Raw genomic sequence first — 115,343 nt, 5'->3', positions numbered from 1 at the left:
ACCTGGAAGCGTTGCTTTGGGGACTTCTACCGACGATCGGGTCGCTGGCGTTTCCGATCCAATTACTGGTCCGGCGCCCGCTATTGGCGCACTTCCTGATCCGCGACTTCGCTTCGCGGTTGGGCCGTCGATTGCCGATTTATGGCGGCAAAGATTCGCGGACGGAAATGATGCTGATCGGCTGGTGCGACCGCATCCTGATGGCGACGGGGTTGGTCTCGCGGACCGATTCATCGCCCGAAGACTCATTGCCCGAAGAGGAAACGGGGAGCAACGCGCCGAACGTCGCATCGCCCTCTGGGCAGGCCGCCGTGGCGGCGGTCACGAAACAAGCGGCTTGACGGCCTGCAAAGCGGTCGGCGTTTACATGGTCGAACGTCGCTACCTTCGCCAGAAAGTGGATCCCGGCCGCGTCGCACGCTCTGGCGAGCGCCGCAACGTCAGAGATCCTCGCCCCCTCATCCCCAGCCCTTCTCCCACGCAAAGCCGGGGGAGAAGGGAGCCATGGTGTAGTTGTGCAGACGTCCACACATTCGGGGACGGGGGCTAGGAATTGACGGTTCTGCTAGGCCTCGAGGATCAGAACGGCTGCTGGGCTTGGCGACCGGCCATGGCGGCGGCGCCGATCGACCGGATCAGGCCTTCGCCGATGGTCAGCTTCATCGCCGAGCCGTTGGGAATCGATTTGGTGGTGACGTTGACTTCGCCCTTGTCTTCCGAATTGGTCAGGGCGTTGATCATCGCCGCCACGTTGTCGTTGGCTTCGACCGACTGCGCCAGTTCCATGAACGGCAACAGTTTCATCTTGAACTGCCCCAACGGGCGATCGCCACCGTTATCGCTGCTTCCCGACGTGATGAATTCCTTCAACAGTTCTTCGCTGCCACGTCCTGCCGCGACGTAGACCGCTTTGGGGGCGGTTCCGATGTGGACCTGGATCTTGTCGCCGAACAGTTTGCGGACTTCGTCTTCGCTGGCCGGCACATCGGCTTCGATCAGGTGCATGGTGACACCGCTGAAGTTTCCGATGTCGAATTTGAACTTGGGGGCATCGGGGCTGTCGGGGACTTTCGTCGCCAGGTCCTTTGCCAACTCCGCGACTTTGTTGCCGTCGGCGACGAAGGTGCCGATCACGGCTTTGAACTCATCGCGGCCGGCCATCACCAAGGCGCCCATGTCCGCTTTGCCTTCGGACAGCGATTCGGTGACGATGTCGCTAAGACGGTTGATGTACTGGTCGATTTCGTTGACCTGATCCTCCGTCAGGTTACCCTCGTTTTCCAAGGCACCTTTGATCATCGACAAGGACGTTTGGATGCCATCTTTGGCTTGCGTGATGGCCTCGGGGCTGATCGACGTGGCGCTGTGAAGGTAGGCGGCCGCGTCGTCGCGGATGACCGATGCGAACCGGGAGGGGATCGATTGTTGACCGCCGTAAACCGCGGCCAGTTGAGTTCCACCGACGGCGGTGAACGAGAGATCCAATGCGACTTGCTTGTTGGCTTTGTCGATGTTCAACCCGATATTCAGTTCGTCGGCTTCTTGGACAAGGCGTTCCAGTTGTGCGATCGAGTTCTCGGCCACCTCCCGGCCCGATGCGGCGTCAGGTTGTTGGGCCATCGTCTGCTCAAATCCCTGACGCAATTGATCGATCAGGATGTTGCGGATTTCGACGGGAACCTGTTGAACTTGCAAACGGATCGCGACGTTGTAGTTGTTGCCCATGCCTTGAAACAGATCGCCGGCGTCTTCCGGGGCCAACGCGAGTGCGGCTTGATTCTGTGCCGCGACGGCGTTGTTCGCGTTCTGTTTGATATACAACATGTTTTGGTTGACGGTCAGCACCAACGTGCCGTCATCCAATTCGTCGACCGGCCCGGTCTGGGCTTCCAAACGCTTCAGGATGGGGCGAATGTCCTTAGTCGGCAACACGACGATCGGTTGTGGTGCTCCGCCGACCAACGGAACCAGCATCCCGATCGGTTGGTCCATGTCCATGCCTTGGGTGAACGTGGCGGCCAGCATCGGGAACATCGCCAGTTGCGGCTGGCTGGTGATTTCGGCCAGGTAGCTGACGTCATCCATCAACTTCTTGACCGAACCGAGCGTGACGACGACGACCGGTTGCGTGCCGTCGGTGAGCGTGGCACGCGATGATCCGGCCGCCGGCGCGAGCCGCTCTTGAGCCATCGCGGGGGCGGCCAAGAGCGTGGTTGCCAGAACCGCCGCGGCCGCAACGGCGCTCGCGGCATGCCGGGGACGGAGACAATGTGTCATGAAACCCATAATCGTTTGTTGTCCTTGTGACAGATGGGGGTGTTAGATTCGAGCGTAGTGTCTACCAATTCGGCGGGGACCTGACAACTTTGGGACGCCACAACCGATCGAAGTCTTCCAAATCCAACGCCGTGCCGCCCCCCGTGTGAAGGGTCCCCCGTACAATGATCTACCCGTCGAGCGCGGGCCAGGTTTCAACGGTGGCGGAAAAAAAGAAAGGCGGCCATCCCAGTAGGATGACCGCCTTTGAATTGCAAGCAAAAGCGATTGACGTGAGATCGTCGGTTCAGTTGCCGAAACCGCCGCCGCCGCCCAGGCCGCCGCCACCGAGACCACCGCCGGCGCCACCGCCCAAGCCGCCGCCGGCACCACCGCCGCCTGCGCCACCGGACGTCCCGTCGACAAAGTTAAAGGTGCTGACGTCACCGATCTGCGAGAAGAACGGTGCCGGCGAAATCCGGACGTAGCGTCGGTCGGCAGAAATGATCGCCAGGGTCGACAGCGACGCCCCCTCGGGCAACTGCGTGATTTGCGGCTGGAACCCGACGGCGCCGTTGCGGCCGAAGAAGGGATTGGCCCCGATGCCACCGGTCAAGATCTGGGTGTCGCGGTACAGATCCCGCAGGACTTGTGCCGAATCGCTTCCCGGGTTGGCAAATTGACCGAGCAACTGGCCGTTGAGATCACGCTGCACGTCGCGCAGGTGTGCCAGTTGGGCTTCGCCGAGTTTTTCCTGACGTTTTCCCTCTTTGACTTCGAAGACGAACAAGGCGTCTTTTTCGGTCAATGGAACCTCTTTTCGAATGAACCGCTGGGACGGTCGTTTGGCATCGGTGACGATTTCAACGGTGACTTGTCCGGTCGAAACTTCGCCCCACACCTTGCGGACCAGCAGACGGTATTGGCCGCTGAATCCTCGCGGGCAGATGTAGGTTTCCGAAACGGTTCCGGTGTTGTCTTCGCCTTGGCCGGGATAGGAGTCACCGAGCAAGGTGCCGCCGCTGGCGCTGGAGCGGTTTTCCAACGAGCAAACGGTTCCGCCGGGTTCTTCCACGGCCAGATCGATGTCGGCATCGCCGGTCCACGAGACCCGCACGATGACATCGTGTGCGGCGGCCTGGTCCAACGCTTTGGCGAACCGGGCCGCTTCGTCTTCCAGTCCTTTCTCTTTCAGTTCGGTGTAGGCGCTTCGTGCCAGCAGGGTCGCTTTGTCGACGACCGGCGCGAACTCGGCCGGCCACGCCTGCGATAGCACTCCGTTGGCGGCCCAAGCGATCGCGGCCGGGTCATTGAGTTGTTCGGCCAATCGCAGTCCCATCACGTAGGTCTCGCGACGGTTCGGATCCAATTCCGCGACCCGTTTGCACAACCGCAGCGAGGCGGCGTCACTGCCCAAATCCTCCAGGCGCGCGGCAACGTTCAGGATGTCGGCCGGGGTCTCGGCGAAATCGACCGCGGACAACAGCGCCCGTTCGACTTCCGCCTTCGGCGCGCCGGTGGCGGTCAAGGCGATCGCATACGCTTGATACATCCACGGTTGAACATGCCCGGCCCGGATCGCTTCGCTGATCATGTCGCGCGAATGACTGAACCACTCGACGGCCGCTTGTCGATCGCCCTGTTCGTCCGCCGCAGCGGCTTTGACCGAGTATTGCCGCGCGGTCGCACGGATCTGTTGGTCCAGGATGGTGATTTCGCGCACGTCGCCCAGAGTCAGCCCGGCGAAGAACTGCTCCCATGCTTCGCTGCGCGTTTGGCCTGCCTTGGGGGTGACTTTCAGCGGGCGGATCAATTGCTCGTCGGCCGCCGAAAGCGTTGCCGCGGCGGTGTCGGCCGGAGTGGCGTTGGCGTCGTCGGCTACCGGGGCGGATTCCGATTTTGAATCCAAGCTGACGTTATCGGGCACGACGAACATGCCGCCGCCCATACCGCCGCCCATGCCGCCCATGCCGCCGCCCATACCGCCCATGCCGCCGCCCATGCCGCCGCCCATGCCGCCACCCATGCCGCCGCCCATGCCGCCACCCATGCCGCCGCCCATGCCGCCGCCGCCGAGCGAAACGATCGGCACGACGAGGTCACCGACGGGATAGACTTTGGTCACCAGGTTGTCTTCGGCTGCTTCGACGGTGGTGATCTGCATCACTTCGTCTTTGATCAGGTAGGTCAGTTCCAGATCGCGCAACATCAGTCGCAGGAACGATCGCAAGGTGACATTCTTCAGGTCGATGTTGACCCCGGCGTCGGCGTCCAGGCCGATTTCTTCGAGCGCCCGGTTGTCGATCACGATCGGAATTTCGTGCGTGTCGCTGATCGTTTGAATGGCCTCGCTGAGCGGGGTTTCGATGAACGTTTGCGTGGTCTCGTCCGACAGCGATGCTTCGATCTTACGTTCGGTTTCGTTGTCACCGACCAGTTCGATCGAACCGTAACGCTCCAGACGACGACGGCTGAGCGCTTGCCAGACGTCCGCATCGGGGTACAAGATCGGCGGTTCATCGACGAACGGAATGTTGCTCTTGAGCACCAACGAGAACGCATCGACAAAGTTTCGTTCGCGCATCTCCTTGTAGCGTCGGTCGCGGTCATAGGTCTGCAGCGCCAACGGTTGGTCGGTGAAGTGTCGGCCGGCCACCGAATCCTCGGTGATCGAGTCACCGGAGATCTCGGCGAATTTCAACGACACCGTGCCGTCGGCTTCGGTGTAGCGTCCTTCGTCGATCAACGCGTTCATCTGCTGGGAAAGCGTTTTCAAGGTCGCCTCGCGGCGGAAGGTTTCCTCCAACAATCGGGCGGTCGCACGCGACGCTTCGTCTTGTGCGACGATGTTGGCTTGCTGGGCCGCGAACCGTGCTTCGGCGCTGCTGGCCGCTTGGATCGCCGACTGCAACTGGCTTTCCAGATCCTGACGCAACTTGGGTTCGATGTCCGGCAGCGTTTGCACGCGGGCGAGCACGGATTTCAGTTGGCCGGAGACACCGGTCGGATCCGACCGCAGGGCGCGTTCGGCGGCACGCAAGGCCGCTTTGACCTCGGCACGCAACCGTCCGTTGGCGGCGCTGCGTTCGGCTTCGATGCGATCGAGCAAATCGCCGCCGCGTTCCAAAATCTCGTCATCGCCGACGATGCTGCGGCTGGGCGGAACCATCGGCAGACGTCCGCCGCTGGGAGCGGCCGGCGCCGGGGTGGCCGCCGCCGGGGCTGCTTCGGCCGCTGGCGCCGGTGCTGCCGGTGCCGGGGCAGCTGCCGCCGGTGCGGGGTCGCCGAACAAGTCGTCCGCGGCGGGAGCCGCCGGGGCTGCCGGTTCGTCCGTCCCGAACAGATCGTCCGCGGCGGGCGCCGGATCGGCCGGTTGGGCGTCGTCGCCGAACAGGTCGTCAAACGGCGATTCGTTTTGGATGATCAGCGTGGTGCCGCTGACTTTCACCAATGCCTTGGCGTCTTCGTTGTTCGGGTCGGCTTCCAGAGCCATTTCCGCGACGGCTTTGGCGCCTTTCTTGTTGCCTTGCTTCAGGGCCAGCTTCCCAGCCCGCACCAGTTCGTCGGACTTGGCCGCCAGGATACGAGCGGTTTCACGAAGCATGACGCTGCTGGCGGTGGGCAGGGTCAGCCCCGCGTTTTTCTTGGCACCGTCGACCAGCCCCGGCAGGAAGGCGAAGTCGGGGTTGCCGTGTTCGATCGTTGCATCGGTGGTGACGCGGATGTCGGCCGTCGGCGTCGTCCCGCGCAGGTCCAGCTGCATGGAATCGATGTTGCCGGCGATTTGACCGAGCAGGATGGAATCGCGATCGACACGCAGCGGCGGAAGACGTTTGCCATGAGCGATCGTCACCGCCTGGGGCAAGTTTGCATCGTCGATCCAGATCGGTGAACGCACCGCCGATTCGGTCACGCGGGCGGCCATCGCCGTCGCGGTGTTGCCGTCGGCTTCGCTGACGATCCCCAACACGCCGCCGGTGTGATTGGCCAGAATGGCCATCAGTTCGACGTTCTTGGATGGGCCGATCGCGACGCTGTGAACCGAGATGTGGTCGGCTCGCAATGCGTCGATCAACGCCGCGAACCGCGTTTGACTGCCCGTCGCGTCGATCGATGCCCCGTCACCGATGTAAACGATCGAACGCGTGTGGCTGCGGGGGGCGGCCAACAGCGTGCCGCGGACCGCATCGATGACCGAAACCATGTTCGTGTTGCCAAGGGGCAGACGTCGCTTCAATCCCTCCAGGGCCGAACTGACACTCGGATCAGCTGCGGGAGTCAGTGCATCGGACAGGGCGACGGCGTCCACGTCGGCGGCAAACACCCGCACGCGATCTTGCGGCCGAAGCGATGCAACGGTCTTGGTGGCCGCTGCCAATGATTCGCGACGGAACTCACCCGACTGGCTGGCCGAGGTGTCGACGACGACGACGACATCGGCCGCCGGCTGCTCGACCGCCTGCAGCAATGCGTCATCGGCCGACGGCAGGATCGAAGCGGCGAAGTACGCCGGACCGTCAGCACTGGATTGGTCGCCGGGGAAACTGACGACGCGGACCTGGGCACCACTGTCGTTGGCCGTGACGCTGTCGGCTGCGTGAGCCAACACCGCTGCCATCGGGATCGTGAATGCCACAAGGCCGACCATGGGACGCAACCAACGCCCCGGCGTGATCAAAGTTTGAAGTTGACGTGCGACGTCTCGCATCTGAATTTTCTCCGCGGTGCTTGAAAACGGCGATCTGCCTGTCTTCATCGGAACGACCGTTCTGTGTGCTAGGTGCCAAACCACTCGAAAAAACGCGCAACTGGCGGGTTTCGGGTGATCTAGGGAAAAGGGATGAGTTGATCGAGAGAAATCTCTATGGGCAGAGTCTATTCCCGCTCAATTCAACTCGCTACGAAAAAAACCGCCTTTCGCCCACTCCATCTGATCCTCATTCCGGTTGTAGGTGTTGCATTTTGCAACACCTGTAGCAAAATCGATCAGCCGGAATGGACGAAAGACAAGCCAAACCCCGGCAAGAGATGGGGTGGATGCGATTGTTGTGCCAATTGCGAAAAAAAGGTCGTGCACGTTGCTGTTTAGTCTTCAGGCGATTCCCCGTCGCTGCTTGGGACGTCGTACCGGAAGCAGCGAGCGTGGGCGGCTAAAGCCCAATACCGCTAAGTTAAGCGTTGTTTCCTGCGGGGAGGGCCCGTAGGCTCGCGCCAAACGGCTGATCATCGTCCGACATCAGCCGGTTCGCGCCAACGTCCAGGCTTCTCCCTCGGCCTTAACTTAGCGGTATTGGGCTAAAGCCTGAACACTCGCGCACTCGCATTGCACTACTGCGCTCCGCTGTCGTCGAAGGTGAATTTCGACACCCCCCGCGACTTGCTCGGCAACTGGCCTCGCACCAGGACTTCGGTCACCCGCTGGGTCTCGGGTTCGAACCGCCGGTTGCTGCGTTTGTCGGTAAAAATCGACTGCGGCAGTGTCAGACTGCCCCCCGGCTGCAGGGGACTGGCTTGGGTGATTTCATAGTGCCCATTGAGAATGATCGTCAAATGCCGGATCGGCTGATCGAGTTCGCTGGTGACGGTGACCACGTCGGTCAGCACGGCGACCTTGCCCCCCGTCGTCGGCAGAGGGGCTCGGTCGAGCGAAACACGGACCGGCAGCGGCGGACCGCCGATGCTTTCGGGGAACAACGCGTAAACGCTCAGTCCGACCGCGATCATCATCCCGAACGCGGCCAACAACGCCCGCGACGAGAGTCGGCGTGTAGGCGCGACGCGCGGGATGTCGTCCGGTGGGATGTCGCCGGCTGGATTGGGGTCTGGGGGGGCCGATGCGGAAGAAGTCATTGGAACGGGCCGCGTCGAGCGAGAGGTCCGGCGAAGGGGGCGAGGGAATGAAAAAAGCCGGCTGACAAATCTGGCGATCTGTCAGCCGGCAGTTGCTTCGACCCGTCGGCGGCAAAATGGAGCCGCTGGGAGAAACGCGTAAGTCTAAGCGTGCTACTGCACAAGCCGTTGAGTGACTTAGGCGAACCCTAAAAATGATCCCTCTGCCGAATTAAGAGGATCGAAGCGGGCGGGGTCTTTTTCAGACCACGCCGCGTAAGTGTAGGGCGCCGGCTTCTAACAGCAAGCGCACTGGTTCCTCGACACCCTCCTGATCGGCGTCTGCCCACCGACGACGTGACTCCTTTTTTCCCGGTTCGGCCCGAATTTTCTGGCTCGATGGATCACCCCTGCGGATGCCAATGGAAGTTTGTTTTTTTCTGGCGTTGGACGGCGATTGCCCCGATTCGAGTTCGCGGGACAGTTTTTTCATTTACATTTCGCCGCCCGTTTCGCTTGGTGACTTAGACCCTGATTCCGACCCAACCGTCTGAGTGACCGATCCATGAACGAGCTTCGTTGGAAGTCCGCCCACCCTCCGTGTGCCGCTGGCTCTAATATCAGTGACCCTAATACCAGTGCCTCCAACACCGGCGATGCTTTATCGCGTCGGCGGAGTGTTTTTGCACGGTCGTTTCGTTGCCGAATCATGGCCTTGGTACTGCTGTGCATCGCCGTCACCACGCTCCCGTTGTCGGCGGTCCATGCGGGATCTCCCTTGGATGGTGATTTGTTCAGCGAAATCTCGATGTCCGAAACCGTGGTCGGCACAGCGCAGCAAGTTGCTTTGCCGGCCAAGGCGTCCGATGTCATTTTGGGGCCGGCGGCATTGTCGACCGTGCTCGATGAAGCCGGTGTCGCGAGCGAGATCGAGTCGCAATCACTTCGAGTCGACTTGGCAGACATGCTGCCGACCGAACCGGATGCGGTCAAACGCAATGACCTGCGATTCAGCGTCGACGCGGAAGCCGGACGCATCGACGTGGTGATGCCGATCGAGGGTTTGTCGATCGGAGCACTCGATGACGGCGCAGCGGTTGATGGAGAAAAGTTGATGGCATTATTGGTTGCGTTGCAGAACCATTCGCATGTTCAACTAGTCGCGTTGGGAAAAACGTTGGCGTACCAATCGTCACTGAGCAATCACGACGTCACGCCCGAGCGACTGCGTGTTGCCGCCAAGCGATTGTCGACTGCCGCAACGGACACGGCGTCCATGGTTCCTGCGGTGATGATGAAACCGTCTGTCTCTCCGACACAACGGGACGTCACCCCGGCGTCGCAAAGCTCGTCAACGTTGGTCGGCACTTGGTCGGCGAAAACCTCGGTCAGCGATGCGTGGGCCGTTCGATTCGCCGATGACGCGAGCTTTGTGATGGTTCACACCAAGAACGGAAAGAACCTGGTGTCACGTGGGAAATACAAAGCAACCGCGAATCGGTTGGAGTTGAGTGAATCGGCCGGTGTGACACTCGCCGGCGCGCTGCAACGCAGTTCCGCGGACGCGTTTCGATGGCAACTGCAAAACAGCAACGGCGACGTGGTGGCCACACTCGCGTTCGAAAAGCAATGAGCACGCGTTGGTGTTTAGCCTTCAGGCGATTCCTTTCGCTGCGAAGCAGCGAGCAGCGACCGCCCGGAAGGGCCGTCGTACCGAAGCAGCGAGCGGGAGCGGCTAGAGCCTGAACACCAGCGCCGCTACTCTTCATCGAATTCCGGGAAACGGATGAAGGTGTCGGGAGGTTGAAACAGTTCGTCCCATGACGCCTGATCGTCGGCGCCTGTTTCGGTCACGCTCGTCTCGGGCCGGACGAAGGCATTTTCTTCTTCGTCGATGCTGAAGTCGGCCAAGGACCGCGCGACGTCCACGGCGATCTTCACTTCGTCCATCAAGTCGTGCACACCGGCCGCGGCGGAGATGGTCCCGATACAGGGTTCGTGTTGGTGGCCGACGTTCCAAGCCAATTCAAACTGCGTCGCCAATTCGACAAACACTTCCACGGCGGCGGTCGCGATTCGAACGGGTTCGGCAATTGAGCTCGCGGAGTTCAGGTCCACTTCGATTTCGATGGTCAATTCCCCCGAGTCATTGATGTCGATCTTGGGGCTGAGATCGGCGATCTGCTGCCGCCGGCACTCGATGGGAATCGCCGCCAAGACCGCATCGATTCGGTCGCGGTCATCCAACGGGTTGCTGGTGTAGACAAAACAAAGTTGCATGCGGAGCGAAGGTGATTGACGATGGGCCTGGCGGATCGGATTGTTGCTAGACTACAGCGTCTGGCCCAGAATCCATACGCCCCTCGGGAATCCTATCGGTGAAACCTCTTCACGTGTCCGCAATCGTCGCGGGATTACTGTGTCTTAGCCTCGGTTGCCCGTCCAAACCGGCGACGGACTCGACGCCGGACCGGGCGGGCGATCCCGAACCTGCGGTTCAGGTCGGCTCCCTCAATCAATCGGCCGGCGAAACGGATCAGGTCGCGGCGGACATCGAAGCGGTGGCGAAAACGCGTCGCGACGGAAACAACGCGGTGATCGAAGTCGACTTTCGCGATGCGGAGGTCGGCGATGTGATCGGCAAGCTGGCGGCCCTGCCCAAGTTGCGAAGTCTGTTGTTTGCCGGATCCGACGTCAGCGACGATGACTTGGCCGAAGTCGGGAAGATCCAGACGCTGGAAAACCTGGACCTGCGTGGCTGTGCGATCGGAGATGACGGAATCGCGCATCTGGGCGGCTTGACGCGGCTTAAGGCGATCAGGCTTTCCGGGAAAGACGGTGCGACGACAGTGACCGATGCCGCCATGCCGACGCTCGGTGGAATCAAGACGCTGAAAGTGATCGCGTTGGACTTTTTGCCGATCAGCGACGATGGGTTCGCGGCGCTGGGCGGACTATCGGAACTGGTGGAGTTGTATTTGGCCGGGACCCAGGTCACCGATCAAGCGGCTGGCACGCTCGCCGGATTGTCGGCGCTGAAGAAACTGCGAATCGCGTCCACTCCATTCGGCAACGACGGCCTGGCCAACCTTGCCGGGCTTTCTGACGTGACCGAATTGGATCTCAGCGAGTGTCAGGGGATCAACAACGACGCCTTGGCAACCCTCGGCGGATTCAAGCAGCTTGCCAAACTGAATCTGTACAGCACGTCGGTCGGCGATGGAGCCTGGGGACAATTGTCCGGGGCGAAGCAACTGAAGTGGCTGAATGTCGACAAGACGAACATCGGCGATGCATCGTTAGAGGAGCTGGGCCGATTGACCGGATTGACGTTCCTGCATCTGGGCAGCACCAAGATCACCGACGATGGATTACCAGCGTTGGCCGGAATGTCAAACCTGGAAAAACTGATCGTGACGCGAACCGCGGTCACCCAAGACGGTGTCGATCAATTGCAGCCCAAGCTGCCCGAGTGCGAGATTCAGCTGGAGTATGTCCCGGGGAAATAACCGTCGGCGACTGGGTGCACGACGTCCATTCTAGGTTGTCACGCTGATGCCCCACGGGCGACGGCCCGCTTGATGCTTTGCAATGACAGGGGAATCGCCTCAAGGCTAAACACCAACGATTGCTGAATCCTGTTTCGCGTGCGGCGTCTGTCGACCGATCGGTTGGCAAGGCAGTCGTGATCGATCATGTTGGGCAGTTCGAATGACCAGAGGGCGGGGCGATCGCTCGTCGGCGTTTTGCCGGCGGGAGGAAAGTCCGGGCTCCGCAGGACAGGATGGTCGATAACGTCGACCGGCCGCGAGGCCAGGGAAAGTGCAACAGAGAGCAGACCGCCGAACGGTTCACCGGGGCTCGTCCCCGCTGGACGCGTGGTAAGGGTGAAACGGTGCGGTAAGAGCGCACCAGCGATCGGGGTGACCCGATCGGCTCGGTAAACCCCATCCGGAGCTAGACCAAACAGGGTGCAGAAGCGGTCCGCTTCGCCATCGACACTCGGGTAGGTCGCAATGGAGGCGACGAGCAATCGTCGTGCACAGATAAATGATCGCTGCCATCGGCGCGCCGCTGCCGGAATCCGTTCCGGCCGCCCGCTCCGATCGGTACAGAACCCGGCTTACAAGCCCTCTGGTCGTTCGCATTTTCTTTGACATAGCTACGCTCGATGCGAGCGTGGAACATCACAGAGGTCCACCTTCTGGCGAAGGTAGCTACGTTTGAACGGCAAAATCTCGGCTTGCGGCGTCCGCGGCAGATCGCTTAGATCGGTTCAGAGAACTCTCTGAGAATGAAATGGAATTCCGCAACTATCTGACCTGTCTCTGGCCGGGGCTCAGCGAGCTTTGGTGGCGTGGTCGGTTGTCAGCGCTGCCGTTGGCGATCGGGTTCGGTATCGGCATGAATTCGCTGTTGGTTCTCAAATACCTGTATCCGACCTGGCTGGACCCGTTGCTGGTGCGAAGCGCCTGGTGGGTCGGCGTCTGTGTCTGGGTCTGCTGGACGGTCAAGAGCGTTCGAGAATTGCCAGCATTACTCGATCCACGAGCGGTCACCGAAACACCCGACCGATTTGTCGACGCCCAGGCGGCCTACCTGCGCGGCGATTGGGAGGCGACCGAACCGTTATTGTTGGGGATCCTGGCGATCGAACCACGTGACCCCCCGGCGTTGTTGATGTTGTCGAGTGTCTATCGTCATACGGGGCGGGTCGGCAGTGCCCGCGTGTTGCTGGACGAAATGCGCCGGCTGGAGATCGCCGACCGCTGGCAGATCGAAATCGACGCCGAGGCGACTCGGATCGCTCGTCAAAGCGAATCCAGCGATTCAGAAGACGAGGACGCGGTCAACGACGGTCAGGAAACCGAATCGGCCTCGGAGTTGCAGGAGGATGGAGATGCTGCCGATTTGACAGCGGCCTAAACGAGGCACGCGGGCGAACAATCCAGCAGATCGCCAAGCGGAATGGATCGTTTTGTTCTACTTCGTCGTGAAACTGACAACGTGACGACGTTTTTAGACAACAGATTCGCAAAAATTTGAGCCGCATTTTTGCTTCAAATCGGGCTTCCGTCCGCTTGTTTCGCCGGGACTCCTATCCCCCAAAATTTACAAAACCGATAGAATCGAATTCAGCCGGTTGATTACCGGTGATCCCTACCGCCGCTGTGTCCTCAAGCGGTCGTTGTGACTCGATTTCGCTTCCAATGGCGTACGGTTTGCTGATAAGGGACTGACGAGGAATCGAGACGAACGAATCGCCAAGTTGACAGTTCGGCTGTCGACCTGAGTTTTGAACAATGCAAGGCTGACGTGGTTTGATGCCGGGAACTCGGTTCCCTGGTCAATGCCGCGTCTGATTTGAATGGACCAACCCGAGTGTGTGCCCCCCGCGGGTGCCCGCTTGGCAAAACCCGCCGGGTAACGAGACAAACTTATGTACGAACGATTTACCGACCGCGCTCGCAAAGTGATGCAACTGGCCAACCAGGAAGCACAGCGCTTTAACCACGAATACATCGGCACCGAGCACATTTTGCTCGGGCTGGTGAAAGAAGGCAGTGGTGTGGCCGCGAATGTTTTGAAGAACCTGGACGTCGATCTTCGCAAGATTCGGTTGGAGGTCGAGAAACTGGTCCAAAGCGGTCCCGAGATGGTGACCGTCGGCAAGCTGCCGCAAACGCCGCGGGCCAAGAAGGTGATCGAGTACTCGATGGAGGAGGCTCGGAATCTGAACCACAGCTACGTCGGCACCGAGCACATTCTGCTGGGGCTGCTGCGAGAGCAAGAAGGCGTCGCCGCCCAGGTGTTGATGAACCTGGGGCTGAAACTGGAAGACGTCCGCGAAGAAGTGCTCAATCTGCTCGGCCACGGCCTCGAAGGCGCCGAAGTCGGCGAGCGTGGCGGACGCGGATCCGAAGAAGGCAGTTCCAGCGGATCGTCCGGCAAGAGCGGCAAGAGCAAGACGCCGGCCCTGGACAGCTTCGGTCGCGATCTGACGGAACTCGCCCGCAAGGGTGAACTGGATCCGGTCATCGGACGCGAACGCGAAATCGAACGCGCCATCCAAATCCTCTGCCGCCGCACCAAGAACAATCCGGTGCTGCTGGGCGAAGCCGGTGTCGGCAAGACGGCGATCGTCGAAGGGTTCGCCCAAAAAGTGATCGAGGGCGAAGTCCCCGAGATCCTGGCCGAAAAACGCATCGTCGTCCTGGACCTTGCGATGATGGTCGCCGGGACGAAGTACCGCGGTCAATTCGAAGAACGCATCAAAGCGGTCATGACCGAAGTCCGTCGTGTGAAGAACACGATCCTGTTCATCGACGAACTCCACACCCTGGTCGGTGCCGGTGGTGCCGAAGGTGCGATCGACGCCGCCAACGTTCTCAAACCGGCCCTGGCCCGTGGCGAGATCCAGTGCATCGGTGCTACGACGCTGGACGAGTACCGCAAGTACATCGAAAAAGACAACGCCCTGGCGCGACGTTTCCAAGAGATCATCGTCGAACCGACCGGCAAAGAGGAAACGATCGAGATCCTGAAAGGGCTTCGCGAACGCTACGAAGAACACCACCGCGTTCAGATCACCGACGACGCCGTGGTCTCGGCCGTCGAAATGAGCGAACGCTACATCACCGCACGCTGCCTGCCCGACAAGGCGATCGATGTGATCGACGAAGCCGGTGCCCGGGTGCGTCTGCGTACGATGACCCGTCCGCCGGATCTGAAAGAAATCGATGAAGAAGTCGAGCAGCTGAACAAGGAAAAAGAAGACGCGGTCGCCAACCAAGACTTCGAAAAAGCCGCCAACTTGCGCGATCAGGCCGAGAAGCTTCGCAAGAAGAAAGACCAGATCACCCAAGACTGGCGGGAGAAGAGTCAACAGACCGACGGCGTGGTCGACGAAGAAGTGATCGCGGAGGTCGTCAGCAAGATGACCGGCATCCCGCTGACCCGGCTGTCGACCGAAGACAGCTTGCGGTTGATGCGGATGGAGGAAGAACTGCACAAACGCGTCGTCAGCCAGGACCTGGCGGTTTCGGCCGTTGCCAAGGCGGTCCGACGCAGCCGCAGCGGTTTGAAGGATCCGCGACGCCCCACCGGTTCGTTCATCTTCGCCGGACCGACCGGTGTCGGTAAAACGTTGTTGGCCAAAGCGCTTGCCGAATACATGTTCGGCGACAGCGACGCGCTCGTGCACATCGACATGAGCGAGTACATGGAGAAACACAACGTCAGCCGACTGATCGGGGCGCCTCCCGGGTTCGTCGGTTATGAAGAAGGCGGCCAGTTGACGGAAAAAATCCGCCGCCGACCGTACGCCGTGGTGCTGTTCGATGAAATCGAAAAGGCTCACCCCGACGTGTTCAACATGATGCTGCAGGTGATGGAAGAAGGGCGTTTGACCGATTCGTTCGGCCGCAACGTGGACTTCCGCAACACGATCCTGATCATGACGACCAACGCCGGTGCCGAAGCGATCAAGAACGAATCCGCGTTCGGGTTCCAAAAATCCGACACCGACGCCAGCTACGAGTCGATGAAGACTCGCGTGATGGAACAAATCGAACGCGTCTTCCGCCCCGAGTTCCTGAACCGGTTGGACGACACGATCATCTTCCGTCACCTGACCCGTGAAGATTTGAAGCTGGTCATCGATTTCGAACTGTCCAAGGTCCGCGAGCGATTGCTCGACCGCGGCTTGGCCCTGGAACTGCAGGACGAAGCGAAGGAGTTCCTGATCCGTCGCGGAACCGACCTGGATTACGGTGCACGTCCGCTGCGTCGCGCGATCGAGCAACGCATCGAAGATCCGCTCAGCGAAGAATTGCTGCGTGGTGCGTTCGAAGGCAAGGACACGATCGTGGTCAAAGGGATCCTGGAAAACTCCGACGGCAACTCGATCGCTCCGAGCGACATGACGATCACCGAAGACGGGAAGATGATCGACCCCGATGGCAAGAAGGTGAAAGTCGTCCGACTGGAATTCCACGGCGAAACCCGCGGGCACACCGAAGAGAAGGAGCAACCGGTCAGCGCCGCGGTCGGCGAAAGCGAAGAAAGCAAGGATGAGTCGAACGACTGACCCGCCACGCTGATGGCCTGAATCAGAATCGCGAAGCCCCGTCGGTTGATCAACCGGCGGGGCTTTTTGTTTTTCGTCGCGGCCTGCTGTTTTTTTCGAATCCAGAGTGCCTTTGCCAGCCCGACGCGTAAGCGAGGGGCAACGTGGCGTCCCTCGCTTACGCGTCGGGCTGGCATTATTGCGCACATTCCGGCGTGTAAGAGAAGCCAACAGCCCCCTGGCGCGTTCCGCTACGCCGCCTCGCGCCCCAGGCGCGGTTCGGCCGTCGGCAGGTTGATCACGCCGGCGATCTGGTCGACCGATGCGACACAATCCAGGTCGATCGCGCGACGCACCGCGGACATGCTGTTGCGATACCGCAGCATCCCGATCATCTCGCCCAGAGAACTCCCGCCCAGCAACGCTTGGCGAAGCATCGTGACCATTCCTGGAACTGGTTCACTTGGCAGGATTCGATGGCGGATCGCTGCCAAGCACTGACCGCGTGCCACGTCCGACTCGTCGACCGGCACCAATGCACTGTCCGCCTGGATGTAGCAATCCGCTGCCGACGCCGTCGTCCATCCCGCTCGCTTCAACAGGCATCCCATTGCGTAACTGACTGCGATCGGATCGCTCATCGCCGGGGCGACCGCGTCGAGCAGATCGCCGAGCAGATGACGCCGAATGAAAAATGTGTTGATGAAGAATCCGGAGACGCCTTCGGGCGGCGCATCGGCAGGCCAGCTTTGACAGAACCGTCCGTCGGAATCGGACCAGTGGGCACCGTCGACGCTTCGGCCGGTGTCATCGACCAGTGCGGGAGTGACGGCACCAACGTGCGGGGTGTCGAAGTGTTCGAGCGCACGGTCGGTCCACTCCGCACAAGCTTTCATTCCCGTGCCCAGCACATGGACGATCGGGGCACTGGTGGCGTCGAACGCATCGCGTACCAGATCGGTCAGGTTCGAAGACCGCGCGGTGACGAAGTGGACTTCATCACTCAGCTCAAAGGGGTCGGTGTAGGTCCCGTTGTGTACGGCAACGATCTGGCAGTCATCCGTCTGGTTTTCCAAGACACTCAGCAACGTTTCCTCGAACAGTTTCTCGTCACGCTGCAGCGGAATCACAATCGAGACACGGGGCGGCCGCGGAAATTTCGGCACTGGAAGGCTCCAGTAAAACGTGGATAAACAGGGGGCTGCATAGGAAATCGGAGTTCTGAACCGGCAATATTCAGTCGTTCAGACCCGCTGGAGACCGGTTTCAGCGGCAAGAAGCTGCCCACAGGCGGTTCCAGGTGAATAACCGGAAAGGTTTGACAGCCGGGTGGCGGTGGCTGGAACGCGGAGGGCGCGAGAGAGATGGAGGGGCGAGAAAGAGGTTGGTCAAAAAATGGGTTTGTCAAAAAATGAAAGCGTGTGGACCTGGTGTGGTCGCCAACACGTCCGGCGGCTCCATTTTTTGACCAGTAAATTTTTTGACCAGTAAACGATGCCCCCCGAAATCTTCTGGCCTGGGCACCTCTTCTGCCGCAGACAGCGCTGCTTGACCGTTCAATCGCCGTGCTTTTCGCGCAACCGCCCGGACAATCGCAGCATCAGCTGGATCCTTTCGAACTCGGCCAGCCATTCGGCGGTCACGGCGGTCAGCAGATCGACGTTGACCGCGCCGATGCCGGTCGGGCAACTGGGCCCGAGCTGGGTGGCGGCCATGTGCCGGTACGTCGCCAGCGTCCGGTCTCCGTAGCGTCCGCAGACATAATTGTCTTCGCTGAGAAACAGCACCGAGGGGACGCGATGCCCGCCGCAGGTCGAGATGGCCGCGGCGAATTCGCTGTGGTCGTCGCGATCAAAAAAACGCACGCGAATGTTCGCGTTGGCGTCGGCGAAATGGTCGAACACCGGGCACTGGTTGATGCAATCACCGCACCAGACCCCGGCGGAGACCAGGACTTTCATTTCACGGGTGAATCCACCCAGCAGTTCACGCTGGGCCGGATCAATCCGGACTTCACGATGCACCGCAGCCCAGCGGTCCTGCTGGGCCGGATTGCCGTACTTGGTCAAAAACGCGTTGTAGTCGAGCCCTTGTTCGAACAGGGCAGTATAGTCGAGCGACATCGATCAGCGGTTCTCGATCGGCACGACGGTTCGTTGGTTTTGCCCGGTGTAGATCTGTCGGGGGCGATAAATTCGTTTGCCCGGGGTGGCGTGCAGTTCTTTCCAGTGGGCGATCCAGCCGGGGAGCCGACCGAGCGAGAACAGGACGGTAAACATCTGGACGGGAATGCCCATCGCCCGGTAGATCACGCCGGAATAGAAATCGACGTTCGGGTACAGCTTGCGTTCGACGAAGTACTCGTCCTCCAACGCGACGTCCTGCAATTCCTGGGCAACGTGGAACAAGGGGTCGTCGATGTTCAGCTTGGCCAGCAGTTTGTCACAGCAGGCGCGAATGATTTGGGCGCGGGGGTCAAAGTTCTTGTAGACCCGGTGTCCGAATCCCATCAGGCGGAAGCTGCTGTTCTTGTCCTTAGCCATGTCGACGTACTTTTTGACGTTCCCGCCGTCGGCCGCGATTTGTTCCAGCATGTTCACGCAGGCTTCGTTCGCCCCCCCGTGCAGCGGTCCCCAGAGGGCGCCGATGCCGGCGGAGATCGACGCGAACAGGTTCGAGTTGCTGCTGCCGACCATTCGCACCGTCGACGTGCTGCAGTTCTGTTCGTGATCGGCGTGGACGATCAGCAGCAGGTTGAGCGCTTCGGCAAAGTCCGGGTCGACCAAGTGATCGTGGGCCGGCGTTGCGAACATCATGTGCAGGAAGTTTTCGCAGTAATCCAAATCGTTGTTCGGATACATGAACGGCTGGCCGATCGACTTTTTGTACGCATAGGCGGCGATCGTCGGCAATTTCGCCAGCAGCCGATAAATCGAAATCTCGACCTGGTCGGGATCATCGACTTGCATCGAATCTTGATAGAAGGTCGACAACGCCCCGACGACGCTGCTGAGGATCGCCATCGGGTGGGCGTCACGCGGGAATCCGTTGTAGAACGACCGCATGTCCTCGTGGATCATGGTGTGGTGGCGGATCCCGCTGCGGAAATTGGCCGCTTCTTCGGGGCTGGGCAATTCGCCGTGGATCAGCAGGTAAGCGACTTCGACGAAATCGCAGTGGGCGGCCAGGTCTTCGATCGGATAGCCGCGGTACCGCAGGACGCCCTTTTCGCCGTCCAAAAAGGTGACCGCGCTTCGCGTGCTGCCGGTGTTCACGAACCCTTCATCCAGCGTCACCAGCCCGGTCGAACCGCGAAGTGCAGAGATGTCGATCCCCCGCTCCCCTTCGCTGCCTTCGACGACCGGGAGCTCAATTTCTTGGTCACCATAAATCAGGCGAACCTTACCGGCGTCTTGGGTTTCCAAATTAACGCTTGAACTCATCACGTGATCCGGGAAATCTCGATGGGGCGAGGGCAGTATGGGGGGCGTGCCAATGCGATTGGCGGTGGAGGACTGGATCCCCAAATTAACGGGGCGTCCGCCGGAATGGGCGACCCGATGACCGCCAGCGGCGTAGCCGATTTACCGTGTCGGGAAAACCGGGCAAATCGCTCCGCGACGGCTGGGTGTGTCCACCGCAGGAGTGTACCCCGGTGTGACGAGATCGACAATTAGACTGTCAGTGGATCGGCAGAAGACTTGTTTTGATCGGCTCGCAGCCTTTGCAGTAAGGGTGGCGATTCCGCTGACGATCGATATCGCGGTGGATCGGCCCCTCGGCGGTCACGTCGGGCAGCCGGGCTTCCCACGGACGGCACTCGCGATTGAGCGGACCGTTGAAAAGGCTGTTTTCCGTTCGCTGCCATTCGATCTGATTTCGCATCGGATCATCGATGCTGCACTGCCCGTCGATATTGGGGTCCACGATGTGGGGGATCAGGGCGACGATGATCTCGGTCCGCGCCCGCGAGGTTTCACGGCGTTGGAACAGTTTTCCGACGTGTTTGACATCGCCCAACCAGGGCAGTTTCTTGATCACCACCCGATCCTCCTCTTGAATCAGACCGCCGACGATCATCCCTTGGTGGTTGTCCAGCATCACCGACGTTTCCACTTCACGTGTCGTTTCCTCAGGCAACAGCGTGTCCGGGTTGATCTCGCCACTGCTGACCTTCGGTTTGACCTGAAGCAAGACGCGATTGTCGCGGCTGATCGTCGGCGTGACGTTCAGCACGACGCCGGTATCCAAATAACGAACGTCTTGAATGGTCGAGGTCTGAGTCACCGTGGCGACGGCGAAACCCAGTTGTTGGCCGACTTGGATCTTTGCGTTTTGCCCGTTGACCACCATCACCCGTGGCGTGGCAAGCGTCTTTGCATCGGTCGTCGTTTCCAACAACGTCAGCAGGGCTTTTAAGTCGGTGCCGCTGATCTCGGCAAAGTAGAACGGATTGGTCGATGTGGCGATGTTGTCGGTCAGCCGAAAACCGCCGACACGAAAGTCGCCGCCGAAGATCGCTTCAAAATTGACGCCGTGTTCCATGTTGTCTTTCAGTTCGATCTCCAGCACACGCGCTTCGATCATCACCTGCAGCGGGGCCTGATCGGCCTGCATGAGGTACTGTTCGACCTGCGCGAGCACGCTGGGGGTGTCCACGACGACGATCGATTCGCGACCCCTGCGGTGATCCAATTCGTCGGCCTTCGAGCTGTACGCGCTGCCGATCGGTGACAACAACCCCGTGATCGTCGGCTCCACGTCTTCGGATCGGGCAAAGTCCAACGGAAAGACGCGCAGCTGCCGGGACTCGCGAGGAAGATTGTCTTTGGGGTAGATCAAGATCACATTGTCTTCACGCTCGATCGCCAATCCGGTCATCCGGGCGACACTGGAAAGCGTCTGCTCGGGCGTCAGTCCGGTGACATTCGCCGTCACCGTGCCTTCGACATCCGGGGCGACCAAGATGTTCATCCCGTAGCCCTTGGCCAGCATTTCCAAGACCGTTCGGACATCCACATCATCGACGCTCAAGGTCACGTCGCTGGCACTTGGCGGCGTGGGCAACGTTTCGCGGCCACCGAGCGCAAACGGCCATTGCATGGCGACGGATGCATCGGGGGCACCTGCCGACGCAGCGGGAACCCCGGACGCCGCGGGTGGCACCGCCGTGGTTGATGGTTTATCAGCAACGTGTTGATGCGGCTCCGCCGCGGTCGGCGCTGCGGGCTTTACAGCGGGCTCTGCCGCGGCCGCCTCTACCGCGGCCGGCGCCGGCAGCGAGGGCTTGTTTGCCGGTTTGATGGTCGACGTCGTTGCGGTCACCGGTGACGCCACCAGCGGCGGCTGCCGCAGCATGTCGGAAAACTTGGCTTCGCCGCCACCACCGGGCATCGCCGGGATCAGCGGCTGTCCGACGGTCACCGGAAAGATCGGTGTTGCCATCGCCGGTTGGATCGTTGTGGCCGGAGAAACGTTGTCGGCGCGCAGTTTCATTGCCCGAGGGCGCGTTTGATCCGTTGTCGCGTCTTCGATTGCTTCCGGCGACACCGCCTCACGTGACGGCTCGCCGGATGACTCCAAACGGTGTCGCGTGGGACGCAATAGCGTGACGACTTGTCCGCCGCCGCCCGATTCCGTATCCCCATCATCCTGGTACGCCGCGATCTGGATTTCGCGGTCGGCGGCGGTGTCTTCGGACGCCTGCGGATCGATCGTTACCGGTGATGCGATCGGTTGCTTCTGGGCGAGTGACGGGGGCTGGGGCGACGGGGGCTGGGGCGACGGGGGCTGGGCCACCGAGCGTCGCAGGGCGATTCGGGCCCGCTCGGTTTCGATCATCGCGTTGTACAGTGAATCCAGACGGGATGCTTTGTCGATTCGCCCCAGGGCATGCATGTTCCCCAGCGCGATCGCGGCGTCCAATTGCGAGCGGGCGATTTGCGCGGCGAATGAGCCTTCAGCGGGCCGGCGGGGAGACTCGGCCGCAGCATGACCGCACATGCAAACCGCCAACAACGCGACGATCCATCGGGGCGTCACGGCGCGCGGGCTGGCGGATCTGCCCGCGCGAATTCCCGGCGGTCCGGACCGCCGGCCGTCATCGCTCTCTGGCGACGGGGACGAATCGGCGAATCGTGCGGGTTGTGGGTTCAGTTTCAGCATCGGGTGGCTCGTTGACCGGGACCGTCAGGCTTGGCGCGACCGCCGGCGCTGGTCCGAAGCGGCCTCTTGTACCGTTCGGATCGGTCGAACCGCCTGTTGGGGTTAATCGGCACAGTCCGCAAGACGCGAAAGTGCGGGTGGCCCGGGCATGCGTCCCGCAGGACCAAAACGAACGACAGGACCCGACAAGCGGACGCAATCGATAAACTCGCCGCAGCATGACGCCGCAGCAGCCCGGCGGGGTCAGTGGCCCAGAGTCTCCAGCATCGTTTGCAACGTCGCATGCAGCGGCCGGATCAGCCCCGATTCGGCTCGCTGGACCAGCAGGCGGACGCGCCGCGTGGGGGCTTCATCGACGGCTTGGTGGAGCGGGTTCAGGCGATCACCGTGCCAGCCCACTTGGGTGCCATCGACCGTCAAAATGCGGTCTCCCGCGATCAGCCCCACCCGCTCGGCGGCACTGCCGGGAACGACGGAGGTGACCACGCAACCGGCCGTCGTCGGTTTGCAACGCACCCCTAAGATCCAACGTCGCGCGGCGGAACTGAGTGGTTCGTGCGACGCGGATTCCCGCCGGGAGATGCTCGCCGAGTTCGCGCCGGGGGTGCGGGAATTTGCCGCATCCTGATCGGATGTGGCGCTATCGCCGTCTCCGGTTCCGTGATCTCCCGTCTTTCCTTCGCCAGCCAGTCTCACCTGGCAGGCCTGGGGGCGATTGGGCAATGGTTCTTCAGCCCCCTGGCCGAAAACGGTTGCCGAAAGCATGCCCACCACCAAGGCGACGGCGATCACAACGTAGCCCAGGACAGGATTCTCAAGTTGATCTTCGTTCACGGCAGTCGCTCCCACGGGAATCTCGGTCGAATCTTTGTTGCATGACTTTGGACGCAAAAATCGCGTTCCCCGAGACCAAGCGGGACGGCCGACGAGATGTTACCGGCCATCTGGGGTCACCAAAAAGAAACTCAACCGGTACCATTCCGCAGATTCGCGGCGGAGGCCATCGGGCTGAAAAACCGTCACAAACCACCCCAACTCTCAAAACCAGAGACTCGCACGGTCCATGTCCGGGCACGAAACTCCAAAGGGCGGCGTCGCCCGCTTTCTGATCGACAACTCACTCCTGCTGGTCATCGGGGCCGTCGCGGCCCTCGTGTGGGCCAACCTGGCCGACCGCAGCGGCAGCACCAGCTATCACGATTTCATCCACTACGATGTCCGAAACCTGTGGGGAGGCGGAGAGCATCACGAAAGTGCCCCGGTTCCGGTCGCCGACGACACCACGTCACCGGCCGCCATCGCTACGGATAACAACGCGGAGCACAGTGACGCGGAGCACAGTGACGCCGAACACAGTGACGCGGAGCACGGCGAGGGTGATCATGGTGAGGGCGGCCACGGCGACGGCGGCCACCATTGGTACTCGCTCAGCTTTATTATCAACGACGTCTTGATGGCATTGTTTTTCGCCATCGCCGCCAAAGAGGTTTGGGAATCGCTGCTACCCGGCGGGGCACTTTCGAATCCCCGCAAGGCCGCGACACCCTTGCTGGCGACGTTCGGAGGCATCGTCGGCCCGGCTCTGTTCTATTTGGCCGGTGCTTATGCGACGGGGACCCAAGCGGAACTCGGGCAGGGTTGGGCGGTCCCGTGTGCGACCGACATCGCCTTCAGCTATCTGGTCGCCCGGCTGATCTTCGGCCCCGGCCACCCGGCGATCGCGTTCCTGCTGCTGTTGGCGATCGCGGACGATGCGGCCGGGTTGATGATCCTGGCGATCTTTTACCCCTCGGCGCCGATCGAACCGATTTGGTTGTTGCTGACCGCCGGGGCGATGGCGCTGGCGTGGTTACTGCGCAAATTTAGGATTCATTCCCACTGGTTCTACATGCTCGGTCCCGGCGTCCTGTCATGGTTTTCGTTTTACATGGCCCACATCCACCCGGCTTTGGGATTGGTGCCGATCATCCCCATGCTTCCCAGCGCGGTGTCGGACCTGGGGCTTTTCGCGCGAGACGAACTGCATCGCAGCGACACGTTGAATGAGTTCGAGCACTTTTGGAAAACTCCGGTGGAGTGCATCTTGGGTTTGTTCGGACTTGCCAACGCCGGCGTCGTGCTCAGCAGCGTCGGGACGGGGACTTGGCTGGTGCTGGCCGGGCTGCTGCTCGGCAAACCGGTGGGGATCACCGCGATGACTTTGCTGGCCGAGAAAGGATTCCGGTTGCAAAAACCGGCCGGGATGGATTATCGCCACGTCGTCACGTTGGGGATGGTCGCGGGAATCGGATTTACCGTCGCGCTGTTCGTCTCGGTCGCCGCGTTTAAAATCCCCGGTCCGACGCAAGACTCGGTCAAGATGGGCGCGTTGCTCAGCTTCGGCGCCGCGCCGCTGGCCATCATCATCGCCAAATTGCTTTCGGTGCGTCCCGGCGATGACGAAGCGGAAGAGGAAAACGCGTCGGCGCAAAGTGACACGGCCGCCTAGGCCGGACTTGGAACCCCACCGGACTTTTCACCCTACTTGTTCAGCGGACCACAGCAGATGTCATCCAATCAACGAGATCCCGAGAGTTTGCCGCCCGAGGCGATCGGCGAATGCGAACTCGAGCGTCCCCAGCCGGCCGACGAACCGATCACCACGGTGCCGGCGGTCGAGAGCTCGGATCTGTTTGACGAGATGCGTGCGACGATCGCGAGGCTGGAAAAAGACCGGACGTCCCGCGGCGATTTGAAAATCCTGTCTCGGACGCTGCTGGAACTGCGCTATGCGTTCAAGGTGTTTCGCCCTTATCGCCGTCGTCGCAAGGTCACGATCTTCGGCTCGGCGCGGACCAAGCCGGATCATCCCGACTATCAATCGGCCGCCGAGCTGGGACGGCGGATGGCCGAGCACGGCTGGATGGTGATCACCGGTGCCGGCGGCGGGATCATGGAAGCCGGTCACGTCGGTGCGGGCAAAGAAGCGTCGATGGGGTTGAACATCATGCTGCCGTTTGAGCAGGGTGCCAACCACGTGATCGAAGGCGACCCGAAGCTCGTGACGATGAAGTACTTCTTCACGCGGAAGCTGATGTTCGTCAAAGAATGCAGCTCCGTGGTCTGTTGCGCCGGTGGGTTCGGCACGCTGGACGAAGCGCTCGAGACGTTGACGCTGATGCAAACCGGAAAGCAAACGATGCTTCCGCTGGTGTTGCTGGACAACCCGCAAGGAAGCTACTGGAGTGATCTGGGCAAGTTCATCGACAAACAATTGCTCGGCGGCGGCATGATCAGCCCCGACGACGTTTCGCTATACCGGATCACCAACGACGTCGACGTGGCGATCGAAGAGATCCTCGGGTTTTATCGCCGCTATCACAGCATGCGCTACGTCCGCGACCGACTGGTGTTCCGGCTCAAAGAGAACTTGTCGGATGAAAAGATGGAGACGATCCAAAGCGAGTACAGCGACATCCTGGTCGACGGCCGTTTCAAACAGTGCAAGGCGCTGGCCGAGGAAGCGGGCGAACCGGATCTGGCCGGATTGCCGCGTCTGGTGTTCCACTTCGACCGCCGCAGCCTGGGAAAATTGCGAAAGCTGATCAACGAAATCAACGCCGACTGACCTGAGGGCCGAATCAACCGTCCCGCAACCACGGCGGCGCAGCGGTCTCGTTCAACCCCGTTGGGGTCGCCGGGCTTCGTACGTCGGGTCTTGGGGAACGCTGTCGCGACTCCAAGCTTTACTGTGTCACGCCGCTGGCGTTAGCCTTGCGTCCGTAATTTCTCCACGACTCCGAGAAACGCGACAGCGAAGAAAACGACCCACGGATGGTAAGGGGGAAGGGGGCTGGAGCGAGTGGCACGGGCTTAAGCCAATACGCTGAGCCGTAGGCGCTAGCCTCGGGCCACGCCGTGTTAAAGGCATATCAAGGCCCGCGGCTAGCGCCGTCGGCTCACCAAGCCCGTGCCATTCGGGGCACGAGCGGTTTGGTAGAATGGGGCGATGCTGTTTGCCGATTTCTTGGCTGGGACTGCCAGCGACTTGGCCGTCCAGGTTATCATGACGGTTCATTCCCCGCCCCTGATCGCCGTCGTTGCCCCCACGCACGACCGTGACTCCTCCTCTTGAATATTGCAGAGTGATTTCCAGATGACCAGACTTTCCCGCCGCCAGTTTGTCGGTTCGACCGCGTCCGCTGCCGCCGCATTTGCGGTGACGTCTTCGCTTCCCGGCCGCACGTTGCGAGCCGCCGATGCAAACAGCGAGATCAACCTGGGGTTCATCAGCTGCGGCGGACGGGCCGGCGGGCTGATGGGACAATTTGACAAGGTCGAAGGGGTCAACATCGCCGGGCTGTGCGACGTCGACGAAAACCGGCTCGGTGCGGCCAAGCAACGCTTCCCCAAGGCCCAAGCCTGGACGGATCTCCGCGAGCTGATCGATTCGCCGGAGATCGACGCCGTCGTGATCGCGACCTGCAACCACTGGCACTGCCTGGCCGCGATCTGGGCGATGGAAGCCGGCAAGGACGTGTATGTCGAAAAACCGCTCTCGCACAGCCAATGGGAAGGACGCCAAACGGTGGCCGCGGCGCGAAAGTACAACAAAGTCTGCCAGATCGGAACGCAGCAGCGCAGCGACCCGATGCAGGCCGAGATCAAGAAATTCCTGCACGAGGAAAAGGCGCTCGGGGAAATCAAATCCGCCCGCGTCAATCGCTACGGCGTCCGCCCGTCGATCGGCAAACGCGACACCCCGCTGGAAATCGAAAAGAACGTCGCCTATGACTTGTGGCTCGGTCCGGCCGCCGACGAACCGATCTATCGCGAAAAACTGCACTACGACTGGCACTGGGATTGGAACACCGGCAGCGGCGAAATGGGCAACTGGGGCGTGCACGTGCTGGACGATTGCCGCAACAACATCTTCCAGGACAGCGTCGCCTTGCCCCAGCGTGTCTTGGGCGGGGGCGGCCGCGTGGTGTTGAACGATGCCGGCGAAACACCGAACGTGCACTTCGCGTACTTTGATACCGGATCGATTCCCGTCGTGATCGGATTGAGCAACTTGCCGGCCCAGCCGGGCGGAAAGAAGAGCCCCACGCATCCCGGCCCGGCCAGTGGTTACATGGCCTACTGTGAAGGCGGGCGGTTCGAAGGGCAACGCGGTGGTGCCGCCGCGTACGACAACGACGGCAAAAAGATCAAGGAGTTCAAGGGCAATCGGGGCGATGTCGTCCACCAACAGAACTTCATCGATGCCGTCCGCGCCCAAGACTCCGGCCTGCTGAACGCCGACGTCGCCGTCGGCAACGACAGCACCGGCTGGTGCAACCTGGCCAACGTCGCCTTCCAAGCGGGCAGCGACTTCAGCCGTGATGCCGCGGGCGAAGTCAAGCTGGACGAGTGGGACGCGTTGCTCGCCGAGATGGACCAGCACTTGGCCGCTCACGACTTGAAGCTCGACGGCCCCGGCATCAAGCTCAGCCCGATGCTGTCCCTGGATTCCGAAACCGAGCAGTTTGTCGGCAGCGGCGCGGAGGTCGCCAATGGACTCCTGCGGCGCCAGTACCGCAAAGGCTATGAAGTGCCGGAGATTATCTGACGCAGTCTCTGGTCATGTCCTTTGCCCCGACGGATCGCCGCAGCTTCCTTCACGCATTGGCGTTGGCCTGTGCGCTGTTGCCGCTGGGGGTAGGCCGCGCGCGTCTGCCGGCGGTCGAACCAGCGGCGGATTCGGGCGCGGGTGGCCGCCAGGCCGCAGCGGCCGACGAACCGATCGGCAGTATTGCGGACCTGGCGCGACATTACGGGCGGACCGACGTGGAGTCGTTGCCGGTCGACTTTCGCGCCCGAGTCAACTATTGGGATGCGCGTGATCGAGCGGTGTTTGTCCAAGACAAACACGGCGCGATCTATCTATCGATCGCATTCGAAGACTTCGAACGACACCCTCGGCTTGCCCCGGGGACCGACGTGCGTGTGATCGGCAAACTGATCCTGGACCGCTACTTCGTCCAGGCAGAAACGATCGAAATCACGGATGTCGCCAAACCCGTCATGCCGAAGACGACCCGGATCGAGGACTTGTCCTTGGGGGATCGTTGGGCCCAACGAGTGACGACGTCGGGGACGTTGCAGGAGGTTGCGCGTTTTAGTGACCTTTGGGTCGCGTTGTGCTCCTCGGGCGACACCACGTTCGTCATCCACCGATTTGAGGCGGACGAGACGATTGATTGGCAAGAATGGATCGGGCGCTCGGTAGAGATCGAGGGGACGTTGATTTGTGAAGTCGACTTCAACGGACAGCCGTTTCGGTACGTCGTCCGGATGAATGAATTTGATCCGCCACTGAGGGCTGCACCACGATCAGACGACGTCGCCAACGAAACCGATGAAGTGATGATCCGGAACGCCGAGTTCCGGACGATCGAGCAGCTTCGCGCGGCGAACACGCTGGCGGGAAGTCTGTATCGGACCGACGGACAAATCACATCCGTCATCGAACACGAAGGCTACTTGATCGAATCCGATGGACCGGGAATCTTCGTCCACACCGAACTGGCGGACGAGACCTCATTGGGGCATGTGGTCGAATTGACCGTGCGTCGTGAGCCGCCCCATCAGTTTCATGCCGTCACGCTTCAATCCAAAGCGTTTCGGAGTGTCCCGACGTCGCCGATGGACAGGGCCGAATCGGTTCAGGTCGCATTGTGTCCTTATCGCGCGACGATGGAAGCGGATTTGATTTCGACGCGCAGCCAGGGCAAGCGGCGAATCATCATGCTGCGTGACGGCGACACGTCGTTCGCGGCGATCCTGGAGGCTGACAATGATTCATGGAAAGACGCATCGCTGGAAAACGCTCGACGCGTCGCGGTGACGGGAATGGTCCTGGCGGCGCCACCGGAGCTGGCGGAGCCGGAACAGGGATTCCACCCCGTCTTCGTGGTCGAATTGGCGAACGTCAATGACTTGCGGGTCGTTTCTCGATGGTGGCAACTCTCACCGTCGCTGGCGTTCTTTGTGTTGACGATGATCGCCGTCATTTGTTTGGCCGGGATGCTTTGTTTTGCCACGATGTGGTTGAGGCTGCAGCGGACCGTGCGGACCAACCGTCGGCTGGAATCGGATTTGCTCGAGAGCCGGAAAATGGATGCGCTCGGTCGGCTCGCCGGTGGCGTCGCGCATGACTTTAACAACTTGTTGGCCGCGATCGCGTCCAATTTGGAACTGATCGATCGGGGCGATTCCCTGACCGGCGAGCATCAGCACCTCCAATGCTTGGCCTCGGCCCGCCGCTGCACCGCACAAGCGACCAAGCTCGTTCGTTCGCTGCTCGGTTTCTCTCGCCAGACCAAACTGGACTTACAAGTCGGCGATCTGAATGAAGTGGTCAACGACGCCGTTTTGTTGGCCAAAACCTCGTTGTCGCCTGATGTTGTCGTCACGTTGCGGCTCAGCCCGGACCTGCCGCTGTGTCGGATTGACCACGCTCAGTTGGAACAGGTTCTGCTGAACCTGCTGTTCAACGCCCACGACGCCTTGGGGCGACAGGCGGGAACGATCGTGTTGCAGACCGATTCGATCGTCGACGATGACGGAAATCCGATGGCACGCATCCGAGTGCGTGACAACGGACACGGAATGAATCATGAAACCAGCGTTCGCGTCTTTGAACCATTCTTCACCACCAAAAAGGTTGGTGAGGGAACCGGATTAGGGTTGGCGCTTTCCTACGGCGTGGTCAATCAACACGGTGGAACCATCCAATGTCACAGCCAGCTCGGTGTCGGAAGTGTGTTCACCCTGCTGTTGCCCGGCGTGTCGATCGGTCCTGATGAATCGATCCCCGGCCACGCGGCAATCGACATCGCAACCATGCGACGAACGACCATCAGCCCGTCGAATTCCGTTGAAAGCCAGACGGATTCCGCGACAGGCAAATGGCGGCGCGTCGATCGCGGCGGGGACGCGATCGAGACTCCCGCCAATGGTGCTCCGCTAAACGTCTTGCTGGTCGACGATGATGACGAAGTGCGGCGCGTCACCAAACTGAGCCTGGAAGCGATCGGCCATCAGGTGACGGACGTCGCGGGCGGTCACGAAGCGATGGCACGGGTCGAACAAGGCGAGTCGTTCGACGCGGTCATCTTGGACCTGATGATGCCGGGCATTTCCGGAGCGGAAACCTTTGACCGGCTGAAGTCGCATCAGCCGGATCTGCCGATCATCGTTTGCAGCGGGCTGCTGATCGAAATCGAAAACCTGAAGCAGGTTTCCGGCAGAAAACCCGATGCGTGCTTGTCCAAGCCGTTTCAATTGGCCGACCTCCAAGACCGGCTTCGCAAGGTCTGTCCGCCGCAGCGTGTCAATTCGCAGCGTGTCAATTCGCAGCGGCAACACACGGCGTAGCGAGCCCGTAGCGTAGCAGCGCGGACACCGTGCAAACGGTAGTGGACGACGCGAGGAGTCCTTGCAGCGCGCAACCCGAATGGACTCGTCGCCTCGTCCACTACCCGATACCTGGGCTGCGGCGGAATCCTAGCGGCGGCTGAGTTCTTCCTGCACCCGCCGGGGCGTGGCGATGCGGCGGGGCCGCGTCGTCTGCCAGGCGGCGAAGCAAGAAAGTAGGGACAGGCAAACGGCGGCCCCGACGATCCGTTCGGTCACGCCCGCGGGCAGCCCCCGATCGACCGCCGTCCCCATCGTGAACACCCAGTTGGTCACCTGCCAGATCGGATCGTAGGTCAGCGGTTGATAATCGTTGTAATGCAGTTGCATCGAATACGGGACCAACGCCGCCATCACCGCGACCACGATCAACGCCGCCACCCCGACTTCGACGCGTGGGTTGTTTCGCAATCGAACGACGAACATCACCATGCGCACGGCGACAAGAAAGCAGATCAGGTACGACGACAACAGGATTGCCGGCAGCCCCACCATGCGTTGAAACTGTCGCCGCATCGTCCCACCGACATCGGCCGCACGCATCACCCAATCCAACGAGGCGTATTGCATCGATGCCAGGATCGCGATCCCCGTGATGGCGAACACCAAGCCGGTCGTCGGGCCGGGCGTCAACCAGGTCAAAAACAGTCGCGCCAGGAAACTGCTGGGCAACTCGCGCCGAATCCGCGGCGTGATCGTCGAACGCTCGCCGACCATCAACGCGCCACAAAACGTCCACAAGCCGGCGATCACCACCAGGCCGCCGATGTAGACCGGGATCGCCTGGCCGCCGAGCACCAGCAGCCCGGAAACCATCGTCGCGACACAGATCGTCGTCAGCACCAACAGCGATAGACGCAGCGACGTCGATCGGTTTTCGGTTTCCGGGGTCAGTTGAGCCGCGGTGGCGGTCAGCAACAGATGCCCCAGGGCGGCGGCCAGGGCGAGCGTCGCCAGGACGGTGAATAACAATTCCGGTGCGGAGAGCGGATTGCCATAAAGAACCATCCCGACGACCATCGAGCTGATGCCGTATTCGGCCAGCACGAGTAAAAAGATCAACACCAGCATCGTCGCCACACGCCCGGAACGCCCCCGCGCCAGCGGAGCAAAAAACAATCCGATCACCGTCAACAGCAACCCGGTCACGGCCAGCGATGCGACAATCAATAGCGTCGTCGGCAAGTCCACGCCGCGCAAGGTATACGCATAGGCAAGGCAGGGAAACAGCGTGACGAAGTACAGCACCATTTGCAGCGAAGCGCTGGCCAATTTGCCCATCACGATCTGCCACGGCGACAACGTCGTGATCGACAACAACTCCAACGTCCCGTCATCGATTTCACTTTCCAACGACCGATAGGCCGCCAGCGGGACGACCATCATCATCGGCAACGCCAGCACCGCGTAATAGCCGATCATCATCCGCGGCGCCGACGGCGTCGTGTAAATCTGTGGCATCAACGACAAACTGCCGGCGATCGTCCACGCCAACGCGGCAAACAAGATCATCGAAAACGTGACGACGAACTGTCGACTCTTGAGCGATTGCCGCGTCTCCTTGACCAAAATCGGATTGATCGCATCGCCCACCCGCTCGCACCAGCGGTCCAGCCAGGCGAGCCAGCCCGAGTCGGCGCTCGTCTGGTCGGTCTCGATCGTGGGGGAGACGGTTGTCATGGAGTTGGGAGTTATTGAACGAGCCCTTCGGTCACTTGCAAGAACAGATCTTCCAGACTCTTCTTGTGGGCGTTGACTTCGGCGACATGAAACCCGTGGGTGACAAAGTGGGTGACGATCGCGGCTTGGTCGGCCATGTTGCCGCTGAAACCGAAACGGACGAATTGGCCGTCCAGGATCGGGTTGTCGATCGGAATGTTTTCGTCCAGACCGGACAGACAGGTGATGATTTCGTCATGGCGATTGAGGATCCGCACGGTCAGTTCGGATCGGTTTTGTGTTTCGGCCTGGATCTGATCGACGCTGCCGGTCGCCAGCAACCGGCCTTGCTCGATGATCCCCACCGCGTCGCACATTTCGGCCAGTTCGGTCAGGATGTGGCTGCTGATCAGAATCGTTTTGCCGCGGTCGGCCAGTTCGCGGATCATGCGGCGCAGTTCGATCCGCGCCCGCGGGTCCAGCCCGGCGGCGGGTTCGTCCAGAATCATCACGGCGGGATCATGGACCAGGGCCCGGCCCAAGCACAGCCGCTGTTTCATCCCTTTGCTTAAACCGCGAATCGGCTTGGCGGCCATCCCGCTGGTGCCGGTGAAATCCAGCACCCACTGCAGACGACGCGTCCGCTGGCGTCCCACCAGCCCGTACGCGCGGGCGAAGAAGTCCAGGTATTCACGGCAATTAACGTCGCGGTAGGTGCCGAAGGAGTCGGGCATGAACCCCAAGCGTTTGCGCACCAGTTCGGGATCGTTGACCACGGAAAAGCCGTCGACAAAGGCGTCGCCGTAGCTGGGCAGGTCCAACGTCGCCAGGATCCGCATCGACGTGGTTTTTCCGGCACCGTTGGGGCCGATGTATCCGAATACCTGGCCGCGTCCGACGCTGAACGTGACGTCGTTGACCGCCCGCGTGTCGCCAAAGAAACGGTGCAGCCGTCGCAGTTCGATGCATTCCGACGTGTCGCTGTGAACACCGACCGCCGGTTCGCGTCGGCTTTCCGGTGCAGCGCCGCGGGCCGCGGGTTGATCCGGCGACGTTTCCCCGGCGGCGACCGAGGAAGCGGGCTGCACGTCTGATTCCGGGGCGTCTGATTCCCGCACGTCCGAGTCCTGTTCGGTGAAGCTCATTGCAGCGTCCCCATCACGTAGCGGACACTGGCGACCTGTTCGGCGTCACCGATCGGGACCGAGTCGCGGCTGGGTGAACTGAGACCGACGAACGTGCCCGGCGGCAATTCCCCACGCACGAACAAGGTGTCATTGAGCCAGTGTTCGAACACCCCGTCGGTCACCACGACACCGCCGCGACTGAGTTCTCGATTTAGAAACAGCGGCAAGTCGCGGATCCGCCGGCTCCGCGTCGATCGTCCCGACTCGGACACGGCTCCGACCGGACGGTATCGGATGTAAAGGTTACCCAGCAGTTTGGAAGCGTCTTGGGTCTGCGGGATCCACTTGGCCGCTGCGGTCGAACCGGCGTCGATCTTGTCGGTCGACCAATAGCGGCCGTCGGGAGTGCAAACGACCAGATCGCGAAGCTCAAATGGAAGTGAGCTGGAAAGCTCGATCGCGGTGGCATTGGGAACCGAGCCGCCCGAATCGAATGGCGTGGCCCCGCTGAAGGAAATCGCTCCCACGCCGCGGCGGACCCGATGGGTGACAAACTGGGTCTGGGTCCGCGAAGGCAAGAACGCCGGGTCCAGCCATTGTTCACTCTGGTCGATGTCAACCTGCAATCGCACTTCGTTCAGGTCGCTGCTGAGGTCCTGCCACATCTGCTGGCCGCCGCTGGGATAGGCCATCACTTCCTCATCGGCGGAAAATCGCAATCCTGTGCGGGGGCTGATGCCGGCAAACAAGGTCGACCGAGTTCGCTCGACCGCATCACCGCTTGCACCATCGATCCAGGTCAGTTGTCGCACCCGAATCGTGGTTCCGAAACCGTCGGACACGATGCTGTAGGTGAACATCGCGGCGGTCGTCACCAGCGCCAGGGCGGGTGCGATCAGGAACATCAAGTGCGACCGGTGCCCGCGCGTCGTCCAGCGATACGCCACCGGGCCGACCAGCAGGACGAACAGCGTCAGAATCCCCATGAAGGTGTAGACCGGCGGTTCGGCGACACCCGGTATCAACCAACGCCGACTGCGGAAATCACCCATCATCGGATCCACGCCGCGGGTGAGCATCGCCGAGCGTCGAAAGCCGATCAATTGTTCAAGCAGGTCAAAGCCCAGCAACGGGTCGAAGGTTTCCATTGGCAGCCCCACCACTTGGCCACCACCGACGTCCCGTCGATAGGCTTGGGACCACTGCGAAGTAAACGTTTTGATGCGTGCTTCACGGTCCTCGATCCAGCGCGTCCGGGCCGTGCGTTGCGCCAGCGACGTCCGCTGGACCGGAGGCGGTCCAAAGCCGGCGCTCGGGATGCTTCCAGCGCCGGTCTGCGGGTCTGGTTGGCTGGGGTCCCATTGGCTCGGGTCCCATTGGCTCGGGTCCCATTGGCTCGGGTCCGATTGGCTGGCAGGCACTCGTTCCACCCAACTGGAGAGGATGGACCGGTCGTCCTCCAGTTCAGCGGTCTTGGCTGAAGCGACACCGGCCACCAACGCGCGAAACAATTGGTCCTCTTGGGGCTGCGACAGCAGCTTCAACCGCAGCGTTTGCGCCAGCCGGATCGCGTCGGGGGCTTCCAGCACGACCAGGGTTCCGCCCATCAAAACCCAATCGCGGATCGCCCGGATCGCTTCCCGCTGTCGATTCGGGGTGGTCGCCGTTGGATCCGACGCAAAAGCCTCCAGCTTGTCGCCTTGGATAATGATGCAATCCAGGTCGCGCAATCGACGCCAGTCGGTCGGCAGGCGACTGAGCGACGTCGTTTGCACGGTCGGCGGAATGGTCGCATTTCTCGCGCGGGCGGGCGGGATGACCCGAATCACATCGGCCGGCACTTCGACCGGCACCGGCTTCGTTTCGACGAACATGAAGTTGCAGGTCAATTCGTTGGCCAACACGGTCGCGGGCGATTGAATCGCGTAGCCGGGGAACCGGCTGCCGACTTCGACGCTGTACTGCGACAGCGGGGCACCGTCCTCGAAAATCTCAATACGATAGGAATTGCCGATCGTCCACTTGGGACTCGAACGCGACAACTCGACTTGGGTCTGGCCCTGCGGAAACGTCAACGGGAACGTCGTCGCGATCGCCCGCTCGGCCGGCAGATGGCGATCGATCGGGGTCAGACGGAGCGACAGGTTTCGCTCGGCCGTCATCGGGCCCCCTGTCGACGTCAGCGTGACGTCGACGGCGACGTAGCCGACGCCCATCAAATCAGTCACTTCGATCGCGGCCTTGAACCCGCTGCCCCCGCCCGCGGAACCGGGCGCGGGGTCGCTGGGCAATTCGACTCGGTGTGTCGACAGGATTTCGGGGACACTGAATTGGGCGGCGGCCTCGGCGATCATCCCCCCGGTGATCAGCAGGGCCAAGACGACCGCGGAGACCGGGCTGTCGGTCCGCACGCCACCGCAGCCGAACATCATCGCGGCCTTTCTTCGGGATCGGGAAAACGCAACGATCAATTCGACGGCTCCCGCGGTGCAAAAATCTGCGGCGGCAGCTGGTCGTCGGCAAAGGGGCTGGCGCCATCGCTGTCGGGAGCGACACCGATCGGGAAAAACAGCAAGAACCATCCGATCACTTGAAAATTGATCAGCCAAATCGTTTCCTGCAAGAGCGACAATCCACCCAGCGGGATCTCCAGCCAGCGGCTCACGCCCAAGGCGATACCGATGGCCACCGCCGCGGCCCCGGCCGGCCGGGGCAAAAACGCGATCGCCCAGGACAGCAGGAACAGCAGCGCGGAGCAGACGAACATGCAGAGGGTAAAAAAAAGCCCGACGGCCGCCGCCGTCGCGTACGCGCCACCCTGGTCGGCGGCGTACACCACCGCGATCACGACCGCCGAAATCGCGGTCAGCACCAACAGCGACTGAAAGGAAATCCGCGGCAGTAAGCGGCTGCGAAGCACCGGCTCGGTCGCCGACTCGCGTCCACGGGGTAATTGCTGGTCCATCGCATACGGCTAGAGACAAGGACGAGGGCGGCTCAGAGGCCCCTTAAAGCCACATTCTAGCAACTTGTCAGCCCCTGTAGATGGTGGGTGGTGGCGGAATGACGCAAGCTCCATCGGCCCCTCCCAGCGCTGGCCCCCCAGAGGCATCCGGTGAAGACGAAACCCTCCCCGCTCCGAGCGTACACTCGTCCGCGACCCTGCCAGGAAGGTCGCCTTTTGCGAACCGGGACGGGTTCGGAGAACACGGCGACTGTCTTTCCGCCCCGCAAAACCTTTGCCCTCGACGAACCGCCCCCCGGATCGCTAAACTCTCCCGCTTCGATTCCTTTCCCGGCCCGATCTTCCCCCAATTGTTTCCAGCGATTCACCGTGATTCTGATTCTCAAGGGCGGAGCGACTGACGAGCAAGTCGACCACGTCATCGAGCGTGTCGAAGCGATGGGGTTGAAGGCCCACCTTTCGCGCGGGACGTATCGGACGATCATCGGCATCATCGGTGACGAATCCAAGATCGTCGTCGAATCGGTTCGCTCCATCCCGGGTGTCGCCCAAGTCGTCCCGGTGCTTCCGCCCTACAAATTGGCCTCCCGCGAAGCCCATCCCGAATCCAGTGTGATCGATGTCAGCGGTGTCAAGATCGGCGGCGGGTCCATCGGCATGATCGCCGGGCCGTGCAGTGTCGAAGAAGAAGACCGCATGCACCGGATCGCCGAACAGGTCGCCGCGGCCGGTGCGAACCTGTTTCGCGGCGGCGCCTACAAGCCGCGCACCAGCCCTTATGCGTTTCAGGGGCTTGGCGAAGAAGGGCTGAAGCGGCTTCGGGACGTCGGCCAGGCCCATGGGATGCCGGTCGTAACCGAGGTGACCGACCCGCGGCTGGTCGGACTGGTCGCCGAGTACGCCGACATGCTGCAAGTCGGTGCCCGGAACATGCAGAATTTCGCGTTACTGAACGAAGTCGGCGCCTCACAGCGTCCGGTTTTACTCAAACGCGGCATGTCGGCGACCATCACCGACCTGCTGATGTGTGCCGAGTACATCCTGTCCCAAGGCAATCCCAACGTGGTGCTGTGCGAACGCGGCATCAAGAGTTTCGACCCCGCGACGCGTAACTTGTTCGACGTCGCCGCCGTCCCGCTGGTGCAACAACTGAGCCATTTGCCGATCATCGTTGACCCGTCGCATGCCACGGGCAAACCCGAATTGATTCCCGCCTGTGCGATGGCCGGTCTGGCCGCCGGAGCCGACGGGATTCACATTGAAGTGCACGATTGCCCGGAAGTCGCCAAGAGTGACGGCCCCCAGGCGTTGCTGCCCGAACAATATGCCGAATTGACGAGCCAGTTGAAATCGCTCGCCAAGTTACTCGGAAAAACCATTTCACCTCTGCCGGAGAAGACAGCGTGAGCCGCCGAACCATTATCGCCGGAAACTGGAAGATGAACACACGTGCCGCAGACGGCGCGGCGTTGGCCCAAGGCATCGCCGATGCCGTCGGCGAAAACCCGTCGGTCGAGGTCGTGGTTTGCCCACCGTCGGTCTACCTCAGCCGAGTCGCCGATGTGCTGGCCGGATCCGCGGTCGGACTGGGGGCACAAAACCTGTACCCGGCCGAAGACGGTGCCTACACCGGCGAAGTCAACGCCGCCATGCTGTGCGACAGCGGGTGCCGGTACGTGATCCTGGGACACAGTGAACGCCGCGCCATCCTGGGCGAAACCGATGCCCAAATCAGCGAAAAACTGGCCGCCGCCCTGGCGGGGAACCTGGTCCCGATCGTCTGCGTCGGCGAAACGCTCGACGACCGCGAGGGCGGCAAGACCGAAACCGTCGTCGAAGAACAACTCCGCGGCTCGCTGGAAGGCCTGGACGAAGCACGGGCTTCCGGCGTCGTCATCGCTTATGAACCCGTTTGGGCCATCGGCACCGGAAAAACCGCCACGCCCGAGCAGGCCGAAGAGGTTCATGCGTTCATCCGCAAATTGCTCGGTGAATTGTTCACCGACGAAGTCGCCCAACAGATGCGAATCCAGTACGGCGGCAGCGTGAAACCCGGAAACGCCAAGGAATTGCTCGGACAACCGAATATTGATGGCGCCCTGGTCGGCGGTGCCAGTTTAAAAGTAGATGACTTCGTCGCAATCATCAACGCCGGCTGATCCCACCGGCCTCCCTACGATCCAACGACAGACAACGGATATTCAATGACCACGTTTACCAATCAGACCTTGATCCTGGGCTCCCTCGGCAGCGCCGTGCTGGGATGGCTGATGTTCATGCTTTCGGTGTTCCTGATCCTGCTGATCCTGGTCCAACGCGGTAAGGGCGGCGGACTGACCGGCGCCCTGGGCGGCCCCGGCGGCCAAAGCGCCTTCGGCAGCAAAGCGGGCGACACGTTCACGCTGATCACCGCCGTTTCGGCCATCATCTGGGGCCTGGTCTGCGCCATCGCGATGTACTCGCTGGGCGTTCCCCCACTGACCGCCGACGACGCTGATTACGCCGTCGACGACACCCCTGCGTTGCAGTCGCCGGCCGATGAATCCGGCGACACCAGCGGCGCCGGGGGCCTGAGCGGACTGAGCGGTTTGCTGTCGGATGAACCGGCGGAATCGGACCCGCCGGCGGAATCGGACCCGCCGGCTGACGATTCCGATGCGGAAGCCGACACGCCGTCGATGGAGTTGACCCCAGCTGAAACCGCCCCGGCTGAGGAAGCCCCGGCTGAGGACGCGTCAGCCGAATCGACCGAGTCGAATCCCGAATAGGGCGACTGCATGCCTTCAGACCAATCGACCATCGCACCGGCCGGCGCCGCCGACGGCGCGGCCGGGCAGGCTCGCAGCATGACCGGACAAATTCGCAGCATGACCGGGCAGGGGCGAGCCGCAGGGCCGACCGACATCGGCACCCTGACGGTGGAACTGCGGACGGTCAACAACCGTGGATTCAAGTGCTCGATCCGGACGCCGGATGCGCTTTCGGGCAGCGAATCGCTGATCGAGTCGGTCGTCCGCAAGTACCTGCACCGGGGATCGGTCAACCTGTCGATCAACGTCGAACGCCAGCAGGGCCAGACACCGGTTCAGATCAATGGCACCGTGTTGGCCGGGTACATTCGTCAGTGCCAAACGGCGATCGACCAAGCCGGCGCGGCATCCACATCGCAGGTCTCGCTGGACGTCGGTTCGCTGATGACGTTGCCCGGCGTGCTGACCGGGTCGCTGCCCGAGGGGGACGAGGCGGAGAAGATCTTCCAGCAGACCCGACGGGTCGTGATCGATGCACTGGAGAACCTGGTGGCGATGCGGCAGCAAGAAGGCGCCCACATGGCCGAAACCTTGCTCGGTGAATGCGCGACGATAGCCGCCCATGTGCGTTCGATCGAATCACTCGCCCCACAGGCCGCCGAAAGCTATCGCGTCCGCCTGGAAGGTAAAGTCAAACGGGTGCTGGCCGAATACGATGCCGAAGTCAATGCGGTCGACCTGCTTCGCGAAGTCCAGGTGTATGCCGACAAGGCGGACGTCAGCGAGGAAGTCACCCGGCTGGACAGCCACCTGAAACTGTTCCAATCGGTGCTGCGGGGCGAGACCCCCGACGGGGAAAAGAACGCGACGAAAGACGAACCGGTCGGCCGAAAGCTGGATTTCATCATCCAGGAGATGTTCCGAGAGACCAACACGATCGGCTCCAAATCCGCTCATGCCGATGTCTCGGCGATCGTCGTGGAAATCAAATGTGCGATCGAGCGGATGCGTGAATTGGTGCAAAACCTGGAGTAGGCCCCGAGGGCGGTGTTTGAACAATGGCTGAATCGACTTCTGCGCAACTGATCATCATCTCCGGTCCCAGCGGGGCGGGGAAATCAACGGTGACGCGGCGGCTGTTGTCCGACTGTGAGTTGCCGCTGCGGCTGAGCGTCTCGGCGACCACCCGAGCCCCGCGCCCTGGCGAAAAGGACGGAAGAGAATATCATTTCCTCTCCCAGCAGCATTTCCAGGAACTTCGCGACCAAGACGCCTTTCTGGAATGCAAAGAAGTGTTCGGCAGGGGGCACTGGTACGGCACCTTGCGCAGTGAAGTCGCCGAGGGGCTGGCCGCGGGGAATTGGATCATCCTTGAAATCGACGTCCAGGGTGCGATCGAAGTGATGGAGCACTTGGAAGCGGATCCCATTTCGCTGTTCATCCATCCCGGCGGAATGGACGAATTGGAACGCCGGCTACGCGACCGGGGGACGGAAACCGAAGCCGCGATCCAGAGCCGTTTGGAGACGGCCGCGGGTGAAATGCGGTTCGTGCACCGCTACCAGTACGAAATCATCAACGGCTCGGTCGATGCGGCCGTCGCCCAAGTCTGCCAAATCCTAAGAGACCATCAGGAGAAACACACATGCTCGAAGAACTGAAAGACGAAGAAACCGTCAACAAGGTCGGCGGTCGATTCAAATTGAGCACCTTGATTCAAAAGCGACTCGTCCAGTTGAACCAAGGCAGCCGTGCCCTGGTCAACGTCGACACCCACGACAAGATGTCGATCGTGCTGCAAGAAATCATGCAGGACAAGATCGTGCTGAACATGGACAACGAAGTCGAGCAGGTCCAAGAGATGGACTTGGACGCGACCATCGCCGCGGCCGAATCGCCCGACCTGGACGCCGCAGACCTGTAAGGCCTGCTTGCCGGCGGACGCGGTTGACGGCCTGTTGATTGAATCGCGCCCTCGTTCCCAGGCTCCGCTTGGGAACGCAATGTCCCCGTGGCTCCGCCACACGTCGTCTCAACCCCCGCCAGGCTGAGCCCGATCCACCTACTTCATGAGCCGACGGCGCTAGCCGCGGGCCTTGGATTTCCGTTCGAGACTTGTAAGGCCCGAGGCTATCGCCTGCGGCTCAGTTTGTGATCGAAAGTAGGTGGCATTGAGGCGGAGCCTCCGAGTCCGGTGTGTTCCCGGGCAGAGCACAGGAACAAGGTAGCGATGCTGCCCCGCCCCCCTCGTCTTCACCCTCGATTGTCATGTCCGACCCGGCTCCTTCCCCACGAATCTTGCTGGCCGTCGGCGGCGGGATCGCCGCCTACAAGGCCGCGATGCTTTGCAGCCGGCTGGCCCAGCGGGGCTATCAGGTGCAGACGGTGATGACGCGTTCGGCGACCGAGTTTTTGGGGCCGGCGACCTTGGCGGCCTTGTCCGGACGCGGCGTCGGTTTGGACGGATTTGACAACAAGCACCCGCTCGGTTCGCACATCGAACTCGCTCGCGATGTGGACCTGATGATCGTCGCCCCGGCGACCGCCAACCTGATCGCCAAGTTCGCCCACGGCGTCGCCGATGACTTGGTCAGCACGCTGTACCTGCAGAACACCGCGCCGGTCCTGGTCGCTCCGGCGATGAGTGATCCGATGTGGAACAAGCCCGCGGTCGGTCGCAACGTCGACCAGCTGGCCGCCGACGGATGCCATCTGATCGGACCGGACAGCGGATGGTTATCCTGCCGTGTCAAAGGCATGGGACGGATGAGTGACCCGGAGGCGATTCTCGATCGGGCGACGGAAATCTTGGCCCGGTAGGATCGACGGTGGAAGCGATTGCGGTGACAATGCCCGGCGGGTCCAGGCAAATCGTTCCATTCTAATCGTGTCTTATGGCTTTATTCGTTTTTGGTCATCGCAACCCCGACACCGATGCGATTTGTTCGGCGATCGCGTATGCCGATTTTCTGAGACGCACGACGCGGCCCGATGCGATCGCGGCCAGTTGTGGCCCGCCCAACCAACGGACCGAGTACGCACTCAAGATCGCCCAGCTCTCGGCACCGCGGATCGTGATGGATGTCCATCCGTTGGTCGAAGACGTTTGCCAGACCGACGTCACGTTGGCTCACCACGACGAAGTGTTTTACGACGTCTATCGCCGGATGGACGAACGTGGGTTGCGAAGTATTCCGATGGTCGATCGCGACGGCAGACTGACCGGGATCATCTCGCTGTTGGACATGCTGGAACTGGTGCTCGACAGCGGCGTGGATTCGCTGAAATCGCGCCAGGTGCGGACGAACCTGAACAAGATCGCGTCGGTGCTCGGCGGGTCCTTTCAACACGTGGTCAATCCGGACGTCGACGAGGACTTGATCGTCAGCGTGGGGGCGATGAGCGCCGGCGGATTCACCGACCACATCAAGCAATTTCCGGCGGAAAAGTTGCTCGTCGTCAGCGGCGACCGCCCGACCATCCAACTGCCCGCGTTGGAGCTTGGCGTCCGTGCGTTGGTCGTCACCGGCGGCTACCAACTATCCGACGGGTTGATGCAACTGGCCAAGGCCCGCGGGATCACCGTCTTGGGCAGCCCGTTTGACACCGCGACGACGACGATGCGAATCAAGGCGGCGCAGCTGATCGGTGATATCGTCCAGCAGGATTTCGTCTCGCTGCCTGCAAAGATGCCCGTTGCCGAAGCCCGCGACAAAATCTTTCGGTCTCCGCAAACCATTTTCCCCGTCATCGAAGACGGCAAACTCGTCGGCGTGCTCAGCAAAAGTGACCTGGTCAATCCGCCCAAAACCGAACTGGTGCTGGTCGACCACAACGAACTGGGCCAGGCAGTCCCCGGAGCCGAAGACGCGCGGATCGTTGAAGTGCTGGACCACCACCGCTTGGGCGGATCACTCAAGTCCACCGAACCGATTCGATTGACGATGGAACCGGTCGGATCGACGTGCACGCTGGTGGCGAAAATGTATCGCCAAGCTCACATGGATCCCGAGCCCGGTGTCGCGCTCTGCATGGCGTCGGGAATGATCAGTGACACGCTTTATCTGCGCTCACCGACGACCACCAACACCGACCGAGAGCTGCTGCAGTGGTTGCAGCAGTATTGCACCGTGCCGCTGGAATCATTTGCCGAAGACTTCTTTAAAGTCGGCTCGGCACTCCGCACCTGCTCGCCCGATCAAGTCGTTCGCGAAGATTGCAAGCACTTCGAAGAATCCGGACACGCATTTTCCATCTCGCAAATCGAAGAGATCGGGTTCGATTTGTTCTGGGAACGTAAAGACGAACTGTTCGGTGCAATTGAGGGCATGGCCCGGGATCAAAAACTGGACTTCAGCGCCTTGCTGGTCACCGACATCGTCAGCAACGGCAGTTTGCTGATGATGAGCAGCGAACCCAAGGGTTGGGAAGAAATCAATTATCCCGAACTGGAAGACCGGCTGTATCAACTCGACGGCGTCGTCAGCCGCAAGAAACAACTGCTGCCGCTGATCAGCAGCCTGATGGAATCGGCCTGAATCGCAGCGCGTGTCGGTGTCTCGCCTCGAGGCGATTCGGAGCGGCAAAAGCGTGTGCACCAGCGCACGTTGGTGTTTAGCCTTTAGGCGATTCCCCGTCGCTGCGAAGCAGCGAGAGCCGGCGGCTAAAGCCCGATACCGCTAAGTTAAGCGTTGTTTCCTGCGGGGAGGGCCCGCAGGCTCGCGCCAAACGGCTGATCATCGTCCGACATCAGCCGGTTCGCGCCAGCGTCCGGGCTTCTCCCTCGGCCTTAACTTAGCGGTATTGGGCTAAAGCCTGGACACCAGCGCAGAACGCTAAAAATTCAACTCACCGCCCAGGTGCAACCCATGGGCCAGGTAATCCGACTGGTCCCACGTGACCGCTGGACGCAGCACACCCGAGACTGCCCCGGCACCGGGCGGGATCAAGCCCGGGTGAATGTCCCGGTCGATCTGCTCGGACGCACGAATCACGTTGGGCAGATACAGCACCGTGTAGCCGATGTTGGCGTGCAACCGATCGGTCAATCGGAATCCCAGCCGAATGCCCAACTCCGGGATCATGCTGAATTCATCACGACTCCGCGTGCCGCCGTTGGTCGTCTGTGCCAACAATCCGCCGCCATAGGTCGCCGAGGTGCCTTGATCGTTGATGGTGGTGCTGCCGGCAACCCGCAGCGTTTGTTCGGTGTTACCGATCGCGACCCGCATCGAGGTTTCCAGCCAAGCCCGCTGAAGCAGCATGCGGCGGACGACACCCAGTTGCAGCCCGTGGAACTGGTTGGTGGTCTGGAACTGATCGGACGACGTGATCGTTCGGTCCTGACCGGCCACCAAGCTGCGGCGGTTCTCGTTGATCGCCAGCGTGTCTTCCAGGCGGATGTTTCGGTAACCGATGATCCAATCGGTGCGGTTGCGCAGTCCACAGTTTTGGCAACAGGCGCCATGGGCGGGGCAAAGCGAGATGCGTCCGTCGATCAAGAACGATCGCAGGTCAGTCTCCGAACCGACGCGAACGTCACCGCCGACCAGCCCGGGATAAGCGATCAGCTCGGCCGTCTCGACGCCTTGAGTGATGTCCACGTAGGGACGCCCCAAGATCACCGCGCCGTCGCTCGATCCGTTGTAACCGTCATCGAGCTCGTCCAGTTGAAAGTACTCCATTTCGATCGCAAAATTCTGTTGCGGGGTGATCCACCATCCGCCGCCGAGCAGAAAGCCGCTGACGGAGCCGTCGTTCAGCGAATCGCCCCCAAAGGCAACCGAAGTGCCCGGCTGGCCGAGCACGGCGGCGCTGCCTTGCCCCGTGCCACTAGGGCTGGTCGTCACCAGTGGCGGGCTATCCATTCCCGTCACATCCCAGAGCAGGTATTCGGCGCGAAAAGCAAGCCGGGAATGGAGCCGATTTCGCAGCTCGGGAATCAGCGGATCGAAATGACCGACCGTGTTGTAGATCGGCCCCCCTTGAAAAAGTGGTCCGCTAAAGAGTCCTGTCGCGCCATGGACATTCTGCTGGACGACGGGGGGGCTGGACGCTGCCCCCAGCGTCGGCGGCGGAGCCAATGCATAGGGATCCGAGCTGCGATAGGCCTGACCGTCCACCAGCGAGCCCCCACCTGGTGCGACCAACCCCGCCGGTGCGACGATTTGGTAGGGATCACTCGATGCCGTCCCCGCGACCATCGGCAGCGTATTTCCAGAAAACGATGACGGCGCCGGTTGGGCGGAGCTAAAATCGGCGATCATCAGCACGCCGACCAGCCAACTGAGTTGCGTCAGCGGCGCAAGACCGCGAAAAGGGGTCAGGTACCAAAAATGCGAAGCACCCTGCGGGCCATTTGGTTTTTGGTACCTGACCCCTTTTCGCTCGGCAATCCTGAGATCCAATTGAAACAACGGGCTAGTCTCCGAGCGAAAGAGGAGTGAAAATCGCTTGGATCGCGGATTTTCGATCAAGTTTCTGGTGGCGGATGCCGACAGCCGACGGAAATTCCGATAATTGACCAATTCACGTCAAGATGAAACGATGGGGGCAGCCCCACAAACGCCCGCCCTCCCAACCCCAAGGACCAACCACATGCGTTCTCTCGCTTACGGCGCCGCAATCCTGGCCGCTGCCGGCATCATGTACCTGATCACAATGTCACCGAGTGAACCTGCCGGCCAGACCAATGAGTCTCCGGCAGCTGCCGAGACGGCTTCGATCACTCCGGATGCCGATGTGAACACGGCATCGTTGACGATGAACGTTCCCGAAATGCATTGCCCGTTTGCGTGTTACCCCAGCGTCAAGGAAAACCTGGAAAAGCGATCCGACGTCCTGACCGTGGAATTGGCCCCGCAAAAAGAAGACGGCATCATCGACAATCCGCAGGTCATCGTGACCTACAAAGACGGCTTTGATGCTGACCAGGCGATCGCCCAGTTGGAAGCGGCCGGATTCAGCGGATCAACGGTCGTCAACAACTAGTGGTCGACGTGACCACGGTCACGCCACCAACCGACGGGGTTTTGCTGGTCGGGCACGGGACCCGAGACCCCGAGGGGACAGCCGAGTTTTTTCAACTGGCATCGGTCTTGGCCCGGCGCATGGCTCCGGTACCGGTGGAAGGGTGTTTGCTGGAGTTCCAACACCCCACGATCCCCGAAGCATGGCAGACGCTGGTCCGCCGCGGCGCGACACAGATTTGTGTCGCGCCCCTGCTGTTGTTCGCCGCCGGACATGCCCGCAGCGATATCCCCGATGCCGTCGCCGCCTGCACCGCGGAGACGCCCGGCGTGACGTCCTGCCAATCAGGCCCCCTGTCACGTGCCCCGACAATCGTCGAGCTGTTGGTCCGTCGCATCAAAGAAGCCACACCCCAGGCCGACGATTCCGTCGCCCTGTTGACGGTCGGACGGGGCAGCTATGACCCTTGCGCGAAAGCGGACATGCGAGTGCTCGGTGAAATCGTGGCGCGGCGTTGCGGCATCGGCGGGCACGCGGTCGGCTTTTACGCGATGGCCGAGCCCAAGGTTCCCGAAACGCTGGACGAATTGGCGACCCGTCCGGGGATCCGGACGGTGATCGTCCAGCCGCATCTGCTGTTCCAAGGGCGGTTGTACGACGCGATCGGCACGCAAGTCCACGAGGCTTCGCAGCGGCACCCGAACGTTCAATTCGTCGTCGGCGACTACCTGGGGCCGACCCCCGAGGTCGCCGAAGCGCTGATGCGACGCATCGGCCAAGCGACGCGGTAGACGGTTGGGCGGGGGGCAGGATCGGCCCTGCAGGCGGGTGTTAGTGCCTCGACAAATCTCTTTGCCTGAAGGGCATGCAAATCCGTAGCCTGGGGCAAGCCGATTGAGCGTAGCGAGGCGGCGCCGCCCCAGGAAAACTGCGGCAACGATCTCGGATTTGGCCAACGGCCATGCACATGCCTCGCGTCGGCCCGAACAGTTGTCTATGGCCGTTGGCCAAAATCGTTCCAGAATTCTTTTTGCACCTTGGGCGATGCCCAAGGCTAGGGGTGTAAACGGCCTATGGCCGAATTCTCTCGGTGCGAGCCGGTTTTCACACTCAAGGTTTGCGGTGCCCCCCAGTGTCCTGCCCGGGAGGGCGAATTGCCAAAACACCCGCCGGGAAAACCCACACGGCGGCACTCGCGAGTTTTTGCCCGTCGGTTTATCATTTCGGGCTAACATTTTTCTTCAATTCCACCGATCGCCGCCATGTCCACCGCAACCGAACCTGACGTCAAAGATCCCTATTTCCAATCGTTGTTCGCCGACCGCATCGGCGGGGCCGGCTATGGAAAGAGCACCGAGATCTACAAGTTCGAAAAGATCAAACGCGCCAAACGCAACGCGCTGGCCGCCCACCCGGATCGCCAGTTGCTGGACTTTGGGATCGGTGAAAACGACGCGATGGCCGACGAATCGGTCCGCAACGTGATGGCGGCCGAAGTTAACCGGCCTGAAAACCGCGGCTACGCCGACAACGGCGTGATCGAGTACAAGCAAGCCGCCGCCCGGTTCATGAAGCGACACTTTGACGTCGACCTGGATCCGGCGACGCAAATCAATCACTGCATCGGCAGCAAACCCGCCTACGCGATGTTGCCGGCATGTTTCATCAATCCCGGCGACGTGACGATGATGACCGTACCGGGCTATCCGGTCGCGGGGACGCACACGCGCTACTACGGCGGTGACGTGTTCCGATTGCCGCTATTGAAAGAGAACAACTTTCTGCCGGATTTGGATTCGGTGCCCGAGGACGTCTACCGACGCACCAAGTTGCTGGTGTTGAACTATCCCAATTCGCCGACCGGACGATTGGCGACGCCGGAGTTTTTCGCCAAGGTGGTCGCACTGGCCAAGGAAAAAGAGTTTGTCGTCGTGCATGACGCGGCGCATCTCCTGCTGACCTTTGACGGCAAGCCGACCAGTTTCTTGCAAACGCCCGGCGCGCTGGATGTCGGCGTCGAAGTGCATTCGATGAGCAAGGGCTATGACATGATCGGATGGCGGATGGGATTCGTCGCCGGTCACGAACGTATCGTGTCCGCCTTTGCCGACGTCAAGGACAACAGCGACAGCGGTCAATTCATTGCGACTCAAAAAGCTGCCGCCGCGGCACTCGATGACGATTCGATCCCCGCGCGGATCAACGCGAAGTATCGTCGCCGGATGGAAAAGCTGGTCGCAGTTCTGAAAGAATGTGGTTTCGATTGCGAAATGCCCGGCGGGACGTACTTCCTGTACACGCCCGCGCCGACCGGGACCGAAAGCGGCGAGACGTTTGAAAAGGCCGAGGACGCCACGCGGTTCCTGATCGAACAACTCGGGGTCGTCACCGTGCCGTGGGACGACGCCGGAGCGTACCTGCGTTTCAGCGTCACGTACGTGGCCGACAGCGAAGCCGACGAAGACGCTTTGATGGCCGAAACCAAACGCCGGCTCAGCGAAGCCAAGTTCACCCGCGGTTAGGCGGCTCCCGATCACAAACCGAGCCGTAGGCGCTAGCCTCGGGCCTCCCGATCGCAAACCGAGCCGCAGGCGCTAGCCTCGGGCCTTACAAGCCTCGCAGGGCAATCAAGGCCCGCGGCTAGCGCCGTCGGCTCATAAGTCGGGGCATTGTCCGCCAGCCTACGGGCCCTTCCCAATGTGTCGGCCGGGCATCCACAGCATCGCGAACACCAACAGCGTGCAAGCCCGCGCCGGCCAGTCACCGATCATCAGCACCAGACTGGTCCGGCTGTCGATGTCGGGCGTGGCGATCACACATCCGTTGTCGCCTTGGGGCAGTTCGTCGACGACTCGGCCGTTGCTGTCGATCCACACCGTCGGACCATTGTTGGCCGCCGACAGGATCGGGCGACGGCAGGCCACGGCGACCAGCTGCGCGCATCGTTTGTGATGCACGACGACGCTGGAATCATCGAACCAGGCGTCGTTGGTGACCGTGACGATCGCGTCGGGTAACCCTTGATCGTCGTCATTGAGTTCACGCAGGTGATTGATCGCGACGCGTTCGACCGCGGTCTCGATGCAAATGTTGGGGCACAAGGTGGTCCCGCCGACCGTGAACCGTTTGGCATGTTCGCCCGGCGTGAGCCCCAGATTCTTGGGCACCCAATCTCGCACCATCGGCAGGTGTTTGACCAGCGGGATGTATTCGCCGAACATGACCAGGTGCATCTTGCCGTACCAGTCGCGGACCTGGCCGTCGGCCCCCACGTGAACGATCCCGCTGTACATCTTCGTCGTCGCACCGTCGTCGATCACGCCGCAGCCACCGATCACAGCGGGTCGAGACGCGTCGGGGCCGTTGTGGGTCGCCAGCATTGCCTGAAGGGAGGCGGCGCGAAACTGAAACCGCTTGCGGTGCTCGGCGATCATCGCCCGCTCTTCATCCTCGGTCAGTCCCAATTCACGCGCCATCGCGCCGTTGCCCTCGCCGGCCATCCAAGGGATTCGGCCGGTGAACATCGACTCGGGCCAAACGACCGCATCGATCGAACGCTCCGTGGACTGGAACGTTCGGATCGATTCTTGTGCGTAGGCATCGAACAATTCCAATTCCCGCGATGGGTCTTGATCGTATTCCACCGGCTCGTTGCGTCCGATCAGCGCGATCGTGGTTTCTGACGACCGGGACGGTTGGCTGAGACGATACCGGCCGTACAGAAACGTAGCCGACACGAGCGCGAGCGCGACAACGCTGCAAACCCGAACGCCCCCGATCAACGGTTTCTCGATCAACGGTCTCTCGGCAGCCGTCTCATCGCGCGTCTGCTCATCATGCGTCGGCGTTGATGTACTGGTCGCCGCTTTTCCTCGCGACTGCCACGCCGCAATCAACGCCACGTTGACGACGACGATCACCAACGAAACCGCGTAGCTGCCGCCCAAGTCGGCGATTTGAATCATCGTCGGGACGTCGGCCAGGGTGTGCCCCAGCATGGTCGCGGAAATGCCGGTCAACAGGTAGTTGCGAACGCACTCGATCGCCACCCATGCCAGCGGCGCGGCAAGAATCATCGCAACGCCGTTTCGCATCAAACGCCGCAACGCCACCACAAAGGCGATCGGATAGATCCCCAGATAGGCGGCCAGCGCGATCCAGCAGGGATAGATCAACGGATTGGCGAACCGCAGTCCCTGCAGCGTCAGCGCCCAGTAAGCGGCACCGGCCAGGTACAACACCGCGTACTGTCGCCGCGAGATCGTTGCGCGTGTCGCGGCAACCAGCAGCGGCGTGACGGCGACGGCAGCCAACGGCCACCACGCCAACGGGGGCTGGCTCAGCCAAGGCACGATCAACGACGCCAGCGCGATCAGCCACCACGTCCGCCCGATCGGCGACTTGGCCGTCGGTGGTTCGGTGCTCGGCCGGTCTTCGGCGGACAAAGTTCGATCGCCAGACAATGTTTCAGACCGCATGGATTCAGCAGGGGGGGCCGAGGTGTTCATGCCCCAGATGGTACGGAAATCTGGCGGCCAGCGGAATTCGGATCCGGCCCCCCCAGACGTCTGATGCCGGAAACCTGCTAGATTAATGAAGCCGGCTTGCTCGCCTTAAGATACGATCTGACTCTCGGTCCGATTCCTCCTTCTCTCAGTCTTTTCTCACGCGTCGATTCGACATGAAGCCCCCCGAATACCTTGGCCCCTACCGAATCGGCGAGACCCTCGGCAAGGGTGGAATGGGATCGGTGTTCAAGGCCCAGCATGCCAAATCGGGTCAGGACGTGGCGGTGAAATTGATCTCGGCTCAAATGTCCGACGAAATGCGATTTCGACGGCGATTTGACACCGAAATCAAAACACTCAAGCTGCTCAGCCATCCGAACATCGTCAAATTGATCGGGTTCGGCGAGGAGCAGGGCATGCTGTTCTATTCGATGGAGTATGTCCAAGGCGACACGCTGCAAGAGCTGATCCGCCGCGAAAAGAAGCTGCCTTGGATGAAGGCCATCGAGATCGCGATTCAAGTTTGTGCGGCACTCAAGCACGCCCATGATTTTGGGGTGACACATCGTGATTTAAAACCGGCCAATCTGGTCGTCCAGCACGACGGCACGGTGAAGCTGCTGGATTTCGGCATCAGCAAGATCTTCGGCCAGGACCAAACCGCCGCCGGATCGATCATGGGCACCGCCGATTACATGGCACCCGAACAGGCCAACGGCAGCGGCGTCACGTCACGGACCGATCTGTTCGCACTGGGCTGCGTGATGTACGCGATGCTGTGCGGCAAGCCGCCCTTTCGCGGCAAGAACATCACCGAAGTCATCTCGGCGCTGCAGCACAAGGACCCCGTCTCGCTGGACCTGGTCGATCCCGATTTGCCCGACGATGTCGTGCAGATCGTGATGGAACTGTTGGAGAAACTTCCCGAGGATCGACCGCCGACCGCACTGGCGGTGATGAATCGATTGAAAGCGATGCGCGCCGGATTGCATCGGCTGCAGACCTTGTCCGATCGCCCCGGCGATGAATCGGATGCTGCCGCCGGCACCGACACCAAGCATCAGCCGCCGGAAGTTCCGGCCGACAACCATCCCGCCGACACGGATCGATCGGAGCACCAGATCGATACCACCGACGCCGAAAAGAAACCCGACGGTAACGCCAGCAAGGCACCCTCGGGCAAAACGCGTCCCGAAGACACTCTCCCGTTTTGGGACATCGATGACGACGGCCAGACGGCGTCGGGCAGCGTCGACCCGGCGGCGCCGACCGTGCATACCGAGGGCCATGACGGAAAACAGGCGACCGTGCTCGGGACCGCGGTCACGGCACCACTGGACGGTGATCCAGACGGCGATCCAGACGGTGATCCAGACGGCGATCAGGACGCGAGCCGGGCAACGGCCGGCGACGCCGGCTCCAGCAACATCGACACCTCCGTCACCTCGGGCGGCAAGACACACTTTCAAACAGTTTCCGACGGCGATGTGCGCGAAGGTTTCTTTGTGTCGCCCAAAGCCCAGACGGAGCACCCGGCGCTGCGCGCCGTTTCGATCGCCGCGCTCTCACTGTTGCTGATCGCCGGCGCCGTGTTCTTGTTCCTGTCCACACGTGGACCGACGGCGGAGGAATTGCTCGCCAAGATCGACACCCCGGATCAATCCGCCCAGTCGTTTCAAGTTCAAAATGAAATGGAACGATTCCTGAAACTGTTTCCCGATCATCCCAGGGCCGACGAGATCCGACAGCGGGAGCAGATCTATCGTGTCGAGGCGGCGGTGCGGCGTTTGAAGTTGAAGGCCAAGTTGCGAACCAGCGAAGGGCCGTTGCATGAGGCAACGTTTCTGCAAGCAATGGAATTGCGGCAGAACGATCCGCGCGCCGCGGTCGAAAAACTGCGTCAATGGATCGCCGTGTTTGCCAACGAGTCGGCCGACCAAGACGGCGAGGGGTCGCGTCTGGTCGAGTTGGCCACATTCGAAATCGACCGGCTGACCCAGGCTCAGACCGAAACCGACGGCTCACCGGGAGACCCCAAGTTGAGCGAACTGATGCGGCGGATCGACAACGCCGAACAATTGCCCGACCAGAAACGCAGGACGTTACTCGAAGGCATCGTCACACTCTACGAAGGCCAACCCTGGGCGGCGCCGGCCCGCGAGCGTGCCAAACGTCTACTGCACGGCCCCTCGCAATCCGGCGGCCCTGGTGTGACTGGCTCCGGTGCTGCTGGCTCCGGTGTGACAGAACAGCCCGGCCGGGACGGCGGCGACCCAGCGGAGTGAATCGCCCTCCAATCAAGACCGGAACCAGCCCACGGATAGCAGCGCGAACCCACGGATGACTCGCAGCCTGGGATCCGTGGGTTCGCGCTGCTATCCGTGGGGGCATCGGTTGCAGTGTGTGCGATGCGTTTCGGCGGACGTCCCTGCCTGGGCAATCGGAACGGTGCCAACGTCCCACTCACTCCTGGTCCAGCGACAGCTTCCCGGCGCGTCCGGCGGCCCAGTTCTTCAGCCCTTCCAATCGCTGTTTGCCGCGGGCGTAATAGGTTTCGTCCAGCGAATCCAAATGTTCCGCCGCGCTCCGTCGATACGCTTCCTCGCCGGCCTCGCTGGCGCGGATCTGAAACAACACCATCACGGAATCAGAAACGGCCGAGGCGATTTCCTGATGCCCGGCGATCGTCGGATGGATATGGTCGGCGAACCGTTGTGGATCCTCGATCCCATCAGGAAGCGGTCTCAACTGCGAGTCGGTTTGATCAAACAATTGATCGCATCGGATCGGTTTCAATCGATGCCGCTGGGCGAGCTGCAAAAGGGTTTCGATGATCGGCGTGCTCGCGCGCAAGGGGCACACGTCGTGATCGCGCGCCGCGTAAAGATGGAACCTCGCTTGATTTGCTCGGCCGTTTTCCCAGTGCAACCTTCCGGCCAGATAGTGTGCTCCGGCATGCTCGGCATCAACTTTCAAACACGCGTCGCAGGCTGCGATGCGTTGGTCGAACGCGATCGAGGGATCTTGAGCGACCGATAAGTGGCGTCGGAATTCCGCCAGTGACGCGTCGTCCAATTCCGCCGGCAGCACTTTAAACGGCGGCGTCTTGACCACATCGCTGGTCGGCACACACAACAGCAACGGAACCTCGGCGGCGGCGCACATGCCGATCATGCGTTCTAGCGTGACGCGAAAATGCTCCACCACGCCGCGTCGCCATTGGTCGTCACGGACATAACGTTCCATGCCGTCGACATAGTCCAGTCGGGTTTGCAGCGCCGGCGACAAATTCTGACGCGGGGACGCCGGGGGCTGCAAACGCCGACGCAGCGATTGGACCAGGTAAGACGATTGGGCCAGTCGCTGTAGCGGACTCCGTTGCCATGCGATCGTGTTGTAGCTGCGTTCTTCCAGAAACTCGTTGTGGCCGGTGTACAGCACGATCGCGTCGGGCGAGTGCGCCAGGATTTCGTCCAAGATGATCGCGACGCGGTAACTGGCGTAGGAAACGCCACCACAATTGACGACTTCGTAGACGTGGGACGGATCCTGTGCCTGTAGCCGCAACTCCATCCATTTGGCAAACGCGGTTTCGGTTTCGTAAGGCCGGCCCTGGACGGTCGACCCGCCGAGCACGAAGATACGTCGCACGTTGGCGGCTTTTGCTGCGGCAAACGAGGCAGGACGAAAGAAGTTCCATCGTGATTCGGGAATCATCCAACGCGACGAGTCGTCCGATTGGACGAACAGCGATGACTGCCCCGATGTTTCAAACACGGGATCGCGGGCCAGGTCGGACACGTCGACACGCCGGGTGCTGCGAAGGTAAAGTTCCGCCGCAACCAACGGCAACATTGCCAACGCGATGCAGATCAACCGGAATGCCCACACGCGCCGCGTCGATAGTTGCGGTGACGTGGACCTTGGGGGCGTTTCGATATTTGATCGGTCCGGCACTTGAAATCAAAACTCCTATCGCAATGAATACGGATCGAATTTACTTGACCGGTTACCGGGGCACGGGAAAAACCACCGTCGGAAAACTGATTTCCGCCCAACTGGCCACCGAGTGCGTCGATTTGGATGACGTGATCGAGCAAGCCGCGGGGAAATCGATCCGCGAGATTTTTGCCGAAGGCGGAGAGGAGCTGTTTCGCAATTGGGAATCACGCTGCCTGGGCCAGGTCGCCGCCGATCAGGCCCGAGGACGCGTGATCTCGCTCGGCGGGGGGGCGATTCTGCGTGATCAGAATCGGCAAGTGATTCGCCAGACCGGGGTTTGCATTTGGTTGACCGCCGGCGCGGACGTGATCGCCGATCGTCTGTCCACCGACCAGACCACCGGCCAGCGCCGCCCCGCGTTGACGGACTTGTCGGCGGTCGAAGAGATTCGTGAATTGCTTGCACGCCGCGAACCGCTGTATCGCCAATCGGCCGATTTTGTTTTGGAGACCGACCAGAAATCCCCCGAGCAATTGGCCGCGGAGGTGGTCGCATGGTTGAGTGAGTGATTGGATGGGGGGCGGAAAGCCTAGCAGCACCCAATGCCAGCACCCAATGCCAGCACGCAGCGTCAGCAAGTGGTTTTCCGCATCTGCTTCGATTGGGCTAGACAGTCGCCGTCCTCTCCGAGGTCGGCGCGGGCCAAAGCGTTGCTTTTCCGATCCGCCGAGTTCGGAGAACACGGCGACTCACGCTTCCCGCTGGCATGAACCTTTGGTTTCGATTGGCACAATCGAGCCCCTTCGGTCGTTTCATCACCATCGGCCGAAAACCGGTCTTTTGCCCAGATCGCCAAACTCGGTACCCTTTCCTAAAACCCTTCGTGGCGGCGGCGCGCTGTTCGATCGCCCGCCGTCTTGCGTTCCGATATTTTTTGACGTTTGAATTGAAAGGATACTCCCGTGTTGATCGCCGCTTCTACTGAATGCTTCCCCGGTCTCGAATTACTCGGCGCGATCGAACTGGCTTCCGACTTGGAATTCACCGCCGTCGAGATCGCGATTCACGAGTCCGGGAACGTCAAACCGAGCGAACTGCTGGAGGATATGGATCGCTCCATTCAATTGCTCCGCCACACGCACCGGCTGGACATTTCCGGCTACAGCGTGCAATTGGCCTCCACCGGCGCCGACCATTACCAGGAATTCGCCAAGCTCTGTTGGCTGGCCAAGACCACCAAGGTGGTCACCATCACGGTCCCCTCGGCCGAGCAGGGCACCCCGTTCAATGAGGAGGTGGAACACCTGCAAAAACTGGTCGAGATCGGCGAAGCGGAAGGCGTTCGAGTCAGCGTGAAGAGCCAGTTGGGGTGCTTGAGCGAGGATCCTGATACCTTGATGGTGCTGTGCAACAACGTCGATGGGCTGGGGATCACGCTGGACCCGAGCGTCTACATCACCGGTTCGGCCAAGGGAAAGAGCCTGGACAACATCCTAAAGTTCGTCTGCAACGTGCACCTTCGCGACACCCGTCCGGATGCATTTCAGGTCAGCGTCGGTCAGGGCGAAGTCGATTACGGAAAACTGATCACCCAGTTGGAACGCGAGAAGTACGATCGCGCGTTGACCGTCAACATGACGCCGATGGAAGGCTTGGATCACCGAGTCGAATTGCGAAAGCTGCGGCGATTGCTCGAGACTCTTGTGTAGAAAACCTGGGATAGAGCTTTTGCCGTGTCCGCCGACGACAGTTCAGCCGAAAAGCGAGGGGGGGCGGAATCCGTTGACGCTTTCGACTCCATCGAAGCCTTCGGTGCGGCGGTCGGGCACGTGCTCGGCGGCTCGGCCCCACCACGGCTGCAAGGCCCACTGATTCCCGTCACGGGCCGGTGTTTCGCGCCCGCACTCAGCCCCCGGCTGTCCTACGGTCGGCACCGCGGCCCGGCCCGCTTGGACTCCCGTCGGGCGGCCGTCGCGATCGTCGTTTACCCCCATCGGCCGACCGGGCGGTTGTGCTTGACGCTGACGCGCCGCCCCAAGGCACTGTCGCATCACGGCGGACAGATCTGTTTGCCGGGCGGTCAGATCGAACCCGGCGAGTCGCCGCTTGAGGCCGCCTTGCGGGAATACCGGGAAGAGCTGGGGGTGTCGCCCCAGGTGATTCAAGTCGTCGGGCGCTTGAAACCGATCTACGTGTTCGCCAGCGACAATCTGGTCGAGACACTCGTTTTGACCGCCGGAGGCCCGATCGGCGATTGGAATCCCGATCCGGTGGAGGTCGACGAGGTGATTGAGATGCCCCTGGAGAGTGTGGTGCAACTCGGGGGCGGCGCGGTGGCTTCGTCCTGCCCGCCCTGCAAGATCATCACGGAAAAACGGGACCGCATCGGTAAGAAACAGGGGACCGGCGAGGTATTCCAGTACAGATTTGGACACCCGGCGATCGAGTTTAGCGATTTCCTGGGGCGTCGACGTGTCGTCTGGGGCGCGACCGCCATGCTTCTCGGAGAGCTTGCCGACGCGGTTTGCCTTGCCATCGACGACCGCGCGGGGTGAAATTCTCGCTCCGGCTAACTTGGCCGACCACCGGCAGCGTCCTACAATTCGCACTCGAGTATCGGCGTGCTGTCGCCGGCCTCCACTTTTCCCTGTCGTTTTCTTGAGGACCAGAACCATGGCTTCAGATGCCGTGAAAGAATTTACTGATGACAACTTTGACGCCGAAGTCCTGCAAGCCGATGGCGCGGTGCTCGTCGATTTTTGGGCACCTTGGTGCGGCCCCTGCCGTGCGATCGCTCCGATGATCGATCAATTGGCCGAGGAGAACAGCAACGCCAAGATCGGCAAACTGAACATCGACGACGCGCCTAGCGTCGCCCAGAAGTTCGGGATCACCGGTATTCCGACGTTGCTGTTGTTCAAAAACGGCGAAGTCGAGCACAGCTTCCGCGGTGGCAACACCACCAAAGCCGCCCTCCAGGAAGCGATCGACGCGTCGGTCTAAAGCGAAATGCTTCAATACCTCCGCCTGCTCGAAGACATCCTGGAATCCGGCTCCGATCGCGGCGACCGGACCGGCGTCGGCACACGAAGCCTGTTCGGCCGTCAGCTGCGATTCGATTTGTCCGACGGATTCCCGTTGCTGACGACCAAGAAACTGCACATCCGTTCGATCATCATCGAGCTGCTTTGGTTTCTGCGCGGTGACACCAACATCGCCTGGTTGAATCAGAACGGGGTCAGGATCTGGGACGAGTGGGCCGACGAGAATGGCGACTTGGGCCCGGTTTATGGGCACCAATGGCGTTCCTGGCCGACCCCCGATGGGGAGACGATCGACCAGATCGCCTGGGTCGAAAACGAAATCCGCACCAACCCGCTTTCGCGCCGGCTGATCGTGTCGGCCTGGAACGTCAGCGAGGTCGGTGCGATGGCGTTGCCGCCCTGTCACACGCTGTTTCAGTTCTATGTCAGCGACGAACGGCTTTCGTGCCAGCTGTATCAACGCAGCGCCGATGTCTTTCTGGGGGTGCCCTTCAACATCGCCAGCTATGCACTGTTGACGATGATGATGGCCAACGTCACGGGGCTCAAGCCGGGCACGTTCGTGCACACCTTCGGCGACGTGCACTTGTACCAGAATCATTTCGAGCAAGCCCGGGAGCAACTGACGCGGGAACCGAAGCCGTTGCCGGAGTTGTTGATCCGCCGTACGCCCGAGTCGATCGATCAATTCGTCTACGACGACTTCGAAGTCGTCCGTTACGAGCCCCACCCGCACATCAAGGCCCCCGTTGCGGTCTGACAGTCGGCATCCTTTCCGAGGTCGGCGCGGGCTAAAGCCTCGCTGTTTCGAGCACGCCGAGTATCGGAGAACACGGCGACACTCCGAATCGCATCGTCAACCGATAAAGTGCCCCCTTTGCGCGAACCACCCATCAGGACGGACATCGAATTGGAGCGCAGCGCTAGTTCCCCTCCCGTCACCGCCGTCGTCGCGATGACCCCTAGCGGGGTGATCGGATTGGACGGCACCATGCCGTGGCGGCTCCGCGAGGACCTGCAGCGGTTCAAGAAGATGACCATGGGGGGCGTGCTGGTGATGGGCCGCAAGACCTTTGATTCGATCGGGCGTGCGCTTCCCGGGCGGCGGACGATCGTCGTCTCGCGGCAACGGGGACTCGACTACGAAGGCGTTGAATTGGCGCCGTCACCCGAAGCGGCTCTGCAGCAGGGCGGTGACGCAGCGATCTACGTGGTCGGCGGGGCGGAAATCTACCGTCAACTGATCGATCGTTGCGACCAGGTCTACTTAACACGCGTCCTTTCCGGGGTCCGCGGCGACACCCGACTGGAGCTGGATCTGTCGGATTTCCACACCGTGGAGCAGTTTCGCGTGCCTGCGGGGCCCCGCGATGTGGTCCCGACGGAGTTTTTTCGGCTGGTCCGGAAACGGGGAAACGAAAATTCCTGAAAAGGCGAGAAAGTGGCCATTGAGCAAAAAGGGGACCATTCGCTATAGTCCGGGATTCTTGGCCAGCACTTTTTCTGACTTTCTGTGGTCGCGGTCCCTTTGCGGGGCGCCTCCCACCGCAGATGTGCTGTGTCTTCATAGTTTTAGCACGATGATTTTGCAGGAGCATCGCCATGCCCCGTTTGTTGGGCGTCGACATCCCGAACGACAAACAGATCCAGTATTCGTTGACCTATCTCTACGGCGTCGGCCTTCACACGGCCCGCGAAGCGTGCGAGAAGCTGGGCGTGGAACCGACGCGCCCCGCCAGCGATCTCGGGGAAGACGAACTGGGTCAAATCGCAGCACTGCTGGAACGTGATTACACGGTCGAAGGACCGCTGCGTCGTCAAACGACCCAGAACATCAGCCGGCTGCGTGAGATCAAGTCGTACCGCGGCATGCGTCACCGCATGGGATTGCCGGTTCGTGGACAGCGGACCAAGACGAATTCCCGCACCCGAAAAGGCCCCAAGAAGACCGTCGCCGGAAAGAAGGGCGTCAAGGATCTTCGCTAATCGCGCGGACGGACTCGGCCGCGGCATGATCGTGGGCCGGCTTCTCCGATGCGTTTCCCAAGACAGATTTTCGTTCGGTCCGAGACAGCTTCGGCGCCCGCCGCGCCGCTGCCCTTCGGCCCCAGTTCAACCATCAACCGTTTGTAGTTTTTAGGACTTTGCAGTGGCAAAGAGCAACAAGAAAAAGCGAGTACGGCGTAACGTGACCAACGGCATCGCCCATGTTCACGCGACGTTCAACAACACGACGGTGACGATCACCGACGTCAAAGGCGACACGCTGTGCTGGGCCAGTGCCGGAACCAGCGGGTTCAAAGGCAGCCGCAAAAGCACCCCCTTTGCCGGTCAGTGCGCCGCCCAACAAGCCGCCGAAAAAGCGGCCAAGTTCGGCATGCGGGACGTCGAAGTGCGTGTCAAAGGCCCCGGATCGGGACGTGAAAGTGCCATCACCGCGCTGCAAGCAGCCGGATTGAAGGTCAAGCTGATCGAAGACGTCACGCCGATTCCGCACAACGGATGTCGGCCGCGGAAAAAGCGTCGCGTCTAGTCGACCGCTTTCACGTCTACTCCTTTACACCCGCATTTGCACTCCCAAGCGACAGGATCACAACCATGCATATCCGTTGGCGTGGAATGGAACTTCCCAGCAACCTGGAAGTTGACCGCGATTCCCTATCCCAAACGTACGGCAAGTTCATCGCCGAGCCCTTCGAACGCGGTTTCGGAACCAGCGTCGGAAACAGCCTGCGACGCGTCCTGCTGAGCAGCCTGATGGGCAGCGCCGTCACGCAGATCAAGATTCGTGGCGCCCAGCATGAGTTCACCAACATCCCCGGCGTGCTGGAAGATGTGACCGAAATCGTCCTGAACGTCAAAAGCTTGGTCGTCCGCAACCACAGCGAAGCGACGCGGGTGATCACCGTCGAAAGCGACAAAGCGGGTGAGCTTCGTGCCGGTGACATCCAGACCGATTCGGATGTCGAAATCATCAACAAAGACCTCGTGTTGGCCACGCTGACCGAAGACACACCGTTCATGATGGAAATGGTGGTCGAAAACGGACGCGGTTACGTCCCCGCCACCGAGCACAGCAGCGCCGACCACGAAATCGGCATCATCCCCGTCGATGCGGTCTACAGCCCGATCACCCGGGTCCGCTACGAAGTCGAAGAAACCCGCGTCGGCCAAAAAACCAACTACGACAAACTGAACCTGGAAATCTGGACCGACGGAAGCGTCAATCCGGAACTGGCACTGGTCGAATCGGCCAAGATCCTTCGCAAACACCTCAACCCGTTCGTCCAATACCGCGAACTCGGTCCCAGCATCTTCTCGGCCGCCCGCGGCGGAGCGGGTTCGCCCGAGGCACAGCTTGAAGCCAAGCTGAACATGACGCTGGCCGACCTGCGTTTGTCGGTGCGTGCGAACAACTGCCTGGAAAGTGAAAACATTCAAACGGTTCGCGATCTCGTTCAACGCAACGAGGACCAACTGTTGGAAGTCCGGAACTTCGGTGACACCACGCTGAACGAAGTCCGTGAAAAACTGGCTCAATACGGATTGCACCTCGGCATGCGAGTGCCCGCGCAACCGATGTTCTAGCGGACGCAAACACTGCGTTGCCGCCGGAATCCCACTTTGCAAACACAACCATCCAACCCTATCCGAAAACGTCATGCGACACCGACGACGTGGCCGCACGCTGGGACGTAGTCCCAGCCACCGAAAGGCCCTGCTGAAAAACCTTGCCAGCGCTCTGTTCTTGACCGAGCGTGACGCCGAACTCGATGAAAACGCACCCAAGGTTGCCGGACGAATCACCACCACCTTGCCCAAAGCCAAGGAAGTGCGGTCGCTGGTCGAAAAGTGCATCACCATCGCCAAAAAATCATTGCCGCACGCCGAAGAAGCCGCCAAGTACGCTTGCTCGGCCGACCGCGGCAGCGACGAGTATCGCAAGTGGCGGAAGAGCGAAGACTGGCAAAAGTGGGCCGCGGCCCGTGCCCCGGTCGTCGCCGCTCAGCGACGCGTCGTGCAATTGATCGGTGACAAGCAAGCCACCGCCATCCTGTTCGACACGATCGCCGAACGTTACGTCGATCGCGACGGCGGTTACACCCGCGTCGTGCGTCTGGCGATCCCGCGACTCGGTGACGCCGGCACGCGAGCGATCCTGGAACTGGTCGGCAAGAATGACCGCGTCTCGCGCAAAGCCGAACGACCTTCGTTCGCCGACGATTCCGACAGCGGCGACAGCCAAGCCGAAACGCCGCAAGAGCAAGAGCCCGTCGCAGCCGCCGCCGATTCGGAAGAAGAAAAGGCCTAGCGACACCAGGTACGATGGCCCTTCCGGGCCGTCGTCGGTGCCTGGTTTTCAGGTAGTGGACGAGGCGACGAGTCCATTCGGGCTGCGAACTGCGAGGACTCCTCGCGCCGTCCACGGATCCGCCTTGGACGGAGATGCGAATCGCACGCCCTCAGGAGTGAGGGATAAAACAGCAAAGCGACCTTCACCCACACGCCGCCGCGTCGACAAACCAACGCGTCGGTCGGATGCGTTGGGAAGGATAACGTGCCGGGTCTTCCGCTCCAAACAAGACCTGCTTCAAGGCGTCTTGCTTCGCTTCTCCGGTGATGATGAACCAGGTGTTGCGTGCCGACTCGATCGCCGGATAAGTCATCGTGTAGCGGAAGGCGTCGAATTTCGGCACCCAGTTTTCGATGAACCATCGTTTCTGCTCGCCCAGCCCCAGCGTGTCGGGAAACAGTGAAGCGGTGTGGGCATCGTCGCCCATGCCCAACAGGACCAGATCCCAGTCGGGCACGGGGCCGTGGAAATGCTGGCGGAGCGTTTGCTCGTACTGCTCGGCGGCCTTGGCTGGCGATTCCACATCCACCGGCACGGCGTGGATATTTTGCGGCGGAATGTCGACCTTGCTCAGCAGTGCGGTGTGGACCATGCGGAAATTGCTGTCGTCGTGGTCGTGTGGCACGTTGCGTTCGTCGCCCCAAAACCAATGGATCCGATCCCACGGCAGCTCGCGTTGGCTGAGCATTTCGTAGACCCGACGCGGCGTGGAGCCTCCCGACAGGGAGACGCGGAAGACGCCGTTTTTTGCGACCGTCTGTTCGGCGAGTTGACAAAACGAATCGGTCACGGCCTGTTGCAGCAACGCGGTATCGGCGAAGGGTTCAAAGGGGTATTGCATCAGAGAGCGATGGGGCTGTGAGACGGGAATGACGAATCGCGAACAGGTCAAGCCGACCGTAGGGCGAGCGTTTTGTCAACGTCTACTATTGCCGGACGCGGAACTCACCAACAGTTTCGGCCGTCGCGGGTCGCTCGCCCACCAGCTTGTTGATTCAGGCCGCGACGTGTCCCGCTGAACATGCATGCCATCCCGGTGGTGCGCGACGTGTAGAATGGGGCGTCGTCTTTCCCCGACACCGATTCCCCGATTCCATCTACCCGGAGCCTCCAATGATCCATCGAATTGTTTTGGCGTTCGTCAGTGCAGCCGCTGTTCTGCTTGTCGCCCCACGGGCCGACGCAGAAGTCTCCGTCACAATTTCGAAAATGCACCTTTGCTGTGGGGCGTGTGTCAAAGGCGTCGAAGGGGCGTTAGAGAAAGTGGAAGGTGCGTCGGTCAAGGCCGATCAAAAGAGTGGAACGGCGGTGTTGACCGCCGAAGACGCAAAGACCGCGCGTCGGGCACTCGGTGCAATCGCTCGGGCCGGATTTCATGGCGACACCGACCACGCCAAATTGAAAATCAAAGACAACAGTGGCGTCAAGCAAGGCACCACCAAACGTCTGGAACTGGTCGGAATCCACAACTGCTGCGCGGGCTGCAACAAAGCGATCAAAGCGGCGATCGCGTCGGTCGAAGGCGTCCAGGCCGATACCGCCAAAGCGAAACGCAAGACGCTGGTCGTCGAAGGCGAATTCGATGGTCTGGCCCTCGTCCAGGCACTCAACAAGGCCGGTTTTCACGTGCGAGCCAAAGGAGCCGCTCAGGAGGCAGCTGCGAAGCGAAAGCAGAAGGCCGACGGCGACAACACCGACCAGTAATCGACACGGCGCGGGTGACCGATGACGCGTTGCTTCACGATCACGACTGCCAGACAGTCGGTGTGCTGCTTGCTGTTGGTTCTGGCGTTTTCGCCAGGATGCAATCGCGATACACCCGACCCGGAGGTCGACGGTCCGAATCCCGGCGCAGCGGTTTCTGAGGCAACCCTGGACGAAGCGCGGGGGCAGATCGCGGCGGGACACTTCGATGCCGCGCGAGCGGTGATCGCGCGCTACCTGCAGGACCACCCCGACGATCCCGAAGGCTTGGAAATGGCCGGCGACGGCGCGGTCCAAGCCGACGACCCCATCGCTGCGACCAAGTTTTATCAAGCCGCGGTCGCAGCCGCGGAAGTACCATCCAAGCAGTTGTGGCTGAAATGGGCGGGCGCGACGGTCAGCGATCAGCGTCCGTTCGAAACCATCGCGGTCTTGCGCGACGCCGTCCAGGTTTACCCCGACGTCTTGGAGATCCGGCAAAACCTGGCCAGTCTGCTCGCCCGCGTCGGCTTGCAACACCAAGCGGCCGAGCACCTTCGATGGCTGGTCCAACACAAGCATAGAAGCCAGAACGTCTTATTGATCTTGGCCGATCTGAATCGACCGCAAACGTTTGCGCCGACCTGCGAGTCGGCACTCCGCCGTCATCCAGATGACCTGCGGCCAAGGTTTTCGTTAGCCCAGCTCGACGCCGCACAGTCCAAGTGGAATGAGGTCGAACAAGCACTCGCGGCGGTCGTCGCCAGGCACCGCGATTTCGTGCCCGCCCTGGCGTTGTACGGCCGCGCGTTGGTCGAACTCGACAGAACCGAAGCGGTCCGGCAATGGAGTCAATCGCTGCCGCCGCAGATCGAAGGCGATCCTCAGTACTGGTTGGCGGCAGGAATCTGGGCGTCCCGCCAGGAGGCGACGGAGCAGGCTGCCCGCGCGTATTGGGCGGCCGTGCGACTGGATGAGAATGATCCCGAATCGCTCCAGGGGCTATCGGCGTCGCTGGCCAAACTGGGACGAACCGAGCAGGCCCGGGTTGCGGCCGACCGCGCTGAAAACCTTGCCATGCTGCGGAGCCACACCACCACGCTGGCCACTTGGGATTATGACTCGCAAACCGCGGTCGTCGATCTCGCTCGCACGCTCTACGATCTGGGGCGACTGTGGGAGGCGACGAGCTGGTTGATGGCCGGGGCATCGATGCAACAGCACCCCGATCCTCGCTGGGAGCAAACGCTGCGCAAGATTCGCGCGGAACTGAAGGGATCCACGCCATGGCAGCTGCCCGATTCGTTGGTTTCCACCAAGATAGACTTGTCGTCATATCCGGAGGTTGCCTGGCGACAATCTTCCGACGATGTTTCCCCGTCGTTAGCGGAACCTGCTGATCCCGAACGCTCGCTTGTTGGACCGGCCGTTTCGCGGGAACGGGCAGTTCCTGGCCTCCGAGACGGCTTCGGTGTGGCCGCTCCATTTCGTGACGAAGCCGCCACGCGGTCGCTGAAACACGTTTGTGCGATCGACAAACCCGACGATCAGGAAGCGGGGCTGATGATTTATCAATCGGGCGCAGGCGGCGCAGGCGTGATCGATTTTGATTTGGACGGCTGGCCCGATCTTTACCTGACGGTGATGGACGGAACGCCCGATCGCCAAGACTCGCGGCCCAATCGCCTGCATCGAAACCTTGCGGGCGAATTCTCCGATGTCACCGCCGCTGCGTCGCTGATCGATCGCGGGTTCGCTCAAGGCATCTCGGTGGGAGACTACGACGCCGACGGATGGCCGGACGTCTATGTCGCCAACATTGGACCGAACCAGTTGTACCGAAACAACGGCGACGGGACGTTTCAGGAGGTCACCGAAAGATGCGGGCTGGGTCGAAAAGAACCGGGCGGAAGCGGCTGGACGACATCGGTCGCGATCGCCGACCTGAACGGTGATGGCCAGGCAGACATTTACGAAGTCGGTTACTGCCGAGGCGAGCAGCCGTTGACCCTGGAATGCATCGATCCGTCGGTCGATCAGCCCCGGTCCTGCAATCCCATCGCCTTCGATGCCGAACCGGATCGAATCTGGGCCGGCAACGGTGATGGCACCTTTCACGACGCAACCGATTGGCTGGGACCGCACGAACCGGGACGGGGATTTGCATTGGTGGTCGGTGACCTGGACGGCCGCCGCGGCTTGGAAACCTACGTGGCCAACGACATGACCGCCAATCACTTTTGGGCGAAACGGGACGGCACGAACGCATTCGGTCTTTCCGAACAGGCCGGCGTGAGAGGTCTGGCGTTCAACCGCCGATCCGCCGCCCAGGCTTCCATGGGCATCGCCGCAGCCGATGCGGACCGGGACGGCGACATCGATTTCTTGCTGACACATTTTGTCGATGATCACAATACCTACTATCGCCAGGACAGCCCGGGAGTCTGGTCGGATGAGTCCCAGGTTGCAGGTTTTGCCGAATCATCGCAACCCATGCTCGCCTATGGCACCCAGTGGATCGACGTTGACAACGACGGCTCGCTGGAAGTCTTCATCGCCAACGGTGACATCGACGATTTTCGATCCCAAGGTCGAGCGTTTCGCCAAAGGGCACAATTGCTGAAACAGGTCACGCGCGGACGCTGGCAGGTGACAGCGGCGGATCAACGCGGCGGTTACTTTGGTGAACACAAACTTGCCCGCGCCGTTGCAACCTTGGACGCCAACCGAGACGGTCGCTGTGACTTGATCGTCACCCATCTGTTTGATCCCGTTGCGTTGCTGATCAATCAAACGGCGACCAGCGGAAAACAAACACGTTTTTTCCTGCGGGCCAGATCCACCCATCGCGATGCGATCGGCACGCGGGTCCGATTCACGACCGACACCGGGACGCTTGAACAGTCACTTTTGACCGGAAACGGATTCCAATGCGTCAACGAAGCCTGCGTCGCGTTCGGCACCTGCGACGCCGAAACGCTCCGCAATGTCCAAGTGACTTGGCCCGATGGGATCGACGAATCGCTCGGCAAACTGGACAGCGGCGCTGATTATTTGGTCACGCAAGGAGCGGGCGTTTGGCGGCTCGGCAGCTGATGTGATCGCCCCTCTTCGCAGACGTGACGCATTTTATTATCAACGCGACGCATTTTATGATTGCGTCACCACTCACGGTCGCCCTAACTTTTGATGCAGCCGATGCTTCCATTGGAGCGGTTTTACGGCTCAGTCTTTCTCTATCATTTTAGGTGTTCATGTGACCAACCCTATTGCAAAGCGAAGAGGCGGCTTCACCCTCGTCGAGCTGCTTGTCGTCATCGCCATCATCGGCATTCTGGTCGGTCTGCTGCTGCCGGCCGTCCAAGCGGCGCGCGAAGCGGCACGACGGATGAGTTGCAGCAATAACTTCAAGCAACTCGGCATCGGCATCCACAACTACCACGCGGCCTACAAGCAACTGCCGACTCACGGTGCGGGAACGTTGCCGGGCACCCCGGAGCCTTGGTTCCGAAGCTCGAATGTGTCCAACCGAATGCGATTGAGCATGCTGGTTCCGATCTTGCCGTTCATCGAGCAGCAGGCGTTGTGGGACGACATCAGCAACCCGAACGCGGAGCGCACCGACGGGAACACGAGTGCGGCGGTGGGAACACCGGCCAATCCCTGGCCGCCGATGGGGCCGACACCGCAGGTGATTCAGTACATCCCGTGGACGACCGAAGTTCCGACGTACCGCTGCCCCAGCGATCCCGGCGTCGGTCTGCCGGCATTGGGGCGAACCAATTACGCCGCCTGTCTCGGTGACTCCTCATGGCTGCTTCACTTAGCCAATCGCAACAACAACCGAACTCAGATCACGACGGGTCGAAGCCGTCAATCCAACGCGGCACACCGCGGCTTTTTCAAACCGCTGCAAGAAGCAAAATTCCGCGACGTTTTGGACGGACTGTCCAACACGATTGCGATGGGAGAAATCATCACCTATTTACAAGACAACGATAACCGCGGCCAAGTGACCGAATCGTCGCGAAACCAAAGCGCCCCCGGTGTCTCGTTGGCGAATCTTCGTGACAACCCATCGATCTGTTCGCCGTTGATCGATCCGGATCGCCCCAGATTTTGGGACCCGCAATACTTCATGACGTCTCGAGCCCTGTTTGCCCGCGGGTTCCGCTGGGCCGACCAAGGCCCGTTTTTCACCGGTTGCCTGACCATCTTGTCGCCCAACCGCGAGCTCTGTGGACCGTACAACACACTGGGCACGACCCTGATCGCGACCATGTCCAGTCGCCACCAAGGCGGCGCCCACGTGTTGATGGGCGACGGGGCGGTCAAGTTCATCACCGACTCGATCGACGCAGGTGATTCAACCGCCGGCAGCGTTTGGCTGAACGGGACCGGCGGACAACTGCCCGGTTCGGTCAGCCCCTACGGACTGTGGGGCGCCCTCGGCACGCGTGCGAGCAACGAAACGATCGACGAAGAGATCTAGCTGTCGACCGCCGCTCAATTTTTGTACTTGACGATGTGTTCAGAGTGTCGCCGTGTTCTCCGAACCGGGCGTGCGGGAAAAAGCGGAGCTTTGTCCTGAACCGACCTCGGAGAGGACGGCGACGATCCAGCCCAATTGAAAACCAAATTGCGGTAGACGACTCGGGTCCTGAAGCATCCGATCGTCCCGCAATCGTCGATCGATTGCATGATCAATCGATGCCTTCTTCACTCCTAACTCTCACCGGCGGCGTCCGGCTGCCGAGGCCCCCAATGAAATCAATTCTTTCCCACCTCTTGCTCGTGCTCGTTTCAATCACCCTCGTCGTTGGTTGCGATGATTCGGGGCCCAAAACCTCCACCGAGGGCGCCGACGCACAGGCCATCGCCGACTACGAAGCGGCGGTGGCGGCCGCCGAAGGCAACATGGCCGAGAGCGACGACGCCACCGGATCGGAGTGATCTCGCGTCACGACACATCCATCGGTTCGCGCCGCCATCGGTAGCCCATTGACCGGTGCGTGTCAGAATTCACCGATCCGGATCACGCATAGATCGTCTCGAAGTCTTCCGAGGCGAGCACGGCATCAAAGGCGTTGGCATAGAAGCCCGTGCCGTTGACATCCAACGTATCGTGGTTGTCGCCGCCATCCAGATCGGCAGCGTCCGCATCGGATGCGTCGATTCGCAACGTGTCGTTGCCGCTGCGCAGATTGACGACGAGCGAGTCGACATCGATACCGAACAGGCTGACATAGTCGTTGTGCCGTCCGCTATCGATATCCATCTCATCGGCGTCGGTGTAGGAGGCGACGAAGGTGTCCGCCCCGTCACCCATGTCGGCTTCCAGTCGGCCGCCGATGTCAACGTTTCGCATCCACCAGTAGTCGTTGCCGTCGTCGGAGGAATGATCGAGGAGCCTCATGTTGCGGAGCACATCGACATCCAACATCGTGATCCGGTCGTTGCCGGCACCGGTCTCGATCCGTAAATCGCTGTGCGAATGATGCTGCATGTTGACATCGCGGACGACGACGTAGTCATCTCCGTTGCCGAGTTTGATGGTCAGGTCGTCCAAGGTCCGCCACGAGCCCGAGATGAACTGCTTGGTCGGAATGTTAAGCGCGGAGTTGCCTTCGATCGTGGTCGCTGCACCACCATGATTCAACCCGGTGATTCGAAGCGTGTCGTTGATCTGTCGGACTTCGACGCCGTTGGCGGCACCGTCGCCGGTCAGTTCGACATCGATCCGGCTGCCGGAAATATCGACGTCGACCGAGATGTCCCCGGCCATCATCTTTCGCGTTTCCAGATTCTGCAGTCCCAGTCGTCGTTGCTTGTGCGATTGTTTTTTGGAGCGAGCCATCGAAGTGTTTCCCGTATCGGAGTGTTCGCCGAGAATGAAGCGTTCGCGTCGATCGGAACACCCGATCACGCCGCTCGACAGGGAACCAAGCGGGGTTGAAACAGAGATGTTTCAGAGAATTGGGACATTCGAGTTGAAGCGGGAATGTCGCGGACCGCCGGCCGATTGATTAAGCCGCCATCAGCGGGCCGCCATGGTACGACATCCTTTCGAGGTCGTCGCGGGGAGTCGATCGGACGACGGCCCGGAAGGGCCATCGTACTCGCAATACCGGGCGTCCAAGCTAAACGGGCCTTAGCCCAATGCTCGCTCGAACAACGCCAGCATCCGTCCCCAGGCCTTTTCCGCTTGTTCCGGGTTGTGCACGCGGGTATCCGGAGGGCACCAGCCATGCCCGGCCGGGTACACCTCGATCTCGGCGGCCAGGTCGGCTTCGGCAAAGGACTTCCTCAACACGTCTTTGGCATCGGGGTCGCGTTGGTCGTCGTTCTCGGCGATCGCGATCAAGAACTGTGCTTTCATATTTGGGATCAACAGGTGCGGGCTGTCCGGTTGGTCGGTGACCAACCCGCCGCCGTGAAAGGTCCCGCCGGCGCCGACGCGCTCGGGCACCGCCGCCGCGGTCCGCATCACGATCGGTCCGCCCATGCAATACCCGGTCGTTCCGATCTTCTTGTTCGTGTCGACTTGGCGCTGTGCGTCCAACCAAGCGATGAACGCTTTGGCATCGGTCGTGTGCGTCGCCGCGCTTAAGGTCTGTGCGAGCGGCCGGACGTCGGAAATCGAAGTGCTCGCTCCCTGGGCCGCCGTGGGCGCTTTCATCGTCCGGTAGAACGGGTTGACGACCAACACGCTGTAACCGGATTCGGCCAACCGGTCGCCCATTTGCCGGAACGCCGGACGCAGCCCAAAGATGTCGGGCCACACCAGGACCGCCGCGTGCGCGCCGGTTGTCGGAGTGACGAAGTAGGCGTCGCACTCGCCGTCGGGTGTCGTGATCGTGACATCGCTGCCGCTGACCTCCGCGGCATCGGCCGCACGGGGCAGCATCATCGCCGCACCGACGCCGGCGGCCAGCGTGCCGATGTCGCGGCGAGAATACTTTTTCAGATCTTCTTCAAAGTGATCTTGGTCACACATGTTATTCCCCAGGGTTGGATCGTCTTTTGGTGGTGAGCGGCCGATGCGCAGGGTCGATTCGATCATGCCGAACCGCTCGGACGCCCATTGTAGCCGCAGACGGTGAGTGGCATCGAACTTGCAAAGCCTGCTTCCGACTGACGTTCAATCAGCAAAAAACATGAATACAACGCCACTCTCTGGAGCCCACGATGAATCGACGATGGAATTTCCACCGCCCACGACGGATTTTTGTCCCCCTGCTGACACTCGCCTTCCTCAGCGGACCAGCGCTTGCGGCGGACGATGAAGCACCACAAACCCCAGCCGTTTCAAAAACGGAGTTGCAGCGCCGGGAGATCGTTGACAAGGGGCTGGCGTTTTTGGCCAAGCAAGGCCAGTCCGACGCCGGCACGTTTTCCGATCGCGTCGGACCGGGCGTGACGGCCCTCGCGATCACTTCGGCGCTGCGAAACGGAAGGACCGTCGACGACCCGATGGTCGCCCAGGGATTGAAGGCGCTCCAGGGATACGTCAAACCCGACGGCGGCATCTACGGCAACGGCCGGCTGAAAAACTATGAAACCTGCGTGGCGATGCTGTGCTTTTCCGAGGCCAACAAGTCCGGCAAGTACAACGACACGTTGAAGCGGGCCAAGGATTTCGTCACCGGAATCCAATACGGCGAAGGGCAACGCGATCCCTCGGATCCATGGTACGGCGGAGTCGGCTATGGCGGCCCGGGCCGTCCCGACCTGTCCAACACCGCGTACATGATCGAAGCCCTCCGCGCCGCCGAAACCGCACCGAACGATCCCGCAATTCAACGTGCCTTGACCTTTGTGTCGCGCTGCCAAAACCTGAACAGCAAGTACAACGACACGGACTTTGCGGCCAAAGTTGATGACGGCGGATTCTACTACGAGATCCCGACGACCAAGATCGACCCCAGCACGTCGGAGGAACGTTACACACCCAATGGCGGACTGCGCAGCTATGGATCGATGGGCTACACCGGACTGAAAAGCATGATCTTTGCCGGACTGACGCCCAAGGATCCGCGCGTCAAAGCCGCACTGCAGTGGATCCGAGATCACTATGACGTCGAAAGCAATCCCGGCATGGGATCGGCGGGACTGTATTACTACTACCACACCTTCGCCGCCGCACTCAACGCCGCCGGCATTCAAACCATCAACGACGCTGATGGAACCCAGCACGATTGGAAAGCGGATCTGATCGCCGAACTTGCCGAACGCCAAAACGACGACGGCTCGTGGAGTAACAGCAACCAACGCTGGTTCGAAAACGACAAGAACCTGGCGACCAGTTTTGCCTTGATGGCACTGGCGTACTGCAAGTAGCGGCCGGCGGCGATGCGACCACAGCGAACCTGGACGATTCACCTGACGGCACTGCTCGCGCTGGCGGCATGGACCGCACTCGATCCGATGCTGCCGAGCCTGCTGCGCGCCCGCCGGGCTGCGGATCTGGATGATGCGGCACAGTGGTTTCGTGCCGCCGGATTCGCGTGGCTGGTGATCATCGCCGCCGCCAGCATGATGGCGCTGCTGGTCCGGCGCACCCGTCGCTGGCGTCTGAGTCTGCGTCCCTGTTCGCTGCGCCGACTGCTGGCAATCACGACCGTGATCGCGCTGTGGTGCGGCCTGGCGATCCATCACGAACGGATCGCCTGGCAAGGCAAGCGAATCCGTTTCGCCTGCCGGATCGACGAACTCGAAGCGATCGCCGCACCGTTGCGGAATCGCTGGCCCCAGCGGGACGGGGACTTGCCCGCGACCGGCCCCTTCATGGCCTATCCGTTCGGACAGCCGACCACGCTGGTCCTGTTGCAATCGCCCGCGCTGGCATCCCAACAGGTGTACGTCAGCGCGATCGAGCGGTGCGCCGATGGCGCGATCAAACTGCAATTGACCGGAACCGACGGCGGGGACTGGGCGGAGTGGCATCCGCCGAACAGCCATCCGGCCTCGTTCGTCGGTGGGCTAGCCGACCCACACGAACTCCGCACCGCTGACGCGATCGGCCGCGGCTGGTACCTGGTCCGTTACGACGCCTAGTCCTATTCCAAGACGGTCGGTTGGGCGATTTCGAAACTCGCCTGCCCCTTACCGGCGTGGACGGCCGAAAAGACGCTTAGCGACAGCAGGAAGATGGCCAGCAACAGCACTGAGACGATTTGCTTGAAGTGCATGATTTCGTTTAGTGGGGCACGCGTGGTGGGGGGATCATCCACCGGACAACACTTGCGAGCTCGCCACCGTGGCGAGTTCGGTTGTCCGGGGGGCCGGTCGAGCGTGGCTGGCTGGAGGGTGGGATGACGCCCCTGGCTTGCTGCACTGCAAACACTGTTATTGAGAATGACTCGCAACAGAATAGCGAGTGGTGGGGGGACATGCAAGCGGCCCCAATTCATGCTGCCATCCCGTCCCAATAATCGGCAGCTCGCCAGCACTTCGTGGCGGGGTAGCGGGGCAGGAAGATTTTTTGGGGTAGGAAAATTGGCTCATTCGAATGGACGCCGTGTTTCATCATTTTCTTACCTGCAAAATCTTCTTACCTGTTTTCCGAACGCGGCCAAGACTCGGGAACGCTTGATCGAATGATTTGACATTCGTCCCGTCTTAGCTCAGTGCCAGTTCTGCGCCGATGACCTGCTGGTAGTGGGCCGCCAACGACTGCGCGTCGCGGAACTCCCCTGTGGGGAATTGCTCCACGACCGCACCATCTTTAAGCACCACGATCTGGTCCGCCCAGACGGCGACGCTGGGTTCGTGTGTCACGACCACGACCGTCCGTTGCTGCTGATCGCACAACTCGCGCAGCAGTCGGCAAATCGTCTGCCCCGTCACCGAATCCAAACTTCCCGTCGGCTCGTCGGCAAACACGATTGCCGGGTTCGTGATCAACGAACGTCCGATCGCGACCCTTTGTCGCTCGCCACCGCTGAGTGCATCCGGCCGATGATTCAGACGGTCTTGAATTCCCAATCGTGTTGCCAACGCGTCGATCTCCGCCTCGTCACATTGCTTGATCCCGGCGGCATGAATCGGAAACAACAAATTGTCACGAGCCGTCAACGAAGGGATCAGATTAAAGTCTTGGAACACCAGCCCGATGCGTCGGCGACGAAACCGAGTCAACTGGAGATCACTGAGTGCGGCCAATGATTGCCCCTCGACGCTGATATCGCCGGACGTGGGTTGAGTCAAACCGCTCATCAGATGAAGCAGCGTACTCTTTCCGGAACCGCTGGCCCCCATCACGGCCACGAACGCGCCCGATTGAATCGACAGATTGACGTCGTGCAGTGCGGCAACCGTCCGGTCGCCTTGCTGATAGACCTTGGAAACATTGCGGACGGTGGTGATCGTTGGCGTGGATGGTTCATTCATGATCGATTGGAGGCTCTCGGTGCGTTGGTGATTGGGAAAACCACCGCCGCTTGCACGCCGCATGCCAATCGACCGGTCATCGATGCCGCCCCTGTAGAACCGCGCAGCGTTCCGAACAGATCCCACGCGACAGCTCTCGCCGATTGAGTCCGATGCGTTCAACACAGGACGTGTCGCAGCGAGCGGAGGCGATCGCAACGTCACGACGGCGGAGGAACCGTCGCGCGCGGTCGTTTATCCACCCCGGGTTTCTGCCACGACGAGAGATCCTACTTGGTGCCCAAGTGAATCAGCTTCTTGTTGACGAATTCGAGAATGCCCAAATGGGACAGTTCGCGGCCGTAGCCGCTGTTCTTGATTCCGCCGAACGGCAATTCGGCTTGCGAACGCGTCGGCTGGTTGACAAACACCATGCCGGACTCGATCTGTTCGGCCACCCGACGGCCACGGTCGACGTCGGCGGTGAAAACGCATCCGCCCAGACCGTAAGACGACTGGTTTGCCAACTCGATCGCCGCCGCTTCGTCTTTGACGACGTACACGGTCGCGACCGGGCCGAACAATTCTTGATCAAACGTGGGCATGTCGGGCGTGACGTCGGTCAGCAAGGTCGGATTAAAGTAGGCCCCCTCGCGGTCGGGCCGATCGCCTCCCAACAACACGCTCGCGCCGGCATCGACGGAAGCTCGGACCTGTTCCAACAACTTCACGGCCGCACCCTCGGTTGACAGCGGTGCCAGCGTCGTCGCTTCATCCATCGGGTCCCCCATGTTCAGCGCGGACAACTGTTCCTTGAATCCGGCCAAGAACCGATCGGCGACGGATTCGACGACGATGAAGCGTTTGGAGGCGACACAGGATTGACCGGCGTTAACGATCCGGCCTTTGACGGCCTGCTCGACAACGTGATCCAAGTCGGCGTCTTCGAGCACGATGAAGGGGTCGTTGCCGCCCAGTTCCAACACGCTGCGTTTGAGATTTTTACCGGCCAGTGCCGCCACGGCTGCCCCCGCCGGTTCGCTGCCGGTCAGTGAAACGCCTTGAACGCGCCGGTCGGCGATGATCGTTTCGACGAATTCCGTCGGTATGAACAGGTTGGTGTAGACGCCGTCCGGTAGCCCGCAACGATGGAATAGAGATTCCACCGACCGGGCGCACTGGGGAACATTGCTGGCGTGTTTGATCATCACGGTGTTGCCGGCCATGATGTTCGGCGCGGCAAAGCGGACGACTTGATAAAATGGGAAATTCCACGGCATCACACCCAGCAGGACGCCCAAAGGCTCGTAATGGATGTAGGCGTCGACCCCATCGACCTGCATCGGTTGGTCGGCCAAAAAACGCTCGGCCCCGTTGGCGTAAAACTCTGCGATCATCGCGCAGTATTCGATCTCGTACTGGCTTTCCGCGATCCGCTTGCCCATGTCGGTCGTGATCGTACGGGCGTGTTGGTCCGCCTCGGCCCGCAGCAGTTCGGCGAACTTTAGCAAACAGCGTTTGCGATTGGCGAACGACTCCTTTCGCCAGCCTTGATAAGCCCCGTGAGCGACGCCGATCGCATCGATCACGTCGTCCTTGGCCAGCGGTTCGAACTTTTCGAGTGTTTGATTGGTCGCCGGATTGATGCTCGCGATGGTCATGGTTTTGTGTCGATTGGAGTGTCTGTGCTGTACGTTTACTTTACGCGAATCCCCACACCGTGCCACAGCACCCGCAGGTCCGCTTCGGTCCACCATTCCAGGCCGACCGACGGATCACCGATCACAAGGCCGCCGTCGGGAGTTGTCCCCAGTGCAACGACGGAGTGTCCCATGCCGGGAATCCAGCCCCATTGATCCACGTATCGCCGATCGTCGACTCCATACGGCAACTCGACCGCCAGCAACACCGGCCAATCATCGTCCGCGATCAAATCGTCGCTCGCTCCGTCGACCAGAACCACGTCACGGGCGTTCCGATCGGCGATCTTTTTGATCCCGCGATACAACCCCAGCGTCGGCGTGCCGCTGGCATCGGTCAGGCAAAGCGGGATAAGTTCAGCCTCACTTACCTCGATGCCTTCGGCGCGAAACAGCGTCGCGGCCGCTGCGGGGCTGCAAGTTGCCCACGACGTTTGGAGTGCGACGCCGTTGTCCCATTCGTCGCCCCCGGCCGGAGGTGGACGCACGGCGATCGACAACAGCGACCAGGTGATCGCCATCATCGACCCGACGCCCAACGCTGCCACCAGCAACCCGCGTCGCCATGCCGGCGTGTCCGGCACCCGCCACGCCCAGCCCGCGGCCAAAGCCGCAAAGATGGCAGACAGATTGGTGTAGATGATTGCAGCCGATGACGGAACGAGACGCGCCCAGAACAGTTGCCCGGAGCCATAGAATAAGAAAAAGACCGTCGACAACACCGCGACGGCAAGAAACGCGATGTTCCACTGCCCCCGGTCAGAATAGGCACGACGAGCTGCGGCCCAACCACAGGCGGCACTGACGATCGTCATGGCTGCGATCGCGATCAATAAATCAGTTGCCATGTTGCGGTACCGCAAAAACCATCATTCTTTCTCTCGGTCCGCATTGAACACTGCAATGCGACGCTCCAATAGACCGAGCAACACCAACACCGCGACGGCAAAACCCGTCACCGTCAACGCCAGCGTTACACGCCCCACAGCTGCCGCGACGCCGATCCCGGCGGTCAAGTAAATTGTGGCCGCCGTTGTCAAGCCTTCGACGCTCTGATCGCGATCATGCACGATCGTGCCGGCACCTAAAAAGCTGATCCCGACGACAATCGCCTGCAAAATCCGGATCGGATCTGTGTTGATCAACCTGTCCGTCTCTTGCTGCTGGAATTGTTGGACCACCTCTTGCCCCAGAATCATCATCAGCGCCGACCCCGCGCAGACGAAGATGTGGGTTCGAATCCCCGCCGGCTTGCCCGCGATCTCACGCTCGATCCCGAGCGCCGCACCACAACCGGCGGCGATGGCGATCGCTTGAAGGTTTTCCCAGTCGATTAAATCGAGCATTCGTTTTTCCCCCAGCATTCAGACCGAGGTCGTTCTCACTCGTCGTGCTAAATGGGGCGGGCACAGGTGCTCGGACCAGCCTTAGCCGCCCACCGTCGCTGATTCGCAGCGACCGGGAATCGCCTAAGGGCTAGACACCAACGGTTGCCGTATCCGTCCTCTCCAAACCCCATGCCATTCATCCTTCGTCCCTATTTCGCATTGGTGTCCTGCACATCCGGCACCGGGTCGCCCGGGCGCCGCCGCAGCGTCATCAACATGTTCTTGCTGCCTTTGGGCGAATCGAATTTGGTCGGCCGCTCGGCATCACCGACCGCGTAGCACAGCGTCCATTGATGCTCGTTGTCAAACCGCAGGATCCCCGGCGCGACCGCCTCGTCTGGTTTGGGCGGCGGGTCGATCTCGCTGGGGCGGGCAAGCTTCGGCACGGACGTCATCGTGATCTGAACCGGGTTGGTCGATGAATCGACTCGGAACACGGCCCGAAAACGTTGCCGATCGTCGCGATCATAGGTAACGATCCGGTTGATCGCGATCGTCACGTAGGTCCCACTCACCTCCACTTCGGGCAGCGGCCGGCCTTGATTGACTGCTTCGACCACTTCCCAGCGGCCTTGCAGTTTTTCGGTGATGGTCTCGTCCGCGCTCTCCTCTGCAGACGTTTGTTTCGTGGCCTGGTCATCAACGGACTTGTCTGCAGCGGTCGCCGCTGGGGCTGCGAGCAGCGCAGCAAGCGCCAGTACGGCGTAGGGGCGAGTAGGGAATGTCATTGGGGTCTCCAAGAAAAGGTTGTCTTCACGTCATGAACGGGGTGACGCGTGTGTTGTCGCCCTTACGACTAGGGATCGACAGCTTCTGGCTCAGCTACTGGCTCCGGCTCCGTCTCCAGGTTCTCGTCGACCGATTCCGCGGCACGATCGACCACCTGCTTCGATTTTTCGACGATTTCAGCGGTGTCTTGGCGGACTTTGTCAGAATCCACGCGGATGGTTGGATCGCCGTCGGGTGAACTGAACTGCACCCAGCCGACCCATGCCAGCACCAACATTAAAACGGCAATCCCAATGACTGCACGCATCGTTACACTCCTCTAAAGCAATTGAGTTCATCTACCAAATGGCGGCGGCGTCACTCGCCGATCTCGACGGTGACATTGCCACCATCTTTGTCCCTCTGGATCTCGACGCCGCCGTTGGGCGTGTCGACATCCAGAAGCGTCTCTTTCTGCTGACAGCCCGAAACACAGGCCACCAGGGCGATCAGGGATGCCAGAACAAAGAGGTAAAAATCGTGGGTCGCTCTCATCTAAATCGCCGGTCCGCGTCGGCCCATGATCAACCCGATGATGAACAGCACCAGGAAGACAACGAACAGGATTTTCGCGATCGACGCCGCGGTTCCCGCGATGACGCCGAAGCCCAAGACGCCGGCGATCAATGCGATGATCAAGAAAGTTAATGCCCAGCCCAACATGGCACTCTCCACGGTTTGAATGGTGTTCTCTCGCAGCGGTGCACTTCACCACTCGGCGAGTGACGAGCCCTTAACGCGATTGCCGTGCCAAACGCGATTGTGCCGCGATTCAATGGCTAAAACACCGTAAATCACGAGGTCAAACGGATTGAGCTGGATGCCAAGAATCCAGCGTGGTCGAGAACCGAGCAGGAGGTGGGCGTGAACGTTGGTACGCAGGCTTTCGCCGCCCACGGTCGCTGCTTCGCAGCGAAAAGAGTCGCCTGAAGGCTAAACACCAACATGCGCTGGTGTCCAGGCTTTCGCCGCCCACGGTCGCTGCTTCGCAGCGAGAAGAATCGCCTGAAGGCTAAACACCAACGTGCGCTGGTGTCCAGGATTTGATGATCTTCCGCCTCGTTTCGAAACCGAAGGCTGACTCATGAATCAAGATTCAAATCGGCAACGCTTGCTTGTCGGTGTCAGCGGCTCGGCCAATGGACACGTGGCTGTTGACGATTCGATTCAACTTGCCAACCGCTACCGATGCCAATTGGTCGGCGTTGAAATCGTCGACGAGACGGCCGAAGCGGAGCGGCGGAAAGAGATTCGGCGCGCGCATCCACGAGGTCTTGCTGGGCTCCTTCACCCAAAAGTTGATCGAAGCATCGCATCTGCCCGTGTACTTATTTCATTAGCGCTTCGTCTCGCCTTTGTTTTCGGCGGCGTGCGTATTTGCGCATGCTGATCTGCGGCGCGACTTCACTCCGTGACACGATGTCTCGCGTGTCAGCGTGGGCGGCACCGTTGCGTTTTCTCCTTGCAAAGATTTTTCAATCTGCAAGCCGGCCTTTTTCAGCCGTCGATTCACGCCGACGTCCGGTCCGTTCCTCCATCGGCCGCCAACGAGCAACTGGCCTCCTCATCCCCAGCCCTTCTTACCCGCAAAGCCAGGGGAGAAAGGAGCCATCGTAAGGAGTTCGACACCATGCGGGCATTTGGAATGGCCTGGCACATCAAGATTTCCCGGAGTAGGAACGCGACGTGCTTCAACGCAGTAGGAACCGAGCGGGGCCAGCGGGGATCCGCTGAAAATCACTTGGAGAGCGAGCGGATGAAGGCGTTAGAACGGGTCCTGGTGGCTGACGAGGTGACAAAACCGCTGGCTGCGCTGGCGATGGTACTTGTGGTGTTTCTCGCGGTCGCAACCGTCCGTGCGGGCGACTGGCCACAATTCCGCGGGCCCAACGGCAATGGCGTCGCCGAGGGAAACGATTATCCGTTGAGCTGGGGCCGTGAGCAAAACATCAAGTGGAAGGTCGATCTGCCCGCCCCAGGAGCCGGCAGCCCGATCGTTTCTGCTGACCGCGTGTTTCTTGCCAGCGGCAGCGAAGACGGTCGCCAGCGCAGCTTGCTGTGCTTCGATCGCGGCGACGGAATGCTGCTGTGGACACAAACGGTTGAGTTCGGTGAAGACACGACGCACATCAAGAACCCGTTCGGCAGCACGACACCGGCCGCCGATGGCCAGCGTGTCGTCGTCTGGCATTCGTCGGCCGGCTTGTACTGCTACGACTACTCTGGCCAACGACTGTGGTCGCGGGATTTGGGTGAATTCAGACACATCTGGGGCTATGGTTCGTCGCCGATCATCTACAAAGACCGCGTCCTGCTGCAAACCGGCCCGGGTGCACGTGTTTTCCTGACCGCGATCGACTTGGCCAGCGGAAAGACCCTGTGGGAAACCGACGAAGCCTACACCGGCGACAAGAACGCCGACGACGTCGGAGCCTGGAGTACACCGGTGGTGGCGCAGGTCGACGGCCGGCCGCAGATCATTTGCGCGATGAGCACCCGTGTGTGCGGCTACGATCTCGACGACGGCGATCTGCTGTGGTGGTGCGACGGACTAAGCGGTTCACGTTACGACGCGGTCAGTTCCTCGCCGCTGATCGAAAACGGCATCGGTTTCGCCATGGCGGACTTGCGCGGGCCGGCGATGGGATTCCGGCTCGGCGGCACCGGCAACGTCACCACATCGAATCGCTTGTGGCATGTCGAGAAACGAAACCCCAGCAGCGTCGGCACGGGCATCATGGTCGGCCGCTACATCTATCGTCCCAACTCCGGCCCCGGAACCTTGGAATGCCTAGACGCCGAAACCGGGGAGAGTTTGTGGAAAAGTCGCGCCAAAGATCATTGGGCATCGATGGTGCTGGCCGGCGGGCACTTGTACGCGCTCAGCCAACGCGGCACGACGATTGTCTTCAAGCCCAACCCGGAGGAGTTCGAATTGGTCGCCGAGAACGAATTGGACGGTGTGACCAACGCCACCCCTGCGTTTTCCGAAGGCCAAATCTTTATCCGCACCGAAGAGCATCTGTATTGCATCGATCAGTGAGTTCGTTGAATTTGTCCAGGTGGTTCTTGTGAAACTTCACGCACCCGAAGCGATCCTTCCGACGTTGACCGCGACGATCGCCGTCGTGTCGCTGGCGTTCTGGTTGGCGACCGGCCCGCCGAAGGGTTTGGAACCGCGCACGCCGGGACGCGACGGAACCATCGATGCCGCCGGCCAGACAGATCGCCCCGAACCCGGCCAGCCGATCGCGGGTCCCGGAACCGCTTCGGACATTTCCGGCCGGTGGCCCGGGTTCCTGGGACCGAATCGCGATTCGATTGCGACCGACGGCCCGAAACTGGCACGCTCCTGGCCTGAGGAGGGACCGCCGGTGCTGTGGTCGATCGACGTCGCCGAAGGTTACGCCGGGGCTGCGATCAGCGACGGACGCGTCTATGTGTTGGACTACGACAAGCAAGCCCAGGCCGACACGCTGCGTTGCTTGTCACTAGACGACGGTCGGGAGATTTGGCGCAACAGCTATCCCGTGGTCGTCGCCTTTCATCACGGCATGACGCGGACCGTGCCGGTGATCGTCGAGGATCACGTGATCACGATGGGACCACGCTGTCATCTGGCATGTTGGGACGCCGCGACCGGCCGGTCACACTGGTTGATCGATCTGGAACGTGACTTCGGGACGCGTGTGCCGGAATGGTACACCGGTCAATGCCCGCTGGTGGACCAGGACCGGCTGATCGTCGCCCCATGCGGAACTGCGCTGCTGATGGCAATCGACTATCGCACCGGCGACGTGATTTGGCAGACGCCGAATCCCAGGGGCTGGAACATGACCCATGTGTCCGTCGTCCCGATGGAATTTCAGGGGCGTCGCACGTACGTCTACTGCGCCAGCGGAGGTGTCGTCGGCGTCGCGGCCGATGACGGATCGCTGCTTTGGGAGTCGACCGCTTGGAAAGAAATCAACGCCACCAGCCCGTCACCGGTCGCGTTGCCGGATGATCGGCTGTTTCTGTCGCGTGGCTATGGATCGGGGGCGTTGATGTTGCAGTTGGTCGAGACCGAAAGCGGCATCCGGGCGCAGACGGTTTTTGAACTGAAGCCGAAACAATTCAGTTCCGAGCAACAGACACCGATCTATCGCGACGGACATCTGTTCGGCATTCGAAAGGTGGGCGCGAAAACGATGGTTTGCATGGACCTGGATGGACACCAGGTCTGGGACAGCGGCAGCGATCGATTCGGACTAGGCCCCTACATGTTTGCCGACGACCTGCTGCTGATTCTGGATGACGACGGCACGCTGACGGTCGCCGAAGCGACACCGGCCGGATACAAGCGACTGGCCCGGCACAGTGTTCTTCCCGGTGGGCACGATGCCTGGGGGCCGATGGCAATGGCTGCGGGCCGTTTGATCCTGCGCGACATGACACGCATGGTTTGCATCGATTTGAAGGCGAAGCCGTGACACGCGAAAACGGCGACACATGATTTTGGAGTTCAACCGCCCATGGAATTGCTGGTCCACTATCGCGGAACATTGATCACCGCCGTCATTGCCGTGGCGGTCGGCCTCGCCAGTTATGCCGTTGTCAGCAGCGACCCGCTGGCCGGTCATCGCGATCGATCGTTCACGATGGATTTCTCTCGCGTTTACGAAGTCGATCCGGCGCTGATTCATTACGCGCAGACGAGGGAGTTCAGCGTGTCGATGGATCAGCCTCGCTGCATCAGCGTCGGTCCCGAGGACCAGATTTACGTCGGCGGTGACCAGACGGTCGGCGTGTATCGACAAGACGGCACGACACTGGCAATGATCCCGACCGAAGGCCGTCCCAGTTGTTTGGCGGTCGGCAACGATCAACATCTCGCGCCGGGTCGCATCTATGTGGGATCCGGCAACCGGATCGAAGTCTTTGATCGCGACGGCAGTCGGGTCGCGACTTGGAACGTCCCGACCGACGCCGCGATCCTGGCGTCGATCGCCGTGGCCGATGAATCCGTCTTCGCCGCCGATGCCGGCAACCGCGTGGTATGGCGGTTCGGCCCGTCAGGCGAGTTGCAGGGGACGATCGGTAATGCCGAAGCGGGGGGGCGAACATTCAACGTCCCCAGCACCACGTTCGACATCGCGATCGGGTCGAATGGACAATTGCACGTCGCCAATCCCGGTGCACTGCAGATCGAGACCTACACGTTTGACGGTGCGTTGCAGGCCCGTTGGGGCAATCCCGGCGCGGCGACCGAGAGCTTTTTTGGTTGCTGCAATCCGAGTCAGTTTGCGGTCTTGCCCGGCGGAGAGATCGTGACGTCGGAAAAGGGCGTGCCGCGGATCAAGGCTTACAGCGAGTACGGTGAATTCCGCTCGGTCGTCGCCGGGCCGCAGCAATTGGGCATCGCCCAATCCGAACTCGGTGACGCGCGGCCCCACCAAGCGGGCGTGGTCTTTGACGTCGCGGCGGACAGCCGGGGACGCGTCCTGGTGCTGGATCCGAGACGAAAGTCGGTGCGGGTTTTCATGCCTCGTGATGAGCACACCAGTGGGATAGACATCCACTCGTTCCCAGGCTCCGCCTGGGAACACATTGGCCGGGAGGCTCCGCCTCGCGGATCGCATGCAACGTGTGGCAGAGCCACACCGAAATCGCGTTCCAAGGCGGAGCCTTGGAACGAGGTCGCTGCGCCGCTCGCTCACGCTTCACTTGTTCCCAGGCTCTTCCTGGGAACACACTGCCCGGGAGGCTCCGCCTCGCGGCTCGCATGTAGCGTGTGGCAGAGCCACACCGGCATCGCGTTCCAAGGCGGAGCCTTGGAACGAGGTCGCTGCGCCGCTCGCTCACGCTTCCACTTGTTCCCAGGCTCTGCCTGGGAACACACTACCCGAGAGGCTCCGCCTCGCGACTCGCATGTAGCGTGTGGCAGAGCCACACCGGCATCGCGTTCCAAGGCGGAGCCTTGGAACGAGGTCGCTGCGCCGCTCGCTCACGCTTCCCGCTGGCATCGAGTGGAGGGTGAATCAAATGACACGTGATGAATTCGACCATGATCGTCGGCAATGGCTGGTTCGCGTCGGACGTTATGCCCTCTTGGGCGGGATGTCCGTCTTGACGCTCAACCTGCTCCGCCGCGCGAACAATCTCGGGTGCGTCCAGCTGACGTCTCCCTGTCAGACTTGCGGGCTGTTTAAAAAATGTGGGCTTCCCAAAGCGGACCAAGCCAGGCAACCGGCGATGGAGGGAGAGCCATCATGAGCGACGAAAAACAAACCGACCGACGTGGGTTCCTGGCCGACGGAGCCCGGGTCGTCGGCGTGGTGTCGGCCGGTGTGTTGGGCGGATACCTTGCCGGCCAACGAGGCCAAGCGGAAGAGAATCGTTGGCAGATCGATCCCGACAAGTGCGTCGGCTGTGGAAACTGCGCCACCCACTGTGTGCTGGATGAATCAGCCGTCAAATGTGTTCAGTGTTTCGACATGTGCGGTTTCTGCAATCGATGCACCGGCTATTACACACTCGATGGGCTGGACAGTCGCGACACCGCCGCGGCGGACTTGTTGTGTCCGACCGAAGCGATCATCCGAACCTTTGTCGAAGGCAAAGCGGGTCAAGATTTCTACGAGTACACGATCGACACCGACGCTTGCATCGGCTGTGCGATGTGCGTCAAGGGTTGTGCGCTGATGAACGGATCGTTGTATCTGCAAGTCATGCACGATCGCTGTGTCAATTGCAACGAATGCGCGATCGCGGTCGCCTGCCCCAGCGACGCCTTTGTCAACGTTTCCGCCGACAAACCCTATCGGCTGAAACGTGTGGCGTTGGGCGTGATGCGGCAAAAGGCGGGGAAGGCCGACACGGCGGCACAGAAACTGCTCGATCAGGTGCACGCCGATGAGTAGCAGGACAACGCCACGTCGCACAAGCAACGCTATCAACCGACGGTCAAACGTAGCGACCTTCGCCCGAAGGTCGATCAGCGGCGTTTGCCACGCTCTGGCGAGCGTCGCTACGTTGATGTGGATGGGCGATGCGATGGCGGCCGAAACCCCGGATCTGATGTTCCCCGTCCCGGAGTTTTCCGACCATCCGATCCCCACCGCCACGATTCCGGAGGTCCAGGGAGAGATGGGGCCGGTGTTGGATGTGGCGATTCTGTTCGCCGCACTCTGTCTGGCGTCGTACTTCACCTTGGTGTCACGCTCTCGCCGTAACGTGCTGCTGCTGACGATCGCCAGTTTGCTGTGGTTCGGGTTCTGGCGTCAGGGCTGTGTTTGTCCGATCGGTGCGACCCAGAATGTCGCGTTGGCAGTGTTCGATCCCACCTACGTCGTGCCGCTTGCGGTGGTGGCGTTCTTTATTCTGCCGTTGGTGTTCACGCTGTTTTTCGGCCGAACCTTCTGTGCTTCGGTCTGCCCGCTGGGGGCGATGCAAGAATTGATCGCCGTTCGCTCGGTTGCGGTGCCGCGTTGGTTGGATCATTCCCTGGGCTTGGTGGCTTACATCTATTTGGGCGCGGCGTTGATTTTTGCGGCGACCCGGACGGGATTCATCATCTGCCGCTACGATCCGTTCATCGCGTTTTTCCGCTTGGGCGGCAACACCGACATGCTGATCTTTGGCAGCTGCATCTTAATGATCGGCGTGTTTGTCGGTCGCCCGTACTGTCGGTACCTGTGTCCCTATGGCGCGATCCTGCGCGTGTTGTCGTGTTTTTCGAAATGGCGTTTGAGCATCCCGCCGGGCACGTGCATCAATTGTCAACTTTGTGAAGATGCTTGTCCGTACGGAGCGATCCACCCGCCCACGGTCGCGCAAACGCCCGGGGCGCGTCGACGAGGCAAACGTCAATTCGGATTTGCCCTGATTGCCTCTCCCTTCCTGGTGGCCGGTTTCTGGTGGTTGGGAACGACGCTCGCCGTTCCGTTGGCACAGTGGCACCCGGAATCGCGGTTGGCCGAACAGATGCGACTGGAAGAGTTGGGCATAGCGGAAACCACGACCGACGCCAGTGATGCCTTTCGGGGTTCGCCGCGGTCGGTCGATGAATTGTATCAATCGGCGCTCACGCGGCGCAATGACTTCGTCACGCTGGGCGGCTTGCTGGGTGCTTGGACGGGATTGGTGATCGGGTTCAAGCTGATCTATCTGTCGGTGCGACGTCGCCGCGAGGATTACCAGGCGGATCGTGCCGGGTGCGTTTCCTGCGGGCGTTGCTATTGGTATTGCCCGGTCGAAAAAGTCAGGCTGGGTCTGATCTCCGATGTCTCCGAAGCCCTCCCCGCTGGCCGGACGCCCACGGGGCCGCTGGTCCAATTGACCGCCGGAGGGAAAAAACCGTGAACGCAAAGCTCCGCAACACAGGTGTCGTAGCCACGCTCGCCAGAGCGTGGAACGTCCGCCGTTCAATGACAGATGAGACGCAAAGGCAGACCGAATTCCAACGCCGCATGCTCAGCCAACGATCCATCCTGCTCTCCGCGATCGTGGCCGCGGTGTTTTCAACGCTTGTCGGTGGAATCCTGGTGATCGATGGCGCGAACCGATTGAACAAGTTTCCGCTGGAGGAGACCGCCTTCATCGAGCTTCGGCAGCAGTACTTGGAACAACCCGACAACGATCAACTGCGTCAACTGATCCAGGACCTCGATCTTGCGCTGCGGCAAGAGTATTTCCGTGAACAGCGTTTTACCGAACGAGGGGCGTACCTGCTGCTGGGCGGAATTGTCGTCACGCTTGTCTTCAGCAAATGGGCCGCCACGCTGCATCGACGACTCCCCCGCCCCGAACCGAAACTGCCCGGTCCCGACTCGGACGAACGGTTGAGCCACCGCGGACCGTGGGCGGTGGCCGTGGTGATGCTGGCCCTGGTCGGCACCACCTGGGCAATGAAAGCGAATCACCCGAGTGTGTTGCCGGCCACCTTGGATGATTTGGCATCCGATCAAGCTTCGGTCGGTGACGCAACACCTCCCGTTGCACCGACAAGAATCGAGCCGGTGCTGCCGGAATTGCCAAGCGTCGAAGTCGTGCAGGCGAATTGGCCCAGCTTTCGTGGCCCCAGCGGGTCCGGCGTCTCGCATTTCCAAGACGCTCCGACGCAATGGGACGGCCAGTCCGGTGAAGGAATCGTGTGGAAAACACCGCTGCCGCTACCCGGTGCGAATTCACCGATCGTGTGGAATGACCGCGTGTTTCTTTCCGGCGCGAGCGAAGCGGTCCGTGGCGTTTTTTGTTTTGACTTGAACACCGGCGAAATCCTTTGGAGCAAGGAATTCCAAGTCGCCCCGTCCATCGCCGGCCAGAAGATCAAGGTCTCCGAGGACACCGGTTACGCGGCGCCGACGATGGCGACCGACGGGCGGTTTGTGTTTGCGATGTTCGCCGACGGGTTGCTGGTCGCATTGGATTATTCCGGCCGGGAACGTTGGACGCGTTCGTTGGGTGTGCCGCAACGAAACAATTACGGCCACGCGTCGTCGTTGGCGACGTTCCAGGGTGCGGTGATCGTTCAATTCTACCAAGGATCCGGCGACGACGAGCTTTCAAAACTGATGTCGTTTGACGGAGCAACGGGCCAGCCGATCTGGGAAACGACTCGCCAAACCCCGGCGTCGTGGTCGTCACCGATCGTGATCGAGCACGACGGTCAACACCAAATCATCACCTGCTGCGATCCCTGGGTGATCGCATATTCGCCCAGCGATGGGACGGAACTGTGGCGTGCCAAATGTCTCGAGCGAGTCGAAGTCGGCCCATCACCGGTGTACTCCGACGGAATCGTCTATGCCGGCAACGACACCGCGATCTATGCCGCAATTCGCGCGGGCGGATCCGGTGACGTGACGGACACCCACGTCGTCTGGACCGCCGACTACGGACTTCCGGATACCTGCAGCCCTTTGGTCACCGATGATTTTTTGTTGACGCTGGCGTCCTACGGCACGCTGTTCTGTTTCGACAAACAGGAAGGCGGTGAACCGTTGTGGGAAGAAGACTTTGGAGCCGATTTCCTCTCCTCCCCCAGCTTGGTCGGCGATCACGTTTATCTGTTCGGCCGGGACGGGACGGCATGGATCGTGCAGCCGACCCGTGATGCGTGCAATCAGATCTCGAAGGCGCAACTGGGCGAAGACTGCGTGACCTGCCCCGCCTTCGCCGATGGACGGATTCTGATTCGGGGAAGCGAGCATTTGTTCTGCATCGGGAGCGCTGATGATGAGAACCAGTGACACAAGTTTCGGACCTGATGCCGAATGATCACCACGACCAACATGATCGACTTGTCGCCCGTCGACCGAATTGTCCAACGGGAAGGCCGCACGCCCGATGCCGTCATCCCCATCCTGCACGCGGTGCAGAGGGAATATCGCTATCTGCCCCAGGAGGCGCTGCGACGGGTTTGTGAATTGACCGAAATCACACCGGCATCGATCACCGGCGTGGCGTCGTTCTACGACCACTTTCGACATCGCCCCGTCGGACGCCACATGATCAGCGTCTGCACCGGAACGGCTTGTCATGTCAAAGGCGCCGATCTGGTCGATGATGCGATCCGTCACGAGCTTCGACTGGCTGCTCACGAAGACACCGATCCCGAAGGCGAGTTCACGGTCCAAAAGGTGGCGTGTCTGGGGTGCTGCACGCTCGGCCCGGTCGTGCAAATCGACGACGCGATTTTTGGTCACGTCAGTTCTCAAACGACACCACAGATGTTGCAGGAATACGACGAAGCCGATTTCGTCAAACTCTCCGCCGTCCACCGCCCGATTTCACAGCCGCGAGGTCCCAGGACCACCGAAGTTCGCGTCGGCCTGGGGTCCTGTTGCCTGGCACTGGGAAGCGACAAGGTGCACGAAGCACTGTGCGATGCGATCGATGAATCCGGCGGCGACGCGTATGTCAAACAAATCGGCTGCACCGGGATTTGCAGCAAAGTCCCGCTGGTGGAACTGGTCTCGCCCGACGGCGCGTCACAGACCTACACCAACGTCAATCCCGACATGGCGCGAAAGATCGTCTTGAAGCACATTCGGCCCAAAGGCATCTCCAAGCCGATTCGATACGCCGCGTCGCGGATGCTTGATTGGCTGCAGTCCGATGAAGACCAGGACGTCTTGCAAAAGCATCAAGGGGCGCGGGACGGCGTGATCGACGCGTTCATCGGTCCCCAAAAGCATCTGACGTTGGATTTGCTGGATGCGATCGACCCACTGGATTTGGACGAGTACATTCGCCACGGCGGATTCGAATCGTTGAAGAAGTGTCTGACACAGCTCCAGCCCGATCAAATCCTGGATGAGGTCGAATCCAGTGGGCTGCGTGGACGTGGCGGTGCCGGTTTCCCCACGCATGCCAAGTGGCGCACCGTTCGCGCCCAAGACAGCCCGACCAAGTACGTCATCTGTAACGGCGACGAGGGCGATCCCGGTGCGTTCATGGATAAAGTGCTGTTGGAATCGATTCCGTTTCGCGTGATTGAGGGCATGGCCATCGCCGCACGCACCGTCGATGCCCACCAGGGGATCTTTTACGTGCGTGCCGAATACCCGTTGGCGGTCGAGCGGATTCGTGGCGCGATCGACATCTGCCAACGGGGAGGCATCCTGGGCGACTCGGTGATGGGAACCGATTTCAGCTTGAAGCTTCAGATTCGCGAAGGGGCCGGCGCCTACATTTGCGGCGAGGAGACGGCGCTGATTCACTCGATCGAAGGCGGACGGGGGACGCCGCGGATTCGACCGCCGTTCCCGGCCGAAAGCGGACTGTGGGAAAAACCGACGCTGATCAACAACGTCGAAACCTACGCCACGATCCCCTGGATCCTGCGACACGGCGGCAAAGAGCTGGCCAAGCTGGGAACGAAGACCAGCAAGGGAACCAAAGCGTTTGCGCTGGCCGGCAAGGTCCGCAACGGTGGTCTGATCGAAGTCCCGATGGGAATCACCATCCGTCAGATCGTCCAGGACATCGGGGGCGGCGTGGAGCCCGGTCGAACCTTCAAAGCCGTCCAGATCGGCGGGCCCTCCGGCGGCTGTGTCCCCGCGGAACTTGCCGACACGCAAATCGATTATGAATCGTTGTCGGCGGTCGGGTCGATCATGGGAAGCGGCGGGCTGGTGGTCCTGGATGACAAGGACTGCATGGTCGACATCGCGCGTTACTTCCTGAAGTTCACCCAAGACCAATCCTGCGGCAAGTGTACGTTCTGTCGTGTCGGCACCCGACGTTTGCTGGACATCCTGGACCGGCTGTGCACCGGGGCAGGCAAGCGAGGCGACCTGGAACAGCTCGAAATCCTCTCCAAATCGGTCTGCGCCGGCAGCCTCTGCGGTCTCGGCAAGACGGCTCCCAACCCGATCCTGTCCACGTTGAAGTACTTTCGCGACGAATACGAAGCCCACATCAACGGCTACTGCCCCGCCGGAAAATGCATCGATCTGATCGACTACCGCATCAACGACAGGTGCATCGGATGCACACTTTGTGCCCAACACTGCCCCGTCGATGCCATCCCGATGACTCCCTATTACCGACACACCATCGATCTGGATCGCTGCACACGCTGTGACAGTTGCTACCAGGTCTGTCCCGAACACGCCGTTTACATCACTTCCGAACCAAACAACGTTGGTGTTTAGCCTTGAGGCGATTCCCGGTCGCTGCGATGCAGCGAGAGTGGGCAGCTAAAGCCCAATACCGCTAAGTTAAGGCCCGGACGCTGGCGCGAACCGGCTGATGTCAAACGATGATCAGCCGTTTGGCGCGAGCCTACGGGCCCCTGCCGAAAGAGAACGACGCTTGACTTAGCGGTATTGAGCTAAAGCCTGGACACCAACACGTATGCCCGTGCCATCACGTTTGAACGTCGAATCCAGAACGAGGTCCCCCGCCGTGGTGAACATCAAAATCGATGATCGCGAAATCGACGTCCCGCCGGGATCGAACCTCGTCGATGCCGCCGCGCTCGTGGGCGTTGAAATCCCGACGCTGTGTCATCTCAAAGGCTACGAGCCCTCCAACTCGTGCCAGGTCTGCACGGTTAAGGATCGCCGGTCCGGCCGATTGATCTCGGCCTGTGGGACCAAGGTCGTCGAAGGGATGGAGATCGAAAACGAGAGTGAAGAGATTCGCGACTTGCGACGGACGGCGCTGGAGTTGCTGCTCAGCGAACACGTCGGTGACTGTCGTGCCCCGTGTGACTTTGCCTGCCCGGCACACATGGATATCCCGCTGATGTTGGACCAGATCAGCCATGAAAACTTGCGTGATGCCATCGTCACCATCAAAGCGGACATCGCCTTGCCGGCGGTCCTCGGCCGCGTCTGCCCCAAGCCGTGTGAAAAGGGTTGTCGACGCAAGACCGCCGACGGCCCCGTGGCGATCTGTGATCTGAAACGCTACGTGGCGGATGTCGATTTGGCCAGCGACGATCCCTATCTGCCTCCCTGCATGCCGGACACGGGAAAACGCGTGGCCATTGTCGGTGCCGGCCCCTCCGGCCTGGCCGGCGTGTTTTACCTGCGCCGTTCCGGACACGCCTGCACGTTGATCGAGCGAAACGATGCACTGGGCGGCCGACTCCGCAGCGAAGAAGATGAACAGAGTTTGCCACGCAACATCTTGGATGCGGAAATCAACCAAATCATCCGACTGGGCGTTGACGTTCGTTTGCAAGCAGCGATCACCACGAAAGAGCAACTCGATGCGTTGTGTGATGAGTTTGACGCGGTGCTGTTGGCGATCGGCCAGACCACGCCGGCACGAGTCGAACAATTGGGAATCAAAGCCAGCCGCAAGGGCATCGACGTCGACTCGGAAACCTACGCGACCAACCGCCGAGGCGTGTTCGCCGTCGGCAACGCGTTGCGTGGCAAGGGGATGGTGGTGCGGAGCACGGCCGACGGGAAAGAAGCCGCAACGATCATCAACCAATTCCTCGCCGGCTGCAAGAAACTCGGCCTGGGGCACGACTTTGCCTCACGCATCGGTCGTCTGGAATCAGGCGAGATCGACCAGTTTCTGGCCAACTCCGTCCCCGCCCCGCGTTCTGTACCGGCGACCGGCTCGGATTACGTTTCCTGTGATGCGACCGAACAATCCCAGCGCTGCCTGGGCTGTGGGTGTGTGGCGCACAACAAGTGCAAACTGGAACGCTGGTCGGAGTTTTACGGCGCCAATCCGAACCGTTTTCCCCGCGTGCGTCGGCCCTACGAAGTCGTTGGACGTGCCTCGTCGGTGTTGTTCGAACCGGGCAAGTGCATCAAGTGCGAACTGTGCATCAAGATCGCCGAGCGGGCGCAAGAACCGTTGGGACTGTCCTTCGTCGGTCGCGGTTTTGATGTTTTGCTGAGCGTACCGTTTGGAGGTCAGCTTGATGAAGCATTAACCAAAGTGGCCGAAGAGTGCGTCGACGCCTGCCCCACCGCCGCCTTGTCATTCGCCCCCAGCCGTCGTCCACCGGAACTGACACAAATCGAGATGCCCGGCCGCATCAAAGCGAAATAGTCGTGGGATAGGCTTCCAGCCTGTCAGTTTCCTGCCTCTTACGTTGACCGTGAGAGCAACGGTTTGTCGCCAGCCGACCCGCCCCACCATCATTCTGCCCCGTATCATTCTGCCAACCGCGCTCTCGTTTCCACCGACTTGAACGAGCACCGTCGCTGAGCGGAATGGTAGGAAGATTCTTAGGGTAGGAAAATTATCTATCTCCGCGGGCTGATGCATTTCATCTTCTTCTTACCTCCAAAATCTTCTTACCCGATCTCCCCAACGACTCAGTGGTCACCCTCCGTCACATGACCATCAGCGTCAATCCGCAATTTGGATCGTTTTTTGCTCGGCCACGCGTTCCAAACCGAGGCGGCCAACAGCACTGCGATCGCCCCATAGACCATCGGATCAAACGCGATCACAAACTTGCCGACGATCAACCCGATGGCCGCCAACAACCCGACGCCGAACGGCAGGTAACCATGGCGCCGCTCGGCACCGACCGCCAGCCCGCCGACGGCAAATGTTAAACACGCCGCCGTGATTGGAAGCAAGTACTTGGTCTGCATCAAAAACGCCAGCCCCAACCAACCGAGCAAGCCTGCATAAGCGGGGTACTGACACGGACAGCCCAACCGGGGTAACAAGGCCAGCAAGACCGGTGGCAACACAGACAGCAATTTGCCGAGCACGACAGTGGGTCTGCGACGGTTCATTCGCTGATTCGAGAAGCTCTGATGCGGAAGAATTGCTGCCGAGCATTTTACACCGGCGTCCACCGACGACACCACGGCCAGCTACAATTGCGGATCAACCAAACGGATTGCAGAAAGACCTGCGGGAGAACACCATGCCCCTACAGCGACGTGAGATGCTTTTCGGAACCGCGGCGGTCCTCGGATCGGCGAACACACTCGCGGTGTCGGCGGCAGCCGATTCGAAAGAGCCGGGATCGGGACACGCCCCCAATTCCATCACCGAATCACAACGCCAAACGCCGATCGCCGGCCGCAGCGACGTGCTGGTCTGTGGCGGCGGTCCGGCCGGGGTCAGCGCGGCGATCGCGGCCGCCCGAGCCGGTGCGTCGGTGCAACTGTTGGAATGTCACGGATGTCTGGGCGGGGTCTGGACCAGCGGCATGCTGTCATACGTCATCGATTCCGACAAACCGGGGTTCAACAAAGAACTGATCCGGCGTCTGGACCAGGCGAACAACCAGTACGGGCACGTCCCGCTGAGGCCGCGGACGTGGCTGTCGTACATGTACGACGTGGAAACGATGAAGTGGGTGTTGGAAACGCTCGTCAGCGAACTTCGCATCGGCGTCCAGCTTCACACCCGTGTCGTCGCGGTGGATCTCGACCAAAACAATCGGATTCGGGGTGTGATGACCGAATCCAAATCGGGCCGACAGGCCTGGATGGCCGATGTGGTCATTGACGCGACGGGCGACGGAGACGTCGGGGCGCTGGCCGGTTGTGAGTTTGAAATTGGTGATAGCGCGGGAGCAGACAACTGTCCCTGCCAACCGATGTCGTTGATGGGTGTGATCTCGGCGCCGCCCGAATTGCTGCACCAGTACACGCGTGCCGGCAGCAGCGACGGAAAACACAAAGATCGCTTCCGAGCCGAAATCGAACGCGGCGGCTACAAACCGAGCTACACCAAGCCGACCGTGTTTCACATGGGCGGATCGATCGCCTCGGTGATGATGAACCACGAATATGGCGTCCGCCCCGATGATGCAGCCGCGATCACCGAAGCCACGTTTCGGGCGCGGAACGAATTGAACCAGATCGTCAGGGGATTGCAGACGCTGCCGGAATGGAAAGACCTGCGTTTGGTCGCCACCGGCGAACAGATCGGCGTTCGTGACGGACGACGGATCCAGGGCCGCAGCCGCGTGACGCAAGACGACGTCGTCGCGGGACGAAAGGATCCCCAAAGCGTCTGCACGTCCGGGTTTTGCGTCGACATTCATGCGCTCAAGAAGGCCGACGGCGGCTATGGAAATCGCGGGATCAAAGCCAAGCCGTTTGACATCCCGATGGGAGCGCTCGTCGCCGCCGGGGTGGACAATTTGATGATGGCGGGACGATGCATCAGCGGCGACTTTATCGCGCACTCGAGTTACCGGGTGACCGGCAACGCGGTCGCGATGGGCGAATACGCCGGCGTCGCCGCCGCCACCGCCAGCAAGTCACAGACCGCCCCGCATGCCGTCCAGTACCGCGACGTCGACCAAACCGTCCAAGCGATCCGTAAAGAAAACACGTAAACCGTTAGTGTCTAGCTGGACAGCGCCACTTTACACAACAAACATCGTGAATCGCAGGTCAAACGTAGCTACCTTCGCCAGAAGGTGGGTCCACGGGGTTTTCCACGCTCGCACCCAACGTCGCTACGTTAAAGTGGCGCTGGCCAGCTAGGTGTTAGCCAGTCCTGCACTGATCGCTCGACGTCATAACAACAGCTGTCAACTTGTTGCATACTTGAATCCGTGATTCAGCTGCTCTAAAAGCAAGGCACACGCAGCGTCCGATCCATCGAGTCGATGGATTCAATCGACCGCTGCTTTTGTGCTTTCAATCCGGAAAACGATCATGGCTGAATTCAATGGACTGCTCGACCCCGAAGACACCGTGATGCTGCTGATCGACCATCAGAGCGGGCTGTTCAACACGGTACGGGACGTGCCCATTCCCGATCTCCGCAACTACGTGATCGCGTTGGCAAAGACGGCGACGTTGCTGAACATCCCCGTCATCACCACCGCCTCGGTGCCGGACGGACCGAACGGGCCGTTGATCCCCGAGATCGACCAGTACGCCCCGCACGCCCAATACGTTCCTCGCACCGGCCAGATCAACGCCTGGGACAACCCACCGTTTGTCGAAGCGATTGAAAAAACGGGACGCAAGACGTTGATCATCGCTGGAACCTTGACCAGCGTTTGCATGGCATTCCCAGCCGTCAGCGCCGTGCAAGCCGGCTACAAGGTCTATTGCGTCGTGGACGCATCGGGTAACTGGAGCAAAATGGCGACCGACACCACGATCGCCCGCGTGGCACAGGCCGGAGCGATCCCGACGGACACCTTCGCCATGGTGGCCGAATTGATGCGAACCTGGAATCGCGCCGAAGGCTCGCGGTTCGCACAAATCCTGGCCGATCACGTCTGCCCGGAGTACAAGTGCCTGATCGAAAGTTTCCAGAAAGCCCAAAAGGTCGTCGAAGACGGCCCCGAAACGAATCTGGACAAGTACCAGTAGCCGCGACGACGGCGACTCGCTTGCTTACTGCCGGATGCCTTCAAAGCTGACTTCGGCGCGGACTTCATCCCCGACGGGGCCGAGCATTGTTTTCATCCCGAAATCGCTCCGCTTGAGCGTGAAGGCCGTCGTGTACCCGGTGCGATGAACGCCTTCGGGGAATTCAGCCTTGTCACCCCCGACCAGCACAAACGAAAGCGGGCGGGTTTGGCCGTGAAGCGTGACGATTCCGGTCACGTCCAGCCCCTTGTCGGACGGCTTGATCGCGGTGCTTTCGAAGGTGATTTCGGGAAACCGTTCGGCGTCAAAGAAATCCGGCGAACGCAAATGGGCGTCTCGTTTCTCGTTCTTGGTGTCGACGCTTTTCACTTGCATCGTCAGCTCAATCGACGTCATCACCTGATCGGCGTCCATCGTGAACTTGCCCGACGTTTCATTGAATCGGCCGTGAACCCAGCTGATCCCCAGGTGCGAGATCTTGAACTGGACGCTGGTGTGGTCATTGTCGATCTTGTAGGTCGTTGGCGCTGCCGCCGCCGGCGATTGTCCCAAGACACTCGGTTGCTGAACGGCCAAGCTGAGCACTGAAACGGTCATCAGGGTCGCGAAGAATTTCATCGGTCGTCTCCGTGGAATTCAGGTTGAAAGGAAGCAAATTCGGAAAGGCTGGTGAAAGAAAAAAATCGGTGCGGAAGCTTCCACACCGATCCTCGGAGGGTCATGACTTGATGAAAGATCCTTCTTTCAGTTCACGCCACGCCTGCTGGATTTCCTCTTGCGTGTTCATCACGATCGGGCCGCGCCAGGCGACCGGCTCCTTGATCGGTTCGCCGGAAACCAGCAAGAACCTGCCGCCTTCCTCGCCCGACTGCACGCGAATCGAATCGCCTTGGTCGAACAACACCAGCGAACGATTTCCCGCAAACTCGGCTAACGATTGGCCGTGGTTCATCGGGTCTTCGACCCGCACGTCACGCGGATCCGACGCGTCTTTGAACCGCACCGATCCGGCAAACACGTACGCGAACGCATGGCGCGTCGTTTCGATCGGAATCGATCGCGTCGTGTTCGGGGGCAAACTGATGTCCAGGTAGCGGGGATCGGCAGCGACACCTTCGACCGGACCGCGTTTGCCCCAAAAATCTCCGCACAGCACTCGCACACTCGTGCCGTCGTCCTCCACCACCACCGGGACATCCTTGGCGCTGATGTCTTGATAGCGTGGCTTGGTCATCTTGTGCTTGGCCGGAAGATTGGCCCACAGTTGAAACCCGTGCATCCGACCTTCGGCGTCCCCGTGCGGCATTTCTTGATGCATGATCCCGCTGCCGGCCGTCATCCACTGGATATCGCCCGTCGCCAGCTGTCCGCTGTTGCCCAAGCTGTCGGCGTGGTCGACCGTTCCGGCCAAGACATACGTGATCGTCTCGATCCCGCGATGCGGATGCCAGGGGAACCCGTTGACGTACCGCTCGGGGTCTTCGTTGCGAAAGTCATCGAATAGCAGGAAAGGGTCAAACGGTTCTGTTTCGCCGAAACCGAACCCGCGATGCAGATGAACACCGGCACCCTCCACCAGCGGTCGCGACGTGGTGATGCGTTTGGGTTGTCGCACGTTGGTCGTTGGATTGGTCATCGAAGCTTTCTCCTTTTCAGAGAGGGGAGAGGGAAATTGATTTATAGCGCGGCGTCTGCGAGAAGGCAAATGCATGTTGCAACAGATATCCAGCAAAAAAAACTCCTCAAGGCTCGCTCTGCCGGGCGCGAAACAACAACTCGTTCAACGTCGCCAGATCCTGATCGGAAAGGTGCCGAAATTGCGTCTGATGCAGTTTCTCCAGCGGTTTGGCCAGTTTTTTCAGTGCCGCGCGCCCTTTCGGAGCCAACTGGATCCAGACCACCCGGCGGTCTTCGTCGCAGCGTGCTCGTTTGACCAGTTCTGCTTTGGCCAAACGATCGATCAGACGCGAGATGTCCGCCTGGGGCGTGATCATGTGTTGGCCGATCTGGTAAATCTGCATCGGCTTGCCTGTTCCCTGCAGGATTCGCAGCACGTTGTACTGGGAATCGGAAATCCCGACCGATTCAAACAGCTGAACGAACGCACGGTGCAATTGCGTCGACGTCCGCAACAGGTTCAGGTACGTCTCCTGCTGCAAACTGGCAAACGGACCGCGTTTGCCGATCTCGTCCGCCAACGATTTTGCCTTATTCGGTTCCATGCCCTAGATATATGTTGCAACAGACACTTTGTCAAGCCCGCCAGTGTGCGCGAGGCCCAGAGAGAGGCCCAGAGAGAGGCCCAGAGAGAAGCCCAGAGAGAAGCGGGGTGCGATCAGGCCGACTTGTCATTCTGCCTTGTCGTGCGATGCCGGTCGGAGGACTCCGAGGAGCGTTCGTGGGGAGCAAACGAGCCTGCGAATGCGTAGTTCCACGTCTGCTGTTGATTCTCGCGCTGATAGATCACCAAGCTGGTGACCGAGCTTTCGTATTCGTTCTGCCTGCCGTCAAGCTGGCGAAAGACGTTCGCGCTGATGTAACAGACGATCTGCTTGGGCAGTTGTTCCACGGTGACCGCCAGCGGTTCGCGATGCCCGTCCAACGGACCGCCCATGAACTCGATCACCTTCTGTTGCGTTGAGTGTGGCATCGTCACTTCCTTGGGGAGAGGAGATCGGCCGAACAATCACTCGACGGTTGGCGCCGCCACGCACCTTTTCATGATAACAAACCGATGGTCGGCCTTCCGAGGATTGAACAACATTCCCACAATCAACATCAACGTTTAGGAAACAGTTCGCGCAGCGACTCGGGGATGACCGCTCGGATGTCGTTGATCTCTCCTTCGCTGACGCGGCGGGCCAGGACGCTCAGCACGGCGCGTGTCAACCGCTCCGCATCCACCTCGGGATCGTTCGGAAAGCCTTCGGAAACATGCGTCAAAAACGCGGCTTTGGAGCGATCCTTGACAGGAACATGGTCCGGTTGCCAGCCTTCGTAGAACATCCCGCGCAGCAGCATCGGCAACTCGGAGGCCAAATCAGCGGTCTCGTGGATGGTCAAGCGGTCGCGCAGCACGTGCAACACCACGCACAGACCGTGATACGCCTTGCGTGCATCCTCCCATTGCAATTCCCGCATCAATGCTTTGATCCAATGCTTCGTCTTTTGAACCGTCGCGGCGAGTGCGGGAACGTTCTTGTGCGGACGGTGTAACGCCTTGGAACTGCCAGATTGATCGCCGGGTTCATCGTCGGCGATGATGAAACACTCCTCGATACCGTGCACGTTCTGATAGACGACTTTGCCAGCCATGATTCAGTGCTCCTTGAAAGTGCTGGGGATCACCAAACCGACAATGCAAGTTGCGGGCCGAAGCAATCCCGAAAGGAAGCCCCCACACCGTTCATCGTATCGGATTTTACAAAGCGCGTCGCTGTCGCACCTACCGAGTATCCCGGTGTGCACGACCGCACGGCAAGGCAAAGCGGCGAGCCACTGCGGGGATCATTCCGGCAGAGTCACCACAAAACGGATTGGCACAATCTGTGCAACAAGATCGCCCAGGGAAAACGCCTCAACCGCCCGCTCCCAAACCAGCCGACCGTTGCGACGACGACTCAGCCACGTCGGCGGCTGTATCGGATCTCGTCAATCCTCGAACTTTCCGAGCAGCTCATCCATCTCTTGAATCCATTGACGCATCGGTTCCCAGCATTTCGGCGAAGCCGCCGTCGAATAAACATCATCCACTAGAACTTGGCGGTTTCGGTAGACCAGCCAAGTCGTGGGCACAATGCCGTCCGCATTCTTTAATGAGAGTTTATGCCCATCGCTCGCAAGGGCTTGCCGCAGTGACCGAGCAAAGTCATTCATCACCCTGCAGTAGTTCTCAAGCTTCGCATTGGCCGCCGGCGTCTCACAGTAGTAAAGATTTACCGCAGCTTTGTGGCGGGCCCTTCCGTCCTTTAGGTCAAGCGGGTCGAACAACTCGGGCATCGCTTGGGGCGTTGTCATGCTTTGCGCCAAAGCGATCAAAAGCTCGGGTTCGTATTCTGCATTCACACAGGGCGAATCGGGATCAACCGGCTCCGAGGATAGGTCAAGGAGTTTCAATGCGATCAGTTTCTCTTTCTTTGTCAGACGCTTTGGAAAGCAAAACTTATGGTCGGATGCGGCAAGCGGCCCTTCCTCGGTCTCCGTGATCGCTGTCAAAAAATCAAGAAAGCTTGGCGCATGAACGCGCGAGCCGACGTCATGGCAAAGCTGGACGATCGTTCCAGCCAAACCTTCCCCTAGCAACACACAGCACGGATCGGACGCCTCTCCAGATGCCTCAAAAACCGGCAGCAAGGGCAGCGAAGTTTGCATTTCTCTGATTTCCTCTGCAAGCTCCAAAGCCTCGTCCAAGCCATAGAACCGACATTCGATCGATGGTATCTCACCTCCGTCGGTGATGGAGTAGAAGGCCTCGACGTCCTTCGGAATGTTGCCCTTCAGTTGCCCAAAACAGGATTGTCGGCTCGCGTCGTCGTAGGGTTCAACCGTTTCCAAGCCTAGGTAGGGCAATAGCTCGAGGATCTTTTTTTTCATCAGTTCTCGACTTTGATATCGCTCGAATCGGGCTGGGAGGAAACGGGGGCACGCAATTGTAACGTACTCGCATTCTGTCGATTGGACGTCGCCAAATGGCTCTCCCGCAGCGGATCTCGAAGTCGCGCGGACTGGAGAACATCCCACATGATTTGAGCGTCGTCCGGGCGGGAGTCTCCAGCGGCATTCGCGCCGGCGGAACGTTGCGTCCTGCGGAAGGCCGGGCCAACCGACGTGTCAAACCGCCCCGCGATCGATAGGACCAAGAGGACGTAGGGGACTTATCTGTCCTGTGTGTCCTATCGGTCCCATTGGACGCTCCCTGCCACATCCCCTTCGGCCTTTTATCGTTTTGCCCCCATCGTTTTGCCCCCATCGTTTTGCCCCCATCGTTTTGCCCAACGATCCGAATCGAATCGACGTGGTCGGGGCATCGTGCCGGCCCCGAAGCCGAAAAAACTTGGCTAAGATCTAACACGGTCTCCAGTTTCCCCATCCAAGTTATCCCGGTCCCCGCCAGCATGTCCCCGCGTCTTTTGCTCCATCGAATCACGACACTCGCCGTTCTCGTCGTCGCGACCCTGGCCACTCCGTTGCTGAGGGCCGAATCAACCACTCGCCCGAACGTCCTGCTGATCTTGACCGATGACCAGGGTTGGGGCGACTTGGGAACCCATGACAATCCGATCATTTCGACGCCGGCGTTGGACCGATTGGCTGGCGAAAGCGTTCGGCTGAACCGGTTTTATGTCTCGCCGGTGTGTGCCCCCACGCGGGCCGCCCTGCTGACCGGACGGTACCCCGAACGCACCGGTGTGGCCGGCGTCACCAGTCGCCGCGAAGTCATGCGTGCGGGCGAAACCACCATCGCGGAGCGGTTTCGCGATGCCGGCTATGCGACCGGGTGCTTCGGCAAATGGCACAACGGCGCCCAAATGCCGCTGCACCCCAACGGCCAAGGGTTCGAAGAATTTTTCGGATTCTGTGGCGGCCACTTTAACCTGTATGACGACCCGATCCTGGAACGAAACGGCATCCCCGTCCGAACCGAGGGCTACATCACCGACGTGCTGACCGATGCGGCGATCGAATTTCTCAAGACACCTCGCGACCAGCCGTTCTTCTGCTACGTGCCGTACAACGCACCGCACGGACCGTTCCAAGTCCGCCAGGACCTGTTCGACAAGTACGACACCGGAGAGATTTCCGAGAAGACCGCGGCGGTCTACGCGATGGTCGAAAACATCGACGACAACGTCGCGCGATTGCTGGGCACGCTGGAACAGTCGGGAAAAACGAACGACACCATCGTCTTGTTCTTGACCGACAACGGCCCCAACGGAAAACGATTCAACGGCGGTATGCGCGGCGCCAAAGGCAGCGTGCACGAAGGCGGATGCCGCGTGCCCTGCTTCATCCGCTGGCCGGAAAAGGTCCAACCACGAACCATCCAGCAGATCACCGGCCACATCGACCTATTGCCAACACTCGCCCAGTGGTGCGATGTCCCGCTGGATGACTCAGCAAAGCTGGACGGCAAGAGCCTGGTGAATTTGATTCGTGACGGCGCCGACCCGGCACTGGCCGACCGATCGATCTTGACCTACCGCCCGAACCAATCGCAGCTTAAAAAGTTCGGTAAAGCCGCCGTTCGTACCAATCAATATCGATTGACCATCGAAAACGGTAAGGCGGCGCTGTTCGACATGACCACCGATCCTGGCCAAGAATCCAACATCGCCGATCAGCACCCGGAAACGACCGAGCGTTTGAAATCCGAGATCAAGGTTTATGTCGATTCCATCAACGACAGCATCACGTCGACGCGACACGTACCGGTCACCAAACAACGACCGACCTTCATCCCATCGGTCGACGCACAATTGACCGGCAACCCGGGATTTGCCGACGGTATCAGCTGGGCGCACAGCTGGGTCGACAACTGGACCGCCGCAACCGACAAGGTCTCTTGGCCGGTCGACATCGCCCAATCCGGCCGCTACCAAATCACGCTGCACTACGTTTGCGACGCCAAAGACGTGACCGTCGCCGCGTCGATCGCCGATCAAAAGATCTCGTCGACGCTGCGACGATTCAAATCCGAATCGGTGGTACGCCCCGACCGGGATTCCCAGGCCACTCCCCGCCGCATGCTGTACTTCACGCAGCAGTCGCTCGGCATGGTGAACCTCGACGCGGGAAAAGCGACGCTTCAAGTATCGCGTCAAAGCGACGGCCCGATGATCGAACTCGGCGGCGTGACGATCACCAGCGCCGACGTGCCGGCAAAGGACCAGTTCCACCTGTTCCTGTTGGCCGGGCAATCCAACATGGCCGGCCGCGGAATCGTCACCCCGGCCGACCGCGTCCCCGATCCGAGAATTCTGATGCTCGACCGCGAGGGGAATTGGGTGCCCGCGACCGACCCGCTGCATTTCGACAAATCGATCGCCGGCGTGGGACTTGGCCGAGGTTTCGCAAGACGCTACGCCGCCGAACACCCCGACGTCACCGTCGGACTGGTCCCCTGTGCGGTCGGCGGATCGCCCATCGCCGCCTGGGCACCCGGCGGATATCACCCCCAAACCAAAACTCATCCCTATGACGATGCCCTGGCGCGAATCCAAACGGCGATGGCCAGCGGAACGTTCAAAGGCATCCTGTGGCATCAAGGCGAATCGGATTGCAAACCCGGGCTGGCCGAGGCCTACAAAGCGAACCTGATCGACGTGTTTGGTCGATTCCGCAGTCACGTCGGCGAGACGACTCCGATCATCATCGGCGGGCTGGCGCAGCGCGACGCGCCGAAATGGACGGAAGATCGAAAGCGAGTCGACCAGGCTCATCGCGAAGTCGCTGCGGAGCTGCCGGCGTGCGCGCTGGTCGAGTCGACCGGGCTGACGCTTAAAAGCGATAACGTTCACTTCGACCGACAATCGCTGCTGGAATTCGGTCGGCGTTACGCAGAGGCGCTCGCGGAGATCCGAGAAGAGAAGTAGCTCGGCTTCGTTTTCGATCGGGCTGGACAGTCGCCGTTCTCTCCGAGGTCGGCGCGGGGCAAAGCTTCGCTTTTTCGCGCTCACCGAGTTCGGAGAACACGGCGACATTTCGCGCTCGCCGAGTTCGGAGAACACGGCGACTTTTCGAACGCATCGATAGGCCGGAAGTCGATCCCAGGATGCGTCAACCGTTGTCCGACATCGGCTTGGCCGTCGCCGCCGTCTCTTCGACGCGGAACATGTCACGCCAGGGCAACTGGATCCCGCCGTCGATCGTCAACGTGCTGCCGGTGATGTACTCGCTTTCCTCGCGACACAGGAACACGACGCCGCGGCCGATTTCACAGGGCTCGCCGAGTCGCTTCCAGGGCAGCTTGGCCGACTCGGTTTGCAGCGTCTCTTCGGAAAAGAACTTTCGTTCTCCCGGCGTGTTGATCCAGCCGGGGTGAATGATGTTGCATCGGATCCGGTGCTGGGCCAACTCACAGGCGGCCGTCCGCGCCATTTGGTCGTTCGCCGCCTTGGCCATGTTGTAGGCCATCGCGCCGGGCATCGCCAAATGCGCATGAGGGCTGCTGATGACGACGATGTTGCCGCCGTTGCCGGCTTTGACCAGTTCGGCCGCGCCCGATCGAACCATGTAGAACGCGCCCCACATGCTGACGTCGATCGTCTTGCGAAATTCCGCCATGTCCGATTCCAGCATCAGGTGCCGGTCGCTGTAGGCGGCATTGCTGACCACGATGTCCAGCCCGCCCAGACGCTCGATCGCCGACCGCATCATCGCCTCGACCTCTTCCTGGACCGAAACGTCCGCTTGGACCTTGAACGCATCCCCGCCGGCCGCCTTGCACTCGGCAACCACCTCGTCGGCCTGGTCGCCGTTGGACCGATAGTTGACCGCCACGGTCGCCCCGGCACGAGCAAGTTCAACCGCGATGCCGCGCCCAATCCCGAGTGACGCCCCGCTGACAATGGCCCGCTTTCCCGATAATTCAGTCATGGTGATGTGTTGACGCTGCAAGAAGTGAAACAGTCCGCCCAATGATTCCGCAAAACGCGTGATTCGCAAAAGCGTATCGCGGCGGCGACAGCGCGGAAACCGGAGAGCCGAAAGAACAGGCGGGAACACCGTTTCAGCGTAGCTACCTTCGCCAGAAGGTGGTCCTCGGGTGTTTTCCACGCTCTGGCGAGCGTAGCTACGTAGCGGTGAAGACCACCCGTCCGGCGGAATTCAGCCCCCACCCCATTGGCCTGAAAAGGAAGGATTCTTTCAGAAATGATTAATTTTCGTCACAAGGTGCTTGAAATCTATCACGTTTGATAGAAAGCTATCACCAAACGCATTACCTGCGCAAACTAGGCAACTTTTGTGGTCCGAACCATCAATTCATCCAACCGCATCCCCAGCGACACCCGATCGGCCAGTGGCGGACGGCGGGAGCGGATGCGCCGGATGGTTCGCCAAACCGGATTCGCGTCGTTGGGCGAGCTGGCCGAATCGCTTTCGGTCAGCGAGTCGACGGTCCGCCGCGACTTGGAGCAGCTGGAGCAATCCGGCGACGTCCGCCGCACCCACGGCGGCGTGTTTTGGACGGGCGAGAGTGCAACGATCCGGGCGTTCGAAGGCCGCAAGGACACGACGTGGTCGGTCAAGGCCGCGATCGGCGCGGCGGCGGCGGAGCTGATCGAGGAGCACGACACGATCCTGTTGGACGGCGGCAGCACGACCTATGAACTTGCGCGTTGTCTGGTCGGGCGGCGGCTGCAGGTGGTCACCAACAGCTTGCCGGTGGCGCACCTGCTGTCCAGCAGTGACTCGATCGACCTGGTCACGATCGGCGGATGTGTCCGCGGCCGCACGGCGGTGGCGATCGGGCCGATGGCCGAATCGATGTTGCGTCAGATCAACGTTCGACTGGCGTTTTTGTCGGTCGCGGGGATCAACGAGCGCGGCTACTTCAACAACAACATGATGCTGGTCGAAAGCGAGAAAGCGATGCTGGCCGCGGCCGACCAGGCCTACGTGGTCACCGATCACACGAAATTTGGCAAAGTCAGCTTGTCCCATTTGTGCCGGTTGGAGGACGTCCAGGGTGTCGTGACCGACCGCGGTCTGGCTTCGCAGTGGAAAAAGCGGATTGACGACGCCGGCATCGAACTAGTGTTAGCGGACAACCGACGCGACGACGAAAACGGCACCGATCCCGACACAGACATCAGCCCCGACGCGTAGGCACTTTGGACTCCGATTTAACTTCCCCTCTCCCCCTCCCAACCATTCTTTTCGCAACCGAATGAACGCGACTCAAATTGACCGCGCCCGAATCGAATCCCTGGTTCGTCGCGCGATCGCAGGCGGTCTCGGCACATCGCCGGCTCGACCCGACAGTGGCCCTGCAAACGATCCTCCCGGTTGGGTCGACGGTAAACCGAACTTGCGTGTCAGCATTTCCGCGCGGCACGTCCACCTGACCGACGAGCACGTCGAAATCTTGTTCGGTGCCGGTTCGGTGTTGGAACCGGACAAAGACCTTTATCAGGACGGCTTCTACGCGGCCAAGCAGACGGTGATGATCGTCGGTCCGCGGCGTCGGATGTTGCCGAGCGTCCGCGTGCTGGGGCCGACACGCGGCGCCAGCCAAGTCGAATTGGCGTTCACCGATTCGATCTCGCTGGGGATCGATGCACCGGTCCGCCACAGCGGCCACATCGACGGGACGCCCGGATGCGTGCTGGTCGGGCCGGTCGGAAGCGTCCAATTGGAACAGGGCGTGATCCGAGCGGCACGTCACGTGCACATGAATTACTTCGACGCGGAACACTTCGGTGTCTCCAACGGCGACATGATGCAATTGAAAGTCACCAGTCATGATTGCACGACGATCTTTGATGATGTGCTGGTGCGTGCCGACGAGGCGGCCAAGTTAGAAGTCCACATCGACACCGATGAAGGCAACGCGTGTTTCTTGGACGGTGCCTCGACCGTCGAATTAACCAAGGGCGGCTGCGGCTGCCACCAATAGTTCTTACACCTCCTTTTCTCCTATCAATAGGCAGATTTCCAATGGCGAAGAGTAATGAAGCACTCGGCATGATCGAGTGCAAAGGGTTTGTTTCCCTGGTCGAAGCAGCCGACGCAATGTTGAAAGCGGCGAACGTCGAATTCCTGGGCTGGGACAAGGTCGGCAGCGGTCTGGTCAGCGTGTTCGTCAGCGGCGACGTCGCTGCGGTCAAAGCCGCCACCGACGCCGGTGCGGCAGCCGCCGGACGGATCGGCGAAGTCGTCAGCGTTCAGGTCATCCCACGTCCGCACGACGATTTGAGCAAAGTTCTCAAGACGAGCGCTCCGACGGCCAAGAAGTAGCAGCGGCCCAAACCCAATCGCGGCCGGACCGGTCTCGCAAACGGGCGCGATCGAATCTCCCCCCAACAAAAATCGAAACAACACAGAATCAACATGAATGACGCAATCGGATTGATCGAAACCAAAGGTTTGCTGGCACTGATCGAAGCGACCGACGCGATGGCCAAGGCGGCCAACGTGCAGATTGTCAAACGAGTCGACATCGGCGGCGCCTACGTCACCACCGTGGTCAGCGGCGACGTCGGCAGCGTTCGCGCGGCGGTCGAAGCCGGCGCCAACGCAGCCTCGCAAGTCGGCGAATTGGTCTCCAGCCACGTGATCCCTCGTCCCGCCGAAGGTGTCGCGAAAGCTTTTTTGGCTTAAGCGTCAGCCCGCCGCGGCAGTCACCAGACCGCCCGCGGGATGACCAGAAAAAACTAGCGCCAACAACAGACCCCGACTTATCGCGGAGGGTACCGCCCGTGCTCGTCCTGGTTGCAAACCTGGGATCGACCAGTTTCAAGTATCGGTTGTTCGAAATGACCGAGGATGGAGCGATCGATGACATCCAAAACGCTCGTTGCCTTGCCAAAGGTGCGGTCGAACGGATCGGCGATGCGCAAAGCAAGTGCACGGTCGAAATCGGCGATTGGTCCAACGAATTGGTGATAGCGGTTCCCGATCACGGCGTGGCCGTCCAAGCCTGCCTGGATCAATTGACCGACCCGGATCACGGTGCGATCCAAGACGCGTCGCAAGTCGCCGCGATCGGCTTCAAGGCCGTCCACGGCGGACGTCTCTCGGGCGTCTTTGTCGTCGATGACCAGGTGCTTGACGCGATGGCGGAAATGAACGCCGCCGCACCGGCGCACAACCCGCCGTACATCGCGGCGATGAAAACGCTGCAGGCCCGGTTCCCCGACCTGCCGCTGGTCGCCGCCTTCGAAACCGATTTTCACCAAACGATCCCCGCGGCTCGAAAGGAATACGCCATCCCGCGTCAGTGGGCTGACGAATTCCACATTCGGAAGTGGGGGTTCCACGGTGCCAGCCATCGCTACATCGCCTACCGCAGTGCAGAAATCCTGGGCCGACAGGACGCCCGTGTGATCTCCTGTCACCTGGGCGGCAGCAGTTCGGTGACGGCGATCGAAAATCGACAAAGCGTTCAGACCACGATGGGCATGACGCCCCAAACCGGTCTGCCGCAAAACAACCGCGTCGGCGACTTCGACCCCTTCGCCTTGCCCCTGATCTTGGAGCGCACCGGTCTTTCACTCGACCAAGCCCTGCAAGAACTGGCCAGCAAAGGCGGACTGTTGGGATTGAGCAACCGCAGCGGCGACATTCGCGATGTGGAGCAAGCCGCGTCCGAAGGCGACGCCCAATCCCAACTGGCCTTGGACGTGTATGTCGAAGAGATTCGGCGTCACCTGGGCGGGATGTTGGTCGCACTCGGCGGCGCCGACGCGATCGTGTTTACCGGCGGCATCGGCGAAAACGACACCCTGGTTCGACAGCGCGTCTGTGCGGGGCTGGATCAACTGGGCATCGTCGTCGACTCGGCCGCCAACGAAGGACTGCGTGATCGGACCAACGACATGGGCGAAGCTTCGTTTCATGCCGCGGATTCGACCACCCAGTTGTGGGTGATCCCGACCAACGAAGAAGTCATTGTCGCTCGCCAGACCCTGCACGCATTGAAACATTCGTGAACCGGACCGTTCATCTTTCCCCTTTAACTTCCAACGAGCCTAACACGAATGTTCATCGCCCGAGTCACCGGATCGGTCGTCAGCACTCAAAAGGTTGCGACGATGACGGGTCACAAATTGCTGGTCGTCGAGCCCTATCGGCTGGAAGACAAGAAGCGTCAGTCGATCGTCACCACCGGCAGAACCTTTATCGCCGTCGACACCCTGGGCGCTGGTCAGAACGATTTTGTCTTGATCACCCAAGGCAGCAGCGCACGACTGACTCCCGAGACAAAACATTTACCGATCGATGCGGTCATCATTGGGATCGTCGATCAAGTTCACATCGACAAGTTGAACGTTTACTCCCGCAACGATTCCAACGACCGCTAATCCGAAACGAATAACCCACCATGCAATACGACGAAAATCTGATCCGAAACGTAGTCGCACAGGTCCTGGCCGAGGTCGGGCCGATGCCACCGGGAAATGGGGCGGCCAAGAAGACGGCATCGGCCGGCGGTCGCAATGGCGTGTTCTATGACGCCGACTCGGCCGTCACCGCCGCCCGCGCGGCGTTTGAACAGTTGCGCGAGCGGACGATGGCGGATCGCAAACACATCATCGACATCATCCGTCGAATCTCGATCGAGCAGTGCGAAGAGCTGGGCACGATGGAGATGGAAGAAACCAAGATCGGCCGGCTGGAACACAAGATCGAAAAGCTGAAAACCCTCGGCGAGCAAACGCCGGGCGTCGAGTTTTTGGAAACGCGTGCCTTCAGCGGCGACTACGGATTGGCCGTGATCGACCGAGCCCCGTTCGGCGTGATCGGTGCGATCACCCCGGTCACCCACAGCTTGCCGACGATCACCGGCAACGCCGTCAGCATGATCGCCGGCGGCAACGCCGTCGTCGTCAACCCGCACCCGTCGGGCAAGAAGGTCGCCACCGAAGGGGTTCGCCGATTCAACGAAGCGATCGCGGCCGAAGTCGGGATCGACAACCTGATCTGCGTGATCGCCGAACCGACGCTGGAATCCGCCGAAGCGCTATTCAAACATCGCAGCGTCGCATTGATTTGTGTCACCGGCGGTCCCGCGGTCGGCCGCGCCGCACTGAACAGCGGCAAACGCGCGATCGTCGCCGGCCCCGGCAACCCGCCCGTCGTGGTAGACGAAACCGCCGACCTGGACCAGGCGGCACGTTCGATCATCACCGGCGGCGCTTACGACAACAACCTGCTGTGCATCGCCGAAAAAGAAGTCTTCGTCGTCGATTCGGTCTTCGACGACATGATGGCTGCGATGCGCCGCGCCGGGGCCGTCCAGCTGAACGCCGAACAGATCGCCCAGCTGACCAGCAAAGCGATCGTCACCGTCGGCGACGACCAGCATGACGCCGCGTGCAAAGATTACATCGGCAAAGACGCCTCTTTCCTGGCCGCCGCCGCCGGCGTCTCCGTTCCGCCGGAAACCGAATTGGTGTTCGGCGAAACCGACGAACACCACCCGTTCGTCAGCGTCGAACAAATGATGCCGTTTCTGCCCTTCGTCCGTGCCCGCGACGTCGATCACGCGATCGCCATGGCCAAGCACTACGAGCACGGGTTCCGCCATACCGCGATCATCCATTCGCGCGATGTCCGCAACATGACCAAGATGGGGCGTGAACTGGACACCACGCTGTATGTCAAGAACGGCCCCTGCATGGCCTCGCTCGGACTCGGCGGCGAAGGCTACCTGTCCTTTTCCATCGCCGGACCGACCGGCGAAGGCGTCACCACTCCGACCACGTTCACCCGTGAAAGACGGTGCAGCATGATCGGGGAATTACGGGTGGTTTGAGTTTCAAGTTGCAGAATTGAGATAGAGAAAGATTACAAGCATGCAGCCAGCGATTGTCCTCGGATCGACCCGCGCCACCGTCAAGCACGAGAGTTTGGTCGGCATGCGGTTGGTCGTTTTGCAGCCGATCGGCGTGGGAGACACCGCGGACGGTCCGCCGCTGGTCGCACTGGACCAACTCGGCTCGCGCAAGGGTGATCGCGTGATGATCACCAGCGACGGCTCGTATGCCCGCGAGGCATGCGGCCACGACCAAACGCCCGCCCGCTGGACCGTGATCGGACTGATCGACGACACCGATTCCTAACCACACCAAACAACGACAGCCAAAGAATTACACCGTGACTCGCCTTTCACACGACCGCCGCAACGACGCCGCAATGATCGCTGACATTGCGCGCCGGGTGGTCCGGCAATTGCGCGACAGCGGTTCACCAGCCGTTGCCGATGCGTCCCCCGCGACTCCACCGGCGGCCGTCACGGGCGAGAAACTGATCACGATCGAAACCTTGGACCGCCACGCGGCAACCGGTCAGGTCGTCGCCGCAGTCGGGGCAATCATCACGCCGGCCGCCCGTGAGGAAGCGCTGCGGCGCGGGATCACGATTCAATCGGCGGTCGATGGTGCGATGGGGCCAGCCGATTGCACTTCACACCATCAAACAAACGGTTCGTCGGCGTCGATTCCCGAAAGTCTTCGCCACCAACTGGATCGCCGCAACGTTGTGTTACCCGCGGGTGTCGAGATCCGCTGGTGCGATGAACCGGCCACGGAAGTCTATCGCTGCTGCAGCAACGGACAGCGCGCGACGATGGTCGCCGCACTTTCCGATGTCCAGCGATTCCACGATGAACTCGCCCCCGACGTCTGGGTCTTGGACCGCCAAAAACTGAACCTGGTTGCGGCCGTGAACGTGGCCGCTCGGATCGCCCGTTGCGCGGCGAAGACGGTGCAACCCAACGACGGAGGCCCGCGATGAAACTTGCACGCACCATCGGATCGATGACGCTTTCCAAGTCACACCCGGCGATGGCCAACGCCAAGCTGCGGCTGGTCGAAGTGGTCGATTCGATCGATCGCATCGACACCGAGCCGCTGGGCGGTGACACGATCGTGGCTTGGGACCTGTGCGGTACAGGCATGGGCGACCTGGTCGCCTTGGCCGAGGGCCCCGAAGCCGCCCAACCGTTCAAGCCGGACGTCAAACCACTCGACGCCTCCATCGTCGCGCTGCTGGACGAAGTCGAATTGTAACTCGCCCAGCCCAACTCCCTTTCGATCAACACACTTCACCACACGCCTCCCACTGTCACCTGAGAATCCCATGCAAAACGTTCACAAGATCAAACAGGACATGTGCGACATCGGCCGTCGCATCTACAACCGCCAGTTTGCTGCGGCCAACGACGGAAACATCACGGTGCGAGTCAGCGACAACGAGGTCCTGTGCACGCCGACGTTGCACTGCAAAGGGTTCTTGACCCCCGAGGACATCGCGACCATCGACATGACCGGCAAACAGATCGCCGGCCGCAAGAAACGGTCCAGCGAAGCGTTGTTGCACCTGGAAATCTACAAACAACGCGAAGACATCCGCAGCGTCGTTCACTGCCACCCGCCGCACGCCACCGCGTTCGCGATCGCACGCGAGCCGATCCCGCAGTGCATTTTGCCAGAAGTCGAAGTGTTCTTGGGCGACGTCCCGATCACGAAGTACGAAACGCCCGGCGGTCAGGCCTTTGCCGACACGATCATCCCCTTTGTCGACAAGACCAACGTGATGATCCTGGCCAACCACGGCACGGTCAGCTACGGCGAAACCGTCGAACAGGCTTACTGGTGGACTGAAATCTTGGATTCGTATTGCCGCATGCTGATGTTGGCCAAACAGCTCGGCAACGTCGCGTTTCTGGATCAACAAAAGTCGCAAGAGCTGTTGGATCTGAAAGACCAGTGGGGATACAAGGACCCGCGGAACACCAAGGCGTACGAAGATTGTGACATTTGCGCCAACGACATCTTCCGTGACTCGTGGAAAGAATCAGGTGTCCAGCGACGTGCCTTTGCCGCACCGCCGGCGATGCCCGCCAAGCCCGCCGATAGCGCGAGTGGCCAAGGGTTGCCCGGCGGAATCAACGAAGAGCAACTCGTCAAACTGATCACCGACGAAGTCATGCGTCAGATGAACGCCTAGGCGAAGGCGGGATCCATCACCTCCAATCCACTCTCCCCATACAAATCAACATCATGAAAGTTTCCATCATCGGCGGCGGCGGACTGGTCGGTTCCTGTGCCGCGTATGCCCTTCAGTGTGGCGGTCTGGCGCGTGAGATCGCACTGTTGGACGTGAACCAAGAATTGGCGGTCGGCCAGGCGCTCGACCTGCAGCACGGCGGTCCGAGTGTCGCCGATCAAGTCATCTCCGGCGGCGGTTACGAACACATCCCCAGCAGCGACATCATCTGCATCACCGCCGGACTGCGCCGCAAACCGGACGAGTCGCGATTGGATTTGATCAATCGCAACACCGACCTGTTTGTACAGATCCTCAACGACGTCAAAGCCGCCGGCCCGAAGCCCACCGCGATCGTCTTGGTCGTCAGCAACCCGGTCGACATCCTGACCTACGTCGCCGCCAAAAAACTGGGGCTGCCGGAGAACCAGGTCATCGGCTTGGGAACCCAGTTGGACACGATCCGATTCTGCTCGCTGATCGCCGAGCAACTGGGCGCGCCGCCGACTCAGACGCGGGCGTTGATCCTGGGTGAGCACGGTGAATCGATGGTGCCGATTTGGAGCAGCGCGACGATCGCGGGCTTGCCGCTGGACAAGTACCCCGGTTGGTCGCCGACGCTGGCGGCACAGTTGTTCACGCGGACGCGTGGCAGCGGTGCCGAAGTGATCAAACGCAAAGGTGGAGCGGGCTTTGCCGTCGGCATTGCGATCCGCGATGTCATCGACGCGGTGATCTTGGACCGGCGCTGCGTGCTGCCGGTCAGCAGCGTCCAACGGGGCTGTTTCGGCGTCCGCGACGTTGCCCTGTCGGTGCCCACCGTCGTCGGCCGAACCGGCGTCGTCGACCGGATGGAAATCGACCTCTGGCCGAAAGAAGTCCAAGGCATGCGAGCCAGCGGTGCGGCACTGCGCAAGACGCTGGACGTGGTGCTGCAACGAGTCGGCTGACTTCTCGTTGCAAAGCTCAAGCCTTGCAACGCGAGTGTCCGTGTGGCTCCTGCCACACGCCGATCGGACTCGCGAGGCGGAGCCTCTCTGACAATGTGTCCCCAGGCAGAGCCTGGGGACAAGATTAATCGCAGGGCCGCTCGCTGACGCGTCCCGCTGGCAGGCGCCTCGTTCCAGGGCTCCGCCTTGGAACGCGAGTGTCCGTGTGGCTCCTGCCACACGCCGATCGGACTCGCGAGGCGGAGCCTCTCTGACAATGTGTCCCCAGGCGCGGCCTGGGGACAAGATTAATCGCAGGGCCGCTCGCTGACGCGTCCCGCTGACACGCTCCTCGTTCCAAGGCTCAAGCCTTGGAACGCAAGAGTCCGTGTGGCTCCTGCCACACGCCGGTCGGACTCGCGAGGCGGAGCCTCTCTGACAATGTGTCCCAAGGCAGAGCCTGGGGACAAGATTAATCGCAGGGCCGCTCGCTGACGCGTCCCGCTGACACGCTCCTCGTTCCAAGGCTCAAGCCTTGGAACGCAAGGGTCCGTGTGGCTCCTGCCACACGCCGATCGGACTCGCGAGGCGGAGCCTCTCTGACAGTGTGTCCCCAGGCGGAGCCTGGGGACAAGTTTAGACGCAGGGCCGCTCGCTGACGCGTCCCGCTAGCAGGCGCCTCGTTCCAGGGCTCCGCCTTGGAACGCAAGGGTCCGTGTGGCTCCTGCCACACGCCGGTCGGACTCGCGAGGCGGAGCCTCTCTGACAATGTGTCCCAAGGCAGAGCCTGGGGACAAGATTAATCGCAGGGCCGCTCGCTGACGCGTCCCGCTGGCAGGCGCCTCGTTCCAGGGCTCCGCCTTGGAACGCGAGAGTCCGTGTGGCTCCTGCCACACGCCGGTCGGACTCGCGAGGCGGAGCCTCTCTGACAATGTGTCCCCAGGCGGAGCCTGGGGACAAGATTAATCGCAGGGCCGCTCGCTGACGCGTCCCGCAGGCATTTGCGGGCTGGCGCCTGCCGCCGGACAACTTCCCGAACTCACGCGGCTCTTGTACGCTATCGGGCCTTCCGGTTTGACCGCTTTCTCCCAGAGGCCTCCCGATGGCTTTGTATGACGTATTTGGCGTGGGCAACGCGCTTGTTGACATCCAGGCGCGCGTCGACGACGCACTGCTGCGCGAACTTTCACTCGACAAGGGCATCATGACCCTGGTCGACGACGAACAACAATCCGGGGTGCTCAGCCGACTGGACGGACGGCCGTTGAACCGTTGCGCCGGCGGCTCGGCTGCCAACACCATCGTCGCCCTGGCAGAATTCGGCGGCTCGGCCGGCTTTATCGGCAAGGTCGGTGGCGACGCGATCGGCGAATTCTTTCTCAAAGACATGAGCGACCTGGGCGTGTCGATCCAAGTCACACCGGCGGACCAGCCGACGGGCACCTGCGCCGTCCTGATCACCGAAGATGCCCAGCGGACGATGTTGACCAACTTGGCCGCCTCGACCAGCCTGGGTCCGGAGGACATCGACGAACACAAGATCGCCAGCTCCAAGTATGTCTACGTCGAAGGCTACCTGCTGACCGGCGAAACCACCAAAGCGGCCGCCTACAAGGCCTTCGAACTGGCCCAAAAACACAACGTCAAAGTCGCCTTCACCGCGTCGGATCCCTTCCTGGTCAACTTGATCCGCGACGAGATCTGGGACCTGATCACCGGCCCGGTCGACCTGTTCTTCTGCAACGAAGAAGAGGCCAAGTCGCTGACCGGTGAAACCGACGCGCTTCGGTGCGCCGTCAAGATCCACGAACACTGCGAAAACGTGGCGCTGACGCTGGGCGGAAAAGGATCGATCGTCATGCACGGCGGCGAAGAGTTTCCGATCGAGGGCGTGAAAGTCGATGCCATTGACACCACCGGGGCCGGCGACATGTACGCCGGTGCGATGCTG

At 60.9% G+C, this 115,343-nt stretch carries 101 protein-coding genes and 1 other RNA gene (2 of these 102 cut by a window edge); 65 read left to right on the top strand and 37 right to left on the bottom strand.

What is annotated here, in order from left to right; genetic code table 11:
- Positions 1–341, top strand: partial view of a hypothetical protein gene (locus tag Mal15_RS22950; RefSeq protein WP_147869898.1) — the 3' end only. The gene continues 1,192 nt to the left of window position 1, outside the view; only the last 341 of its 1,533 coding nucleotides appear in the window; its start codon lies off the left edge, out of view; its stop codon occupies positions 339–341.
- Between the two features lie 238 nt (positions 342–579).
- Here the strand turns inward: Mal15_RS22950 and Mal15_RS22945 are convergent, their stop codons facing one another.
- The 4 genes from Mal15_RS22945 to Mal15_RS22930 all read right to left on the bottom strand — a co-directional run bounded on the left by Mal15_RS22945 (position 580) and on the right by Mal15_RS22930 (position 8,578).
- Positions 580–2,277 carry a hypothetical protein gene (locus tag Mal15_RS22945; protein ID WP_147869897.1) on the bottom strand — a complete coding sequence of 566 codons (1,698 nt, stop codon included), beginning with the start codon at positions 2,275–2,277 and terminating at the stop codon, positions 580–582.
- A gap of 286 nt (positions 2,278–2,563) precedes the next feature.
- Entirely contained in the window at positions 2,564–6,964 is a 4,401-nt protein-coding gene (locus Mal15_RS22940) for a VWA domain-containing protein (protein WP_233902973.1), read from the bottom strand.
- 620 nt (positions 6,965–7,584) lie between these two features.
- On the bottom strand, positions 7,585–8,106 hold the full coding sequence (locus Mal15_RS22935; protein ID WP_147869896.1) for a hypothetical protein: 522 nt from the start codon (positions 8,104–8,106) through the stop codon (positions 7,585–7,587).
- A gap of 241 nt (positions 8,107–8,347) precedes the next feature.
- On the bottom strand, positions 8,348–8,578 hold the full coding sequence (locus tag Mal15_RS22930; protein ID WP_147869895.1) for a hypothetical protein: 231 nt from the start codon (positions 8,576–8,578) through the stop codon (positions 8,348–8,350).
- A gap of 216 nt (positions 8,579–8,794) precedes the next feature.
- Here Mal15_RS22930 and Mal15_RS22925 point away from each other — a divergent pair, with 216 nt between their 5' ends.
- Positions 8,795–9,718, top strand: coding sequence for a hypothetical protein (locus Mal15_RS22925; protein ID WP_147869894.1), 924 nt, complete (start codon positions 8,795–8,797; stop codon positions 9,716–9,718).
- Positions 9,719–9,843: 125 nt separating this feature from the next.
- Here Mal15_RS22925 and Mal15_RS22920 read toward each other — a convergent pair whose 3' ends face one another.
- Entirely contained in the window at positions 9,844–10,365 is a 522-nt protein-coding gene (locus tag Mal15_RS22920) for a hypothetical protein (RefSeq protein ID WP_147869893.1), read from the bottom strand.
- 98 nt (positions 10,366–10,463) lie between these two features.
- On the opposite strand from Mal15_RS22920, the gene Mal15_RS22915 reads away from it, so the two are divergent.
- The 4 genes from Mal15_RS22915 to Mal15_RS22900 all read left to right on the top strand — a co-directional run bounded on the left by Mal15_RS22915 (position 10,464) and on the right by Mal15_RS22900 (position 16,174).
- The gene (locus tag Mal15_RS22915) at positions 10,464–11,594 is read left to right on the top strand and encodes a leucine-rich repeat domain-containing protein (protein WP_147869892.1); all 1,131 of its coding nucleotides are present in this window, start codon (positions 10,464–10,466) and stop codon (positions 11,592–11,594) included.
- A 206-nt stretch (positions 11,595–11,800) separates the two neighbouring features.
- Positions 11,801–12,227: RNase P RNA component class A (rnpB, locus tag Mal15_RS22910), an RNA gene on the top strand.
- A gap of 157 nt (positions 12,228–12,384) precedes the next feature.
- On the top strand, positions 12,385–13,011 hold the full coding sequence (locus Mal15_RS22905; RefSeq protein WP_147869891.1) for a tetratricopeptide repeat protein: 627 nt from the start codon (positions 12,385–12,387) through the stop codon (positions 13,009–13,011).
- Positions 13,012–13,525: 514 nt separating this feature from the next.
- Positions 13,526–16,174, top strand: coding sequence for an ATP-dependent Clp protease ATP-binding subunit (locus tag Mal15_RS22900; RefSeq protein ID WP_147869890.1), 2,649 nt, complete (start codon positions 13,526–13,528; stop codon positions 16,172–16,174).
- A gap of 230 nt (positions 16,175–16,404) precedes the next feature.
- On the opposite strand, the gene Mal15_RS22895 is transcribed toward Mal15_RS22900, so the two are convergent.
- The 5 genes from Mal15_RS22895 to Mal15_RS22875 all read right to left on the bottom strand — a co-directional run bounded on the left by Mal15_RS22895 (position 16,405) and on the right by Mal15_RS22875 (position 23,152).
- Complete coding sequence (locus tag Mal15_RS22895; protein ID WP_147869889.1) at positions 16,405–17,319, bottom strand: hypothetical protein; 915 nt, start codon at positions 17,317–17,319, stop codon at positions 16,405–16,407.
- A gap of 390 nt (positions 17,320–17,709) precedes the next feature.
- Entirely contained in the window at positions 17,710–18,276 is a 567-nt protein-coding gene (locus Mal15_RS22890; RefSeq protein ID WP_147869888.1) for a thioredoxin family protein, read from the bottom strand.
- Between the two features lie 3 nt (positions 18,277–18,279).
- Positions 18,280–19,596, bottom strand: coding sequence for a citrate synthase (locus Mal15_RS22885; RefSeq protein WP_147869887.1), 1,317 nt, complete (start codon positions 19,594–19,596; stop codon positions 18,280–18,282).
- A gap of 238 nt (positions 19,597–19,834) precedes the next feature.
- Positions 19,835–22,318, bottom strand: coding sequence for a secretin and TonB N-terminal domain-containing protein (locus tag Mal15_RS22880; RefSeq protein WP_147869886.1), 2,484 nt, complete (start codon positions 22,316–22,318; stop codon positions 19,835–19,837).
- Between the two features lie 243 nt (positions 22,319–22,561).
- Positions 22,562–23,152: a PDZ domain-containing protein gene (locus Mal15_RS22875; protein ID WP_167546998.1), complete on the bottom strand. Its 591-nt coding sequence runs from the start codon at positions 23,150–23,152 to the stop codon at positions 22,562–22,564.
- A 229-nt stretch (positions 23,153–23,381) separates the two neighbouring features.
- Between Mal15_RS22875 and Mal15_RS22870 the strand changes: the two genes are divergently transcribed.
- The 4 genes from Mal15_RS22870 to Mal15_RS22855 all read left to right on the top strand — a co-directional run bounded on the left by Mal15_RS22870 (position 23,382) and on the right by Mal15_RS22855 (position 30,718).
- Positions 23,382–24,806: a Na+/H+ antiporter NhaA gene (locus Mal15_RS22870; RefSeq protein ID WP_147869885.1), complete on the top strand. Its 1,425-nt coding sequence runs from the start codon at positions 23,382–23,384 to the stop codon at positions 24,804–24,806.
- A gap of 57 nt (positions 24,807–24,863) precedes the next feature.
- Positions 24,864–25,925, top strand: coding sequence for an LOG family protein (locus tag Mal15_RS22865; RefSeq protein ID WP_147869884.1), 1,062 nt, complete (start codon positions 24,864–24,866; stop codon positions 25,923–25,925).
- 528 nt (positions 25,926–26,453) lie between these two features.
- Entirely contained in the window at positions 26,454–27,908 is a 1,455-nt protein-coding gene (locus Mal15_RS22860; RefSeq protein ID WP_147869883.1) for a Gfo/Idh/MocA family protein, read from the top strand.
- A 14-nt stretch (positions 27,909–27,922) separates the two neighbouring features.
- Complete coding sequence (locus Mal15_RS22855) at positions 27,923–30,718, top strand: hybrid sensor histidine kinase/response regulator (RefSeq protein ID WP_147869882.1); 2,796 nt, start codon at positions 27,923–27,925, stop codon at positions 30,716–30,718.
- 129 nt (positions 30,719–30,847) lie between these two features.
- On the opposite strand, the gene Mal15_RS22850 is transcribed toward Mal15_RS22855, so the two are convergent.
- From Mal15_RS22850 to Mal15_RS22835, 4 genes are read right to left on the bottom strand one after another with little or no spacing between them, the layout of a single operon-like run.
- Complete coding sequence (locus Mal15_RS22850; RefSeq protein ID WP_233902972.1) at positions 30,848–32,437, bottom strand: ABC transporter permease; 1,590 nt, start codon at positions 32,435–32,437, stop codon at positions 30,848–30,850.
- An 11-nt stretch (positions 32,438–32,448) separates the two neighbouring features.
- On the bottom strand, positions 32,449–33,561 hold the full coding sequence (locus Mal15_RS22845) for an ABC transporter ATP-binding protein (protein ID WP_147869881.1): 1,113 nt from the start codon (positions 33,559–33,561) through the stop codon (positions 32,449–32,451).
- A complete protein-coding gene (locus Mal15_RS22840; protein WP_147869880.1) occupies positions 33,558–35,975 on the bottom strand; it encodes a hypothetical protein in 2,418 nt (805 codons plus the stop codon). The genes Mal15_RS22845 and Mal15_RS22840 overlap by 4 nt, the downstream gene beginning before the upstream one ends.
- A gap of 35 nt (positions 35,976–36,010) precedes the next feature.
- On the bottom strand, positions 36,011–36,508 hold the full coding sequence (locus tag Mal15_RS22835; RefSeq protein WP_147869879.1) for a hypothetical protein: 498 nt from the start codon (positions 36,506–36,508) through the stop codon (positions 36,011–36,013).
- A 369-nt stretch (positions 36,509–36,877) separates the two neighbouring features.
- On the opposite strand from Mal15_RS22835, the gene aroF reads away from it, so the two are divergent.
- From aroF to Mal15_RS22795, 8 genes are all read left to right on the top strand, one after another.
- A complete protein-coding gene (aroF, locus tag Mal15_RS22830) occupies positions 36,878–37,915 on the top strand; it encodes a 3-deoxy-7-phosphoheptulonate synthase (RefSeq protein WP_147869878.1) in 1,038 nt (345 codons plus the stop codon).
- A complete protein-coding gene (gene tpiA / locus Mal15_RS22825; protein WP_147869877.1) occupies positions 37,912–38,667 on the top strand; it encodes a triose-phosphate isomerase in 756 nt (251 codons plus the stop codon). Before aroF ends, tpiA begins: the two co-directional genes overlap by 4 nt.
- A gap of 45 nt (positions 38,668–38,712) precedes the next feature.
- The gene (gene secG, locus Mal15_RS22820) at positions 38,713–39,276 is read left to right on the top strand and encodes a preprotein translocase subunit SecG (RefSeq protein ID WP_147869876.1); all 564 of its coding nucleotides are present in this window, start codon (positions 38,713–38,715) and stop codon (positions 39,274–39,276) included.
- 9 nt (positions 39,277–39,285) lie between these two features.
- A complete protein-coding gene (locus Mal15_RS22815) occupies positions 39,286–40,293 on the top strand; it encodes a YicC/YloC family endoribonuclease (RefSeq protein WP_147869875.1) in 1,008 nt (335 codons plus the stop codon).
- Positions 40,294–40,316: 23 nt separating this feature from the next.
- Positions 40,317–40,919, top strand: a complete 603-nt coding sequence (gene gmk, locus Mal15_RS22810) for a guanylate kinase (RefSeq protein WP_147869874.1) — start codon at positions 40,317–40,319, stop codon at positions 40,917–40,919.
- A complete protein-coding gene (locus tag Mal15_RS22805) occupies positions 40,904–41,182 on the top strand; it encodes a DNA-directed RNA polymerase subunit omega (RefSeq protein ID WP_147869873.1) in 279 nt (92 codons plus the stop codon). Before gmk ends, Mal15_RS22805 begins: the two co-directional genes overlap by 16 nt.
- Before the next feature lie 344 nt (positions 41,183–41,526).
- Entirely contained in the window at positions 41,527–42,078 is a 552-nt protein-coding gene (locus tag Mal15_RS22800; RefSeq protein ID WP_147869872.1) for a flavoprotein, read from the top strand.
- A gap of 74 nt (positions 42,079–42,152) precedes the next feature.
- Positions 42,153–43,796, top strand: a complete 1,644-nt coding sequence (locus Mal15_RS22795) for a putative manganese-dependent inorganic diphosphatase (protein ID WP_147869871.1) — start codon at positions 42,153–42,155, stop codon at positions 43,794–43,796.
- A gap of 297 nt (positions 43,797–44,093) precedes the next feature.
- On the opposite strand, the gene Mal15_RS22790 is transcribed toward Mal15_RS22795, so the two are convergent.
- Complete coding sequence (locus tag Mal15_RS22790) at positions 44,094–45,674, bottom strand: BBP7 family outer membrane beta-barrel protein (protein ID WP_147869870.1); 1,581 nt, start codon at positions 45,672–45,674, stop codon at positions 44,094–44,096.
- 181 nt (positions 45,675–45,855) lie between these two features.
- Between Mal15_RS22790 and Mal15_RS22785 the strand changes: the two genes are divergently transcribed.
- From Mal15_RS22785 to Mal15_RS22775, 3 genes are all read left to right on the top strand, one after another.
- Entirely contained in the window at positions 45,856–46,248 is a 393-nt protein-coding gene (locus Mal15_RS22785; protein WP_147869869.1) for a heavy-metal-associated domain-containing protein, read from the top strand.
- 8 nt (positions 46,249–46,256) lie between these two features.
- Positions 46,257–47,018: a sirohydrochlorin chelatase gene (locus Mal15_RS22780; protein ID WP_233902971.1), complete on the top strand. Its 762-nt coding sequence runs from the start codon at positions 46,257–46,259 to the stop codon at positions 47,016–47,018.
- A gap of 471 nt (positions 47,019–47,489) precedes the next feature.
- Complete coding sequence (locus tag Mal15_RS22775) at positions 47,490–48,749, top strand: LL-diaminopimelate aminotransferase (RefSeq protein ID WP_147869868.1); 1,260 nt, start codon at positions 47,490–47,492, stop codon at positions 48,747–48,749.
- A 159-nt stretch (positions 48,750–48,908) separates the two neighbouring features.
- Here Mal15_RS22775 and lnt read toward each other — a convergent pair whose 3' ends face one another.
- The gene (gene lnt / locus Mal15_RS22770; RefSeq protein ID WP_167546997.1) at positions 48,909–50,705 is read right to left on the bottom strand and encodes an apolipoprotein N-acyltransferase; all 1,797 of its coding nucleotides are present in this window, start codon (positions 50,703–50,705) and stop codon (positions 48,909–48,911) included.
- A 203-nt stretch (positions 50,706–50,908) separates the two neighbouring features.
- Here lnt and Mal15_RS34445 point away from each other — a divergent pair, with 203 nt between their 5' ends.
- Positions 50,909–53,020 (top strand): serine/threonine-protein kinase, encoded by a 2,112-nt coding sequence (locus tag Mal15_RS34445; RefSeq protein WP_199773717.1) that lies wholly within the window; start codon positions 50,909–50,911, stop codon positions 53,018–53,020.
- 178 nt (positions 53,021–53,198) lie between these two features.
- Here Mal15_RS34445 and Mal15_RS22760 read toward each other — a convergent pair whose 3' ends face one another.
- The gene (locus Mal15_RS22760; RefSeq protein WP_147869866.1) at positions 53,199–54,626 is read right to left on the bottom strand and encodes an SGNH/GDSL hydrolase family protein; all 1,428 of its coding nucleotides are present in this window, start codon (positions 54,624–54,626) and stop codon (positions 53,199–53,201) included.
- An 89-nt stretch (positions 54,627–54,715) separates the two neighbouring features.
- Between Mal15_RS22760 and Mal15_RS22755 the strand changes: the two genes are divergently transcribed.
- The 10 genes from Mal15_RS22755 to Mal15_RS22710 all read left to right on the top strand — a co-directional run bounded on the left by Mal15_RS22755 (position 54,716) and on the right by Mal15_RS22710 (position 62,033).
- The gene (locus Mal15_RS22755) at positions 54,716–55,246 is read left to right on the top strand and encodes a shikimate kinase (RefSeq protein WP_147869865.1); all 531 of its coding nucleotides are present in this window, start codon (positions 54,716–54,718) and stop codon (positions 55,244–55,246) included.
- 393 nt (positions 55,247–55,639) lie between these two features.
- Entirely contained in the window at positions 55,640–56,386 is a 747-nt protein-coding gene (locus tag Mal15_RS22750; protein WP_147869864.1) for a sugar phosphate isomerase/epimerase family protein, read from the top strand.
- A 24-nt stretch (positions 56,387–56,410) separates the two neighbouring features.
- Positions 56,411–57,232 (top strand): NUDIX hydrolase, encoded by an 822-nt coding sequence (locus Mal15_RS22745; RefSeq protein ID WP_147869863.1) that lies wholly within the window; start codon positions 56,411–56,413, stop codon positions 57,230–57,232.
- A 118-nt stretch (positions 57,233–57,350) separates the two neighbouring features.
- Positions 57,351–57,680: a thioredoxin gene (trxA, locus tag Mal15_RS22740; RefSeq protein WP_147869862.1), complete on the top strand. Its 330-nt coding sequence runs from the start codon at positions 57,351–57,353 to the stop codon at positions 57,678–57,680.
- A gap of 6 nt (positions 57,681–57,686) precedes the next feature.
- The gene (locus Mal15_RS22735; protein WP_147869861.1) at positions 57,687–58,481 is read left to right on the top strand and encodes a thymidylate synthase; all 795 of its coding nucleotides are present in this window, start codon (positions 57,687–57,689) and stop codon (positions 58,479–58,481) included.
- Positions 58,482–58,598: 117 nt separating this feature from the next.
- Positions 58,599–59,150 carry a dihydrofolate reductase gene (locus tag Mal15_RS22730; protein ID WP_233902970.1) on the top strand — a complete coding sequence of 184 codons (552 nt, stop codon included), beginning with the start codon at positions 58,599–58,601 and terminating at the stop codon, positions 59,148–59,150.
- A gap of 185 nt (positions 59,151–59,335) precedes the next feature.
- The gene (rpsM, locus tag Mal15_RS22725; protein WP_147872374.1) at positions 59,336–59,707 is read left to right on the top strand and encodes a 30S ribosomal protein S13; all 372 of its coding nucleotides are present in this window, start codon (positions 59,336–59,338) and stop codon (positions 59,705–59,707) included.
- 163 nt (positions 59,708–59,870) lie between these two features.
- Positions 59,871–60,254: a 30S ribosomal protein S11 gene (gene rpsK / locus Mal15_RS22720; protein ID WP_147869860.1), complete on the top strand. Its 384-nt coding sequence runs from the start codon at positions 59,871–59,873 to the stop codon at positions 60,252–60,254.
- 65 nt (positions 60,255–60,319) lie between these two features.
- Positions 60,320–61,309: a DNA-directed RNA polymerase subunit alpha gene (locus tag Mal15_RS22715; protein ID WP_147869859.1), complete on the top strand. Its 990-nt coding sequence runs from the start codon at positions 60,320–60,322 to the stop codon at positions 61,307–61,309.
- A 73-nt stretch (positions 61,310–61,382) separates the two neighbouring features.
- Positions 61,383–62,033, top strand: coding sequence for a bL17 family ribosomal protein (locus Mal15_RS22710; RefSeq protein WP_147869858.1), 651 nt, complete (start codon positions 61,383–61,385; stop codon positions 62,031–62,033).
- 184 nt (positions 62,034–62,217) lie between these two features.
- Here the strand turns inward: Mal15_RS22710 and pgl are convergent, their stop codons facing one another.
- A complete protein-coding gene (pgl, locus tag Mal15_RS22705; RefSeq protein ID WP_147869857.1) occupies positions 62,218–62,916 on the bottom strand; it encodes a 6-phosphogluconolactonase in 699 nt (232 codons plus the stop codon).
- 272 nt (positions 62,917–63,188) lie between these two features.
- Here pgl and Mal15_RS22700 point away from each other — a divergent pair, with 272 nt between their 5' ends.
- The 4 genes from Mal15_RS22700 to Mal15_RS22685 all read left to right on the top strand — a co-directional run bounded on the left by Mal15_RS22700 (position 63,189) and on the right by Mal15_RS22685 (position 68,711).
- A complete protein-coding gene (locus Mal15_RS22700) occupies positions 63,189–63,779 on the top strand; it encodes a heavy-metal-associated domain-containing protein (protein WP_233902969.1) in 591 nt (196 codons plus the stop codon).
- 21 nt (positions 63,780–63,800) lie between these two features.
- Positions 63,801–66,854, top strand: coding sequence for an FG-GAP-like repeat-containing protein (locus tag Mal15_RS22695; RefSeq protein ID WP_147869856.1), 3,054 nt, complete (start codon positions 63,801–63,803; stop codon positions 66,852–66,854).
- A gap of 160 nt (positions 66,855–67,014) precedes the next feature.
- Entirely contained in the window at positions 67,015–68,250 is a 1,236-nt protein-coding gene (locus Mal15_RS22690; protein WP_233902968.1) for a DUF1559 domain-containing protein, read from the top strand.
- Between the two features lie 272 nt (positions 68,251–68,522).
- On the top strand, positions 68,523–68,711 hold the full coding sequence (locus tag Mal15_RS22685; protein ID WP_147869855.1) for a hypothetical protein: 189 nt from the start codon (positions 68,523–68,525) through the stop codon (positions 68,709–68,711).
- A gap of 82 nt (positions 68,712–68,793) precedes the next feature.
- On the opposite strand, the gene Mal15_RS22680 is transcribed toward Mal15_RS22685, so the two are convergent.
- Together Mal15_RS22680 and Mal15_RS22675 are read right to left on the bottom strand one after the other, a co-directional pair.
- Positions 68,794–69,615 carry a hypothetical protein gene (locus tag Mal15_RS22680; RefSeq protein ID WP_147869854.1) on the bottom strand — a complete coding sequence of 274 codons (822 nt, stop codon included), beginning with the start codon at positions 69,613–69,615 and terminating at the stop codon, positions 68,794–68,796.
- A 294-nt stretch (positions 69,616–69,909) separates the two neighbouring features.
- Entirely contained in the window at positions 69,910–70,755 is an 846-nt protein-coding gene (locus Mal15_RS22675; RefSeq protein ID WP_147869853.1) for a dienelactone hydrolase family protein, read from the bottom strand.
- A gap of 191 nt (positions 70,756–70,946) precedes the next feature.
- Between Mal15_RS22675 and Mal15_RS22670 the strand changes: the two genes are divergently transcribed.
- Positions 70,947–72,098 (top strand): prenyltransferase/squalene oxidase repeat-containing protein, encoded by a 1,152-nt coding sequence (locus Mal15_RS22670; protein ID WP_147869852.1) that lies wholly within the window; start codon positions 70,947–70,949, stop codon positions 72,096–72,098.
- A gap of 12 nt (positions 72,099–72,110) precedes the next feature.
- A complete protein-coding gene (locus Mal15_RS22665) occupies positions 72,111–72,815 on the top strand; it encodes a hypothetical protein (protein ID WP_147869851.1) in 705 nt (234 codons plus the stop codon).
- Between the two features lie 2 nt (positions 72,816–72,817).
- On the opposite strand, the gene Mal15_RS34935 is transcribed toward Mal15_RS22665, so the two are convergent.
- The 9 genes from Mal15_RS34935 to Mal15_RS22630 all read right to left on the bottom strand — a co-directional run bounded on the left by Mal15_RS34935 (position 72,818) and on the right by Mal15_RS22630 (position 78,648).
- Positions 72,818–72,949: a hypothetical protein gene (locus Mal15_RS34935; RefSeq protein ID WP_261344516.1), complete on the bottom strand. Its 132-nt coding sequence runs from the start codon at positions 72,947–72,949 to the stop codon at positions 72,818–72,820.
- 430 nt (positions 72,950–73,379) lie between these two features.
- Positions 73,380–74,150 (bottom strand): ABC transporter ATP-binding protein, encoded by a 771-nt coding sequence (locus tag Mal15_RS22660; protein WP_147869850.1) that lies wholly within the window; start codon positions 74,148–74,150, stop codon positions 73,380–73,382.
- Positions 74,151–74,419: 269 nt separating this feature from the next.
- On the bottom strand, positions 74,420–75,790 hold the full coding sequence (locus tag Mal15_RS22655) for an NAD-dependent succinate-semialdehyde dehydrogenase (protein WP_147869849.1): 1,371 nt from the start codon (positions 75,788–75,790) through the stop codon (positions 74,420–74,422).
- A 35-nt stretch (positions 75,791–75,825) separates the two neighbouring features.
- Positions 75,826–76,677, bottom strand: coding sequence for a cysteine peptidase family C39 domain-containing protein (locus Mal15_RS22650; RefSeq protein ID WP_199773715.1), 852 nt, complete (start codon positions 76,675–76,677; stop codon positions 75,826–75,828).
- Between the two features lie 21 nt (positions 76,678–76,698).
- The gene (locus tag Mal15_RS22645) at positions 76,699–77,175 is read right to left on the bottom strand and encodes an MgtC/SapB family protein (protein WP_147869848.1); all 477 of its coding nucleotides are present in this window, start codon (positions 77,173–77,175) and stop codon (positions 76,699–76,701) included.
- Positions 77,176–77,366: 191 nt separating this feature from the next.
- Positions 77,367–77,945, bottom strand: coding sequence for a TIGR03067 domain-containing protein (locus tag Mal15_RS22640; protein WP_147869847.1), 579 nt, complete (start codon positions 77,943–77,945; stop codon positions 77,367–77,369).
- A 68-nt stretch (positions 77,946–78,013) separates the two neighbouring features.
- Positions 78,014–78,253 carry a hypothetical protein gene (locus tag Mal15_RS22635; protein ID WP_147869846.1) on the bottom strand — a complete coding sequence of 80 codons (240 nt, stop codon included), beginning with the start codon at positions 78,251–78,253 and terminating at the stop codon, positions 78,014–78,016.
- Between the two features lie 50 nt (positions 78,254–78,303).
- Positions 78,304–78,480: a hypothetical protein gene (locus tag Mal15_RS34210; protein ID WP_167546534.1), complete on the bottom strand. Its 177-nt coding sequence runs from the start codon at positions 78,478–78,480 to the stop codon at positions 78,304–78,306.
- Positions 78,481–78,648, bottom strand: a complete 168-nt coding sequence (locus Mal15_RS22630) for a DUF1328 domain-containing protein (RefSeq protein ID WP_147869845.1) — start codon at positions 78,646–78,648, stop codon at positions 78,481–78,483. It abuts the gene before it with no gap.
- Positions 78,649–79,069: 421 nt separating this feature from the next.
- Between Mal15_RS22630 and Mal15_RS22625 the strand changes: the two genes are divergently transcribed.
- From Mal15_RS22625 to Mal15_RS22580, 10 genes are all read left to right on the top strand, one after another.
- Positions 79,070–79,375, top strand: a complete 306-nt coding sequence (locus Mal15_RS22625) for a hypothetical protein (protein WP_147869844.1) — start codon at positions 79,070–79,072, stop codon at positions 79,373–79,375.
- Positions 79,376–79,741: 366 nt separating this feature from the next.
- Positions 79,742–81,028 carry a PQQ-like beta-propeller repeat protein gene (locus tag Mal15_RS22620; RefSeq protein ID WP_167546995.1) on the top strand — a complete coding sequence of 429 codons (1,287 nt, stop codon included), beginning with the start codon at positions 79,742–79,744 and terminating at the stop codon, positions 81,026–81,028.
- A 28-nt stretch (positions 81,029–81,056) separates the two neighbouring features.
- Positions 81,057–82,457: an outer membrane protein assembly factor BamB family protein gene (locus tag Mal15_RS22615; RefSeq protein WP_147869842.1), complete on the top strand. Its 1,401-nt coding sequence runs from the start codon at positions 81,057–81,059 to the stop codon at positions 82,455–82,457.
- A 42-nt stretch (positions 82,458–82,499) separates the two neighbouring features.
- A complete protein-coding gene (locus Mal15_RS22610) occupies positions 82,500–84,020 on the top strand; it encodes an NHL repeat-containing protein (protein ID WP_147869841.1) in 1,521 nt (506 codons plus the stop codon).
- Positions 84,010–84,240 carry a hypothetical protein gene (locus Mal15_RS22605; protein WP_147869840.1) on the top strand — a complete coding sequence of 77 codons (231 nt, stop codon included), beginning with the start codon at positions 84,010–84,012 and terminating at the stop codon, positions 84,238–84,240. The genes Mal15_RS22610 and Mal15_RS22605 overlap by 11 nt, the downstream gene beginning before the upstream one ends.
- A complete protein-coding gene (locus Mal15_RS22600; RefSeq protein ID WP_233902967.1) occupies positions 84,237–84,887 on the top strand; it encodes a 4Fe-4S binding protein in 651 nt (216 codons plus the stop codon). Before Mal15_RS22605 ends, Mal15_RS22600 begins: the two co-directional genes overlap by 4 nt.
- A gap of 133 nt (positions 84,888–85,020) precedes the next feature.
- Positions 85,021–86,328 carry a 4Fe-4S binding protein gene (locus tag Mal15_RS22595; protein WP_233902966.1) on the top strand — a complete coding sequence of 436 codons (1,308 nt, stop codon included), beginning with the start codon at positions 85,021–85,023 and terminating at the stop codon, positions 86,326–86,328.
- A 107-nt stretch (positions 86,329–86,435) separates the two neighbouring features.
- Positions 86,436–88,217: an outer membrane protein assembly factor BamB family protein gene (locus Mal15_RS22590; protein WP_233902965.1), complete on the top strand. Its 1,782-nt coding sequence runs from the start codon at positions 86,436–86,438 to the stop codon at positions 88,215–88,217.
- Positions 88,218–88,241: 24 nt separating this feature from the next.
- Complete coding sequence (locus Mal15_RS22585; RefSeq protein WP_199773714.1) at positions 88,242–90,626, top strand: NAD(P)H-dependent oxidoreductase subunit E; 2,385 nt, start codon at positions 88,242–88,244, stop codon at positions 90,624–90,626.
- Positions 90,627–90,879: 253 nt separating this feature from the next.
- The gene (locus Mal15_RS22580) at positions 90,880–92,493 is read left to right on the top strand and encodes a 2Fe-2S iron-sulfur cluster-binding protein (protein WP_147869838.1); all 1,614 of its coding nucleotides are present in this window, start codon (positions 90,880–90,882) and stop codon (positions 92,491–92,493) included.
- Positions 92,494–92,762: 269 nt separating this feature from the next.
- Here Mal15_RS22580 and Mal15_RS22575 read toward each other — a convergent pair whose 3' ends face one another.
- Entirely contained in the window at positions 92,763–93,194 is a 432-nt protein-coding gene (locus Mal15_RS22575) for a hypothetical protein (protein WP_147869837.1), read from the bottom strand.
- 134 nt (positions 93,195–93,328) lie between these two features.
- Between Mal15_RS22575 and Mal15_RS22570 the strand changes: the two genes are divergently transcribed.
- Positions 93,329–94,756, top strand: a complete 1,428-nt coding sequence (locus Mal15_RS22570; protein ID WP_147869836.1) for an FAD-dependent oxidoreductase — start codon at positions 93,329–93,331, stop codon at positions 94,754–94,756.
- Between the two features lie 325 nt (positions 94,757–95,081).
- The gene (locus tag Mal15_RS22565) at positions 95,082–95,750 is read left to right on the top strand and encodes an isochorismatase family protein (RefSeq protein WP_147869835.1); all 669 of its coding nucleotides are present in this window, start codon (positions 95,082–95,084) and stop codon (positions 95,748–95,750) included.
- Between the two features lie 24 nt (positions 95,751–95,774).
- Here Mal15_RS22565 and Mal15_RS22560 read toward each other — a convergent pair whose 3' ends face one another.
- The 6 genes from Mal15_RS22560 to Mal15_RS22535 all read right to left on the bottom strand — a co-directional run bounded on the left by Mal15_RS22560 (position 95,775) and on the right by Mal15_RS22535 (position 100,343).
- A complete protein-coding gene (locus Mal15_RS22560) occupies positions 95,775–96,368 on the bottom strand; it encodes a YceI family protein (RefSeq protein WP_147869834.1) in 594 nt (197 codons plus the stop codon).
- A gap of 100 nt (positions 96,369–96,468) precedes the next feature.
- Complete coding sequence (locus tag Mal15_RS22555; RefSeq protein ID WP_147869833.1) at positions 96,469–97,386, bottom strand: pirin family protein; 918 nt, start codon at positions 97,384–97,386, stop codon at positions 96,469–96,471.
- Positions 97,387–97,492: 106 nt separating this feature from the next.
- Positions 97,493–97,972, bottom strand: coding sequence for a MarR family winged helix-turn-helix transcriptional regulator (locus Mal15_RS22550; RefSeq protein WP_147869832.1), 480 nt, complete (start codon positions 97,970–97,972; stop codon positions 97,493–97,495).
- A gap of 113 nt (positions 97,973–98,085) precedes the next feature.
- A complete protein-coding gene (locus Mal15_RS22545) occupies positions 98,086–98,400 on the bottom strand; it encodes a hypothetical protein (RefSeq protein WP_147869831.1) in 315 nt (104 codons plus the stop codon).
- A gap of 128 nt (positions 98,401–98,528) precedes the next feature.
- Complete coding sequence (locus Mal15_RS22540; RefSeq protein WP_147869830.1) at positions 98,529–99,065, bottom strand: DUF2267 domain-containing protein; 537 nt, start codon at positions 99,063–99,065, stop codon at positions 98,529–98,531.
- A 336-nt stretch (positions 99,066–99,401) separates the two neighbouring features.
- Positions 99,402–100,343, bottom strand: coding sequence for an SMI1/KNR4 family protein (locus tag Mal15_RS22535; protein ID WP_147869829.1), 942 nt, complete (start codon positions 100,341–100,343; stop codon positions 99,402–99,404).
- A gap of 95 nt (positions 100,344–100,438) precedes the next feature.
- Between Mal15_RS22535 and Mal15_RS34205 the strand changes: the two genes are divergently transcribed.
- Both Mal15_RS34205 and Mal15_RS22530 read left to right on the top strand, forming a co-directional pair.
- Entirely contained in the window at positions 100,439–100,603 is a 165-nt protein-coding gene (locus Mal15_RS34205) for a hypothetical protein (protein ID WP_167546994.1), read from the top strand.
- A 261-nt stretch (positions 100,604–100,864) separates the two neighbouring features.
- Positions 100,865–103,342: a sulfatase-like hydrolase/transferase gene (locus Mal15_RS22530; protein ID WP_147869828.1), complete on the top strand. Its 2,478-nt coding sequence runs from the start codon at positions 100,865–100,867 to the stop codon at positions 103,340–103,342.
- Positions 103,343–103,526: 184 nt separating this feature from the next.
- Here the strand turns inward: Mal15_RS22530 and Mal15_RS22525 are convergent, their stop codons facing one another.
- On the bottom strand, positions 103,527–104,345 hold the full coding sequence (locus Mal15_RS22525) for an SDR family NAD(P)-dependent oxidoreductase (RefSeq protein ID WP_147869827.1): 819 nt from the start codon (positions 104,343–104,345) through the stop codon (positions 103,527–103,529).
- A gap of 453 nt (positions 104,346–104,798) precedes the next feature.
- On the opposite strand from Mal15_RS22525, the gene Mal15_RS22520 reads away from it, so the two are divergent.
- The 13 genes from Mal15_RS22520 to Mal15_RS22460 all read left to right on the top strand — a co-directional run.
- The gene (locus Mal15_RS22520) at positions 104,799–105,578 is read left to right on the top strand and encodes a DeoR/GlpR family DNA-binding transcription regulator (RefSeq protein ID WP_233903571.1); all 780 of its coding nucleotides are present in this window, start codon (positions 104,799–104,801) and stop codon (positions 105,576–105,578) included.
- A 61-nt stretch (positions 105,579–105,639) separates the two neighbouring features.
- Positions 105,640–106,368, top strand: a complete 729-nt coding sequence (pduL, locus tag Mal15_RS22515) for a phosphate propanoyltransferase (RefSeq protein WP_147869826.1) — start codon at positions 105,640–105,642, stop codon at positions 106,366–106,368.
- Positions 106,369–106,409: 41 nt separating this feature from the next.
- Positions 106,410–106,709: a BMC domain-containing protein gene (locus Mal15_RS22510; protein ID WP_147869825.1), complete on the top strand. Its 300-nt coding sequence runs from the start codon at positions 106,410–106,412 to the stop codon at positions 106,707–106,709.
- Positions 106,710–106,802: 93 nt separating this feature from the next.
- The gene (locus Mal15_RS22505) at positions 106,803–107,072 is read left to right on the top strand and encodes a BMC domain-containing protein (RefSeq protein WP_147869824.1); all 270 of its coding nucleotides are present in this window, start codon (positions 106,803–106,805) and stop codon (positions 107,070–107,072) included.
- 98 nt (positions 107,073–107,170) lie between these two features.
- A complete protein-coding gene (locus tag Mal15_RS22500; protein WP_147869823.1) occupies positions 107,171–108,403 on the top strand; it encodes an acetate/propionate family kinase in 1,233 nt (410 codons plus the stop codon).
- A 48-nt stretch (positions 108,404–108,451) separates the two neighbouring features.
- Positions 108,452–108,775 (top strand): EutN/CcmL family microcompartment protein, encoded by a 324-nt coding sequence (locus tag Mal15_RS22495; RefSeq protein WP_147869822.1) that lies wholly within the window; start codon positions 108,452–108,454, stop codon positions 108,773–108,775.
- Positions 108,776–108,795: 20 nt separating this feature from the next.
- Positions 108,796–110,229, top strand: a complete 1,434-nt coding sequence (locus Mal15_RS22490; protein WP_147869821.1) for an aldehyde dehydrogenase family protein — start codon at positions 108,796–108,798, stop codon at positions 110,227–110,229.
- Between the two features lie 40 nt (positions 110,230–110,269).
- On the top strand, positions 110,270–110,536 hold the full coding sequence (locus tag Mal15_RS22485) for a EutN/CcmL family microcompartment protein (RefSeq protein ID WP_147869820.1): 267 nt from the start codon (positions 110,270–110,272) through the stop codon (positions 110,534–110,536).
- A 34-nt stretch (positions 110,537–110,570) separates the two neighbouring features.
- Complete coding sequence (locus Mal15_RS22480) at positions 110,571–111,209, top strand: hypothetical protein (RefSeq protein ID WP_147869819.1); 639 nt, start codon at positions 110,571–110,573, stop codon at positions 111,207–111,209.
- Positions 111,206–111,484 carry a EutN/CcmL family microcompartment protein gene (locus Mal15_RS22475; RefSeq protein ID WP_147869818.1) on the top strand — a complete coding sequence of 93 codons (279 nt, stop codon included), beginning with the start codon at positions 111,206–111,208 and terminating at the stop codon, positions 111,482–111,484. The genes Mal15_RS22480 and Mal15_RS22475 overlap by 4 nt, the downstream gene beginning before the upstream one ends.
- A 70-nt stretch (positions 111,485–111,554) precedes the next feature.
- The gene (locus Mal15_RS22470; RefSeq protein WP_147869817.1) at positions 111,555–112,424 is read left to right on the top strand and encodes a class II aldolase/adducin family protein; all 870 of its coding nucleotides are present in this window, start codon (positions 111,555–111,557) and stop codon (positions 112,422–112,424) included.
- Between the two features lie 53 nt (positions 112,425–112,477).
- Positions 112,478–113,413, top strand: a complete 936-nt coding sequence (locus Mal15_RS22465) for a lactate/malate dehydrogenase family protein (RefSeq protein WP_147869816.1) — start codon at positions 112,478–112,480, stop codon at positions 113,411–113,413.
- 1,081 nt (positions 113,414–114,494) lie between these two features.
- Positions 114,495–115,343: the 5' portion of an adenosine kinase gene (locus Mal15_RS22460; protein WP_147869815.1), read on the top strand. 147 nt of this gene lie beyond the right edge of the window; the window shows 849 of its 996 coding nt (coding positions 1–849); it begins with the start codon at positions 114,495–114,497; the stop codon falls past the right edge of the window.

Origin of the sequence: Stieleria maiorica, from assembly GCF_008035925.1 — a bacterium.
GTDB lineage: Bacteria > Planctomycetota > Planctomycetia > Pirellulales > Pirellulaceae > Stieleria > Stieleria maiorica.
This window is presented reverse-complemented; position numbering and strand designations above follow the sequence as displayed.

What these genes read in the sequence shown, in the direction of transcription:
- Mal15_RS22600 (WP_233902967.1), top strand. Translation starts at nt 84,237, where the DNA reads ATGAGCGACGAAAAACAAACCGACCGACGTGGGTTCCTGGCCGACGGA.
- Mal15_RS22715 (WP_147869859.1), top strand. Translation starts at nt 60,320, where the DNA reads ATGCATATCCGTTGGCGTGGAATGGAACTTCCCAGCAACCTGGAAGTT.
- Mal15_RS22565 (WP_147869835.1), top strand. Translation starts at nt 95,082, where the DNA reads ATGGCTGAATTCAATGGACTGCTCGACCCCGAAGACACCGTGATGCTG.
- Mal15_RS22585 (WP_199773714.1), top strand. Translation starts at nt 88,242, where the DNA reads ATGATCACCACGACCAACATGATCGACTTGTCGCCCGTCGACCGAATT.
- Mal15_RS22815 (WP_147869875.1), top strand. Translation starts at nt 39,286, where the DNA reads ATGCCTTCAGACCAATCGACCATCGCACCGGCCGGCGCCGCCGACGGC.
- Mal15_RS22550 (WP_147869832.1), bottom strand. Translation starts at nt 97,972, where the DNA reads ATGGAACCGAATAAGGCAAAATCGTTGGCGGACGAGATCGGCAAACGC.
- Mal15_RS22945 (WP_147869897.1), bottom strand. Translation starts at nt 2,277, where the DNA reads ATGACACATTGTCTCCGTCCCCGGCATGCCGCGAGCGCCGTTGCGGCC.
- Mal15_RS22650 (WP_199773715.1), bottom strand. Translation starts at nt 76,677, where the DNA reads ATGGCAACTGATTTATTGATCGCGATCGCAGCCATGACGATCGTCAGT.
- Mal15_RS22575 (WP_147869837.1), bottom strand. Translation starts at nt 93,194, where the DNA reads ATGAACCGTCGCAGACCCACTGTCGTGCTCGGCAAATTGCTGTCTGTG.
- Mal15_RS22860 (WP_147869883.1), top strand. Translation starts at nt 26,454, where the DNA reads ATGACCAGACTTTCCCGCCGCCAGTTTGTCGGTTCGACCGCGTCCGCT.
- Mal15_RS22630 (WP_147869845.1), bottom strand. Translation starts at nt 78,648, where the DNA reads ATGTTGGGCTGGGCATTAACTTTCTTGATCATCGCATTGATCGCCGGC.
- pgl (WP_147869857.1), bottom strand. Translation starts at nt 62,916, where the DNA reads ATGCAATACCCCTTTGAACCCTTCGCCGATACCGCGTTGCTGCAACAG.
- trxA (WP_147869862.1), top strand. Translation starts at nt 57,351, where the DNA reads ATGGCTTCAGATGCCGTGAAAGAATTTACTGATGACAACTTTGACGCC.
- Mal15_RS22640 (WP_147869847.1), bottom strand. Translation starts at nt 77,945, where the DNA reads ATGACATTCCCTACTCGCCCCTACGCCGTACTGGCGCTTGCTGCGCTG.
- Mal15_RS22880 (WP_147869886.1), bottom strand. Translation starts at nt 22,318, where the DNA reads ATGCTGAAACTGAACCCACAACCCGCACGATTCGCCGATTCGTCCCCG.
- Mal15_RS22540 (WP_147869830.1), bottom strand. Translation starts at nt 99,065, where the DNA reads ATGGCTGGCAAAGTCGTCTATCAGAACGTGCACGGTATCGAGGAGTGT.
- Mal15_RS22685 (WP_147869855.1), top strand. Translation starts at nt 68,523, where the DNA reads ATGAAATCAATTCTTTCCCACCTCTTGCTCGTGCTCGTTTCAATCACC.
- Mal15_RS22620 (WP_167546995.1), top strand. Translation starts at nt 79,742, where the DNA reads ATGAAGGCGTTAGAACGGGTCCTGGTGGCTGACGAGGTGACAAAACCG.
- Mal15_RS22645 (WP_147869848.1), bottom strand. Translation starts at nt 77,175, where the DNA reads ATGCTCGATTTAATCGACTGGGAAAACCTTCAAGCGATCGCCATCGCC.
- Mal15_RS22525 (WP_147869827.1), bottom strand. Translation starts at nt 104,345, where the DNA reads ATGACTGAATTATCGGGAAAGCGGGCCATTGTCAGCGGGGCGTCACTC.
- Mal15_RS22710 (WP_147869858.1), top strand. Translation starts at nt 61,383, where the DNA reads ATGCGACACCGACGACGTGGCCGCACGCTGGGACGTAGTCCCAGCCAC.
- Mal15_RS22940 (WP_233902973.1), bottom strand. Translation starts at nt 6,964, where the DNA reads ATGCGAGACGTCGCACGTCAACTTCAAACTTTGATCACGCCGGGGCGT.
- Mal15_RS22900 (WP_147869890.1), top strand. Translation starts at nt 13,526, where the DNA reads ATGTACGAACGATTTACCGACCGCGCTCGCAAAGTGATGCAACTGGCC.
- Mal15_RS22590 (WP_233902965.1), top strand. Translation starts at nt 86,436, where the DNA reads ATGCTCAGCCAACGATCCATCCTGCTCTCCGCGATCGTGGCCGCGGTG.
- lnt (WP_167546997.1), bottom strand. Translation starts at nt 50,705, where the DNA reads ATGCGGTCTGAAACATTGTCTGGCGATCGAACTTTGTCCGCCGAAGAC.
- Mal15_RS22545 (WP_147869831.1), bottom strand. Translation starts at nt 98,400, where the DNA reads ATGCCACACTCAACGCAACAGAAGGTGATCGAGTTCATGGGCGGTCCG.
- Mal15_RS22520 (WP_233903571.1), top strand. Translation starts at nt 104,799, where the DNA reads ATGGTTCGCCAAACCGGATTCGCGTCGTTGGGCGAGCTGGCCGAATCG.
- Mal15_RS22655 (WP_147869849.1), bottom strand. Translation starts at nt 75,790, where the DNA reads ATGACCATCGCGAGCATCAATCCGGCGACCAATCAAACACTCGAAAAG.
- Mal15_RS34935 (WP_261344516.1), bottom strand. Translation starts at nt 72,949, where the DNA reads ATGCACTTCAAGCAAATCGTCTCAGTGCTGTTGCTGGCCATCTTCCTG.
- Mal15_RS22475 (WP_147869818.1), top strand. Translation starts at nt 111,206, where the DNA reads ATGAAACTTGCACGCACCATCGGATCGATGACGCTTTCCAAGTCACAC.
- Mal15_RS22905 (WP_147869891.1), top strand. Translation starts at nt 12,385, where the DNA reads ATGGAATTCCGCAACTATCTGACCTGTCTCTGGCCGGGGCTCAGCGAG.
- Mal15_RS22855 (WP_147869882.1), top strand. Translation starts at nt 27,923, where the DNA reads ATGTCCTTTGCCCCGACGGATCGCCGCAGCTTCCTTCACGCATTGGCG.
- Mal15_RS22570 (WP_147869836.1), top strand. Translation starts at nt 93,329, where the DNA reads ATGCCCCTACAGCGACGTGAGATGCTTTTCGGAACCGCGGCGGTCCTC.
- Mal15_RS22735 (WP_147869861.1), top strand. Translation starts at nt 57,687, where the DNA reads ATGCTTCAATACCTCCGCCTGCTCGAAGACATCCTGGAATCCGGCTCC.
- Mal15_RS22775 (WP_147869868.1), top strand. Translation starts at nt 47,490, where the DNA reads ATGTCCACCGCAACCGAACCTGACGTCAAAGATCCCTATTTCCAATCG.
- Mal15_RS22595 (WP_233902966.1), top strand. Translation starts at nt 85,021, where the DNA reads ATGGCGGCCGAAACCCCGGATCTGATGTTCCCCGTCCCGGAGTTTTCC.
- Mal15_RS22605 (WP_147869840.1), top strand. Translation starts at nt 84,010, where the DNA reads ATGACACGTGATGAATTCGACCATGATCGTCGGCAATGGCTGGTTCGC.
- Mal15_RS22850 (WP_233902972.1), bottom strand. Translation starts at nt 32,437, where the DNA reads ATGACAACCGTCTCCCCCACGATCGAGACCGACCAGACGAGCGCCGAC.
- Mal15_RS22695 (WP_147869856.1), top strand. Translation starts at nt 63,801, where the DNA reads ATGACGCGTTGCTTCACGATCACGACTGCCAGACAGTCGGTGTGCTGC.
- gmk (WP_147869874.1), top strand. Translation starts at nt 40,317, where the DNA reads ATGGCTGAATCGACTTCTGCGCAACTGATCATCATCTCCGGTCCCAGC.
- Mal15_RS22610 (WP_147869841.1), top strand. Translation starts at nt 82,500, where the DNA reads ATGGAATTGCTGGTCCACTATCGCGGAACATTGATCACCGCCGTCATT.
- Mal15_RS22755 (WP_147869865.1), top strand. Translation starts at nt 54,716, where the DNA reads ATGAATACGGATCGAATTTACTTGACCGGTTACCGGGGCACGGGAAAA.
- Mal15_RS22805 (WP_147869873.1), top strand. Translation starts at nt 40,904, where the DNA reads ATGCTCGAAGAACTGAAAGACGAAGAAACCGTCAACAAGGTCGGCGGT.
- Mal15_RS22700 (WP_233902969.1), top strand. Translation starts at nt 63,189, where the DNA reads ATGATCCATCGAATTGTTTTGGCGTTCGTCAGTGCAGCCGCTGTTCTG.
- Mal15_RS22835 (WP_147869879.1), bottom strand. Translation starts at nt 36,508, where the DNA reads ATGGACCAGCAATTACCCCGTGGACGCGAGTCGGCGACCGAGCCGGTG.
- secG (WP_147869876.1), top strand. Translation starts at nt 38,713, where the DNA reads ATGACCACGTTTACCAATCAGACCTTGATCCTGGGCTCCCTCGGCAGC.
- Mal15_RS22930 (WP_147869895.1), bottom strand. Translation starts at nt 8,578, where the DNA reads ATGAAAAAACTGTCCCGCGAACTCGAATCGGGGCAATCGCCGTCCAAC.
- Mal15_RS22935 (WP_147869896.1), bottom strand. Translation starts at nt 8,106, where the DNA reads ATGACTTCTTCCGCATCGGCCCCCCCAGACCCCAATCCAGCCGGCGAC.
- Mal15_RS22465 (WP_147869816.1), top strand. Translation starts at nt 112,478, where the DNA reads ATGAAAGTTTCCATCATCGGCGGCGGCGGACTGGTCGGTTCCTGTGCC.
- Mal15_RS22865 (WP_147869884.1), top strand. Translation starts at nt 24,864, where the DNA reads ATGTCATCCAATCAACGAGATCCCGAGAGTTTGCCGCCCGAGGCGATC.
- Mal15_RS22625 (WP_147869844.1), top strand. Translation starts at nt 79,070, where the DNA reads ATGAATCAAGATTCAAATCGGCAACGCTTGCTTGTCGGTGTCAGCGGC.
- Mal15_RS22680 (WP_147869854.1), bottom strand. Translation starts at nt 69,615, where the DNA reads ATGGCTCGCTCCAAAAAACAATCGCACAAGCAACGACGACTGGGACTG.
- Mal15_RS22845 (WP_147869881.1), bottom strand. Translation starts at nt 33,561, where the DNA reads ATGAGCTTCACCGAACAGGACTCGGACGTGCGGGAATCAGACGCCCCG.
- Mal15_RS22885 (WP_147869887.1), bottom strand. Translation starts at nt 19,596, where the DNA reads ATGAGTTCAAGCGTTAATTTGGAAACCCAAGACGCCGGTAAGGTTCGC.
- Mal15_RS22795 (WP_147869871.1), top strand. Translation starts at nt 42,153, where the DNA reads ATGGCTTTATTCGTTTTTGGTCATCGCAACCCCGACACCGATGCGATT.
- Mal15_RS34210 (WP_167546534.1), bottom strand. Translation starts at nt 78,480, where the DNA reads ATGAGAGCGACCCACGATTTTTACCTCTTTGTTCTGGCATCCCTGATC.
- Mal15_RS22485 (WP_147869820.1), top strand. Translation starts at nt 110,270, where the DNA reads ATGCAGCCAGCGATTGTCCTCGGATCGACCCGCGCCACCGTCAAGCAC.
- Mal15_RS22840 (WP_147869880.1), bottom strand. Translation starts at nt 35,975, where the DNA reads ATGATGTTCGGCTGCGGTGGCGTGCGGACCGACAGCCCGGTCTCCGCG.
- Mal15_RS22925 (WP_147869894.1), top strand. Translation starts at nt 8,795, where the DNA reads ATGGCCTTGGTACTGCTGTGCATCGCCGTCACCACGCTCCCGTTGTCG.
- Mal15_RS22870 (WP_147869885.1), top strand. Translation starts at nt 23,382, where the DNA reads ATGTCCGGGCACGAAACTCCAAAGGGCGGCGTCGCCCGCTTTCTGATC.
- Mal15_RS34205 (WP_167546994.1), top strand. Translation starts at nt 100,439, where the DNA reads ATGGCTCTCCCGCAGCGGATCTCGAAGTCGCGCGGACTGGAGAACATC.
- Mal15_RS22495 (WP_147869822.1), top strand. Translation starts at nt 108,452, where the DNA reads ATGTTCATCGCCCGAGTCACCGGATCGGTCGTCAGCACTCAAAAGGTT.
- Mal15_RS22920 (WP_147869893.1), bottom strand. Translation starts at nt 10,365, where the DNA reads ATGCAACTTTGTTTTGTCTACACCAGCAACCCGTTGGATGACCGCGAC.
- Mal15_RS22505 (WP_147869824.1), top strand. Translation starts at nt 106,803, where the DNA reads ATGAATGACGCAATCGGATTGATCGAAACCAAAGGTTTGCTGGCACTG.
- Mal15_RS22470 (WP_147869817.1), top strand. Translation starts at nt 111,555, where the DNA reads ATGCAAAACGTTCACAAGATCAAACAGGACATGTGCGACATCGGCCGT.
- Mal15_RS22560 (WP_147869834.1), bottom strand. Translation starts at nt 96,368, where the DNA reads ATGAAATTCTTCGCGACCCTGATGACCGTTTCAGTGCTCAGCTTGGCC.
- Mal15_RS22660 (WP_147869850.1), bottom strand. Translation starts at nt 74,150, where the DNA reads ATGAATGAACCATCCACGCCAACGATCACCACCGTCCGCAATGTTTCC.
- Mal15_RS22555 (WP_147869833.1), bottom strand. Translation starts at nt 97,386, where the DNA reads ATGACCAATCCAACGACCAACGTGCGACAACCCAAACGCATCACCACG.
- Mal15_RS22635 (WP_147869846.1), bottom strand. Translation starts at nt 78,253, where the DNA reads ATGCGTGCAGTCATTGGGATTGCCGTTTTAATGTTGGTGCTGGCATGG.
- Mal15_RS22530 (WP_147869828.1), top strand. Translation starts at nt 100,865, where the DNA reads ATGTCCCCGCGTCTTTTGCTCCATCGAATCACGACACTCGCCGTTCTC.
- Mal15_RS22510 (WP_147869825.1), top strand. Translation starts at nt 106,410, where the DNA reads ATGGCGAAGAGTAATGAAGCACTCGGCATGATCGAGTGCAAAGGGTTT.
- Mal15_RS34445 (WP_199773717.1), top strand. Translation starts at nt 50,909, where the DNA reads ATGAAGCCCCCCGAATACCTTGGCCCCTACCGAATCGGCGAGACCCTC.
- pduL (WP_147869826.1), top strand. Translation starts at nt 105,640, where the DNA reads ATGAACGCGACTCAAATTGACCGCGCCCGAATCGAATCCCTGGTTCGT.
- Mal15_RS22890 (WP_147869888.1), bottom strand. Translation starts at nt 18,276, where the DNA reads ATGTCGCTCGACTATACTGCCCTGTTCGAACAAGGGCTCGACTACAAC.
- Mal15_RS22800 (WP_147869872.1), top strand. Translation starts at nt 41,527, where the DNA reads ATGTCCGACCCGGCTCCTTCCCCACGAATCTTGCTGGCCGTCGGCGGC.
- Mal15_RS22675 (WP_147869853.1), bottom strand. Translation starts at nt 70,755, where the DNA reads ATGTGTGACCAAGATCACTTTGAAGAAGATCTGAAAAAGTATTCTCGC.
- Mal15_RS22670 (WP_147869852.1), top strand. Translation starts at nt 70,947, where the DNA reads ATGAATCGACGATGGAATTTCCACCGCCCACGACGGATTTTTGTCCCC.
- Mal15_RS22535 (WP_147869829.1), bottom strand. Translation starts at nt 100,343, where the DNA reads ATGAAAAAAAAGATCCTCGAGCTATTGCCCTACCTAGGCTTGGAAACG.
- Mal15_RS22490 (WP_147869821.1), top strand. Translation starts at nt 108,796, where the DNA reads ATGCAATACGACGAAAATCTGATCCGAAACGTAGTCGCACAGGTCCTG.
- Mal15_RS22665 (WP_147869851.1), top strand. Translation starts at nt 72,111, where the DNA reads ATGCGACCACAGCGAACCTGGACGATTCACCTGACGGCACTGCTCGCG.
- Mal15_RS22785 (WP_147869869.1), top strand. Translation starts at nt 45,856, where the DNA reads ATGCGTTCTCTCGCTTACGGCGCCGCAATCCTGGCCGCTGCCGGCATC.